Annotated in this window: 94 protein-coding genes, 1 pseudogene and 1 riboswitch (2 of these 96 cut by a window edge); of the genes and pseudogenes, 51 read left to right on the forward strand and 44 right to left on the reverse strand. The window is 63.8% G+C overall.

The window, feature by feature from the left end:
• Window positions 1-445 carry the 5' end (the start) of a serine hydrolase domain-containing protein gene (locus tag QX071_RS23450; protein WP_315707000.1) on the reverse strand. 830 nt of this gene lie to the left of the window's left edge, so only the first 445 of its 1275 coding nucleotides appear in the window; the start codon lies at window positions 443-445; the stop codon falls past the left edge of the window.
• A 148-nt stretch (window positions 446-593) separates the two neighbouring features.
• Here QX071_RS23450 and QX071_RS23455 point away from each other — a divergent pair, with 148 nt between their 5' ends.
• From QX071_RS23455 to QX071_RS23495, 9 genes are all read left to right on the forward strand, one after another.
• Window positions 594-1511, forward strand: a complete 918-nt coding sequence (locus tag QX071_RS23455) for a dioxygenase (RefSeq protein WP_315706999.1) — start codon at window positions 594-596, stop codon at window positions 1509-1511.
• 283 nt (window positions 1512-1794) lie between these two features.
• The gene (locus tag QX071_RS23460; protein WP_315706998.1) at window positions 1795-3177 is read left to right on the forward strand and encodes an MFS transporter; all 1383 of its coding nucleotides are present in this window, start codon (window positions 1795-1797) and stop codon (window positions 3175-3177) included.
• A gap of 80 nt (window positions 3178-3257) precedes the next feature.
• A complete protein-coding gene (locus tag QX071_RS23465) occupies window positions 3258-3683 on the forward strand; it encodes a globin family protein (RefSeq protein WP_315706997.1) in 426 nt (141 codons plus the stop codon).
• Window positions 3684-3688: 5 nt separating this feature from the next.
• On the forward strand, window positions 3689-4903 hold the full coding sequence (locus QX071_RS23470) for an NAD(P)/FAD-dependent oxidoreductase (RefSeq protein WP_315706996.1): 1215 nt from the start codon (window positions 3689-3691) through the stop codon (window positions 4901-4903).
• Window positions 4904-4922: 19 nt separating this feature from the next.
• Window positions 4923-7616 (forward strand): molybdopterin-dependent oxidoreductase, encoded by a 2694-nt coding sequence (locus QX071_RS23475; protein WP_315706995.1) that lies wholly within the window; start codon window positions 4923-4925, stop codon window positions 7614-7616.
• A 261-nt stretch (window positions 7617-7877) separates the two neighbouring features.
• Entirely contained in the window at window positions 7878-8834 is a 957-nt protein-coding gene (locus QX071_RS23480; RefSeq protein WP_315701447.1) for an IS110 family transposase, read from the forward strand.
• Window positions 8835-8928: 94 nt separating this feature from the next.
• Window positions 8929-9768, forward strand: a complete 840-nt coding sequence (locus QX071_RS23485) for an aldo/keto reductase (protein WP_315706335.1) — start codon at window positions 8929-8931, stop codon at window positions 9766-9768.
• Window positions 9769-9969: 201 nt separating this feature from the next.
• Window positions 9970-10911, forward strand: coding sequence for a DMT family transporter (locus QX071_RS23490; protein WP_409977537.1), 942 nt, complete (start codon window positions 9970-9972; stop codon window positions 10909-10911).
• 93 nt (window positions 10912-11004) lie between these two features.
• Window positions 11005-12177 (forward strand): fumarylacetoacetate hydrolase family protein, encoded by a 1173-nt coding sequence (locus QX071_RS23495; RefSeq protein ID WP_315706333.1) that lies wholly within the window; start codon window positions 11005-11007, stop codon window positions 12175-12177.
• Window positions 12178-12208: 31 nt separating this feature from the next.
• Here QX071_RS23495 and QX071_RS23500 read toward each other — a convergent pair whose 3' ends face one another.
• The 3 genes from QX071_RS23500 to QX071_RS23510 form a co-directional block, all read right to left on the reverse strand.
• Window positions 12209-13444, reverse strand: coding sequence for a 2Fe-2S iron-sulfur cluster-binding protein (locus tag QX071_RS23500; protein ID WP_315706332.1), 1236 nt, complete (start codon window positions 13442-13444; stop codon window positions 12209-12211).
• Between the two features lie 88 nt (window positions 13445-13532).
• Window positions 13533-14636 carry a ferredoxin gene (locus tag QX071_RS23505; RefSeq protein ID WP_315706331.1) on the reverse strand — a complete coding sequence of 368 codons (1104 nt, stop codon included), beginning with the start codon at window positions 14634-14636 and terminating at the stop codon, window positions 13533-13535.
• A 1038-nt stretch (window positions 14637-15674) separates the two neighbouring features.
• Window positions 15675-16136 carry an Lrp/AsnC family transcriptional regulator gene (locus tag QX071_RS23510; protein ID WP_315706330.1) on the reverse strand — a complete coding sequence of 154 codons (462 nt, stop codon included), beginning with the start codon at window positions 16134-16136 and terminating at the stop codon, window positions 15675-15677.
• Window positions 16137-16274: 138 nt separating this feature from the next.
• On the opposite strand from QX071_RS23510, the gene QX071_RS23515 reads away from it, so the two are divergent.
• Both QX071_RS23515 and QX071_RS23520 read left to right on the forward strand, forming a co-directional pair.
• Complete coding sequence (locus tag QX071_RS23515) at window positions 16275-18644, forward strand: transketolase (RefSeq protein WP_315706329.1); 2370 nt, start codon at window positions 16275-16277, stop codon at window positions 18642-18644.
• A 334-nt stretch (window positions 18645-18978) separates the two neighbouring features.
• A complete protein-coding gene (locus QX071_RS23520) occupies window positions 18979-20409 on the forward strand; it encodes an aldehyde dehydrogenase family protein (RefSeq protein ID WP_315706328.1) in 1431 nt (476 codons plus the stop codon).
• Between the two features lie 115 nt (window positions 20410-20524).
• On the opposite strand, the gene QX071_RS23525 is transcribed toward QX071_RS23520, so the two are convergent.
• Window positions 20525-21493, reverse strand: a complete 969-nt coding sequence (locus tag QX071_RS23525; protein ID WP_315706327.1) for an SMP-30/gluconolactonase/LRE family protein — start codon at window positions 21491-21493, stop codon at window positions 20525-20527.
• A 113-nt stretch (window positions 21494-21606) separates the two neighbouring features.
• Here QX071_RS23525 and QX071_RS23530 point away from each other — a divergent pair, with 113 nt between their 5' ends.
• Window positions 21607-22425, forward strand: coding sequence for an NAD(P)-dependent oxidoreductase (locus tag QX071_RS23530; protein ID WP_315706326.1), 819 nt, complete (start codon window positions 21607-21609; stop codon window positions 22423-22425).
• A gap of 154 nt (window positions 22426-22579) precedes the next feature.
• The gene (locus QX071_RS23535; RefSeq protein ID WP_315706325.1) at window positions 22580-24286 is read left to right on the forward strand and encodes an IlvD/Edd family dehydratase; all 1707 of its coding nucleotides are present in this window, start codon (window positions 22580-22582) and stop codon (window positions 24284-24286) included.
• An 8-nt stretch (window positions 24287-24294) separates the two neighbouring features.
• Here the strand turns inward: QX071_RS23535 and QX071_RS23540 are convergent, their stop codons facing one another.
• Window positions 24295-25086, reverse strand: coding sequence for an enoyl-CoA hydratase/isomerase family protein (locus QX071_RS23540; protein WP_315706324.1), 792 nt, complete (start codon window positions 25084-25086; stop codon window positions 24295-24297).
• Window positions 25087-25242: 156 nt separating this feature from the next.
• On the opposite strand from QX071_RS23540, the gene QX071_RS23545 reads away from it, so the two are divergent.
• Window positions 25243-26478, forward strand: coding sequence for an NAD(P)/FAD-dependent oxidoreductase (locus QX071_RS23545; RefSeq protein ID WP_315706323.1), 1236 nt, complete (start codon window positions 25243-25245; stop codon window positions 26476-26478).
• On the opposite strand, the gene rbsK is transcribed toward QX071_RS23545, so the two are convergent.
• Entirely contained in the window at window positions 26475-27383 is a 909-nt protein-coding gene (gene rbsK / locus QX071_RS23550) for a ribokinase (protein ID WP_315706322.1), read from the reverse strand. The two genes, QX071_RS23545 and rbsK, sit on opposite strands and share 4 nt — an antisense overlap.
• Before the next feature lie 24 nt (window positions 27384-27407).
• A complete protein-coding gene (locus QX071_RS23555) occupies window positions 27408-28301 on the reverse strand; it encodes a sugar kinase (RefSeq protein WP_315706321.1) in 894 nt (297 codons plus the stop codon).
• A 206-nt stretch (window positions 28302-28507) separates the two neighbouring features.
• On the opposite strand from QX071_RS23555, the gene QX071_RS23560 reads away from it, so the two are divergent.
• Entirely contained in the window at window positions 28508-29767 is a 1260-nt protein-coding gene (locus tag QX071_RS23560) for a Glu/Leu/Phe/Val dehydrogenase (protein WP_315706320.1), read from the forward strand.
• Window positions 29764-30612: a VOC family protein gene (locus QX071_RS23565; RefSeq protein ID WP_315706319.1), complete on the forward strand. Its 849-nt coding sequence runs from the start codon at window positions 29764-29766 to the stop codon at window positions 30610-30612. The genes QX071_RS23560 and QX071_RS23565 overlap by 4 nt, the downstream gene beginning before the upstream one ends.
• A 44-nt stretch (window positions 30613-30656) precedes the next feature.
• Here the strand turns inward: QX071_RS23565 and rocD are convergent, their stop codons facing one another.
• Entirely contained in the window at window positions 30657-31871 is a 1215-nt protein-coding gene (rocD, locus tag QX071_RS23570; RefSeq protein ID WP_315706318.1) for an ornithine--oxo-acid transaminase, read from the reverse strand.
• Between the two features lie 1090 nt (window positions 31872-32961).
• On the opposite strand from rocD, the gene QX071_RS23575 reads away from it, so the two are divergent.
• Together QX071_RS23575 and QX071_RS23580 are read left to right on the forward strand one after the other, a co-directional pair.
• Window positions 32962-33483 (forward strand): hypothetical protein, encoded by a 522-nt coding sequence (locus QX071_RS23575; RefSeq protein ID WP_315706317.1) that lies wholly within the window; start codon window positions 32962-32964, stop codon window positions 33481-33483.
• A gap of 201 nt (window positions 33484-33684) precedes the next feature.
• Entirely contained in the window at window positions 33685-34224 is a 540-nt protein-coding gene (locus QX071_RS23580) for a hypothetical protein (RefSeq protein ID WP_315706316.1), read from the forward strand.
• A 210-nt stretch (window positions 34225-34434) separates the two neighbouring features.
• On the opposite strand, the gene QX071_RS23585 is transcribed toward QX071_RS23580, so the two are convergent.
• Window positions 34435-34905 (reverse strand): GNAT family N-acetyltransferase, encoded by a 471-nt coding sequence (locus QX071_RS23585; protein ID WP_315706315.1) that lies wholly within the window; start codon window positions 34903-34905, stop codon window positions 34435-34437.
• A 45-nt stretch (window positions 34906-34950) separates the two neighbouring features.
• Window positions 34951-35060, reverse strand: a riboswitch (SAM-I-IV-variant riboswitch).
• Window positions 35061-35388: 328 nt separating this feature from the next.
• On the opposite strand from QX071_RS23585, the gene QX071_RS23590 reads away from it, so the two are divergent.
• A complete protein-coding gene (locus QX071_RS23590) occupies window positions 35389-36177 on the forward strand; it encodes a hypothetical protein (RefSeq protein ID WP_315706314.1) in 789 nt (262 codons plus the stop codon).
• Between the two features lie 74 nt (window positions 36178-36251).
• Here the strand turns inward: QX071_RS23590 and QX071_RS23595 are convergent, their stop codons facing one another.
• Window positions 36252-36905: a uridylate kinase gene (locus tag QX071_RS23595; protein ID WP_315706313.1), complete on the reverse strand. Its 654-nt coding sequence runs from the start codon at window positions 36903-36905 to the stop codon at window positions 36252-36254.
• A 294-nt stretch (window positions 36906-37199) separates the two neighbouring features.
• Between QX071_RS23595 and QX071_RS23600 the strand changes: the two genes are divergently transcribed.
• Entirely contained in the window at window positions 37200-37700 is a 501-nt protein-coding gene (locus tag QX071_RS23600) for a flagellar protein FlaR (RefSeq protein WP_315706312.1), read from the forward strand.
• A gap of 179 nt (window positions 37701-37879) precedes the next feature.
• Here QX071_RS23600 and QX071_RS23605 read toward each other — a convergent pair whose 3' ends face one another.
• Window positions 37880-38863: a serine hydrolase gene (locus tag QX071_RS23605; protein WP_315706311.1), complete on the reverse strand. Its 984-nt coding sequence runs from the start codon at window positions 38861-38863 to the stop codon at window positions 37880-37882.
• Window positions 38864-39456: 593 nt separating this feature from the next.
• Between QX071_RS23605 and QX071_RS23610 the strand changes: the two genes are divergently transcribed.
• Window positions 39457-39582: a hypothetical protein gene (locus tag QX071_RS23610; protein ID WP_315706310.1), complete on the forward strand. Its 126-nt coding sequence runs from the start codon at window positions 39457-39459 to the stop codon at window positions 39580-39582.
• A 189-nt stretch (window positions 39583-39771) separates the two neighbouring features.
• Here QX071_RS23610 and QX071_RS23615 read toward each other — a convergent pair whose 3' ends face one another.
• Window positions 39772-41010, reverse strand: coding sequence for a cytochrome P450 (locus QX071_RS23615; RefSeq protein WP_315706309.1), 1239 nt, complete (start codon window positions 41008-41010; stop codon window positions 39772-39774).
• Between the two features lie 290 nt (window positions 41011-41300).
• Here QX071_RS23615 and QX071_RS23620 point away from each other — a divergent pair, with 290 nt between their 5' ends.
• The 3 genes from QX071_RS23620 (at window position 41301) to QX071_RS23630 (ending at window position 46364) form a co-directional block, all read left to right on the forward strand.
• Window positions 41301-41990 (forward strand): helix-turn-helix domain-containing protein, encoded by a 690-nt coding sequence (locus QX071_RS23620; protein ID WP_315706308.1) that lies wholly within the window; start codon window positions 41301-41303, stop codon window positions 41988-41990.
• Between the two features lies 1 nt (window position 41991).
• The gene (locus QX071_RS23625; protein WP_315706307.1) at window positions 41992-43179 is read left to right on the forward strand and encodes an efflux RND transporter periplasmic adaptor subunit; all 1188 of its coding nucleotides are present in this window, start codon (window positions 41992-41994) and stop codon (window positions 43177-43179) included.
• A gap of 86 nt (window positions 43180-43265) precedes the next feature.
• Window positions 43266-46364 (forward strand): MexW/MexI family multidrug efflux RND transporter permease subunit, encoded by a 3099-nt coding sequence (locus tag QX071_RS23630; RefSeq protein ID WP_315706306.1) that lies wholly within the window; start codon window positions 43266-43268, stop codon window positions 46362-46364.
• A gap of 236 nt (window positions 46365-46600) precedes the next feature.
• On the opposite strand, the gene QX071_RS23635 is transcribed toward QX071_RS23630, so the two are convergent.
• From QX071_RS23635 to QX071_RS23680, 10 genes are all read right to left on the reverse strand, one after another.
• Window positions 46601-47488 carry an ABC transporter permease gene (locus QX071_RS23635; protein ID WP_315706305.1) on the reverse strand — a complete coding sequence of 296 codons (888 nt, stop codon included), beginning with the start codon at window positions 47486-47488 and terminating at the stop codon, window positions 46601-46603.
• Window positions 47489-47490: 2 nt separating this feature from the next.
• A complete protein-coding gene (locus tag QX071_RS23640; RefSeq protein ID WP_315706304.1) occupies window positions 47491-48432 on the reverse strand; it encodes an ABC transporter permease in 942 nt (313 codons plus the stop codon).
• 222 nt (window positions 48433-48654) lie between these two features.
• On the reverse strand, window positions 48655-50166 hold the full coding sequence (locus tag QX071_RS23645; RefSeq protein WP_315706303.1) for an ABC transporter substrate-binding protein: 1512 nt from the start codon (window positions 50164-50166) through the stop codon (window positions 48655-48657).
• Window positions 50167-50670: 504 nt separating this feature from the next.
• Window positions 50671-51381, reverse strand: a complete 711-nt coding sequence (locus QX071_RS23650) for a DUF1028 domain-containing protein (protein ID WP_315706302.1) — start codon at window positions 51379-51381, stop codon at window positions 50671-50673.
• Window positions 51382-51391: 10 nt separating this feature from the next.
• Window positions 51392-53194 (reverse strand): gamma-glutamyltransferase family protein, encoded by a 1803-nt coding sequence (locus QX071_RS23655; protein ID WP_315706301.1) that lies wholly within the window; start codon window positions 53192-53194, stop codon window positions 51392-51394.
• A gap of 101 nt (window positions 53195-53295) precedes the next feature.
• The gene (locus QX071_RS23660) at window positions 53296-54291 is read right to left on the reverse strand and encodes an oligopeptide/dipeptide ABC transporter ATP-binding protein (RefSeq protein ID WP_315706300.1); all 996 of its coding nucleotides are present in this window, start codon (window positions 54289-54291) and stop codon (window positions 53296-53298) included.
• Window positions 54288-55271 (reverse strand): ABC transporter ATP-binding protein, encoded by a 984-nt coding sequence (locus QX071_RS23665; protein ID WP_315706299.1) that lies wholly within the window; start codon window positions 55269-55271, stop codon window positions 54288-54290. Before QX071_RS23665 ends, QX071_RS23660 begins: the two co-directional genes overlap by 4 nt.
• A gap of 31 nt (window positions 55272-55302) precedes the next feature.
• A complete protein-coding gene (locus tag QX071_RS23670; protein WP_315706298.1) occupies window positions 55303-56274 on the reverse strand; it encodes an ABC transporter permease in 972 nt (323 codons plus the stop codon).
• Entirely contained in the window at window positions 56271-57257 is a 987-nt protein-coding gene (locus tag QX071_RS23675; RefSeq protein ID WP_315706297.1) for an ABC transporter permease, read from the reverse strand. The genes QX071_RS23670 and QX071_RS23675 overlap by 4 nt, the downstream gene beginning before the upstream one ends.
• 103 nt (window positions 57258-57360) lie before the next feature.
• On the reverse strand, window positions 57361-58959 hold the full coding sequence (locus QX071_RS23680; protein WP_315706296.1) for an ABC transporter substrate-binding protein: 1599 nt from the start codon (window positions 58957-58959) through the stop codon (window positions 57361-57363).
• A gap of 564 nt (window positions 58960-59523) precedes the next feature.
• Between QX071_RS23680 and QX071_RS23685 the strand changes: the two genes are divergently transcribed.
• A complete protein-coding gene (locus QX071_RS23685; protein WP_315706295.1) occupies window positions 59524-59784 on the forward strand; it encodes a DUF6489 family protein in 261 nt (86 codons plus the stop codon).
• Window positions 59785-59918: 134 nt separating this feature from the next.
• Window positions 59919-60923, forward strand: a complete 1005-nt coding sequence (locus QX071_RS23690) for an alpha/beta hydrolase (protein WP_315706294.1) — start codon at window positions 59919-59921, stop codon at window positions 60921-60923.
• A 111-nt stretch (window positions 60924-61034) separates the two neighbouring features.
• Here the strand turns inward: QX071_RS23690 and QX071_RS23695 are convergent, their stop codons facing one another.
• Window positions 61035-61955, reverse strand: coding sequence for an alpha/beta hydrolase (locus QX071_RS23695; RefSeq protein WP_315706293.1), 921 nt, complete (start codon window positions 61953-61955; stop codon window positions 61035-61037).
• A 182-nt stretch (window positions 61956-62137) separates the two neighbouring features.
• Between QX071_RS23695 and QX071_RS23700 the strand changes: the two genes are divergently transcribed.
• The 8 genes from QX071_RS23700 (at window position 62138) to paaE (ending at window position 68140) form a co-directional block, all read left to right on the forward strand.
• The gene (locus QX071_RS23700) at window positions 62138-62536 is read left to right on the forward strand and encodes a hypothetical protein (protein WP_315706292.1); all 399 of its coding nucleotides are present in this window, start codon (window positions 62138-62140) and stop codon (window positions 62534-62536) included.
• A 156-nt stretch (window positions 62537-62692) separates the two neighbouring features.
• Window positions 62693-63169 carry a phasin family protein gene (locus QX071_RS23705; protein ID WP_315706291.1) on the forward strand — a complete coding sequence of 159 codons (477 nt, stop codon included), beginning with the start codon at window positions 62693-62695 and terminating at the stop codon, window positions 63167-63169.
• A gap of 120 nt (window positions 63170-63289) precedes the next feature.
• On the forward strand, window positions 63290-64156 hold the full coding sequence (paaX, locus tag QX071_RS23710) for a phenylacetic acid degradation operon negative regulatory protein PaaX (RefSeq protein WP_315706357.1): 867 nt from the start codon (window positions 63290-63292) through the stop codon (window positions 64154-64156).
• A 93-nt stretch (window positions 64157-64249) separates the two neighbouring features.
• Window positions 64250-65239 carry a 1,2-phenylacetyl-CoA epoxidase subunit PaaA gene (gene paaA / locus QX071_RS23715; RefSeq protein WP_315706290.1) on the forward strand — a complete coding sequence of 330 codons (990 nt, stop codon included), beginning with the start codon at window positions 64250-64252 and terminating at the stop codon, window positions 65237-65239.
• Window positions 65240-65256: 17 nt separating this feature from the next.
• Window positions 65257-65544, forward strand: a complete 288-nt coding sequence (gene paaB / locus QX071_RS23720; RefSeq protein WP_315706289.1) for a 1,2-phenylacetyl-CoA epoxidase subunit PaaB — start codon at window positions 65257-65259, stop codon at window positions 65542-65544.
• A gap of 133 nt (window positions 65545-65677) precedes the next feature.
• Complete coding sequence (paaC, locus tag QX071_RS23725; protein ID WP_315706288.1) at window positions 65678-66454, forward strand: 1,2-phenylacetyl-CoA epoxidase subunit PaaC; 777 nt, start codon at window positions 65678-65680, stop codon at window positions 66452-66454.
• The gene (gene paaD / locus QX071_RS23730; protein WP_315706287.1) at window positions 66448-66951 is read left to right on the forward strand and encodes a 1,2-phenylacetyl-CoA epoxidase subunit PaaD; all 504 of its coding nucleotides are present in this window, start codon (window positions 66448-66450) and stop codon (window positions 66949-66951) included. Before paaC ends, paaD begins: the two co-directional genes overlap by 7 nt.
• Window positions 66952-67063: 112 nt before the next feature.
• Complete coding sequence (gene paaE / locus QX071_RS23735; RefSeq protein WP_315706286.1) at window positions 67064-68140, forward strand: 1,2-phenylacetyl-CoA epoxidase subunit PaaE; 1077 nt, start codon at window positions 67064-67066, stop codon at window positions 68138-68140.
• Window positions 68141-68251: 111 nt separating this feature from the next.
• Here the strand turns inward: paaE and paaK are convergent, their stop codons facing one another.
• Together paaK and paaI are read right to left on the reverse strand one after the other, a co-directional pair.
• Window positions 68252-69583 (reverse strand): phenylacetate--CoA ligase PaaK, encoded by a 1332-nt coding sequence (gene paaK / locus QX071_RS23740; protein WP_315706285.1) that lies wholly within the window; start codon window positions 69581-69583, stop codon window positions 68252-68254.
• A 19-nt stretch (window positions 69584-69602) separates the two neighbouring features.
• The gene (gene paaI, locus QX071_RS23745) at window positions 69603-70061 is read right to left on the reverse strand and encodes a hydroxyphenylacetyl-CoA thioesterase PaaI (RefSeq protein ID WP_315706284.1); all 459 of its coding nucleotides are present in this window, start codon (window positions 70059-70061) and stop codon (window positions 69603-69605) included.
• A gap of 220 nt (window positions 70062-70281) precedes the next feature.
• Between paaI and QX071_RS23750 the strand changes: the two genes are divergently transcribed.
• Complete coding sequence (locus tag QX071_RS23750; protein WP_315706356.1) at window positions 70282-71346, forward strand: YeeE/YedE family protein; 1065 nt, start codon at window positions 70282-70284, stop codon at window positions 71344-71346.
• Between the two features lie 7 nt (window positions 71347-71353).
• Here the strand turns inward: QX071_RS23750 and QX071_RS23755 are convergent, their stop codons facing one another.
• The 5 genes from QX071_RS23755 to QX071_RS23775 form a co-directional block, all read right to left on the reverse strand.
• Entirely contained in the window at window positions 71354-72580 is a 1227-nt protein-coding gene (locus QX071_RS23755; protein ID WP_315706283.1) for a bifunctional alpha/beta hydrolase/OsmC family protein, read from the reverse strand.
• 88 nt (window positions 72581-72668) lie between these two features.
• Window positions 72669-73031 (reverse strand): hypothetical protein, encoded by a 363-nt coding sequence (locus tag QX071_RS23760; protein ID WP_315706282.1) that lies wholly within the window; start codon window positions 73029-73031, stop codon window positions 72669-72671.
• A 43-nt stretch (window positions 73032-73074) separates the two neighbouring features.
• Window positions 73075-73737 (reverse strand): sulfite oxidase-like oxidoreductase, encoded by a 663-nt coding sequence (locus tag QX071_RS23765; RefSeq protein WP_315706281.1) that lies wholly within the window; start codon window positions 73735-73737, stop codon window positions 73075-73077.
• Between the two features lie 9 nt (window positions 73738-73746).
• The gene (locus QX071_RS23770; protein WP_315706280.1) at window positions 73747-75072 is read right to left on the reverse strand and encodes an MFS transporter; all 1326 of its coding nucleotides are present in this window, start codon (window positions 75070-75072) and stop codon (window positions 73747-73749) included.
• Window positions 75073-75239: 167 nt separating this feature from the next.
• Entirely contained in the window at window positions 75240-76016 is a 777-nt protein-coding gene (locus QX071_RS23775; RefSeq protein ID WP_315706279.1) for an SDR family oxidoreductase, read from the reverse strand.
• A gap of 167 nt (window positions 76017-76183) precedes the next feature.
• Between QX071_RS23775 and QX071_RS23780 the strand changes: the two genes are divergently transcribed.
• Complete coding sequence (locus QX071_RS23780) at window positions 76184-77260, forward strand: tartrate dehydrogenase (protein ID WP_315706278.1); 1077 nt, start codon at window positions 76184-76186, stop codon at window positions 77258-77260.
• 125 nt (window positions 77261-77385) lie between these two features.
• On the opposite strand, the gene QX071_RS23785 is transcribed toward QX071_RS23780, so the two are convergent.
• The 3 genes from QX071_RS23785 to QX071_RS23795 all read right to left on the reverse strand — a co-directional run bounded on the left by QX071_RS23785 (window position 77386) and on the right by QX071_RS23795 (window position 80724).
• A complete protein-coding gene (locus tag QX071_RS23785) occupies window positions 77386-78297 on the reverse strand; it encodes an NAD(P)-dependent oxidoreductase (protein WP_315706277.1) in 912 nt (303 codons plus the stop codon).
• Window positions 78298-78511: 214 nt separating this feature from the next.
• Window positions 78512-79762, reverse strand: coding sequence for a Zn-dependent hydrolase (locus QX071_RS23790; protein WP_315706276.1), 1251 nt, complete (start codon window positions 79760-79762; stop codon window positions 78512-78514).
• Window positions 79763-79794: 32 nt separating this feature from the next.
• The gene (locus QX071_RS23795) at window positions 79795-80724 is read right to left on the reverse strand and encodes a LysR family transcriptional regulator (protein WP_315706275.1); all 930 of its coding nucleotides are present in this window, start codon (window positions 80722-80724) and stop codon (window positions 79795-79797) included.
• Window positions 80725-80838: 114 nt separating this feature from the next.
• Between QX071_RS23795 and QX071_RS23800 the strand changes: the two are divergent.
• The 6 genes and pseudogenes from QX071_RS23800 to QX071_RS23825 all read left to right on the forward strand — a co-directional run bounded on the left by QX071_RS23800 (window position 80839) and on the right by QX071_RS23825 (window position 86443).
• Window positions 80839-81658 (forward strand): annotated as a pseudogene (locus tag QX071_RS23800) (putative hydro-lyase).
• An 85-nt stretch (window positions 81659-81743) separates the two neighbouring features.
• A complete protein-coding gene (locus QX071_RS23805) occupies window positions 81744-82985 on the forward strand; it encodes an ABC transporter substrate-binding protein (protein ID WP_315706273.1) in 1242 nt (413 codons plus the stop codon).
• A 159-nt stretch (window positions 82986-83144) separates the two neighbouring features.
• The gene (locus QX071_RS23810) at window positions 83145-84023 is read left to right on the forward strand and encodes a branched-chain amino acid ABC transporter permease (protein WP_315706272.1); all 879 of its coding nucleotides are present in this window, start codon (window positions 83145-83147) and stop codon (window positions 84021-84023) included.
• Window positions 84023-85027 (forward strand): branched-chain amino acid ABC transporter permease, encoded by a 1005-nt coding sequence (locus QX071_RS23815; RefSeq protein WP_315706271.1) that lies wholly within the window; start codon window positions 84023-84025, stop codon window positions 85025-85027. Before QX071_RS23810 ends, QX071_RS23815 begins: the two co-directional genes overlap by 1 nt.
• Window positions 85024-85755 carry an ABC transporter ATP-binding protein gene (locus QX071_RS23820; protein ID WP_315706270.1) on the forward strand — a complete coding sequence of 244 codons (732 nt, stop codon included), beginning with the start codon at window positions 85024-85026 and terminating at the stop codon, window positions 85753-85755. The genes QX071_RS23815 and QX071_RS23820 overlap by 4 nt, the downstream gene beginning before the upstream one ends.
• Entirely contained in the window at window positions 85739-86443 is a 705-nt protein-coding gene (locus QX071_RS23825) for an ABC transporter ATP-binding protein (RefSeq protein WP_315706269.1), read from the forward strand. Before QX071_RS23820 ends, QX071_RS23825 begins: the two co-directional genes overlap by 17 nt.
• Before the next feature lie 198 nt (window positions 86444-86641).
• Here QX071_RS23825 and QX071_RS23830 read toward each other — a convergent pair whose 3' ends face one another.
• The 5 genes from QX071_RS23830 to QX071_RS23850 form a co-directional block, all read right to left on the reverse strand.
• The gene (locus QX071_RS23830; RefSeq protein ID WP_315706268.1) at window positions 86642-87544 is read right to left on the reverse strand and encodes an ABC transporter permease; all 903 of its coding nucleotides are present in this window, start codon (window positions 87542-87544) and stop codon (window positions 86642-86644) included.
• Window positions 87545-88468 (reverse strand): ABC transporter permease, encoded by a 924-nt coding sequence (locus tag QX071_RS23835; RefSeq protein WP_315706355.1) that lies wholly within the window; start codon window positions 88466-88468, stop codon window positions 87545-87547.
• Window positions 88469-88589: 121 nt separating this feature from the next.
• Window positions 88590-89882 carry a PotD/PotF family extracellular solute-binding protein gene (locus tag QX071_RS23840; protein ID WP_315706267.1) on the reverse strand — a complete coding sequence of 431 codons (1293 nt, stop codon included), beginning with the start codon at window positions 89880-89882 and terminating at the stop codon, window positions 88590-88592.
• A gap of 20 nt (window positions 89883-89902) precedes the next feature.
• Window positions 89903-90943 carry an ABC transporter ATP-binding protein gene (locus tag QX071_RS23845; RefSeq protein ID WP_315706266.1) on the reverse strand — a complete coding sequence of 347 codons (1041 nt, stop codon included), beginning with the start codon at window positions 90941-90943 and terminating at the stop codon, window positions 89903-89905.
• Window positions 90944-91364: 421 nt separating this feature from the next.
• Window positions 91365-92027, reverse strand: coding sequence for an aldolase (locus QX071_RS23850; RefSeq protein WP_315706265.1), 663 nt, complete (start codon window positions 92025-92027; stop codon window positions 91365-91367).
• Between the two features lie 222 nt (window positions 92028-92249).
• Between QX071_RS23850 and ltnD the strand changes: the two genes are divergently transcribed.
• From ltnD to QX071_RS23875, 5 genes are all read left to right on the forward strand, one after another.
• The gene (gene ltnD, locus QX071_RS23855) at window positions 92250-93263 is read left to right on the forward strand and encodes an L-threonate dehydrogenase (protein WP_315706264.1); all 1014 of its coding nucleotides are present in this window, start codon (window positions 92250-92252) and stop codon (window positions 93261-93263) included.
• A gap of 23 nt (window positions 93264-93286) precedes the next feature.
• Window positions 93287-94069, forward strand: coding sequence for a 2-oxo-tetronate isomerase (gene otnI / locus QX071_RS23860; protein ID WP_315706263.1), 783 nt, complete (start codon window positions 93287-93289; stop codon window positions 94067-94069).
• Complete coding sequence (gene otnK / locus QX071_RS23865) at window positions 94066-95343, forward strand: 3-oxo-tetronate kinase (protein WP_315706262.1); 1278 nt, start codon at window positions 94066-94068, stop codon at window positions 95341-95343. The genes otnI and otnK overlap by 4 nt, the downstream gene beginning before the upstream one ends.
• 287 nt (window positions 95344-95630) lie before the next feature.
• Window positions 95631-97658, forward strand: a complete 2028-nt coding sequence (locus QX071_RS23870; RefSeq protein WP_315706261.1) for a HAMP domain-containing methyl-accepting chemotaxis protein — start codon at window positions 95631-95633, stop codon at window positions 97656-97658.
• 288 nt (window positions 97659-97946) lie between these two features.
• Window positions 97947-99638, forward strand: a complete 1692-nt coding sequence (locus tag QX071_RS23875; protein WP_315706260.1) for a methyl-accepting chemotaxis protein — start codon at window positions 97947-97949, stop codon at window positions 99636-99638.
• Between the two features lie 58 nt (window positions 99639-99696).
• Here the strand turns inward: QX071_RS23875 and QX071_RS23880 are convergent, their stop codons facing one another.
• From QX071_RS23880 to QX071_RS23895, 4 genes are read right to left on the reverse strand one after another with little or no spacing between them, the layout of a single operon-like run.
• Window positions 99697-101613, reverse strand: a complete 1917-nt coding sequence (locus tag QX071_RS23880) for a diguanylate cyclase domain-containing protein (protein ID WP_315706259.1) — start codon at window positions 101611-101613, stop codon at window positions 99697-99699.
• A complete protein-coding gene (locus QX071_RS23885) occupies window positions 101610-102722 on the reverse strand; it encodes a hypothetical protein (protein WP_315706258.1) in 1113 nt (370 codons plus the stop codon). Before QX071_RS23885 ends, QX071_RS23880 begins: the two co-directional genes overlap by 4 nt.
• Window positions 102723-102748: 26 nt before the next feature.
• Window positions 102749-104719, reverse strand: coding sequence for a glycosyltransferase (locus QX071_RS23890; protein ID WP_315706257.1), 1971 nt, complete (start codon window positions 104717-104719; stop codon window positions 102749-102751).
• Window positions 104719-105924, reverse strand: coding sequence for an HlyD family secretion protein (locus QX071_RS23895; protein WP_315706256.1), 1206 nt, complete (start codon window positions 105922-105924; stop codon window positions 104719-104721). The genes QX071_RS23890 and QX071_RS23895 overlap by 1 nt, the downstream gene beginning before the upstream one ends.
• 474 nt (window positions 105925-106398) lie before the next feature.
• Between QX071_RS23895 and QX071_RS23900 the strand changes: the two genes are divergently transcribed.
• The 4 genes from QX071_RS23900 (at window position 106399) to QX071_RS23915 (ending at window position 114783) form a co-directional block, all read left to right on the forward strand.
• Window positions 106399-108090: a methyl-accepting chemotaxis protein gene (locus QX071_RS23900; protein ID WP_315706255.1), complete on the forward strand. Its 1692-nt coding sequence runs from the start codon at window positions 106399-106401 to the stop codon at window positions 108088-108090.
• Window positions 108091-108509: 419 nt separating this feature from the next.
• The gene (locus QX071_RS23905; protein ID WP_315706254.1) at window positions 108510-110195 is read left to right on the forward strand and encodes a methyl-accepting chemotaxis protein; all 1686 of its coding nucleotides are present in this window, start codon (window positions 108510-108512) and stop codon (window positions 110193-110195) included.
• Between the two features lie 219 nt (window positions 110196-110414).
• Window positions 110415-113597 (forward strand): efflux RND transporter permease subunit, encoded by a 3183-nt coding sequence (locus tag QX071_RS23910; protein WP_315706253.1) that lies wholly within the window; start codon window positions 110415-110417, stop codon window positions 113595-113597.
• Window positions 113587-114783, forward strand: coding sequence for an efflux RND transporter periplasmic adaptor subunit (locus QX071_RS23915; RefSeq protein ID WP_315706252.1), 1197 nt, complete (start codon window positions 113587-113589; stop codon window positions 114781-114783). Before QX071_RS23910 ends, QX071_RS23915 begins: the two co-directional genes overlap by 11 nt.
• A 90-nt stretch (window positions 114784-114873) precedes the next feature.
• Here the strand turns inward: QX071_RS23915 and QX071_RS23920 are convergent, their stop codons facing one another.
• Window positions 114874-115343: the 3' portion of an alpha/beta hydrolase gene (locus QX071_RS23920; protein ID WP_315706251.1), read on the reverse strand. 226 nt of this gene lie beyond the right edge of the window; the window shows 470 of its 696 coding nt (coding positions 227-696); its start codon lies beyond the right edge, outside the window; its stop codon occupies window positions 114874-114876.

Below are 115343 nucleotides of genomic sequence, written 5' to 3' on the forward strand. Positions count from 1 at the left end.
GCTGGAAGCCGTAGGTGAGGCCCGATGTGTGCCGCAACAGATCGACGATCTGCATCGGCCGGGCCGGCGGCCGGGTCACGAAGGCGGGCGCGGTGCCCGCGACGAACACGCCGAGGTTTTTCCATTCCGGAATATATTTGGCGACGGAGTCGTCGAGCGCGACCTTGCCTTCCTCGAACAGCATCATGAAGGCGACCGAGGTGATCGGCTTTGTCATCGAGTAGATGCGGTAGATCGTATCGTCCTTGACGGGCACGTTGCGCTCGACATCGGCAAGCCCGATCGAACTCATATGCACCACGTGGCCGCGTCGATAGACCAGCAGCTGGGTGCCCGGGAAGCGGCCGCTGTCGACATAACGGGCCTTCAGATGTGCATCGATCCGCTCGAGTGCAGCCTTGGACATGCCAGCGGATTCGGGGACGGCGGTCGTGGGGGCAAGCATCAGGGCATCTCCATCCGTCGTGCGGGTTTCGTTGGGGTCTCTTCTTCGCGACATGATCTTGATAGCCGAAAACCGGCTACCATTCCAAGGGAGCCAGCTTACAGAGGTAGCATGCCTGGTGTAGCCTTGACGCAAGGGAGGACTGCCAATGACCCAATTCAACGAAGCCCAGCTCACTGAGGCCGTCGTCGCCAGCTTCGAGCGCACGCCGGATGCGCGGACGAAATTCCTGCTGCAGGAATTGGTGAAGTCGCTGCACGACTATGTCCGCAAGACCAATCCTACCTTCGACGAATGGGCGAGTGCGGTCGATTTCCTGACCCGCACCGGGCAGAAATGCACCGCGAGCCGGCAGGAGTTCATCCTGCTGTCCGACGTGCTCGGCGTGTCCATGCTGGTCGATGCGGTCAATCATCGCGAGCGCGGAGGAGCCACCGAGACCACCGTGCTCGGCCCGTTCTATGTCGGCGAGCACAAGGTCATGGCTCATGGCACGGATATCTCTGGAACGAGCGTGGGTGAGAAGATGTTCGTGCAGGGCCGGGTCACGGATCCCGCCGGTGCGCCGGTCGCGGGCGCGGCGGTCGACGTATGGCACGCCGACGACGAAGGCTTCTACGATTCGCAGCGGCCGGCCTATGAGACGGAGGGGCCATCCTTGCGGGCTCGCTTCATCACCGACTCCGACGGCCGCTTTTTCTTCCGTACCATCCTGCCATGCAGCTATCCGATCCCGACCGATGGTCCTGTCGGTGGAATGATCCTCTATGCGCAGCGCCATCCGATGCGGCCGGCGCATGTGCATTTTCTGGTCGATGCCAAGGGTTACGAGCCTCTCATCACCCACGTCTTCATCGGGGGCGACAAATATCTCGACAGTGACGTCGTGTTCGGCGTGAAGGACGAACTCATCGCGCAGGTCGAGCGACGCACGGATCCGGTGATGCCGGACGGCGAATCCGTCGCCGCGCCTTGGCATTTGATGACCTATGAATTCCGCATGAAGGCCGGGGCCGGGATTGCGCCGAAACCGTTGGGCGCAACGGCTGCCGAGGCGGCGGAATAGCCGGCGAGTTAACTGCCCACTTCTTGTGCGTTGCACAGGAGGTGGGCGAATCGCAAAATTTGGGGGCGCCTCTGATCGGCTGACCTGTTTTTAGGCAGCTGTAAGTAATTGATTTCTTTTAAAGACCTCTCTCCGTGGTCGCTGGCACGAAGCTTGAATGAAAGAGCTTGCAGACGCCACCGACGCCGTCGCTGAGCTCACATCACCCGACATTTGAAATCGCCAGCCTGGGGCCTCCCCAGAGCGTGCACCCGTGCGTGCGCGCGTGTGAAGGACATCTCGCATGAGCCAACAGAACCCGACCTGGATCTCGGATTGGAATCCGGAGGATGAGACGTTTTGGAATAAGACGGGCAAGATCATCGCCCGGCGCAATCTGATCTGGTCGATCGTCGCCGAGCATATCGGCTTCTCGGTGTGGCTGATCTGGTCGATCGTCGCGACCAAGCTGCCGCAGGCGGGCTTTCATTATTCGACCGACGAGTTGTTTCAACTGGTCGCGCTGCCCGGCTTGATCGGGTCTCTGATGCGCTTCCCCTATACGTTTGCGGTGACCACGTTCGGCGGCCGCAACTGGACCATCTTCTCCGCCTCGATCCTGTTCATCCCGACACTGGCGCTTGCGTATTTCGTCAGCCATCCGGAAACGCCGTTCTGGCTGATGCTGCTGGTCGCTTCGACCGCCGGCCTCGGCGGCGGCAACTTCGCCTCGTCGATGACCAACATCTCCTTCTTCTATCCCGACCGCATGAAGGGCTGGGCGCTCGGGCTGAATGCGGCCGGCGGCAATATCGGCGTATCCAGCGTGCAGCTGCTGACCCCGATCCTGATGGGCCTCGGCCTCATCAATCTGTACCAGGCCAGTCCCGTCAGCGGCGTCTACCTGCAGAATGCCGGCCTGATGTGGGTGCTGCCGATTGCGATCGCGGTGTTCGGCGCCACCTTCTTCATGAACAACCTGACCTCAGCCAAGGCCTCGATCAAGAACCAGCTTGCGATCGTCAAGCGCAAGCACACCTGGATCATGTCGTTCATCTATATCGGCACGTTCGGGTCCTTCATCGGCTATTCGGCGGCGTTTCCGCTGCTCATCAAGACGCAGTTTCCGGCGATGACCATCGCAATCGCCTTCCTCGGCCCGCTGGTCGGCTCGCTGTCGCGTCCGCTCGGCGGCCTGCTGGCCGACCGCATCGGCGGTGCCATCATCACCTTCTGGAACTTCATCGCGATGGTGGCCGCGACGATCGGCGTGCTCTACTTCGTCGGCGTCAAGGACTTCACCGGCTTCCTGGTCTCGTTCCTGGTTCTGTTCGTCACCACCGGCATCGGCAACGGTTCGACCTACCGCATGATCCCGTCGATCTTCCGCGAGGAAAATCTGCACAAGGTGAAGGGCCAGGGCGATGCCGCACGTCTTGCGGCGTTGAAGACCGCGAGCATCGAGAGCGGTGCGGCGGTCGGCTTCATCGGCGCGATCGGTGCGGTCGGCGGTTATTTCATCCCGAGCGGCTTCGGCAAGTCGATCGCGGCGACCGGCGGCCCGCAGACTGCGCTCATCGTCTACCTCTCCTTCTACGCAGTCTGCCTGGCGCTCACCTGGTGGTTCTACCTGCGCCGCGCGCCGGAAACCGCCGGCGCGCCGAGCCTTGCGGAAGCCCGCATCTGACGCTGCGGGGCGGATGGTGGCTCGACCACCATCCGCTTCGTCTGACGAATGGCCTTTCCTCAAACCATTGGATCGCCCAGATGACGCCTTCACAGATCACGCTGCTCCAAGACAGCTTCGCCAAGGTCGCGCCGATCTCCGATCAGGCCGCCATGATCTTCTACGACCGGCTCTTCGAAGTCGCCCCGCAGGTGCGGGCCCTGTTTCCCGACGATCTCACCGAGCAGCGCAAGAAGCTGATGGCGACGCTTGCGGTGGTCGTCAACGGTCTCACCAATCTCGAAGCCATCCTGCCGGCGGCAAGCGCGCTCGCCATCCGTCACGTCGACTACGGCGCCAAGCCGGAGCACTATCCGGTGGTCGGTGCGGCCTTGCTCTGGACGCTGGAGAAGGGCTTGGGCGATGCCTGGACGCCGGAGGTCGCGGACGCCTGGACCGCGGCTTACGGCACGCTGTCGAACTACATGATTGCGGAAGCCTACGGCAACAAGCAGGCCGCGGAGTAAGAGCTTTGAGCGAACCGCTTGTCATCGTCGGCAACGGCATGGCCGCAGCCCGGCTGGTCGAGGAGTTGTCGAAGACCGCGCTCGGCCGTTATGCGGTCGCTGTGATCGGCGAAGAGCCGAGGCTTGCCTATAATCGCGTGCTGCTGTCGTCGGTGCTCGCGGGCGAGGTCGGCTCGCACGAAATCGAGCTGAAGCCGGCGGCATGGTGGCGCGAGCGTGGCGTGACCCTGAAATACGGTGCGCGCGCCACCGAGATCGATGTCGGCCGGCGCGAGCTGAAGGTGGAGAATGACGAGAGCATCGCGTTCTCCAAATTGGTGCTGGCGACCGGCTCGTTGCCGATCCGGCTCAACGTTCCGGGCGCGGATCTGAGCGGCGTGCACACGTTTCGCGACAGCCGCGACGCCGATATTCTTCTGGCCCTCGCGGCGCAGAAGAAGCGCGTGGTCGTGATCGGCGGCGGCCTGCTCGGGCTGGAAGCGGCCTACGGGCTCGCTCGTGCCGGGACACCGGTGACGCTGCTGCATCTGATGGACCGGCTGATGGAGCGGCAGCTCGACCAGCCCGCGGCGGCCCTTTTGAAGTCGTTGGTCGAACGCAAGGGCATCGAGGTGCTGCTCGAGGCCAATACTGCGCGCATCGAAGGCGACGGCAGAGTGGAGGGCGTCGAGCTCGCTGACGGCCGCCGGATCGCGGCCGCGGCCGTGATCTTCGCCGCCGGCATCCGGCCGAACGTCGCGCTGGCCAAGGAAGCAGGTCTTGCCGTCAATCGCGGCATCGTCGTCGACGACCAGATGCAGAGCAGCGCGCCGGACATCTTCGCGCTCGGCGAATGCGCCGAGCATCGCGGTACCTGTTACGGCCTTGTCGAGCCCGCCCATGACCAGGCCCGCGTGTTGGCGCGGCATCTGGCCGGCGCAAGCGCCGCCTATGAGGGCAGCGTCGTCGCGACCAACCTCAAGGTCTCCGGCGTCTCGGTGTTCTCGGCCGGCGACTACGTCGGCGCCGACGGCAGCGAGGCCATCGTGCTCAACGATTTCAGGCGCGGCATCTACAAGAAGCTGGTGATCGCCGAGGGGCGGCTGACGGGCGCGGTGCTGATCGGTGATACCAGGGATGCGCTCTGGTATCGCGACCTGATCCGCGCCCGCGAGCCGGTCGCGCCGATCAGGACCGAGATGATGTTCGGCCGCGCGACGGCGCGGCCGCGCGCCGCGTGAAGAGGGACCACGCACGACCATGAACGCTGTCAATCCGAACCTGCGCGCGGTGCGCACCACCTGTCCTTATTGCGGCGTCGGCTGCGGCGTGCTCGCCAAGCCGGACGGCCAGGGTGGTGCCGCCATTGCCGGCGATCCGGCGCATCCGGCCAACCTCGGCCGGCTCTGTTCCAAGGGCTCGGCGCTCGGCGAGACGCTCACACAGGACGGCCGGCTGCTTTATCCGATGATCCGCTGCAAGGGTGTGATGGAGCGGGTCGCCTGGAGCGACGCGCTCGACCATGTCGCGCACCGGCTCAAGCACATCATTGCCCGCGACGGCGCGGATGCGGTGGCGTTCTATCTCTCCGGCCAGATGCTGACCGAGGATTACTACGTCGCCAACAAGCTGATGAAGGGGTTCATCGGCTCCGCCAATGTCGATACCAATTCGCGGCTGTGCATGGCGTCGTCCGTCGCCGGCCATCGCCGCGCCTTCGGCGCCGATACCGTGCCCGGCACCTATGAGGATCTCGAACTCGCCGATCTGCTGGTGTTCGTCGGCTCGAACGCGGCCTGGTGCCATCCGGTGCTGTACCAGCGCATGCTCGCCAACAAGCAGAGCCGTGGCGCCAAATTCGTCGTGATCGATCCGCGCCGCACCGACACCGCAAGCGAAGCCGACCTTTTCCTCGGCGTGAAGCCCGGCACCGACACCGCATTGTTCTCCGGCCTGCTCGTGCACCTCGCCGAGCAGGGTGCGCTCGACCGTGACTATATCGAACGGCACACCAGCGGGTTCGATGATGCGCTCGCGCGGGCCCGCAGCATTGCCGGCAGCATTGGCGCCACCGCGCTGGCGACCGGCCTGTCGGAGCCGGACGTCGCGGCCTTCTTCAAGCTGTTCCGCGACACGCCCCGCGTCGTCACGCTGTATTCGCAAGGCGTCAACCAGTCGGCGCAGGGGACCGACAAGGTCAATGCGATCATCAATTGTCACCTTGCGACGGGACGCATCGGCAAGCCGGGCGCTTCCCCGTTCTCCTTGACCGGCCAGCCCAATGCGATGGGCGGCCGCGAGGTCGGCGGCCTCGCCAACCAGCTCGCCGCGCATATGGCCTTCACGCCGCCGGACATCGACCGTGTCAGGCGGTTCTGGAAGGCGCCCGATATCGCCACCCATGAGGGGCTGAAGGCGGTCGCGATGTTCGAGGCGATCGCGCGCGGCGAGATCAAGGCGCTGTGGGTGATCGGCACCAATCCGGCGGTGTCGCTGCCGGACGCAGACCTCGTCCGATCCGCGCTGAAGAAGCTCGAGCTGTTCGTGGTCTCTGAGAACGTGCGTTCGAACGACACCGTGAATGCCGGGCCGCATGTGCTGCTGCCGGCGCAGGCCTGGGGCGAGAAAAGCGGCACGGTGACCAATTCGGAGCGGCGCATCTCGCGCCAGCGTGCCTTCCTGGACGCTCCCGGCGAGGCCAAGCCGGACTGGTGGATGCTGAGCGAGGTCGCCAGGCGCTTGGGCTTCGGTGCTGCGTTCAACTACAGCTCCGCCGCGGATGTGTTCCGCGAGCATGCTGCGTTGTCGGCCTTCGAGAACGACGGCGCGCGCGATTTCGATATCGGCGCGCTGCGCTCGCTGTCGGACGAGGACTACGACGCGCTGGCGCCGGTGCAGTGGCCCGCGCGCGAAGGCACGCCGCCCTGGTCGCGCTTCTTCGCCGATGGCGGCTTCTTCACCAACGACCGCAAGGCGCGCTTCATCGCGCCGGAAGTGCCGGCACTGCGCACCGAGACCACGCCGGCGCGGCCGCTGCGCCTCAATACCGGGCGCATCCGCGACCAGTGGCACACGATGACGCGCACGGGCTTGAGCCCGCGGTTGGGCGCGCATCTGCCGGAGCCATTCGTCGAGGTGCATCCCGATGATGCGCTGAAATACGGCCTCGTGCACGACGGTTTTGCCCGCATCACCACCGATCACGGCCAATGTATCCTGAAGGTCGTCGTTAGCGAGCGTCAGCAGCGTGGCATGCTGTTCGCGCCGATTCATTGGAACGAGACCAACGCATCCCATGCCCGCGTCGGCGCGCTGGTGGGCTCCACGACCGACCCGTTCTCTGGGCAGCCGGAGTCCAAGGCGACGCCGGCGGCGGTCGCGCCTTACGAATATGTCTTCCGCGGCTTCGTGCTGTCGCGCACCGAACTCGCGCTGCCGCAGCACCTGTGGTGGGCGCGCGCGGCCGTCGCCGGAGGCTTCGGTTATCTGTTCGCCGACAATGGCGACCTCGCGCGCTGGCCAGCCTGGCTGAAGGCGCGCGCGAGCGAGGACCTCGCCGAATACATGGATTTCGGCGGCGGGGTCTATCGCGCGGCCTCCTTTACCGGCGGGCGCATCGAGACCTGCGTGTTCGTCGGGCCGGCGCACGACGCCGGCGATTGGAACGTCGTGAAGGAGATGTTCGCGGCGGCTTCGCTCGATGACGAGCAGCGCCGCATGCTATTGTCGGGACGGGCGCCCGAGGGAGCGGCGAGCGGCGGCCCGATCGTCTGCGCGTGTTTCGGCGTCGGCCGCAACACGATCTGCGACGCCATCGCTGCCGGCGCCAGGACGCCGGCTGCGCTCGGCGCTGCACTGAAGGCCGGCACCAATTGCGGCTCGTGCATTCCCGAGATGAAGCGGCTGATCGCGCAGGTGCCGGCGCAACCGCCGGGTCTTGCCGCGACGGGCTAGAACCTTGCCCGTCATTCCGGGCTCGATGGCAAAGCCATCGAGCCCGGAATCTCGACAGTGGCTTGCATCCATTTCTACAAGCTCGAGATTCCTGTATCTGACCGGGTGTCACTGTCATAGTGGCGGCGGGTAGAGACAGCTCGTTGGATTCCCGGTTGCCTCGGCGACCGTAACCCGGCTTGGGCGTCTCCGCTTGCCTTGTCTGATCGAACAGTCGCATGAGCGCCGATTTCCGGTAGCTCGCATACAGGTCTGATCCCCATGACAGCTCAGTCTCTTGCGCTCGCGGCCGGCATCGATGTCGGTCAGCGCTTTCTTGATGTCGGCCTTGCTCCCTCGGGCAAGACTTTCCGGGTTGCCAACGCTGCCGAAGGCGTTGCCGCCGTGGTCGAGCGGTTGACCCAGGCCGGCGTCGGCCGTGTCGTGCTGGAGGCGATCGGCCCCTATGCCCGGCAACTCGTCAGCGCTCTCGGCGCGGCCGGGTTCGAGGTCGGTCTCGTCAATCCGCGCCGCATCAAGGCATTCCGTGAGTTTGAAGGGCGCCGTGCCAAGACCGACAGGCTGGACGCGCGGCTGATTGCGCGCTTCGCTCTCGCCATGACCGACGCCATTCGCCCATTGCCATCCGCCGAGCAGCTGACGCTCAAGGCCCTCACCACACGTCGTCGCCAGCTCACGGAAATGATCGCCATGGAGAAGACACGGCTGAAACAAACCGCCGAGCCACTCCTATTGGACAATCACCGTGCCACCATCTCTGTTCTGACGACCCAGTGCCGCCAGATCGAGACCGAACTCGACCGCCGGATCGCCGCCGATCCGCAGCTTGCCTGCAGCTTCGAGATCCTCACCTCGATCCCCGGGATCGGCGAGCGCGTGGCCACTGTGCTGATCACCGAACTGCCTGAGATTGGCCGCGTCGATCGCAAGGCTGTCGCCAGCCTGGCCGGCCTCGCGCCGCATGTCAGCCAGTCCGGCAATGCGCCGCCCCGTGCCGCCATCTCGGGCGGCCGCCCTTGCGTGCGCACGGCGCTCTACATGGCCGCCCTCGTCGCCAGCCGTCACAATCCCCGAATGAAAGCCGCCTACCAAGCCCTGCGAGAACAGGGCAAGCCCGCCAAGCTCGCCCTCATTGCCATCGCCCGAAAGCTGTTGGTCACCGCAAACACCATGGTCAAAAACAACACCCGATATACCCAGCAATCGCTTGACAGCTAAGACAGTCGCCGGGTTCACGCTTCGCGTGCCCCGGTGACGTCGCTTTGATATCGCTGCAATCGACCTCGCGCAGCCTCTCCGCTATACGTTGGCCATGAAGCACAAAACTTTCGGCAGCGGCGGACCCGACGTCTCCGTCATCGGGCAGGGCACCTGGTATCTCGACCACGGCGATCGCAAGCGCGCCATCGCCGCCCTGCAACGCGGGCTCGATCTCGGCATGAGCCATATCGACACAGCGGAGATGTATGGCGATGCCGAGCTCGTCATCGCCGACGCCATTGCCGGTCGGCGCGACGAGGTGTTCCTGGTCTCCAAGGTGCTGCCGAGCAACGCCTCGCGCCGCGGCACCATTACGGCCTGTGAGCGCTCGCTGAAGCGGCTGAACACCGACCGGCTCGATTGTTACCTGTTGCACTGGCGCGGCTCCTATCCGCTCGCGGAGACGGTTGCCGCTTTCGATGAGTTGACACGCGCGGGCAAGATCCGCTCATGGGGCGTCAGCAATTTCGATGCCGACGATCTCGATGAACTGCTCGAGGTCGCAGGTCCCGGCCAGATCGCCTGTAACCAGGTGCTCTATCATTTGCAGGAGCGCGCGATCGAGCACGCGGTGATCCCCTGGTGCGGGGAGCATGGTGTCGCCGTGGTCGCCTATTCGCCGTTCGGTCATGACGATTTTTCGACGACGACGAGCCCGGGTGGGCAGGTGCTGCAGCGCATTGCGCAGGCGCATGCCGCGACGCCGCGCCAGGTGGCGCTCGCTTTCCTGACCCGGGCCTCCGGGCTGTTCGCGATTCCGAAAGCCGGCTCGCCCGAGCATGCAGCGGAAAATGCTGCGGCGGGAAGCCTCGATCTGACGGCTGCCGAGATCGCTGCGCTCGATCGCGCGTTTCCGCGCGGGCCGAAGCCGCGCGGATTACCGATGCTGTAGTGCAGCATCGCTCACAGATTGTTACCGCCTGTTGCGCGGAGCAAACGCGCATATCGGCTGCCCGATTTCTACGGGTTGCCGCCAGCGTCCGATTGACGTCTTGTCGGGCCTTGCCCGAGTCGTTCACGTCACTGCAGTCAGAGGTTGATCGTGTCTCCGCCCCACGGCGCAGCCGCGAGGCGCGATAGCGCAGCGCTCCCCTTGCCCGAGAAGAAGCCGCAGCCGCGACGGCGCGCACCCGCGCGGGCCGACCGACCGTTCCGCGGCATCGCGCTGATCCTGCTCTCGACGCTGTTCCTCGCCACCTCGGACGTCACGGCGAAATATCTCACCAAGACGCTGCCGCCGATCGAGATCACCTGGATGCGCTTCGTCGTATTCGCTGCGATCATGATTCCGGCGATGCTGCCCGGCTCGCCGCTCTTTGCGCTGCGGACCACGCGTGTTCGGTTCCAGTTGCTGCGCGGCTTGGCGCTGCTCGGCTCCTCGATCCTGTTCATCAGCGGCTTGCGTTACCTGCCGATCGCGGAGGCCTCAGCCACCAGCTTCGTTGCGCCCCTGTTCGTCACGGCGCTGTCGATCGTCTTTCTCAGCGAGAAGGTCGGACTGCGGCGCTGGATCGCGACCATGGTCGGGCTCGCGGGCGTTGTCATCATCCTGCGTCCCGGCACCGGCGCGTTTCGGATGGCGGCGCTGTTTCCGATCGCATCCGCTTTCGCCTGGGCCTGCACGCTGGTGATGACGCGCGTGATGAGCGGGCGCGAGCATGTGATGACCACGATGACCTATTCGTCGATCGCCGGCGTCTGCGTGCTATCGGCCCTGGTGCCGCTGGTCTGGGTGGCGCCGACCTGGCACGACGTTCTGTTCGGGCTATTGGTCGGCGTTGCGTCGACCACGGGACAGTGGATCGTGGTGCTGGCGTTCCGTTATGCGGACGCCTCGGTGCTGGCGCCGTTCTCCTACATCCAGTTGCTGTGGGCCAGCATTTTCGGCTTCGTCGTCTTTGGCGAGGTGCCGGATGCCTGGACCATCACCGGTGCGGTCTTCATCGTTTCCAGCGGTCTTTATACCGCCCATCGCGAGCGCGTCCGGCGCTCGCAGCTCTTGACCGTGGTTGGCGAGACTTCGCCCAATCCGTGAAGCCTGGAATGACTGCAAGCGGTTCGAGCTTGGATCGCTTTCGCTCCAATGCTACCTCTCGCCGGACAACAAGCCTCACGGGAGAACGCCGCCATGATCGCCTTGACGCCTGAAGCCGTGTTGCCGGACGACGGCACCAAGGGGACGTTGGTCGGCCGCGTGTGGCGGCCAGATGTCGAAGGCCCCGCTGTCGTTGCGGTGCGCGGCGACGGCGTATTCGACGTCACCGCCGCTTTCCCGACTGTGAGCACGTTGTGCGAACAGGGCGATCCGGCCGCTGCGCTGCGCGCCGCCAAGGGCGAGCGTATCGGCGATCTCGCCGCCATCCTTGCCAATACGCCGCCCGACAGGCGCGATTCCACCAAGCCGTGGCTGCTGGCGCCGGTCGATCTGCAGGTGCTCAAGGCCGCCGGCGTCACCTTTGCGATCTCGATGCTGGAACGCGTGATCGAGGAGCGGGCGCGCGGCAATCCGGCCTCGGCGGAGGCGATCCGCAAAGAGGTCGTGCGCCTCGTGGGGGACGATTTCTCCAAGCTCAAGCCAGGCTCGGATCAGGCGATGCACCTGAAGCAGGTGCTGATCGAGCAGGGCGCCTGGAGCCAGTATCTCGAGGTCGGCATCGGGCCGGACGCGGAAGTCTTCACCAAGGCGCCCGTGCTGTCGTCGGTCGGCACCGGCATGGATGCCGGGCTGCATCCGAAATCGACCTGGAACAATCCGGAGCCGGAGGTCGTGCTCGCGGTCTCGAGCGAGGGCAAGATCGTCGGCGCCACGCTCGGCAACGACGTCAACCTGCGCGACTTCGAAGGCCGCTCGGCGCTGCTGTTGTCGAAGGCCAAGGACAACAACGCCTCTTGCGCCATTGGCCCGCTACTGCGCCTGTTCGACGCGACGTTCTCGCTCGATGACGTCAGACAGATGGAGGTCGCGCTCGAGGTGAAGGGCGCCGACGGCTTCGTGCTCGACGGCCATTCATCCATCAGCAGGATCAGCCGCGATCCGACCGATCTCGTCGGCCAGACGGTCGGCCGGGTGCATCAATACCCGGACGGGTTTGCGCTGTTCCTTGGCACGATGTTCGCGCCGGTGAAGGACCGCGACGCGCCGGGGCAGGGCTTCACCCACAAACGCGACGACATCGTCACCATCGCAGCGCCTCAGCTCGGCAAGCTCGTCAACCGCATGCGCCCCAGCGACGAATGCGAGCCCTGGACTTTCGGCGTTGGCGCATTGATGCGCAGCCTGGCACGGCGCAAGCTGATTTGACCGCCTCAAGCACGACCTGACGCGAGTTGGCTCAGGCGAATTGTCCTGCGCCCTTGCGCAGCCGGTCCTGCTGATTTGCCTGATCCGCGAGAACGGCACGCTGCGGCATGCGCGAAGGTGAATGCTCGCGATCGGTAGCAAGTGCGCCGCGCCGCGGTTCGTGCGGCCGCTGGGTGCGCATCTCCTCGTCAGCGGACTGTGTCGGCACCAGCGAAAGCACCTTCTCGAAAGGATCGATCGGCGTCTCGCTGCTGCTTTGTGGCTGAGGTCGCCGCGCCACCAGCGTCTTGAGCTTGCCGAGCAGGCCGGCCGGCTCCTCCGCAGGCGCCGACTCGAACGGATCGGCGTAGAAGGTCGCGCCGGCCTTCTCGACGAGACCGGCCAGTGCGCTCACCATGCGCGGCGAGCCGCAGGCATAGACCACATCGGATGCGGTCAGTGTCGGCATATGGGCCTCGATCCGACCGCTGCGAATGGACGGGTGATTGGCAGGTCCTTCCTCCACCGTCGGAATCACCGTGACGTTCGGCAATCGGGCCAGCTGCGCCAGCACCGGAGTCATGTAGAGCGCAGGCAGCCGGCGCGCGCCCGCGATCACGACGATCGGGCGCTCTCTGGATTCGCGCAAGGCAACGGAAGCGATGGCCCAGATCGGCGCGAAGCCGGTGCCGCTCCCGGCCAAGATCAGCCGGCCGGAGCCGCCGGGACGCAGGAACGCATGACCATAAGGACCCTGGATGCGCAGCCGATGGCCGGGCCTGATGCTGGTGCCGAGCGCCGACGTCAGCCGCCCGCCACGTACACGCTTGATGTTGAGATGGATGACGCGTCCGCCGATGCGGCCGTCGAAGGATGCGGTAGGGCTGTAGGCCCGTGCCGGAAAGCCGTTGAAGGTGAAACGGAAATACTGTCCCGGCAGATAGCTGATGCTCTTTTCCGGCGCGATCATGAGCTCCATGATGTCGGGTGCGAGCTCGCGCAAGCCGACGAGCCGAGCCCGGGCAGTGTCGATCTCGGGCACATCCTCCATTTCGACCTCGAGGTCGGAGACGACGCGCGCCTGACAGGCATGAACCATGCCCTGTGTATGCGTTTCGCCGCACACGGTCTGGCCCTTGGCGACGTGCACCATGCAGGTGCCGCAGGTCCCGGCGCGGCAGTCGTATGGAATCTCGACGCCGTTCGCCAGCGCTCCGTCGAGCAAGACATCGCCGGCACGGACCCGAAAGGTGCGGCCCTTGACCGAAACAGTCCTGAAATTGCTCATGGTTCACTCCTCAAATCGGGCGCAAGGACACGGCGTGGTCTGGGGCGTGCCTGCCGCGGCCCCGGATCACGCGACCTCGCGCGAGACGTCACGCTTTGCCTGGTGCTACACGAATGAGATTCTTGTTCGCCGTCGTCTCGAACCGGCCGGACCAGTAGGTCGACGCCATCACCGGGCGCTTCAACCAGCTCACCTTGGGCGCGCGGAGCACGATGAACCAGAAGAAGAACGGCGTGGTCACTAGATGTGAGACGAGCGGAAACCAGTCCGGCAGCAGAGAGGCCGGGCCGGGGAGACGGTACCAATAATAGGTGCTGACCGCGGCGGCCGCGAAAATGCGGTGCAGGGTGGCGCGCGCGTCGGGCTTGTGGCGCAGGACGTACTCGCAGCACTTGAAGACGAGATAGGTCACGACGCACGCAATCAGCGGCCAGGCGTAGGTGATCATGACCGCGTGGTTGTCCACCTCGTCCGGGGCATAATCCCTGACCTGGTACCAGCCCCAGACGAAGCCGGGAAAGCTCCCGACCAGGAAATTCCCGAGGAATTGCTGGAGCCTGTTGCCGCTGGTCACGGTCGGCGACAATTCGGGCGTCGAATCCGGGCACGGATTGCTGCATCCCTCGCACAGATTGCAGCGCGCATTCTTGAAGGTGAGCGCGGGGTTGGTGCCGTACAGCCGCTCCACCGGGTGGATGGGGCATAGCGAGGTGCACCAGCCGGATCGCATCTCGAACAGCGATCCCATCGTGAAGGCGATGACCGCCGCGGATAGCAGCATGATCGCCGTCAGCGGGCCGTCCACGTTCAAGCCGATGCGCCGCATGGGGACGACGACGAACAGCAGGATCACGCTGATCAGGCCGAGCCCGGCCGCACCCCATTCGGGCATCCTGATGTTGCGCGAGATGCCGAGCTTCTGCGGCAGCATGTGCATCGTCGCCATCGGGCAGACATTGCGCCACAGGCCGGGCGAGATCGTCACCAGCGCCGGCGCGATGGGGATCAGGAAATTCCACATCAGCGCGATGCCCGCGGCCGGCCAGAACAGTAGCAAGCCGACCAGGACCACGCCCACGGTGAACATGACGGATTGAAGCGCGACCCAGACGCGCCGGCTCTTGGGGCTTACCGTGCGACTGCTGGAAGCTGATTTCGGGCTATATCTCGTGGGTGCGACGCGCACGGCCATGTTGGCCTGTGAGAATGATCCTCGGCGCTGCCGCGGAGACTCGAATTTGGCTGACTGACGGGCGCTGTTGTTCTGCATTGCTGTCCAGGCGCGGGGTTTGACATCAAGAGCGCGCGACGGATCCGACACCGATAGCCTGCGGCTGATGGCCGCGCACACTCAACTGTGAAGCTAGTAGGAAGATGTGGCCGTTTTGGATGGCCATTATGAACATCCCGGGGCCTTGCTGCGGTCGGCCTGCGGCGGGTTGATTTAGATCAAACGGTCATCGATTTTTGATCCAGATCAATGCGCCGACGCGACGGAGCCGGCGGGCACATTGTCAGTGCCGCGCTCCCCATGGTCGCTCCCGTCGGATCTTGGTGATCCGGGTGCTGGCTGCGTGAGCGGGCCAAGCCTACGTCGACGGTGCATAGGCGCATGCACAATTTGCCCGTCGTGCCAGTTTGCCGCATAGCTGCGGCCTTGCCGTGTCGGGCAAATCACAACGATCATCTCGGTCATCCTGCTCGCGACGAAGAGGGCGTTTCGGCCAATCGTCACGAAACGTAGCGGCGGGGAGCGGTAGACGCGGATGGTGCGGAATGACGAGCGCGCCTGATGCGGACGGTCAAGTCGCGCGGTCCTGATACTCCGACGCAAGTATCCCGCGCAACGCGCGCAAGCGCGTTGTCGCGCACGGTGGCCAGAAAGCCCGGCGCACCGGGGAGAACGCGAAGCAGCCGTTAAAACTATCGCGCAGGGAAGGCCGGGATGTCTTGGCCGAACCTGTGGTGACTGCCGCCTGCTTTTTTTCTGCAGGCGGGCCATGGGAGCGGCGAGCTCCCGGCCTTCCCTGTGCCCTCTCTTATGAGGGAGGGACAAACGAACTTGCAAAGCTCGGACGCAAATGCGCCGCGGGAATGAAAACGTATGTCTCGACGCCGTCATTGCGAGCGAAGCGAAGCAAGCCGGAGTGTTGCACAGCGGCTGGACTGGATTGCTTCGTCGCTTGCGCTCCTCGCAATGACGACAGCGGAGATCGTGGCCGGCACCTGCTCAGACCGGCAGCGCGATCGAGTACTTCACCTGGCTCAATGCGAAGCTGCTCTCGATCGAGGCGATGCCGTCGAGCTTGGTCAGCTTGGTTTTCAGAAAGGCTTCATAGGACGAGAGATCAGCCGCCACGACACGCAGCAGATAGTCGCGATTGCCCGTCATCAGATAGCACTCCAGCACTTCCGGCCATTTCGAGATCGCCCGCTCGAAACGCGCGAGGTCTTCCTCCTTCTGCCGCGCGAGCTTGATCGAGATGAAGACGGAAACGTGCAGCCCCAACGCCTTCTGGTCCACGGTGGCGATGTAGTTGGTGATCACGCCGCGCTCCTCCAACAGCTTCACCCGCCGGTGGCAGGGCGACACCGACAGCCCGACCTTGCCGGCGAGCTCCTGCATGGTGATGCGGCCGTCGGCCTGCAGAATGCCGAGGATTTTCCGGTCGATGGCGTCGAGGTCAGGCATTGGAACAAAATCCGAGATGCGCGGGTTACATTGGAAAACTATACCAAAAATCAGGGTCGAAGCGCAAGAAATTGAGAATAATGGCCGTGCCGCCGGGATTAACATGCTCGAATCCGAAAGCCTCCGGGGAGGAGCACCATGGCGACGTCGTCTGCGCGGTCCGAACGTCTCGACCTTTTGAATGCGCTGGCCCGCAAAGTGCTGTGGCTGTCGTCCTGGACCATCCACCACGCCAACCACATCCGTCCCAATGTGGACGGGCTGAAGGTCGGCGGCCATCAGGCCTCGTCGGCCTCGCTCGCGACCATCATGTCGGCGTTGTATTTCGCGGTGCTGCGGCCCGAGGATCGCGTCGCGGTGAAGCCGCATGCCAGCCCGGTGTTCCACGCCATTCAATATCTGTTCGGCCGGCAGAGCCGCGAGAAGCTGGAGAATTTCCGCGGCTTCAAGGGCGCGCAGTCTTATCCATCACGCACCAAGGACACCGATGACGTCGACTTCTCGACCGGCTCGGTCGGCCTCGGCGTCGCGCAGACTTTGTTCTCCTCGCTGGTGCAGGACTACGTCAGCGCGCATGGCTGGATGAAGGACCGCCGCGAGGGCCGCATGATCGCGCTGGTCGGCGACGCCGAGATGGACGAGGGCAACATCTTCGAGGCCCTGGCGGAGGGCTGGAAGCATGGCCTGCGCAACACCTGGTGGATCGTCGACTACAACCGGCAGAGTCTCGACGCGGTGGTGCGCGAAGGTTTGTGGGAGAAGTTCGAGACCATGTTCCGCAATTTCGGTTGGGACGTGGTGATCGTCAAATATGGACGCCTGATGCGCGAGGCCTTCGCTGAGCCCGGCGGTGAAGCGTTGCGGCGCTGGATCGATAATTGCCCGAACGCGCTCTATGCGGCGCTGTGCTTCCAGGGCGGCGCGGCGTTTCGCAAGCATCTTTTGGACGACATCGGCGATCAGGGCGACGTTTCTCGCCTGATCAACAAGCGCGGCGACGACGAGTTGCTGGCGCTGATGTCCAACCTCGGCGGCCACGACATGGCGAGCATGCTGGAGGCATTCGAAGCCATCGACCACGACCGCCCGGTCTGCTTCATCGCCTACACCATCAAGGGCGTCGGCCTGCCGTTCCAGGGCCACAAGGACAATCACGCCGGGCTGATGACAGTGGCGCAGATGGAGACATGGCGCAGCAAGCAGGACATCCGGCCGGGCCACGAGTGGGATAAATTCGAGGGGGTACCGCAGGATCCGGCACAGCTCGAAGCCTTTCTCGCAAGCGTGCCGTTCAATCGCGGCGAGCGGCGGCTGAGCGATGCCGTGTTCGACGTGCCGGAGCGATTGACGTTCACGGCGTCGGCGCAGATGTCGACCCAGCAGGGCTTTGGCCTGATCCTCAACGATCTCGCCCGTGGCGACACGCCGCTGGCCTCGCGCATCGTCACCGCCTCGCCCGACGTGACTGTCTCGACCAATCTCGGCGCCTGGGTCAACCGCCGCGGCCTGTTCGCGCGTGCCGAGAAGGCGGACCTGTTTCGCAGCGAGAAGATCCCGTCGACCTATAACTGGGCTGCCTCGCCGAAAGGCCAGCATATCGAGCTCGGCATTGCCGAGATGAACCTGTTCATCCTGGCCTCCGCGCTCGGCCTCTCGCATGCGATCAATGGGGCGCGGCTGTTGCCGGTCGCCACTCTCTACGATCCCTTCATCGAGCGCGGCCTCGATGCACTGAACTACGCCTGCTACCAGGATGCGCGCTTCATGGTAGCGGCGACACCGTCGGGAGTCACGCTGGCGCCGGAAGGCGGCGCGCATCAGTCGATCGCTACCCCATTGATCGGCATCGCGCAGGATGGCCTTTCGTCGTTCGAGCCGGCCTTTGTCGACGAACTCGCCGCCATCATGAAATGGGGTTTTGCCCATATGCAGCGCGAGGCGGGCGAGGGCGGCTCGGTTTACTTGCGGCTGTCGACGCGAAGCATCGAGCAGCCGCAGCGGATCATGACCCCGGAGTTGGAGACCGGCATCACGGAGGGCGCCTATTGGCTGCGTAAGCCGGGTCCCAATGCGGAGGTGATCGTCGCCTATACCGGTGCGGTCGGACCGGAGGCGATCGAGGCGACCGGCCTGATCGGCGAGAGCCGGCGCGATGTCGGCCTGCTCGCGATCACGTCGGCCGACCGCCTGCACGCCGGATGGACCGCCGCGCGGAATATTCGGCGCGCCCGCCGCGGTGTGCAGCATTTGAGCCATATCGAAAAGCTGCTCGCGCCGCTGCCGCGCGACTGCGGCATCGTCACGGTGATCGACGGCCATCCGGCGACGCTCGGCTGGCTCGGCAGCGTGCGCGGCCATCGCGTCGAAGCGCTCGGCGTCGAACGCTTCGGCCAGACCGGTACGATCGACGACCTCTATCGTTTCAACGGCATCGACGCCAACGCGATCATCGATGCGGCCGAAAGCCTCACCGGTGCGCCCGTGCTGCATCGCAAAATGGCGGTGTGATCAAAACTTCGTTCAACACATACGCCAGTCGCATGCGGCTGTCGCCCCTGCGAAAGCAGGGCCCATAACCACAGGGAGAAATTGTTGATTAGCAGTTAAGGGATTACGGGCAGCGGGCCAAACATAAGCATTCCGCGGGATGGATCCCGGCTTTCGCCGGGATGACGGCGAGTACGTGGTTGCCGCCTTGCCAGCGTCACGCTCGCACCCTTATATCCTCGCCAGCCGCAACGCTGGCCCGCATATGGCGGGTTCATCCAAAAAGGCATTCGTGCAAGGATGCTGGCACGAAACGCCCCCTCCATTTGCTCTCCCGATTTGAAGAGGTTTTCCGATGGTCAACCGCATGCAATTCTACATCGACGGCGCCTGGGTCGATCCGGTCGTCAAGAAATCCACTCCTGTGGTCAATCCTGCGACCGAGGAGGCGATGTATGAGGTTGCGCTCGGCTCCAAAGCCGATGTCGACAAGGCCGTCGCCGCCGCCAAGCGTGCGTTCGAAACCTATTCCCAGACCTCGCGCGAGGAGCGCGTCGCGCTGCTCGAGAAGATCGTCGCGATCTACAAGAGCCGCATGAAGGAGATCGGCGCTGCGATCTCCGACGAGATGGGCGCACCGCTGCCGATGGCGGAGAAGCTGCAGTCCGGTGCCGGCCTCGGCCATTTCATGACCACGCTGGAAATCCTGAAGAACTATCACTTCGAGGAGCCCTGTGGCTCCGCGACCCTCCTGCGCGAGCCAGTCGGCGTGGTCGGCATGATCACGCCCTGGAATTGGCCGATGAACCAGATCGCCTGCAAGGTTGCGCCGGCGCTGGCGGCAGGCTGCACCATGATCTTGAAGCCGTCGGAGTTCACCCCGACATCGGCGCTGATCCTTGCCGAGATCATTCACGAGGCCGGCGTGCCGAAGGGAGTGTTCAACCTGGTCAACGGCCTCGGCCCGGAGGTCGGTGCTGCGATGAGCGAGCATCCCGACATCGACATGATCTCGTTTACCGGCTCGACCCGGGCCGGCATCGATGTCGCCAAGCGTGCCGCACCAACCGTTAAGCGTGTCAGCCAGGAGCTAGGCGGCAAGTCGCCGAACATCATCCTCGAGGGCGCCGATCTGACGAAGGCGGTGACCGGTGGCGTCATGCACATGTTCAACAATTCCGGGCAGTCCTGCAACGCGCCCTCGCGGATGATCGTGCCGCTGTCGAAGATGAAGGAAGTGTCCGCGATCGCGAAAGCCGCAGCCGACAAGACCAAGGCTGGTGATCCGCGCGGCGAAGGCACCACGATCGGTCCGGTGGTCAATCGCGGCCAGTGGGAGAAGATCCAGGCCCTGATCAACAAGGGCATCGAGGAGGGCGCGACCCTGGTAGCCGGCGGTCCCGGTCTGCCGGAGGGCGTAAACAAGGGCTACTACGTGCGCCCGACCATCTTTGCCGACGTCAAGCCAGAGATGACCATCTCCCGCGAGGAGATCTTCGGACCGGTGCTCGTGATCATCGGCGCGCAGGACGAGGCGGATGCGGTGCGGATCGCCAACGATACGCCCTATGGTCTCGCCGGCTATGTCTCGGCCGGGACGATCGAGAAGGCCCGCGAGATCGGCCGCAAGATCCGCGCCGGCAACGTCAATCTTCAGGGCGTGCCGAACGATCGCACCGCGCCATTCGGCGGCTACAAGCAGTCCGGCAACGGCCGCGAATGGGGCAAGTTCGGTCTGGAGGAATATCTCGAGGTCAAGGCGGTCGCGGGCTACAACGCGGCTTAACTGCGAGTGAAGAGGCGTAGGGTGGGCAAAGCGAGAGCGTGCCCACCCTTCACGTCGCGAAGAGAGATGGTGGGCACGGCACTGCGTGCCTTTGCCCCACCCTACGATGGCCAAGCTATCCGCCCAGCGCACCCTGCGTATTCACGTAGAGCGCGTAGATCGACTGGCTCGCCGCCATGAACAGCCGGTTGCGCTTGAGGCCGCCGAAGCAGACGTTGGCGCAGCGCTCCGGCAGCGCGATCCGGCCGATTGGGGCGCCGTCGGGCGCAAACACCATGACGCCGTCGAGCTCGGGCTTGCCCATGCCCCAGCCGCACCAGAGATTGCCGTCGACGTCGCAGCGCATGCCGTCCGGCGTACCGGGCCCGGCGTCGATGTGGACGCGCTTGTTGCGGAGCGTCGCGCCATCGGGCGAGACGTCATAGGCCAGGATCTTGCGATTGGGTTCCCCGCGGGACTCGACGACGTAGAGGATCTTTTCGTCGGGCGAGAAGCACAGCCCATTCGGCCCCAGCACGCCTTCGGCGACGATGCTGGCTCTGCCGGTTGCACCGTCGATGCGATAGACATTGGCGTCGATCTCGGACTCGGCCTTGTAGCCCTCGTAATTTCCGAGCAGGCCGAAGGTTGGATCAGTGAACCAGACCGAGCCGTCGGATTTCACCACGACGTCGTTGGGAGAGTTCAGCCGCTTGCCGTCGAAGGAGTCGATCAGCACCGTGATGGAACCGTCATACTCGGTGCGCACGACGCGCCGCCCGCCATGCTCGCAGGTGACGAGCCGGCCCTGACGGTCGCGGGTGTTGCCATTGGCAAAGTTCGATGGCTTGCGGAAGATGCTGACCGCGCCGGTTTCCTCCTCCCATTTGAGGATGCGCTGGTTGGGGATGTCGCTGCACAGGAGATAACGGCCGTCGCCGAACCATACCGGCCCTTCGGCCCAGCGCAGGCCGGTGGCGAGGCGTTCCACGGCCGAGAGTTTCAGCCAGTACGTCTCGAACCGCGGATCGAGCGCCTGGATTGCCGGATCGGGATAATAGGTCGCCGGGTGCCAGCCTTGGGACGGAGCATTCGCATCGGACATTTGCTGATCTCGTTGTTGCGTTCCCTCACTGAATGTCTGCTATCATTCTTGTGCAATGACCGCAAACGAGTGGTTGGAATCCAACCACGAGCGAAGCGAATACGAGGGACGAAATGCCACGCATCTTGATGACCGGCGCGAGCGGGGGAATCGGCACATCGCTGCGCAAGCTGCTGCCGCCGATCTATCCGGACCTTCTGCTCAGCGATTTGAAGCCGCCGGCCGATCTGTCCAGCCAGGAGACGTTCAAGGCAGCCAATCTGGCCGATCTCGCGCAGGTCGAGGCGCTGTGCGAAGGGATCGACGGCATCCTGCATTTCGGCGGCTACTCGGTCGAAGGCCCTTGGAACGATATCCTGCAGGCCAACATCGTCGGCGGCTACAACCTGTTCGAGGCCGCCCGCAAAAAGGGCGTGAAGCGGGTGGTCTTTGCCTCGTCCAACCACGCCGTTGGATTCTATCCGCGACATCGCAAGATCGACAACGATGTCCAGCCGCGTCCTGATGGCCGTTACGGCGTCAGCAAGGTTTTCGGCGAGGCGGTCGGGTCGCTTTATGCCGACAAGCATGGTCTCAAGGTGACCTGCATCCGTATCGGCAATTTCGGCGAAAGACCGCTCGATCGGCGCAGGCTTTCGATCTGGCTGAAGCCGGAAGACCTGGTGCAGCTCTGCCGGATCGGGCTCGAACACCCGGACATTCATTTCGAGGTTCTCTATGGCGCCTCGCTCAACGAACGCGCTTGGTGGGACAATCAGCGTGCCTATGATCTTGGCTACCGGCCGACCGGGCGCGCGGAGGATTTTCGCGAGCACGCGTTTGCCGAACAGGCCAAGCTGCCCGCCGATCCGATCGCCGACTACTACCAGGGCGGTTCGTTCTGCAGCGTCGAATTCGACGGGGACACAAGCGGGATGATCGACTGGGGGTAACAATTGCAATGTCATTCCAGGGCACGTCCGAAGGACGTGAACCCGGAATCTCGATATGGGAGCCACGAAAGACAAGCTCCAGATCCCGGTTTCATCCGGTGGCGCGGTTGCCCCCGGAATAACGGTTCAAACAGAAAACAAAAAGAGACCAAGCATGACCGACGGATTGCGGAAGGGATTGACCGCTTACGGCGACGCCGGATTTTCGCTGTTCCTGCGCAAGGCCTTCATCAAGGCGATGGGCTATTCGGACGATGCACTGGATCGCCCGATCGTGGGCATCACCAATACCTATAGCGACTACAATCCCTGCCACGGCAACGTGCCGCAGATCCTAGAGGCGGTGAAGCGCGGCGTGATGCTGTCCGGCGCAATGCCCTTCGTGTTCCCGACCATCTCCATCGCGGAAAGCTTTGCGCATCCGACCTCGATGTATCTGCGCAACCTGATGGCGATTGAAACCGAGGAGATGATCCGGGCCCAGCCGATGGATGCCGTGGTCGTGATCGGCGGCTGCGACAAGACACTGCCGGCGCAGATCATGGCGGCGGTTTCTGCCGATCTGCCGACTGTCGTCATTCCGGTCGGGCCGATGGTAGTCGGCCATCACAAGGGTGAGGTGCTGGGCGCCTGCACCGATTGTCGCAGGCTGTGGGCAAAATATCGTGCCGGCGAGATCGACGATCAGGAGATCGAGGCGGTCAATGGCCGGCTCGCGCCATCGGTCGGCACCTGTATGGTGATGGGGACGGCTTCCACCATGGCCTGCATCACCGAGGCGCTGGGTCTCTCCCTGCCGATGAGCGCGACCATCCCGGCACCGCACGCCGAGCGCTTCCGCTCGGCCGAAGCGAGCGGGCGCGTTGCAGCCGAGATGGCCAAGGCGAAGGGACCGCGGCCGACCGAGCTGTTGACCCCGGCGGCGTTCAAGAATGCGCAGGTGGTATTGCAGGCCATTGGCGGCTCGACCAACGGCCTCATTCACCTGACGGCGATTGCCGGCCGCACGCCACACACGATCGACCTCGACGCTTTCGACAGGCTCGGCCGCGAGGTGCCGGTGCTGGTCGATCTCAAGCCGTCGGGCGAGCATTACATGGAGCATTTCCATCATGCGGGCGGGGTGCCGAAACTGCTCAAGCAACTCGGGAATCTCATCGACCTCGATGCGAAGACCGTCACCGGCGAGACGCTGCGCGAGGTCGTCGCCAAGGCTGAGGACGTGCCAGGGCAGGATGTGATCAGGCCGCGGCAGGATCCGATCAAGCGCGAGGGCGGTCTGGCGGTGCTACGCGGCAATCTTGCGCCGCGCGGTGCCGTGATCAAGCATTCCGCGGCCAGCGAGAGGCTGCTGCAGCATACCGGACGCGCCGTCGTGTTCGAGTCGATCGAGGACATGACGCTGCGGATCGATGATCCCGGCCTCGACGTTTCGGCGGACGACGTCCTGGTGCTGCGCAATGCCGGGCCGAAAGGCGCGCCGGGCATGCCGGAGGCCGGCTATCTGCCGATCCCGAAGAAGCTGGCGCGCGGCGGCACCAAGGACATGGTGCGGATTTCGGACGCGCGCATGAGCGGGACAGCTTTCGGCACCATCGTGCTGCACATCACGCCCGAGTCCGCTGTCGGCGGGCCGTTGGCGCTGGTTCGGACGGGAGACAGGATCCGGCTCGATGTCGAACAGCGCAGCATCGATCTGCAGGTCGACGACGCCGAGCTTGCAACGCGCCGTGCCGCGTTGACGGCGGCGTCAACGCCGGATTGGGCCTCGCGCGGCTATGCGCATCTGTTCCACGAGACCATCCTGCAGGCCGACGAGGGCTGCGATTTCGACTTCATGCGGCGAACGGGGAAAGCGTGAGATCGGGCTCACTTCCCTTTGCTGGTAAAGCGCTTCACCGCAGCCTTGAATTCGTCCGTGTGCATGCAGGCGATGATCGCGTCGCGCTCGGCGTCAAGCTGCTGTTCGACAGTGCTCGTCGCTGCGCGACGGATCAGGGCCTTGGTCGCGGCCAGCCCCGCCGACATGTTCTGCGCCAGCCGCTGCGCAATCTCCCGCGTCGCGGCCATCAGTTCGAGGCCCGGCACCACCTTGGTGACGAGGCCCCATTCGTAAGCCTGCTGGGCCGTAAAGCTGTCTTCGGCGAGGAAGATCTGCAGCGCGCGGCGGATACCGACACTCGCCACCACGCCGACGGTGCCGCCGCCATCGGGCGAGACGCCGAGCTTGGCATAGGCCGGCGTGAAGCGCGCCTCTTCGGCCGCGATGCAGAGATCGGCGGCAAAGGCGAGCGACAGGCCGGCGCCCGCCGCCGAGCCGTGCACGCTGGCGAGCACGATCTTGGGCATCCGCCTGAGGCAGGCGATGAAGGCGTGATAATGGTGCAACAGCTCGCCGACGACGGGCGTGATGGTATCTGCCTCCGCTGCGGCGCCAATGGTCTGCAGGTCGCCGCCGGCGCAGAAAGCCCGGCCTTCGCCTCGCAGCACCAGCACCCGAATGTCCTTGTCCGCCTCGATCTGGAGAGCCAGGTGTTCCAAACTTTGCGCAATGGCCAGATTGATGGCGTTGAACGCGGCGGGCCGGTTGAGCGTGATGGTGGCGATCGGCCCATCGATCGACAGGAGCGCGGGCTCCTCGGATTGTGCAGGCTCCGGCATCGGATTCCTCCCCAGGTATCTATCGTTGGCGGCGATTTAAATCGCAGAGCCGGGGCGGTGACAATCCCAGAGAAGTTTGCGACAACCCGGCTCTGGCTGAGGCTGGTCGAAGGGCCGATCACAGGCCTTCATGTGAGGCTGTAGCGAGTAGGTGCGATGGGGCAGGGCGCGGTGGCAAAAGGGCCGGTGGTGATCGTGGGCGCGGGACATGCAGGCTTTCAGCTTGCAACGTCGCTGCGGCAGGCGGGCTTCGCCGATCCGATTCACCTGATCAACGACGAGGCGCATCTGCCATACCAGCGGCCGCCGCTCTCCAAGGCCTATCTGAAAGGCACAGGCGGGCCGGAGACACTGATGTTCCGGCCGTTGAAGTTCTATGCCGACCAGAACATCGACCTGGTCTATGACCGCGCGGTGACTGTCCAGCGTGACGCCCGCAAGGTGCTGCTCGCCTCCGGCGCCACGCTCGACTACGGCCACCTTGTGTTTGCCACCGGCGCGCGCAACCGGTTGCTTGATCTTCCGAACGCCAATCTCTCCGACGTGCGCTACCTGCGCATCCTCGACGACAGCGAGGCGTTGCGGAGCCTGCTTGCCAACGCCAAGCGGGTGGTCGTGATCGGAGCGGGCTTCATCGGACTGGAATTCGCAGCCACCGCGCGCATCAAGGGCCTCGATGTCGATGTGCTCGAACTCGGTGCCCGCGTGATGGCGCGGGCGGTGACGGCCGAGATCTCCGATTATTTCCAGAAGCAGCATGCCGATGCCGGCGTGCGCATCCATCTCGGCGTGCAGGCCACCAGCATCGAGGCCGACGGAGCCAGGGTGACGGGCGTGAGTTTGAGCGATGGCCGGCATATCCCGGCCGATCTCGTGGTGGTCGGGGTCGGCGTGCTGCCAAATGTCGAACTTGCCGCCGAGGCCGGGCTGCCGGTCGCATCCGGAATCGTCGTCGACGAATATCTGCTGACGTCTGATCCGCACATCTCCGCGATCGGCGATTGCGCGCTGTTTGTCAGCCCGCGCTTCGGCGGCACGTTGCGGCTGGAATCGGTGCAGAACGCCACCGATCATGCACGCTGCGTGGCGGCGCGGCTGACAGGCGATGTCAAGCCTTATGACAGGCAGCCCTGGTTCTGGAGCGACCAGGGCAACGACAAGCTGCAGATCGCAGGGCTCACCACGGGCTATGATCAGGTGGTGCTGCGCGGCGATCCCGCACAGAAGGCGTTTTCGGCCTTCTGCTACAAGGAGGGCAGGCTGGTCGGCATCGAATCGGTGAACCGCGCCGGCGATCACATGTTCGGCCGCAAGCTGCTTGCGGCGGGGGGCACGATCGATCCCGATCACGCGGCCGACCTGAATTTCGACCTCAAGAGCGCGCTCGGCTAGAGCAGCTTTTCCACCTCCTCCGCGGTCGGCATCGACGGCCCGGCGCCCATCCGCTGCACGCAGATCGACGCGGCGAGATTGGCGTAGCCTATCGCATCGACGATCGCCGCACCCTGGGACAGCCTGGCCGCGAGCGCGCCGACGAAGCAGTCGCCGGCGCCGGTGGTGTCGACGGCCGTGACGGGACGGCCCTCGATCCAGAACGTCTCCTCGCCGGTGATCGCGACGGCGCCACGAGCTCCCAGGGTGACGCAGACCGTCTGGTCCGGACGGGCCTTCAGCGATTGCGTGGCCTGAACGATACGCTCCTCCTCGGCATCCTCGCCGAGGTTCATGCCGGCAAGCAGGCTGAGTTCGGTCTCGTTCAGCACGAGGATGTCGACCAGTTCGAGCAGGTCGGCACTCAGGGGCCGGGCAGGCGCCGGATTGAGGATCGTCGTGGCTCCGGCCGCACGCGCGCGCTGGAAAAACGCGACGATCGTTGCGCGGGGAATCTCGAACTGGCTCACCGCGATGTCGCCTGTCGCCAGCGCAACGGCAGTTACATCGTCGATACCGACCTCGGCATTGGCCCCGGGAACGACGACGATGGTGTTCTCGGTATTGGCGAGCGTGATGATCGCCGTGCCGCTCTGCGCCGTTTCGCTGTCCTTTACGCCGGTGAGATCGATCCCTTGCGCCTCGAGAAAGCTGCGCAACTGCACACCGAACGCATCCCGGCCCAGACGGCCGATCAATGTGGTTGGTGCACCGAGCTTGGCAGCCGCCACCGCCTGATTGGCGCCCTTGCCGCCGGGGAAATACGTCACCGTGTGGCCGGCCACCGTCTCGCCGATGCGCGGGTGACGCTCGGCTGTCGCCACCACATCCATGTTGATGCTGCCGGCGACAACCACGCGGCCCATGCCAATACTCCCCCTTGCGTCCGGCTAGACGCGGACTTCGAATTCCTGCCTCACAGCGTCGATATCGGCCAGCGCGGGCAGCCCGGCTTCGTTGCCGAGGCGCTGGATCTTGAACGTCGAGGCCGCGCGCGCGAACTCGAAATGCTCCTGCCAGCTTTTGGCGGGATTGGCGAGATAGGAATAGATGTAGGCGCCATGGAACACGTCGCCGGCGCCGTTGGTGTCGATCACGCGCTCGCGCGGAATCGGATAGGCCGGCAACGATTGCACCGCGCTGGTCTCGTCATACCAGAGCAGGCCCCTCTCACCCATCGTGATGCCACCGACCCGGCAACCTCGGCTCTTGAGATAATCCAGCATCTTCTCCGGCGTCAGGTCCATCTGCTCGCACAACCGCTCGGCGACGATGGCGACGTCGATGAATTCCAGTAGCTCATGGGTGTTGGTCCGCAGGCCGCCGCCGTCGAGCGAGGTCAGGATGCCGGCCTCGCGGCACAGCTTGGCATAATGGATGGCAGCGTCCGGCTGATGGCCGTCGACATGCAGGGCGCGGCAATTGCCGAGATTGAGCAGCGGAAAAGGATGGATATGGGCGTCGTCCCGGCAGCGGACGATCGCCCGCTTGCCGTCCTTCGGCATGATGAAGGACAGCGACGAGGAGTTGACCTTCCGCGGATGCATCGAGATGCCGTATTTCGCGCACATGTCCTGGAACATGCGACCCAGCCAGTCATTCGCCAGCGTGGCGATCAGGTCCGGCACGATCCCCAGCTTGGCGCAGCAAAATGCTGCCGTCACCGCATTGCCGCCGAACGAGACCGCGTAATCCGAAGCGACATGTTTCTCGTCCCCGGTCGGCAGATGGTCGGTAATGAACGTGACGTCGATGTAGGTCTGTCCGATAAAGAGGGCCTGCATAAGATCTTCCGTCATCCGCTAAAGGGGGTGTTCCGGCACCGCCTTACCAGATTAGCAATCGGAGGAGACGGATCAACGCTGAAATTGTTGGCAGATTCGTCACGATTGCGCTTCAGATGGGCCGAGATACAACGGAGGCCCCCTGCCGGAGCGGCGGCATGCGCGCTATCCTGCAACGGGCGCAGATTCGAAACCAGGAGCGATCGATGACGGTCTATGCGGGTCCGGTGTTCGACATGGCAGCCAAGCAATTCAACGTGATCGCTGATCATCTCGATATCCCAGGCGACGAGCGCGACCGCCTGCTCCTGCCCAAGCGCGCCATCACGGTGTCTTGTCCGATCCACCGGGACGACGGCACCATCGCCGTGTTCGAAGGCTATCGGGTTCAGCACCTCCTGACGATGGGACCGACCAAGGGCGGCACGCGATTCGCGCCTACTGTCGATATCGGAGAGGTGGCGGCGCTCGCGATCTGGATGAGCTGGAAGTGCGCCCTGGTCGGGCTGCCCTACGGCGGCGCCAAGGGTGGGGTGAATGTCGACCTGAGCCAGCTGTCGAAACGCGAGCTGGAGTCGCTGTCGCGCCGCTACATGCAGGAGATGATTCCCTTCGTTGGTCCGCACACCGACGTGATGGCGCCGGACATGGGTACCAACGAGCAGGTGATGGCCTGGTTCATGGACACTTATTCCATGTACCAGGGCCAGACCGTGATGGAGATCGTCACCGGAAAGCCGGTGTTTTCCGGGGGGACTTTGGGCCGTCGCGAGGCGACCGGGCGCGGGGTGGCCCATCTCGCCCGGCGCGTGATGGATGTCCTCTCGATCGAGCCGACCAAGGCCACCGCGGTCGTGCAGGGGTTCGGCAATGTCGGCTCCTATGCGGCGCTTGGGCTGCATCTGATGGGCATGAAGGTGATCGCGGTCAGCGACCATACCGGTGCGCTGCACGATCACCGCGGGCTCGACATCCCCGCGCTCATGGATCATGCGGTCAAGCACGGCAGCATCGCCGGTTTCGCGACCGAGCTTGCGTTCGATCCGGCCAAAATCCTGACGCTTGCTTGCGATGTGTTGGTTCCGGCCGCGGTCGAGCGCGTGATCGATGCGCGGGTTGCGGAAAATCTCAAATGCCGCGTGCTGGCGGAAGCGGCCAATGGCCCGACCACGCCCGATGCCGACCTGGTGCTCGAGCAGCGGCGCAAGGAGATTTTCCTGATCCCAGACATTCTCTGCAACTCCGGCGGCGTCGTGGTCAGCTATTTCGAATGGGTGCAGGATCTGCAGCAATTGTTCTGGGAGGAAGAGGAGGTGATGCGGCGGGAGTATCAGATCCTGGACCGCGCCTTCGAGCACATGCTTGCGCGCGTGCGCGCCGACAACGTCGCGCACCGGACCGCAGCGATGGCGATCGGCGTGGAAAAGGTCCGCGCGGCCAAGAACTCGCGAGGGCTGTTTCCGTGATCACGGGTCTCGACCATCTCGTCGTTCTCATCGAGGACATCCAGGCGGCCACGACCGCGTACGAGACCTTGCTCGGCCGAAAGCCCTCATGGAAAAATGCCGACGATGGCGCCGAACGCGTGCTGTTCACGCTCGACAATATGACGCTCGAACTGATGGCGCCGTCGGGCAACAGCGTCGCCGCCGACCGCATCCGCAACGTCATCAAGATCTGGGGCGAGGGCCTCGCCAGCATCTGCTTTGCCACCAACGACGTCGCGAAAATGCATCGGAGACTGGAGCGGGTCGCGCTGAAGCCGGACCCGATTGTCGAGGTCAGCAACACCGACGCGCTGTCCGGCGCGAGCCTGCATTGGAAGCGCACCCGCGCCGCCACCGAGCTGACCCGCGGGGTCCGCATGTTCTTTATCGAGCTTGCGGCGGAGCGGCCGCGATCGGTCGCCACGGCGGATTCGCCGGTCCTTGGGCTCGATCATGTGGTGATATCGACCGAGGATCCCGAACGCACCGCCGCGCTCTATGGCGCGCGGCTCGGCCTCGACATGGCGCTCGACCGAACCCACCAGGAGTGGGGACAGCTGATGTTCTTCCGCTGCGGCGACCTGATCGTCGAGGTCGTGAAGCGTCCGGTGGCCGGCGGAGACGCGGCGCATGACAAATTGTGGGGCTTGAGCTGGCGCGTGGCCGATATCGATGCCGCGCGCGAGCGTCTGCTGGCGGCTGGCGTCCAGGTCTCGGAGCCGCGGGCGGGGCGCAAGCCGGGCACGCGCGTCATGAGCCTCTACAGCGGCACCTGCGGCATTCATACGCTGGTCCTGGAATGGACCGCCAAGACAGAGGTCTGACCGGGGCTTTCCGCAGCAGCAAGGGCCGAAGACGAAGACCGCCGTCACGCGACCTCCTGCATCAACGTCGCGCCGATCTGCTCCAGCGCCCACTCGACCTGATCCCTTGTGATGACGAGCGGCGGGGCGAAGCGGATGGTGTGCTCGTGGGTGTCCTTGGCAAGGATGCCGCGCGCCTGCAGCGCCTCGCAAATGCGGCGAGCAGGGCCGGCCTCCTTGTGCAGCTCGACCGCCAGCATCAATCCGCGTCCGCGCACCGCGCGGATGGTGTTGGCGCGGATGCTCCTCAACCCTTCGAGAAAGTGCGCGCCCTGCAAGGCGGCATTCTCGATCATGCCTTCCTCGACCAGCACCCGCAGCGCTGCGCGGGCCACCGCGCAGGCCAGCGGATTGCCGCCGAAGGTCGAGCCGTGCTGGCCGGGCTTCAAGGTGCCGAGCACGGCGTGGTTGGAGAGCACCGCCGACACGGGATAGAAGCCGCCGGACAGGGCCTTGCCGAGCAGGGTGACGTCGGCCTCGATGCCGTCATGCTGTTCCGCCAGCAGCCGGCCGGTGCGGCCGAGCCCGGTCTGGATCTCGTCGAGGATCAGCATCACATTGTTGACGGTGCAGAGTTGTCGCACCTCGGCGAAATAGCCCGATGGCGGAATGATCACGCCGGCCTCGCCCTGGATCGGCTCGGCCAGGAAGGCCACGGTGTGTGGCCCGATCGCAGCTTCCAGCGCCCGGGCGTCGCCGAACGGGATGATCCTGAAGCCGGGCGCGAACGGCCCGAAATGATCGCGCGCCACAGGATCGGTGGAAAAGCCGATGATGCCCAGCGTGCGGCCGTGGAAATTGTCGGCACAGACGATGATCTCGGCCAACCCATCCGGCACGCCCTTGACCTCGTAGCCCCATTTGCGCACCGCCTTGATCGCGCTCTCCACCGCCTCGGCGCCGCTGTTCATCGGCAGCACCTTGTGAGCGCCGGTCAGCGCTACGATCTCCTCATAGAACGGCGCGAGCTGGTCGTTGTGAAAGGCGCGCGACGTCAAGGTCAGCCGTCCCGCCTGTTCGATCATGGCGGCCAGGATCTTCGGATGGCAGTGCCCCTGGTTGACGGCCGAATAGGCCGACAGGCAATCGAGATAGCGGTTGCCGTCGGTGTCCCATACGAACACCCCTTCGCCGCGCGAGAGCACGACGCCGAGCGGCTTGTAGTTCTGCGCGCCGAGCCGCGCCTCCGTCGCGATGAATGGATTGACCGGTGCAGACATGTTCGTCACCGCTGCTGTTGTCGGCTGCAGGCCGGGGGCGGGGAACGTCACGCCGCGCAGAGCCTGATGTCGTGAGCTTGCGGACATCGCTGCCGCAAAACCGAGCCTCGTCGTCGAGCACTATAGGCCTGCGATGGTGTTCGGTCGATGATCGCGATGTTGCCGGGGGCAATTCTGTCCGGTGCCCAGAGTTATCAAGCTGCCGCCGAGAATGCGGTGCGCTCCCTCTCCCGCTTGCGGGGGAGGGCTGGGGTGGGGGCGCCTGATCGGCAGTCTTTGTGATGTTACCCCGACCTCGAGAGCGAGCATCAGTGGACAGGTCCGGCCATGGCGGACAAGTCGTCGCTCGCGCTCCTCGCAATGACGGTGGTGAGTCATGAGTTCACCTTCTCGCGGCGCTGTCGCGTCCGAGCTATGCTGCAAAACCTGCCCTCTTCAAGCAGAGGGCACGGGGAATGCCGGGCGCTGGCCGCACCCATGGCCCGCCTGCAGCAAAAAATGCAGGCGGCAGGTACCACAGGTTCAGCCGAGACATCCCGGCATTCCCCGCGCAATGGTTTTAACGGCTGCTTCGCGTTCTCCCCGGTGCGCCGGGCTTTTTGGCCACCGTTTGCGCATGATGCTTACGCATCAGCGCGGCATCAGCGTCGGGATGCCAGGACCACGCGACTTGACCGTGCGCATCAACGTCGTTCGTCGGCGCGGATCAACCACGCTGCAACATCGACACGCCCACCGCATCCCGCCGCAACGTCCGTGACGATCGCGAAACGCCCCTCGTATCGAGACGGGACGGCGACAGTCAATCACGATTTCTGATAAAACGAAAGAGGAATATTTCTCCGAAGCGGGCTGGATAGCGGGATGCGCTTGAAGCGGCTCGCGAAATGAGTTTTTCGGCGCGGGCTGTACGGACAGCGCAAGCAGGCCGGAGACCAGCAGGCGGCGCAGATGGACTGTATTGCGCCGTCCACCGAGTTGTCCGACAACGCACCTCTCATCAGAGTCCGGGAATGCCCGTTAAGGGCGATTATCGGACTCCAAGGGCGGGATCGGTTCAAGTATGCTCCGCGCCACCGACGGAGTCGTAATGTCCAGATTAGTTGACTATGCCACCGCGATCGTGAGCTATTGGCAGTTTTGGATCGCGGTGGCATTTTGGATCGAGCGAGCGTTAGAGCGTTACCTGCCGACCTCAACGACAAAGAAGTTCAATGAGTTATTGCCGGCAGCTCGCCGCCGCCCGCTGTTTCTATGGATTGCTGCCTTCGCATTTTGCTACGCAAATTTTAGGGCGTGGGATATCGAGCGATCTGCCAAGGAAACTGCAATAGCTGGCAGCCGGCCTGCAAGATTGAACCCGTCTAAACTATACCAAGACGGGTTCGAGATCGCCGACGTTGACGAGCCTAAAATCGACGCCGGAAATCAGACACTGACCTTCCCAAGGCTATCCACGATCAGGCTCGATCCCAACAGAGAGATCGAATACTCGAACTGGAAGATTCTGTGCACGCTCGACGAGAAAAAGTGGACCGGTACATCGGGGACGCCACAAGGCCCGGTGAGACAATACGCCGGCATAATCTGCAAAATTCAGGGGCACCGGTAGTCAAAGAAAATCCTCACCGACATGCCCATCGAAATCGTGCTCGCGCCGATCGTAGATCTGGCTTGAAATCGGGGATCTTCATCCGCTCTCCTTTACCAAGCGCAATCCGAGGTCCCGCGTGTCGACGAGGTCGATGGACTTCATTTTCGTCACCTATATATTGGCATCGAAACTGAAGCGAGCCAGCAACGGGGTGCCACGATGGAGTTTCCGCAACTGCTCGCGGCGCTGGGCGTTGGAGCATTCCTTGGCGCCATTGTGACCCAGCTGATGATCAGCATCCGTGAGCGCCGCGCTCAAAGGGTTGCATTCCTGAAGCTGCAGCTCGAGCAATTCTACGGACCGCTGCTGGCTTCGCACAAAGAGATCCATGCCCGAAGCGAGCTGAGAGTCAGCCTCCAACGAGCGCTCGGCGCCCCGCCTACCTATCTCGACGCCCGCGCGCTCGCCGAAATTCACGACATAAGCGTCGATGACGAAAATCAAACGATGCGGCACGTGCTGATGCCGCGCTATCAGCAAATGGCTGATCTGTTCCGCGACAAGATGTGGCTGGCCGAACCGGAAACACGAGAGTTTTATAGCTCATTCATCGAGTTCGTAGACATCTGGGAGAAGGTGTTGAGCCGAAAGCTGCCCGCTTGGGCGGCGGTGAATGCCGGCCACGGCGAGGCTAAAATGGCGCCCTTCTACGAGCATCTAGAAAACGTGCACGACCGGCTGCGTCGGGAAATCGGCTAGCCTGCGGACCGTCGGCCTGGCGTCCGTTAAGGGCTGAAAGCGGAAGTTTGCGGAGCGCTAGCGGCGCCGCGAGGCTCTGGAGCCCGGCAGGATTTCAGCTCGGGCGGGATCATGATCCGCCGTTTTGAAACGTCAAGATGGCGGGTTACGCCTCCGGCTCCAACCCGACCTACGCCTCGTTATTCCTTGTCGGCGCATCGCCCTCGACAATCATTTCGTCAGCCATTTCTCGAAGTACAAATTGATCGGGTTGGAAACGTATGGGCCATACGCCGGGCACGGAACGAAACCCTTCGCCCGATAGAGCCTCTGCGCATCGGGAAGAAATTCCGTGGTTTCCAGCCGCAGAACCGACAGCTTGGCGGTCAAGGCCGCTTCCACAACGCGCGTCAGGAGGCTGCTGCCTATTCCAGTTGTCCGAACCTCGGGGACGACATACATGCGCTTCACCTCCCCGGTACCATCCGCGAACATCTGCAGCCCTGCACAGCCGACGGCTTGTCCGGCAATCCGCGCGATAAACATTTGCGTGTCGCCGTGCGCCAGCCGATCGATTGGAGAGCCGTGATTCCTGTCCACCCCGCAGACCTTGTTCAAGAAATCGTCCAGCGCGGTGACGAGGTTGATCAGGTCCGGGGACCTTGCATCGGCCAGCTCAATTTCGACTCTATCGACAGTCATTCTCGTCCCCTTCTTCGAAGAGAGGAGCGCATGACGCCGTGGTGGCTTGTCCCGTTTAGTTGCCGGACCGGCCACATCTTCTTCCGAAGGAAGAAAGCCACCTTGCTCGGGGAGCAGGTTGGCGCTGGGCGTCGGCCCAACTCTTGATGTTGGAGTTGACGATAGCGGGCACTATCGAGCTTGGCAAGCGCGCCCCCAGTTTGAGGAATAACGCGTGGCCGCTCCTGGCCCGAAACGTAAGTCCCGGAACGGAGGGGTTATTTCCGTAGCTGGGGGTACACCGGCTGCGCCATCCGTCTGCCGGCCACGGCGGCCTTTGGCTTGAAGCGAAAGTGTGTCGCGCATGAGTGCTCGACAAGAAATAGCAGTGCATCATATTCTTGCTAAGATGCCAGTCAGGAATCCTTGGTTATTTGGTGAATCGTGAAACTACTCCGGAGGCACGCCAAAACGTCTGTTGTCGCCGCCTGGGTCCTGCTTGTGGTGGCGATCCCGGTCTGCTTTGTTGTCGGCGCGGCGGCGGGCTTCGACAAGTTCTACTTCCCTGCGCATCCGCATGCGACGCTGGATGCGTATGATCTCAACGCATCCAAACTAATCATGGCCGCTGCCGGCCTTGCCGCGGTGCTGTCCTCGGTCGCGTTCGCCTTGGGGTTTCGCGCCACCGCGTCCTTGCTGGTCATTCTGATCTGGACCGCGACCATTGCCGGCAACCAGATTGCCCGTGCCCGCGTCGAACCGGGACCTGATTATTACGAGCGGCATATCGGCCCGGAGGTGTTCCTGGTACCCTGGAAATATGCGGATGCCGGCCCCGGCCGTCCTCCTCGCGACCCTCCCGGCGAGATCGGCTTCACCGTCGATCTCTGCCTGTCCAATCTCGGCGGGCACACCGACATCGATTGTAGCTGGATTCAACAGGTCCGGATTCTTCCAGGTGATAAGGACGTTGCCGATCCGACCCTGGGTTCATGGCGCAAATACCGGTCGGAGATGACTCCCGGTCCCGATCACGACGGGTATCGATCGTTTGATCTGAGCTATCAGCTGCAGCCCGGCGCGCCTACGCGGATCCAGCATTATTTCGTGCGCCTGAATGCGATGGGAGAGCCGACACGGCTCGTGGCATGCCGACTGGACAACGGAAGGTTCTGCACCCACCGCACGCTGGTCGGCGATTATTGGTTTGGCTACGAAGCAGATTTAGCTCAGGGCGACGAGACGTCGGACGCCAAGCTCGCTGCCTTAGTCGAATCCTGGCGACGCAAGTGAGTCGTTCATGGTGGTCAGACAGACGTCAGCTTCTGGCACACTACGGCCCAGCGCGCGGCCGATCGTACTTGAGGTCAGACGGGGCGGTTGATGCGCACCGCCGCAGTCTCGAATTCTCTATTGTCCAGCACAATGTTGGCATTTTGGATGGGTTGACTTAGCCGCTCATAAATCTCGAATGCCGGCGCGTACCGATCCCGGTACAGAGCCTCCGCCGCTTCACGGCCACCGAGTTGGTTGGCGTCGCGCAACGTCCCCCTTTCGCCAGCTGTTTTTACATCGACGTCAACAAATATGACGACTTCCCAAGCATCTCGCAGCTCTGATCGCTGCAAGAATGTCCCATCGACGATCAAGATGTCGCGTTGATTCGCCCTGTGGGTGGGCGCAACGATAGGCTCGTCCTTATCGAGGTCGAAGGAAGCGGTGCTATAGATTAGGCTTCCTCCGGGACCCAGCGGCTCGAGGAGTAACCGCCGGACGGCATCGAGGTCCCGGGCGTCAAAATAATAACCTTCGGCCGAATGGCGACCACGCGCGTAACGTTCGCGCTTCGGTCGATGAAAGCCATCGATAGAGGTGCGAATGGTCGCTCGGCCGATACGGTCGAGTTCATGAGCCATTTCATTGGCGACAGTTGTCTTACCCGATGCAGTTCGGCCGTCGATGGCTACCCGTACCGGATGTGGCCTGTCGACCGCAGCGGCAAACTCCGCGATGGTGATCAAGGCTGCGCGTCTCATGTGTCCCCCCCCCTCCAAGATTGCGGGAAGAATTCAGAATGTCTTTTGGGACCACAATTCACAAATAGTGTCCGGCTCTGCGACCGGGGCAGAAGGCCGGCCCGCACGCAGCGCCAATGGCAGCAATTGGCCCGAAACGTAAGTCCCGGAACCGCGGGTGTTATTCCGAAGTTGGGGTACACCGGCTGCGCCATCCGTCTGCCGGCCACGGCGGCCCTTGACCCAAAGGCGCTTCCATGCGGCCAATCGCTATGTTAACAACACACGATGACGCGCGTAATGGTGATCGGCAACGCCGGTGGCGGCAAATCCACGATGTGCAAGGCATTGTGTCGTGCGCACTCGTTGCCTTACTTCGCCATCGATAATATTTTGTGGCGTCCGAACTGGGTGCGGGTTCCTGACGAAGAACTACGCGAGAGCCACGATGCCCTGCTGTCGCAGGAGCGCTGGTTGCTTGATGGATACGGGCCTTGGTTCTCTGTCCTCGACCGGATTGCCGCATGCGATACTGTTGTTTTGGTTGACCATCCGTTTTGGATTCATCTCTGGTGGGCGACCAAGCGCCAGGTGAAGTCGGTGTTCTTTGGGCGACCTGATGGCCCTCCGGGTTGTCCGATGCTGCCGGTCACGTTCCGCCTCTACAAGATGATGTGGGGGCTTCACCGTGAGATGAGGCCCCGGCTCATAGAGGCGATCTACGCAAAATCTGATCGGCTGCGGATCATCCACATCAGATCACCAAAAGAGCTGGTAGCATTCGCAGCCAATCCGACGTAACCGCCGTGTCCCGCGAAGCGGCGATCTCGTTTGCTCGCGTTGGACTTTCGCGATCGGCCCGAAACGCAAGTCCCGGAGCGGAGGGGTTATTTCCGAAGCTGGGGGGACACCGGCTGCGCCGTCAGTCGACCGGCCACAGCCGCCCTTGACCCGAAGCAAACGCTGAGGCCGTCTCAGCATCAATGAGCGAAAATCACGACTTGCCGGACAAGGTCGAGGAAGTCCGCCGTATGAATCCCCTTCTGGTATTGATCTAATTCAACCACCTGAACGACCACCAGGCGCTTCTCCGGCAATATGGCGATCTGTTGCCCTCCATAGCCCGAGGCAAGGATTGCATCTCTCCCCCATGCACCTGCATTCAGAACCCACCATAGATAGCCATATTTGCGATCTCTTCTATCTGTTTCCGAGTACGCTTTCGTCGAGTCAATAACCCACTGGGACGGAATGACAGGCGCTCCGTTCCATTCACCCTTTTTGAGGAATAGCAAGCCAAAGCGCGCAAGATCGCGCGCGCTCATGCTGAACACGTAGGCGGGGTAAAGAGAGGAACGATCCCCCACGAACATCCCATCATGGGCAGTGAAATCCTGCATCCCGATCGGGTGGGCGATGGCCTTTTCAAAGCTCTCAAAGGCGTTTGAGCCCGTCGCCTTCGCGTAGATTGCGCCAAGCGCATTGAAATCCCAGTTGTTGTAGTACCAGAACGTACCTGGCGGATGAGCGCCACGCGGAGGGCGTGTCGACTTCTGCTCCCCGGTCTCGTAAGCTGCTGGATGATAGACTCCGGAACGAGCCATGAGCAGCTCACGAACGGTCGCCTGCTTTTCCTCTCGCGTCAGCGATGGTGCACTATCGTCCACGCCCAGTTGCTCAAGCGTGTTCTCAATATTTATCTGGTTCCGTGAGACGGCGATTCCGAAAAGAGCACTTAGCAGGCTCTTGCGGACGGAGCGGACATTCACTTTCCGCGTGATGTCGCCCGACGTCGCAACAACGAGGTCGCCTTGCACAACCATGATCGATGTCGGCCTGTATTTCCGAGCGTAGTTTCGGACCGCGTTGTGAATGGGCGCCGCGTCGCCGGACTCGACGATTTTCCAGTCGATTCCTGGCTCGGCACTTGCCGGCTCCGAGCAGAGCAGCATGACTGCGAACAATGCCGAGCATCGCATGAGATTACCTGGAGATCTGGACGATTGGCGAAAGGACCGACGCGATAGGAAATTGTTTAAGGTGTGACATACAGAATTATGTCGACGGCAGAATCAAGGTAGTCTGACCGGCACCATTACGATAATTGCGAGCTTCAGTTGTGCTCGCCCCACGTTCTTCGGCCTTTGACCCCAAGCGACTGTTCCGGTAGGACACTCTGACGGCCCACCGCTGCGCGAAAGGCAGACTTTGGCGGAGCCATCGAACCTGTGCAGTTAAACCGCGCTAATCGACCCAGGGAGATAGAATGCGGAGGTTTCTCGCGTTTTCCGTTATGTCTTTTTTCTTAGTTGCGCCGTCGGTCGCGTGGTCAGCCTGCACCCCGAAAACATTGGCAGGACAGTATATCTTTCTAGGAAGGGGGTTCATTGAGCCTCTTGCGCCAACCGCTCAGCGCGTACACTCGGGAGTATATGTATTTGATGGCGTCGCGGATGTGCTTGGAAAGGAGACGTCCAGCCGTCGCGGTATCGTTACCCGAGAACAGAAACTCACAGGCACTTACACTCTGAACCCGGACTGTACGGGATCGATGACTATGATCTCACTGGTCGATCCGAAGCTCCGGACGCACTACGATATTTTTGTGACGGACGACGGCAGAAAAGCGAACATGATCCGCACCGATCCGGGATCAATGGCCGTGCGCACTATTGAGCGCTAACGTCGGCTTCTGGCCCGAAACGTAAGTCCCGGAGCGGAGGGGTTATTTCCGAAGCTGGGGGTATACCGGCTGCGCTATCAGCCGACCGGCCACAGCCGCCCTTGAGCCGTAAGCCCACGTCCGTAAGGCGTTAGCCTCTCGCGGTGGGCGCGGCACGCCGCTTGTGCTTAAGATCATCACGCTCACATTCTAGCCTTCCACCACGCACGGCACGCTGAGAAACCCGCGAAACCGCACGCGGCCGCCGCGGACCGGCTCGCCGGTCAGCGTGTAGTTCGGAAACCGCTTCAGGAAGCGCGAGATTGCGATGGCGCCTTCCAGCCGCGCCAGCGCCATGCCGGCGCATTGGTGCGCGCCGGTGCCGAAAGCGAGGTGCTTGTTCGAGATGCGGGTCACATCGAAGCGTTCCGGGTCTTCGAATTGCGCGGGATCGCGGTTGGCCGCGCCGATGCACAGCGTGACGAAGGTGCCGGGCTCCAGCGTGATGCCGCCGAGCTCGACCCGCTCGGTCGTCATCCGGTTGCCGAGCTGGTTCGAGCTCTCATAGCGGAGGATTTCCTCCACCGCTGACCGGATCAGCTCGGGCGCCTGCAGCAGCCGGCGCTTCTCGGCCGGGTGCTGCAACAGCGCGACCAGCCCGTTGCCGATCAGGTTGGTGGTGGTCTCATGGCCGGCATTGAGCAGGAAGATGCAGTTGTGCAGCAATTCCTTCTCGCTGAGCCGCTCGCCATTGCCTTCGCCATGTGTCTCCCCTTGGATCAGCCGGGTCAGCACGTCGCGCTCGGGATTGCCGGGCTTGGCGCGGCGGCGCGCGACGAGATCTTCGAGATAGATCAGGAAATCCTTCACGGCCTCGTTGCCGCGTGAAAACTGCTCCGGCGACAGCACCGGCTCCAGGGCGCCGAGGATGGCGAGCGACCAGTCGCGCAACGGCCCGCGTTCCTCATGAGGGACGTCGAGCAGATTGCCGATCACCTCGACGGGAATCGCGGAGGCGAAATCGCCGATCAGTTCGAACTTGCCTTTGGCTTCGATCGCATCGAGCAGGCGGTCGACCAGCGCGATCAGCGCCGGCTCCATCTCAGCGATCGCGCGCGGCGACAGCGCGCCCATGATCAGCCGACGCACGCGCGTATGCGCCGGCGGGTCGTTGAACACGAGGCTGGTCGTATGGTGCTCGTAGAGCAGGGACGCGCCGTATTTCGGCGCGAATTCCCGCTTCTTGTCGGAGGAGAACGCCTTGGTGTTCTTGTAGGCGGTGACGAGATCGTCATAACGCGTGAGAAAATAGCTGCCGTTGCGCAGGCGTTTCACCGGCTCGTGGTCGCGCAAGGCGCGGTAGGTCGGGTAGGGGTCGGCGTAGAAACCCGGCGTCAGGTCTTGCAGGTCGAAATTGGCTGCGAGCTCGCGCGCATCGGCGGCGTTCATGGCTGCGACGATCCTCCCGGCGGTTCTTTTTGATCGGCTGCGTTCGGCCGGCCCGGCGCGCATCATGCACGATGCCAGGCGAAAGAAAGACACCGGGCGAAAGAAAAACCCAACGTGCTGGGCGTGTGCGGTTGTAAAATACCGATGGAACCTATAGGGCTTTACAATCTTGTGTTGCGAGCGGAGGCACGCATTTCCAATGGCTTAGCCGGACGTGGCTGCCGCGTTGCGGTATATTTCTTGACAACGGTAAAGTGAGTATTTACTCACACCCGATGTCGACGTTGCGAATGACTAGCGATTTGCGGCGGCAACTGATCCTTGGCGCGGCCAAGCGTTGCTTTGCCCGCTACGGTTACGCAGGCACCACGACCAAGAGCGTGGCGGCCGCGGCGGCGATCTCCGAGGCGCTGCTGTTCAAACATTTCCCGTCCAAAGCCGCACTTTACGCGGAAATCCTGGCCGAGGAGTGCGAGGCGGATCCGGATCTCGAGTTCCTGCTCGGTCAGGCGCCGTCGACGGCGACCTTGGTGAGGTTCACGGTCGCGATGGTCGGGCATTTCCTCGGGATCGCCAACCGGCCGAACGAGGAAGAAGAGCAAAGGCTGCGGCTGATGGTCACAAGCCACCTCGATGACGGCGAGTTCGCGCGCTTGCTATATGCCAAGGTCAGTGGTCTGATCGGCGGGAAGTTCGTTGCGTCGCTGGAGAGTGCCATTGCTGCCGGCGACGCCGTGCGGATGGATGCCGCGCCGCTCGATCTGTTCTGGTTCGCGCATCACACGGGCATGACCGCAGCGTTGACCCGGCTTCCAGCGACGCCCTGTCTCAATTATGAAACCGGGGCCGACAGGCTGGTGCGCCAGCTTTCCGAATTCATCCTGCGTGGTATCGGGCTTACCGATGCCGCGATTGCGTCCTATCTCGACCGCGAATTGGCACAGCCCTCCGTTCCACCGGTCACTGCAGAGAGTGCATGACATGAACATCGCGACCGAACCCAAATTGTCCGGTAAGCCGATCGACGACAAGCCCCGCAAGCGGACCCGATCCGTGCTGTGGTTCATCATCGTCGGCTCCTTGCTGGCGTTGCTGGTCGGCGGACTGGTCTGGTTCAACATGTTCCGCGCCAAGATGATCGCGCAGTTCCTGAGTGCGCCGAGGCCGCCGATCAGCATCAGCGCTGCGACCGCCAAGTCTGAGACCGTGCCGAATCTGCTGACCGCCGTCGGCGAACTGGCGGCCGTGCATCAGGTGAACGTCACCACCGATGTCAGCGGACGCATCACCGACATCATGTTCACGCCCGGCTCGCATGTGAAGCAGGGGACCCCGCTGGTGCAACTGTACGATGCGCCGGACCAGGGCGACCTCGCCAATTACAAGGCGCAGGCCACCGTCGCGCAGCTCTCGCTCGATCGCGCCAAGCAGCTGGCCTCGCGCCAGTTCGGACCGCAGGCCACGGTCGATCAGGCGCAGGCGACGTTCGATCAGGCGCAGGCGATGATCGCCAAGACGGAAGCCTTGATCGCGCAGAAGCTGGTGCGGGCCCCGTTCGACGGCGAACTCGGCGTCCGCAAGGTCGAGGTCGGGCAATATCTCAGCGCCGGCACGCAGATCGTCTCGCTGACCGACCTGTCGCAGCTCTGGGCCAACTTCACCGTCACCGAAAAGGACAGTGGACAGCTCAAGGCGGGCCAGACCGTGCGCCTGGTGGTCGATGCCTATCCGGGCAGGACCTTCGAGGGCAAGATCACGACGATCGAGCCGCAGATCGCGACCGACACCCGCAACATCCGTGTGCAGGCCACGATCGCCAATCCCGAACATATCCTCAAGCCGGGCATGTTCGTGACCGCCACGGTCGTGCTGCCGGACAAGCCGCCGGTGGTCACCGTTCCGGAGACGGCCGTGGACTATACGCTCTACGGCGACTCCGTCTTCCTCATCAGCGAGAAGAAGACCGAGGACGGCAAGACCGTGCTGACCGCCACCCGCACCTATGTGCAGACGGGCGATCGTATCGAGGGCCGTGCCGTGATCCTGAAGGGCCTCAAGGACGGCGATCAGGTCGCCGCGGTCGGCCAGAACAAGCTGCAGTCCGGTGCTGCGGTCACGATCTCGACCGATCCTCTGCCGCCGATCCCGGCGACCCCGCCGCGCTATTGAGCGTGACCTGAACGCCAGGGCAGGACGCCGGCATCCGGCGGCCATCACGACCTGAACCGCTCCTTTGAGCTAACGAGATTGCCGAGATGAGTCTCACCGATATCTTCATCAAGCGTCCGGTCCTGTCGGTCGTGGTCAGCCTGCTGATCCTGCTGATCGGGCTGAGGGCGGCGACGGTGCTGCCGATCCGGCAATATCCGAAGCTCTCGAACACGGTGGTCAATGTCACCACCGTCTATCCCGGCGCGTCCGCCGACCTGATCCAGGGCTTCATCACGACGCCGATCGAGCAGGCGGTCGCCTCCGCCGAGGGCGTCGACTACATCACGTCGAGCTCGGTGCAGGGCACCTCGACGATCCAGGTCTACGTCAAGCTGAACTTCGATCCGAACCAGGCGCTGACCGAGGTGCTGGCCAAGGTCAATTCGGTCAAATACCTGATCCCGAAGGAATCGAACGATCCGGTCGTCACCAAGACCACCGGCCAGACCACGGCCGTGATGTATATCGGCTTTTCCAGCGACGAGCTGTCGGGATCGGCGATCTCGGACTACCTCACCCGCGTGGTCCAGCCCGTGCTCTCGACCGTGGATGGCGTCGCCTCCGCCGACATCCTCGGCGGCCAGACCTTCGCGATGCGCCTATGGCTCGACCCGGTCAGGATGGCCGGTCGCAACGTGTCGCCGGCCGACGTTGCCGCCGCGATTGCCGCCAACAACTTCCAGTCGGCGGCGGGCCAGTCCAAGGGCTATCTCACCGTCTCCAATATCAACACCAATACCGGCCTGACCGACGTCAACCAGTTCAAGAAGATGATCGTGAAATCCGCGAACGGTGGCTTCGTGCGGATGGGAGACATCGCGACCGTCGAACTGGCGGCGCAAAGCACCGATGCGAGTGTCGCCTTCAGCGGCGAGCGCGCCATCTTCATCGGCGTGCAGGCGACGCCGCAAGGTAATCCCCTCAACATCGTCCGCGGCGTGCGGGCGCTGTTCCCGGACATCGAGCGCAACCTGCCGCCCTCGATGAAGATGAAGGTGGCCTACGACTCCACCAAGTTCATCCAGTCCTCGATCGACGAGGTCGAGCATACGCTCGGCGAGGCGGTTCTCATCGTCATCGTCGTGATCTTCCTGTTCCTGGCCTCGCTGCGCTCCGTCATCATTCCGGTCGTCACCATCCCGCTGTCGCTGGTCGGCGTCTGCAGCCTGATGCTGGCGCTCGGCTTCAGCATCAACCTGTTGACCCTGCTTGCGATGGTGCTCGCGATCGGCCTCGTGGTGGACGACGCCATCGTGGTGGTCGAAAACATCCACCGCCATCTGGAGGAGGGGAAGACGCCGGTGCAGGCCGCGCTGCAGGGCGCGCGCGAGATCGTCGGCCCCGTGATCTCGATGACGATCACGCTCGCCGCCGTGTACGCGCCGATCGGCTTCCTTGGCGGCCTGACGGGATCGCTGTTCCGCGAATTCGCGTTCACGCTGGCGGGCTCCGTCATCGTGTCCGGCATCATCGCGCTGACGCTGTCGCCGATGATGTGCTCGATGCTCCTGAAGAGCGCCGAGGAGGGCAGGTTCTCGCGGCTCGTCAACCGCGTGTTCGGCGCCATCACGCGCTGGTACGGCCGCAAGCTCGACCGTTCGCTGGACTATCGTCCGGTCACCGCGCTGTTCGCCGTCACGATGCTCGGTCTCGTCGGCTACCTCTATATGCACACCTCCAGGGAGCTGGCGCCCGAAGAGGATCAGGGCATCGTGTTCTCGATCACCAAGGCGCCCAAATACGCCAATATCGATTACATCAATTTCTATGGCGACAAGCTCAACAAGGCGTTCCAGCAATTCCCGGAGACCGACCTGACGTTCGTGCTGAACGGCATCAACGGCCCGCAGGGCGGCATCGCCGGCATGCTGCTGAAGCCGTGGGACGAGCGCAAGCGCTCGGCGATGCAGCTGAAATCGCTGGTGCAGGCGCAGCTGTCGAAGATCGAGGGCGTCAATGCCTTCGCCTTCAACTTGCCGGCGCTGCCGGGCGGCCCGGGCGGCCTGCCGGTGCAGATGGTGATCAACTCGACGGCCGGCTTCCAGCCGATCTATGAGCAGATGACGAAGCTGAAGGAGGCGGCGAACAAGAGCGGTCTGTTCATCGTCAGCGACAGCGACCTCGAGTTCAACCAGCCGTTGGTGCGGGTCTGGATCGACCGCAGCAAGGCAAGCGATCTCGGCATCACCATGCAGGCGCTCGGCAACACGCTCGCCGTGCTGCTCGGCGGCAACTACATCAACCGCTTCAATCTCGAAGGCCGTTCTTATCAGGTCATTCCTCAGGTGCCGCGCGACAAGCGGCTGTCGCCGGAGGCGCTCGGCAGCTACTACGTCGCGACCTCGACCGGCCAGCAGGTGCCGCTTTCGACCGTCGTCAAGATCGAGACCGCGACCGATCCGAATGCGCTGACCCATTACAACCAGCTCAATTCGGCGACGTTCTCGGCGGTGCCGATGCCCGGCGTCACCATGGGCCAGGCGGTCGACTTCCTGGAGGGCCTGGCGAAGAAGCTGCCCGCCGGCTTCAGCCACGATTACCTTGCGGACTCCCGCCAATACGTCCAGGAAGGCAACCAGCTTGCGATCACCTTCGCGTTCGCCCTCGTGATCATCTTCCTGGTGCTGGCGGCGCAGTTCGAGAGTCTGCGCGACCCGCTCGTGATCATGATCTCGGTGCCGATGGCGATCGTCGGCGCCATGATCCCGCTGTTCTTCGGCATGGCGACGATGAACATCTATTCGCAGGTCGGACTGTTGACGCTGGTCGGGCTGATCACCAAGCACGGCATTCTGATGGTGGAGTTCGCCAACGAACTGCAGCTCAATGAGGGCCTGGATCGCCGCTCCGCGATCGAGATGTCGGCTCGGATCCGGCTGCGCCCGATCCTGATGACCACGGCGGCGATGGTCACCGGCCTGATCCCGTTGTTGACGGCATCCGGCGCTGGCGCGGCGAGCCGCTTCTCGATCGGCCTCGTGGTGGTCGCCGGCATGTCGATCGGCACGCTGTTCACTCTGTTCGTGCTGCCGGCCGTCTATACGGTGCTGGCGACCAATCACCAGGCCAAGGCCAACTCGCAGCGTGCCAAGGAGATCGCGGAGTTCGACGCCGAACCTTCGCATGCGCTGAAGGCGACCTGAGCGGTCGGCGATAAAGGTTCACATCGACGGCGGCTGCCGATGGCAGCCGCCGTTTTCGTTTGGTGTGATCGCGATGGCTTCCCGAGTTCCGAATCTCACTTCGCGGCCATCCTTCGAGACGCATCGCTCCGCGATGCTCTTCAGGACGAGGTCGTGTTCGTGAAGAGATCCTTGCCCTTACAGTGAGGAGCGGGCACCGCGTCTCGAACCACGATGCCTCTGCTTCGCAGCGCCCGTCACCGCTCCCTTGGATCCAGCGCGTCGCGCAGGCCGTCGCCGACCAGGTTGAGCGAGAGCACGACCAGGAAGATTGCAAGCCCCGGCCAGACCGCCATCCACGGCGCGTTGGTGAGGAAACGCTGCGCGGCGTTGAGCATGCTGCCCCAGGACGGGTAGGGCGGCTGCTGGCCGAGGCCGAGGAAAGAGAGCGCGGCTTCGGCGATGATGGCGGCAGCAACCGACAGCGTCGCCTGCACCAGCAGCGGCGGCAGGATGTTGGGCAGTATGTGCACAAGCGCGATCCGCAGATCGGAGTCGCCGACGCTGCGCGCTGCCTCGATATACTCTTCGACCTTGACGTTCATCACCTGGCCGCGGGTCAGGCGAACGAAGATCGGCGTGGTGGAGATGCCGATCGCGATCATCGCATTGGCGAGGCTCGGGCCTAAGAAGGCGGCGAGCGCGATCGCCAGGATCAGGAACGGGCAGGCCAGCATCGCATCCGTGATCCGGCTGATCAGCGCGTCGAGCGCGCCGCCGATGTAACCCGAGAGCAGCCCCAGCGGGACGCCGATCGCGAGCGCGATGCTGACCGACACTGCGCCGGCGGAAAGCGAGGCGCGGGCGCCATAGATGACGCGCGCCAGCACGTCGCGGCCGAGATCGTCGGTGCCGAACCAGTGTTGTGCCGCCGGCGCCTTGCGGACCAGCGCCCAGCTGGTCTTGACGGGATCGTAGGGCGCGATCAGCGGGGCAAACACCGCAAGCAGGATAAACAGCGTGATGGTGATCAGGCCGACGATCGCGCCCTTGCGTTCGAGCAGCCGCCGGAGGGCGCGGCGCGCCGGGCTCTCCAGCCCGTCCTGGCTTCCCGCGGCGCCGGTGGTGATTGCGACGTCCGCCATTGTCAGCCCCTCAACCGCGGATTGACCAGGACATAGGCGAGGTCGGCCAAGAGGTTCAGCATGATGTAGACGGTCGCCGTGACCAGGACCACTCCTTGCACCACGGCATAATCGCGGTTGAACACCGCATCCACGATCAGCTTGCCGAAGCCCGGGATGGAGAAGATCTGCTCCGTGAGCACCGCGCCCGACAGCAGCGTGCCGAGCTCGAGCGCGCCCAGCGTGATCACCGGCGTCAGCGCGTTGCGCAGCGCGTGGTTCAGGATCACGCTGCTTTCGGAGATGCCCTTCGCGCGCGCGGTGCGGACATAATCGCTTTCCAGCACCTGCAGCATCGCGCTTCGGGTGTGGCGCATCAGGATGGCCGCGATCGCATTGCCCAGCACGAAGGCCGGCATGATGGTGGAGGCAAGACTCGCGCGCCAATTCTCGGTCAGCGGCACATAGCCGGACGCGGGCAGCCAGCCGAGCTTGATGGAGAACAGGAAGATCAGCATGATGCCGAGCCAGAAATTCGGTGTCGAGATGCCCCACAACGCAAACAGGTTGGCGCCATAATCCCACGCTGTGCCCTGCTTGACGGCCGAGACGATGCCGGCGGGAATTCCGATCAGGAAGGCGATCACGATCGCCATCGAGGCGAGCTGCAGCGTGACCGGCAGCTTCTGTGCGATCAGCTCGCGCACCGGCACTTTCACCCGTAGCGATTCGCCGAGGTTGCCCGTGAGCACACCCTTCACCCAATAGGCGTATTGCACCGGGATCGGCTGATCGAGCCGGTACTGCTTGCGGATCTGTTCGATGACGGCCGGATCGCGCTCCTCGCCGGCCATCACCAGCGCCGGATCGCCCGGCAGCAATTGTTGCAGCGAGAAGATCAGGATCGAGACGAAGAACAGCGTCGGCACGATCTGCAGGAGGCGGCGGAAGAGGAAGGTCAGCATGGCCGGTGCCTCGCGTGCCGCAGGCTCGAACTATGCTTGTTTTCAGGTCTAGGCCCCACCGTTCCCTCCCCCCTTGTGGGGGAGGGACAGGGAGGGGGGTAACCCAAGTGGAAGTCTCGCTTGTGGCATCCCCCACCCCAACCCTCCCCCACAAGGGGGGAGGGAGCCCTAGCAGGGTGACCGACGCCAGAATGCATGATCGTTCTCACTTTGCGGACATGCTCACTTCAGCTTCAGGCCGATCACGCGCACCAGCCCGTCAGGCATCTGCTTGTAGCCTTCGAGCTTCTTGGTGTGCGCGAACAGCAGCTTGCGGTGATAGATATAGATGATCGGCTCGTCGTTCAGGATCACCTTGGTCAGCTTCTCATAGAGCGCCTTGCGCTGCGCAGGATCGGTGACGGCGCGAGCATCTTCCATCAGCTTGTCGGCCGCTGCGCTGGAATAGCCGCCGTCGTTCTGCGGCGCGCCTGTGTGCAGGAAGACGTAGGAGTTGCCGTCGGGATCGATCCGGCCGCTCCAGTTGATCTGGAAGATCTGGAATTCGCCGGCCTGCGCCTGCTTGAAAGAGGTTGCGAACTCGATGACGCGGATCTTGATGTCGAAGCCGGCTTCGGCGGCCATCGACTGCACGACCTGTGCCACGGCCTCGTTCTCGGCCCCCTTCTGCACCATGTAGTCCACCGAGACGGGCAGGGCGACACCCGCCTCCTTCAGCAGCGCCTTGGCCTTTTCGACATCACGTGGGCGGATCGGGAAGGCCTGCTGATAGAACGGATGCGTCGGCGGCACCCATTGATTGCCCGGTGTGAACTCGCCGTTGAACACGACCTGATTCAGCGCCTCGCGATCGATCGCAAGGTCGAGCGCCTGGCGCACCTTCTCCGACTGGCTCAGTCCCCCTTTCGCCTTGTCCTTGCTGACGTTGATGGTGAGGCCATAGTAGCCGAGCTCCGAGGCGGTCGAGAGCACGAGGTTGGGATCGGCGCGCACGTCCTTGATGTCGGTTGCGAGCACGCGCTCGATCAGGTCGAGGCCGCCGGATTTCAAATTGGCGAGCCGCACCGTGGCGTCGACGATCGGCTGGAACACGATTCTGTCGATGAAGACATTGTTCTTGTTCCAATAGTCGGCGAACCTCTCGAACACCATGCGGTCCTGCTGCACGCGTTCGACGAATTTGTAGGGACCTGCGCAGACGGGATGCAGGCCGAATTTGTCGCCTTCCTCCTTCGCGGCTTTGGGCGAGACCATCATGCCGGCACGGTCGGTGAGCTGGGAGATCAGCGGGGCGAAGGGCGCCTTTAGAACGAGCTTGATGGTGAGGGGATCGACGACCTCGACATGATCGACGCTTGCAAGTTCCGATTTTCGGAACGAGCCCTGCATGTTCATGTGGCGTTCGATCGAGAACTTCGCGGCCTCTGCGTCGAGCGGCTCGCCGTCGTGGAATTTGACGCCTGGACGGAGCTTGATCGTGACAGCCTTGCCGTCGGCGGAAGTCTCGTGGGAGAGCGCGAGCTGCGGGACGATGTTCAGCTTCTCATCGATATCGAACAGCTTGTCGCAGAAGGCTGAGAACACGATGCGGCCGACATAGGTGCGGCCGAGCGACGGGTCGAGCATGTCGGGATCTTCGGCGAGCCCGATGCGCAAGGTGGTCTCGGCCTGCGCTGCGACAGCGAAGGACACTATGAACGCGGCCGCTGCAGCGGCCAGGCGAACATTTCTCATCGTACTCACTCCATGCTCGAGCTTCCGCCGGCCGTATTGCAACGGGGCCGTTGCAGCCGCGCTATTGCAGCGGCGGCGCGATTGCAGCAGCGCTATTGCACCATTCGTACCAACACCGGATGCGAACCATCCTTCCGTACGGTCGACCGCGGCGATCGGTTTGTCCAGTGGTGGCGATCAGCTCCCGCTCGGGCAAATGAGCGCATCCGCGGCAAGCCGTTCCGCATTGCGAGACCGGCGCGCCGCCCCAAGAGCCGTCTCAAGAGTTGCGTGATCCATGCGGTATCAATGTGCGCTGGACACTTCGAAGCGAACGAGCGGCGCGACGCCGACTGCCGGAGAAGGTGCGTGTACAGCGCGCCGAAATCTGTCGAGTAGCAAAACGCAGCTGTGGTTTGCCTGCGGCATGTGCACGGTGTGATCGACCGCGCGGCATCGCGAAAGCACTTCAATGCTTGATCATCGTCGCCGTACGACCGGTTCTTGAGGCTCGATCGACTTTGCTCAGGGCTGGTTCGCCACGATGGCTGAGATTCCGGCCTCTATGACGGCCCGATCAGTGACGCCGGCGGGGTTGGCGCGCGTGGGCAGGAACTCGCGGAACTTCGTCCAGTGCGCCCGGCTCACCTGCTCGAGACGTTCGAGCTCGGCGAGCGGATCGGGGTGGTCGTCAACCCTGAGGTCAAGGATCGACCATTCCTCTTCGCCATAGATCGACAGAGCGGCCGATTGCTTGCCGCGCTTGTCGCCGCCGGCCGCTTCGCCCGCCCGCAAGGCAGCGATCAGCCGTGGCGCGAAGGGCAGGGCCGCATTGGTCAGATAGGCGCTTGCAGTCTCCTTCAGCACCTCTGCGCCGGCAAGCATATTGCCCGCGATCGAAAAATCCTCGCCTTCGAGATGCCCGCACCAGGGGATGCAAGCCTTGCCCGTATGCGCAGCTATCCGCCCCGCGTGATCGAGGATGTGTAGTTGCCGGCTGTCGCGGCCGGGATCGGCCGATGTGAGGATCTGGATGATCTCTTGCGGGGACCTGCCTTCGCGCAGCAGCTTTGCGCCGTCGATGCCGTAATAGGGATTGACCAGCGCTTGGGTCGCGATGCCCCCGCGGCCGGCGACGATGAAGGGGACGCGAGCGCCGACGGCGAAGAAGCGCGTGGCGACGGCGATCCCGATCTGGCCGGTGGAGCGGTCCTTGGCGATGATCGACCAGGTCATGCAGGGCGACCTATCGTCCGGCTGCGTAGCCTTGCATGCCGCGCGGATTGGCGGCAGCGCGGCGGCGACAGCCGATCTTGGAGGCTGCGGTCAGGCGGCCTTCGGACCAGTCCGGTCCGATCTCGACGATGTGGCCGCGGCGGCGGAGCTCCTCGACCGTGGCCTTCGGCACCCGGTTTTCGAGCACCAGCACGCCGGGGCGCGCGGTGCGCGGCCAGAACGAGATCGGGAAATGCTCGGAGTGCCAGGCCGGCGCGTCGATCGACTCCTGCAGATTCATCTTTGCGTGGACGTGGCGCAGGAAGAACTGCGTGTTCCACTGGTCTTGCTGGTCGCCGCCAGGCGATCCCCAGGCCAGATACGGCTCCCCGTCGCGCAACGCCATGGTCGGCGACAGTGTGGTGCGCGGACGCTTGCCCGGCACCAGCGCCGCTGGATGGTTTTTTTCCAGCCAGAACATCTGCGCCCGTGTCCCCAAGCAGAAGCCGAGCTCGGGAATGACGGGGGACGACTGCAACCACCCGCCCGAGGGCGTGGCCGAGATCATGTTGCCGTCGCGGTCGATAATGTCGAAATGCACGGTGTCACCGCGCACCTCACCGAAGCGGCCGACGGTCGGCTCGCCGGTGCCCATGGCACCGACCGCCTCGCGTGCGCCCTCGGCATGGCGCAGCTTGACCAGCGCGCCAAAACCTTCGACCGAGCCGGGCCGCAGTTCGAGCGAGGCCTTGTCCGAAATCAACTTGCGGCGTTCGTCGTTGTAGGTGTCGGACAGCAGCGTCGCGATCGGGATTTCGGTGAAATTGGGATCGCCATAGAACGCCTCGCGGTCGGCGTAGGCGAGCTTGGCGGCTTCGATCTGCAAATGGATGAAGTCGGGTCCGGTCGGATCGAGCCCGTCGAGCGAAAAGCCTTTCAACAGCGCGAGCTGCTGCAGCAGCACCGGTCCCTGGCTCCAGACGCCGGCCTTGCAGACGGTGTAGCGGCCGTACTCATAAGTGAGCGGCTCCTCAACGGTCGGCTGCCAGCGCGCCATGTCGTCGCCGGACAGCACGCCGCGATGCCGCGAACCCGAGACGTCCATGATCTCCTGCGACCGGCAGAAGCGATCGATGGCTTCGGCGACGAAGCCCTGCGACCACGTCGTTCGCGCGCGTTCGATCTGCGCTTCGCGATTTTCGCCCGCACTTTCTGCCTCCTGCAGGATGCGCGCATAGGTCGCCGCCAACTGCGGGTTGGTGAACAGCGTCCCGGGTTTCGGGACATCGTTGTTGGGCAGATAGACCGCCGCCGACGTCGGCCAGTGTGCGCGGAACAACTCCTCCACGGTCCGGATCGTCGCCGAGATGCGTTCGACCAGCGGATAGCCGTCGCGCGCATAAGCGATTGCAGGCTCCAGCACGTCGCGCAGCCGCATCGTGCCGTAGTCGCGCAGCAGCAGCATCCAGGACTCGAACGTGCCGGGCACGCAGGCCGCGAGAAGCCCGGTGCCGGGCACCATATCGAGACCCTCGCTCCGGTAATGCGCGATGGTGGCGCGTGCGGGCGCGGGCCCCTGGCCGCAGATCACTTCGGTCCGGCCGCGCCTCGCATCATGCAGGATGATCGGCACGTCGCCGCCGGGGCCGTTGAGATGCGGCTCGACCACTTGAAGCGTGAAAGCCGCCGCGACGCCCGCATCGAAGGCGTTGCCGCCTTTCTCCAGCATGGCCATGCCGACCGCAGTCGCGAGCCAGTGCGTGGAGGTCACGACGCCGAATGTGCCCTCGATCTCGGGGCGGGTGGTGAAGGGATCGGGATTGATGAAGCTCATGTGCATTCCATCTGGCAGCGCGGCGGTGACGCGTGGAGTTGATCATGGCTCCGCTGGCATGCCAACCACCGCGGCCACAGACCTCGTGTGCATTTGGGTGATTACGCCGGCACGGCCGTCGCTGCGGTCTGATTGACGGCATGGCAGGCCACCCCGTCGATCAGAGCCGGCGCCTCAAGACGGCAGCGGTCGAACGCCAGCGGGCAGCGCGGATTGAAGCTGCAGCCGGGCGGCGGATTGATCGGGTTCGGAATCTCGCCCTTGACCGGAATGCGCTGGCGACCGGACATCGAGAGGTCCGGCACCGCACCCAGCAGCATCTTGGTGTAGGGCATGCGCGGATTGCTGAACAGCGCGCGTCCTTCCGCGATCTCGACGATGCGGCCGAGATACATCACGCCGATGCGGCTCGCCATGTGGCGCACGACCGCGAGGTTGTGGCTGATGAAGAGGTAGGTGAGGCCGAGCCGGTCCTGCAGGTCGCGCATCAGATTGAGGATCTGCGCCTGCACCGACACGTCGAGCGCGGAGGTCGGCTCGTCGCACACGATGAACTCGGCCTCGGAGGCGAGCGCGCGTGCGATCGCGATGCGCTGGCGCTGGCCGCCGGAAAACTCATGCGGGAATTTCTGACCATCGTCGGGATGCAGGCCGACCAGGGTCAACAATTCGCCGACACGATCCTTGATCTGTCGCTCACCGTCGATCACACTGAACGCGCGGATCGGCTCGGCGATGATGGCCTGGACGCGGAAACGCGAATTGAGGCTCGCATAGGGGTCCTGAAACACCATTTGAATGCGGCGGCGCAGTTTCCGGCGCACCAGAGCCTGGCGTGGATCGGTCATCGACACGCCGTCGATGATGACCTCGCCCGACGTCGGCGGCAGCAGGCCGACCACCATCCGCGCCACCGTCGTCTTGCCCGAGCCGGATTCGCCGACGAGGGCGAAAGTCTCGCCGCGTCTGATGTTGAAGCTGACGCCATCGACAGCCTTCAGGAATTCCTGCTGCCCGCCCTCGAGCACGCGGTTGAGCCAGGGCTTCGACACGTCGAAGACCTGGCGCAGATTCCTGACCTCGACGAAATCAGTCATGCTGCGCTCTCCGTGGCCCGATCATAGAGGTGGCAGGCGACGGCCTGGGCTCCCTGGCGCAGCGGTTCAGGCCGCTCGATCCGGCAGCGATCGAACGCAAAGTCGCAGCGCGGATTGAAGGCGCAGCCGGCCGGTATGGCGGAGAGCCGTGGCATCGAACCTGGGATCTGCACCAGCCGTTTGTCCTCGCCTGCGAGCGTCGGGATCGCGCCCATCAAACCCTTGGCGTAAGGATGCAGCGGATTCTTGATCACCTCCTGCACCGGGCCGATCTCGGCAATGCGGCCGGCATACATGACGGCGACGCGGTCGCAGGTCTCGGCGATCACGCCCATGTCGTGCGTCACCAGCATCACCGCCGTGCCATGATCGCGGCCGAGCCGCTTGATCAGCGCGATGATCTGCGCCTGCACCGAGACGTCGAGCGCGGTGGTCGGCTCGTCTGCGATGATCAGTTCGGGCTCGGCGCAGAGCGCGAGCGCAATGACGACGCGCTGGCGCATGCCGCCGGAGAATTCGTGCGGATAGCCGTCGATGCGCTTCTCCGGCGCGGGAATGCCGACTTCGGCCAGCAGATCGATCGCGCGCCGGCGGGCCTGCTGGTCGGTGAGACTGGTATGGGTCTTGATGGTTTCGACGATCTGATCGCCGATCCGGTAGAGCGGGTTCAGCGAGGTCAGCGGATCCTGGAAGATCATGCCGATCCGCTTTCCGCGCACCTGGCGCATCGCTTCCGCCTCGAGATTGTCGATCCGCAAGCCGGACAAATAGATTTCGCCGCCGGCGATGCGGCCGGGCCGGTCGATCAGGCCGATCACGGCCAGCCCGGTGACGGATTTGCCGGCGCCGGATTCGCCGACCACCCCGAGCACCTCGCCCTTGGCGATGTCGAAAGAGATGCCGTCGATCGCGTGCAGGATGCCGCGGCGACTGGCGAACTCGACCTGCAGATTGCGCACGGACAGAACGGGGACAGACATCAACTGATACCTTCAGATCGCGACGGGCGGTTCACCGCAGCTTCGGATTGAGTGCGTCGCGCAGCCAGTCGCCGAGCAGGTTGATCGCAAGAATGAGCAGAGCCAGCGTCAGGCCCGGGAACGCCACGATCCACCACTCGCCGGCAAACAGATAATTGTTGCCGATACGGATCAGGGTGCCGAGCGAGGGCATGGTTTCGGGCATGCCGGAGCCGAGAAAGGACAGCGTCGCCTCGGTGATGATGGCGAGCGCGAGGTTGATGGTCGCAATCACCAGCACCGGCCCGGTGGTGTTGGGCAGCACATGGCGCAGCAGGATCACTGGCGCCGGCAGGCCGATCAGCTGTGCTGCCGCGACGTAGTCCTTGTTCTTCTCGATCATGACCGAGCCGCGCACCGTGCGCGCATATTGCACCCAGAAGCTCAAGCCGATCGCGATCACCAGCACGGCGAGCATGCTCGCGGAATCGAGGCGGTCGCCGAACACGGACTTGACGACGCCGTTGACCAGAAGCGCGATCAGGATCGCGGGGAAGGTCAGCTGCACGTCGGCAATGCGCATGATGATGGTGTCGACCACGCCGCCGAAATAGCCGGCGACCAACCCGAGCCCGACGCCCAGCACTCCCGACAGCACGACGCCGAGCACGCCGACGACGAGCGATATCCGCAAGCCATAAAGGATCGCCGACAGCACGTCGCGGCCCTGCTCGTCGGTGCCGAGCAGGAACGGGCTCTGGCCGTCGGCAGTCCACAGCGGGGCAATGCGCGAGTTCATCAGCTGCAGTTGCGCCGGATCGAACGGATTTTGCACCGCGAGCAGGGGAGCGAAGACCGCCAGCAGGAACAGCGCAAGCGTCACGATGGCTGCCACCATCGTGAGCTTCGAGCGACGGAAGGAATAAAGCAGGTCGCTCGCGAGCGCGCGCTTCAGCCAGCTGTCGGAGCCGCCCGGGGCCGGCGCGCTTGCCTCGGCGTTGTGGGGGACGACGGTGTCGCTCATGACGAGGCCGGCCGGCTGATGGTCGCGCGCAGGCGCGGATCGACCACGGTGTAGAGGATATCGACGATCAGGTTGATGGTGACGAACATCAAGGAAACCATGACGAGGTAGGCGGCCATGATCGGGATGTCGACATTCTGCACCGCCTGGACGAATAGCAGGCCCATTCCCGGCCACTGGAACACCGTTTCGGTGATGATTGAGAAGGCAATAACCGAGCCAAATTGCAGGCCCACCACGGTGATGACGGGAACCAGCGTGTTGCGCAGCGCATGCCCGAAATGGATCGCGCGCGTGGTCAGCCCGCGGGCACGTGCGAAGCGGATGTAGTCGGTGCGCAGCACTTCCAGCATTTCAGCCCGCACCAGCCGCATGATCAGCGTCATCTGGAACAGCGCGAGCGTCACCGAAGGCATGATCAGGGCTTTCAGCCCGGAGGTGGTGAGAAGGCCGGTGCTCCACCAGCCGAGCTTCACCGTGTCGCCGCGGCCGAATGATGGCAGCCAGCCGAGCGTCACCGAGAACAGGTAGATCAGCAGAATCCCGATCAGGAAAGTCGGCAGCGAAATGCCGATCAACGAGACCGCCTGCAGAAGCTTCGCCGAGAGCGAGTCGCGCCGCAGCGCGGAATAGACGCCCATCAGGATGCCAAAGACCAGGGCGAGGATCGTGGCGCAGATCGCAAGCTCCAGCGTGGCGGGCATCCGCTCCTTGAGGAGGTCGGCCACCGGCTGGCGGAACTGATAAGACACGCCGAAATTGAATTGCGCTGCATTGATCAGGTAGTGCGCGAACTGCACGATTACGGGATCATCGAGACCGAGCGATTTGCGGATGTTGGCGCGCTCGGCCGCGGATGTATCCAGCGCCACGATCTGGCTGACGGGATCGCCGGCGAAGCGGAACATCGCGAAGGCGATCACACCGACCACAATCATGACGCCGATGGCCTGGATGACCCGGCGAAGCGTGAAGGCGAGCATCTTGTCTCTAACTTCCTCCAGAAAGCGCGGCGGGTAGCATCGCGCGCCGCAAATGAAAAGCCCCGAAAGCGACACAAGCTTCCGGGGCTCTGAGGCTTGCCGCTTATTCGGACTTGGTGGCCAAGTACAGCAGCACCATGTTGTCCGCGCGCAGCGGAATCTTCACTTTTTTCGAGACACCCCAGGCGACCGCCTGCTGGTGCAGCGGGATGTAGCCGTAATCCTTGATGCCGATCTGAAACGCCTGCTTGATCAGTTGATCGCGCTTGGCGGTGTCAGTCTCGACCAGGATCTTGTCCGTCAGGGCGTCGAGGTCCTTGTTGCAGTAATTGCCGAGATTGGCCTCGCCGCGGGTCGGGTCCTTGGCGTCGTCGCGGCAGCCCATGATGTCATGCAGCACGTTGTGCGAGTCCATCGAGGAGGGGGTCCAGCCCAGAAGGAAGAACGACGTGTTGTAGCCGCCGGGCTTCAGGACCTTGGCGAAATACTGCGCCTTGGGCTGGGCCAGCAGGTTCACCTTGACGCCGATGCGGGCGAGCATGCCGACCACGGCCTGGCAGATCGCGGCGTCGTTGACGTAGCGATCGTTCGGGCAATCCAGCGTGACTTCGAAGCCGTCGGGATAGCCGGCTTCGGTCAAGAGCTTCTTCGCGGCGTCAGGATCGGCCTTCTCCCGGGTGAAGTCTTTCGACAGGTCGAACAGCTGCGGCGCGATCATCAGCGCCGTCGGCGTCGACATGCCGCGCATGACGCGGGTCTTGATCAGGTCGACGTCGATCGCCTTGTAGAAGGCCTCGCGGACGCGGACGTCCTTGAACGGGTTCTTGCCCTTGACGTTGGAGAACAGGAGCTCGTCCCTGCTCTCGTCCATGCCGAGGAAGATGGTGCGCAGCTCCGGACCGGTCAGCACCGTGGCCGTGCCGCTCGAATTGACCCGCTGGATGTCCTGCACCGGCACCGGCTCGATGATGTCGACCTCGCCGGAGAGCAGCGCCGCTACGCGCGTCGCATCGGAGGCGATGGTCGTGAACACGATCTCCTTCAGATTGTGCTCGGGCTTGCCCCACCAGTTCGGGTTCGCCTTGAACACGGTCTTGACGCCGGGTTGGTGGCTTTCGACCATGAACGGGCCGGTGCCGTTCTCATGCAGCGAGGCATAGCTCGGCGTTGTCGCCGAGACCGGCGTCGGCGCGACCGAGTTGTTCTCCTCGCACCACTTCTTGTCCATGATGTACCAGGTATCCCATTGCGAGATCAGAATGGGATTGGGCGTAGCCAGCTTCACGTCCACCGTGTAGTCGTCGACCTTGATGAACTTCGCATCGGGCGGGACGTTGGACAGGAAGTTCGAGCCGTTGGCGCGGACGCGTTCGGCCGAGAAGATCACATCGTCTGCGGTGAAGGGATCGCCGTTGTGAAACTTGACGCCCTTGCGCAGGTGGAAGCGCCAGCGGGTCGGCTCCGGCGTTTCCCAGCTTTCGGCCAGTCCCGGAACGATCTTGAGATCCTTGTCGCGCGCCGTGAGGCCTTCATAGATATGGGCGTGGTGCGCGATCGTGGTCGATTCCTTGAAGGAATAGGGGTCGAGCGATTTCAAGGTCCCCTGGTTGGCATAGCGCAAGCTCTGGCTCGATGCCGGCCCCGTCACGAAGGCGAGGAGCGCGAGGGTGAGCGCTGAGATAAGCGAGTGGCGTATCGCCATATGTTCAAATTCTCCGCTTTAAGCCGCTAGTCTTTTCGGCAGTCTGATGAGCTGGCGCCCATTCGTGTTTGACCTGATGATCGTCGCAACGCGTCCCGAGTGGACTTCGGAAGGCAACAGGCAGCGCGCGCACTTGAGATGCCGCAAGATGCCGGTCGCTTGCAAGACTGGTGCCGGGCCAAAGCGGCCGTTTCAGGTGCAAGGCGTTTGCCAGCAGTTCAGGCCGGACGTCCTCCGACGGCCGGCATGTTGCAGAGTTCTCCTGCCGCGGACAAGCCCGCCCCGATTACCCATTGGGGTATGGTTAGCCGCCGCCCCCGACATCGCAGTGCACCAGGGTGGATCAGGGAGCGACTGTCCGGGGCACAGCCTCGCTCTACTCCCCGGTTGACCATATTGCAGGAATCGCGTGCGCTGCAGCGCGGCTCGCTTGCGAGAGAGACTTGGTGCGGTGATACTCTTCTCATCGCTCCTGAACTGAAACGGTCCCGGCGACTTGTTGGCTGGGGGCAGGGCTCTTCAGGTCGGCGGCACGAGGGCGGTTCGAACAGCGCGGAGCGCGACATGAAAGTCAATATCGAGATCGATTGCACGCCGTTGGAGGCGCGGCAATTCTTCGGACTGCCTGACGTCGGCCCGATGCAGACCGCCGTCATGGACAAGCTGCAGCAACAGATGATGAGCAACATCGACAAGATGGCCCCGGAGGCCCTGCTGCAGAGCTGGTTCAGCTTCGATCCCAAGCTGGCGGAGAAGTTTCAGGATCTGTTCGTGACCATGACCGGCCTCGGTGGCCCCCGGTCGAACGACCGGAAATCTGCCTGATCGCCTGCTTGGCATGTCGTCTGAGGCGGCGCCGTCGGCGGCCGCTTGCGTTGGCTTGAGCTGACCTGCACGATCATGGCGGGCGGCTCAACTGCTGCGCCGCCCGATAACAAAGCACACGAACGGGAGGAGCTATGAGCGAGGCCACGGCCATGCCGCCGCTGCAGTTTGCCGAAACCAACGGCATCCGCATGGGCTATTACGAGGCGGGACCGGCTACCGACCGGCCTCCCATGGTGCTGTGCCATGGCTGGCCGGAACTGGCTTTCTCCTGGCGGCATCAGATCAGGGCGCTCGGCGAAGCCGGCATCCGGGTGATCGCACCCGACCAGCGCGGCTATGGGGCGACCGATCGGCCGGAGCCGGTCGAGGCTTATGACCTCGAGAATCTGACCGCCGATCTGGTCGGCCTGCTCGATCATCTGAAGATCGACAAGGCGATCTTTGTCGGTCACGATTGGGGCGGCTTCGTCGTCTGGCAGATGCCCTTGCGCTATCCCGACCGCGTCGCCGGCGTGGTCGGCATCAACACGCCGCATCTTCCCCGCGCGCCCGCCGACCCGATCGATATCATGCGCAAGCGCTTTGGCGAGACGATGTATATCGTCCAGTTCCAGGATCCGGGACGCGAGCCGGACCGGATATTTGGAAGCAGGGTCGAACAGACCTTCGACGCCTTCATGCGCAAGCCGCTGCCGCGCAACGATGCCGATGCGAAGGAGCCGCCGGTCGGCGGCATCGGCGCGGCGAGAACGGTCAACTTGGCCTTTCCGCAGATGGTGGCTGCCTATGACGCCAGTCGCGACAACCGACAGCCGATCCTCTCGGACGATGAAAAGCGGGTGTTTGTCGAGACGTTCAAAAAGACCGGCTTCACCGGCGGGATCAACTGGTACCGCAACATGTCCCGCAATTGGCGGCGATCCGAGGGGCTGGATCACATCGTCCGCGTGCCGTCCCTGATGATCATGGCCGAGAACGATGCCGTGCTGCCGCCGTCTGCTGCGGACGGCATGGAAAGGCTGGTCCCTGACCTCGAGAAATATCTGGTGCGCGACAGCGGCCATTGGACGCAGCAGGAACAGCCGGCGGAGGTCAGCGCCAAGCTGATCGAATGGCGTAGGCGGCGGTTCGGGTGATCTGAAGAGATAAGACTTTCAGCCGATCTTGAGGTGCCTCCCGGCGAACGCATGCGAACGCAGGGACGACACTTTGTTTGCGGCATCAGGTTCTATCCAACTAGTGCCTCGTCACGCCGCCTCGGCGCTGGCGCCGTGCGCATGCGCTGCGATCGCATCGATGATCTGCGGCCATGTCCGGATCGTCAGTGCGTGCCCCATGCCGTCGATCATCAGCAGTTTGGCATTCGGAATCGACTCAGCCGTGTCCCGCCCGCCGGCCGGATGCACCAGCGGATCCCGGGTGCCGTGAATGACCAAGGTCGGCACCTTCACCAAATGCAGCCGTGGTTTGCGGCTGCCGGAGGCCAGGATCGCCCGGAGTTGCCGGGCGACGCCGGCTGCATTGATGCCGCGGGCAAAGCAGCGTTCGGCCAGCGCACGGTCGCGTGCTTCGTCTTCCGGGAAGGAACCGGCCCGCAGCATCTTCCAGGTGAGGGCGAAGCGTTCGATATACTGCTCCTTGGTCTTGGGTGCCGGCATCATCAGCATCATCGCGGCCTCCCGGCTCGGCGGCGGAATCCGCGGATTGCCGGTGGTCGACATGATCGAGGTCAATGACCTCACGCGGTCGGGGAAGGAGAGTGCGACCTCCTGGGCGATCATGCCGCCCATCGAGGCGCCGACCAGATGGGCGGACTTGATATCGAGCACCTCCATCAGCCCGACCGTATCCTTGGCCATGTCGATGAGCTTGTAGGGTGCGGATACCGGGATATGGAAGAAGCGCAGCTTGAGCAGCTCGAACGGCGTCAGCCGCTTGCCGCCGTGCATCTTGCTGGATTGGCCGATGTCGCGATTGTCGAAGCGGATGACGCGAAAGCCGCGGGCAGCGAGCTGCGCGCAGAACTCATCGTCCCAGATCAGCATCTGGCCGCCGAGCCCCATGATCAGCAACAGCGGCTCCGCGCTGGGATCGCCGAAGATCTCGTAGCAGATGTCGATACCATTGGCGCGCGCGATTTGCGGAGGCTGATGAGCAATGGCGGTCACAACTGGGTTCCTCGTTGCAGATCTGGCGGAACTGTATCGCATGTTGCCGAAACCGGGAGAAGGCGGTGCGAAGGCCGCCTCATTCGCCGCATGTCTCGATCGGCTCATGAAGGCTGGCCCATGATATGGTGGCCACCAAGTTTTGAGTCTCGTGATCTCGCTCGGCGACAAGGAGGATGCCGATGGTGGACAAGACGGGTGATGCGATTGCGTTGTGGCAGCAAATGGTCGGCGAGATGCAGAAGAGCTTTGCCGCCTTCGCCAAGCAAGGCTTGGGCTCATCGCCAATGGGACGCCAAGCGGACAACCGGGGAGCGTCCGCTCCGGGAGCGCAGCAACAGATCGCCGATCTGATGGAAAACTATTTCATCGGCATGAACCTGCCCAGCCGCGGCCAGCTCAACGAGATGGTCGAGCGGCTCCGGGCGATCGAGCTCGAATTAAGCGAGATCAAGGTGCTGCTACAGCAGGCGGTCAAGACTGCTCCTTCCAAGCAAACCGCCCCTCGAGCCGGCAAACGCAGCTCTAGGCGTGCAGCCGCGGATGCAGAATCCCCGGACTCGGTGAAACGGCTCGATTAAGCGCTCGGCGGTTCTCCATCCCGCGTAAGGATAGCGATCGTATGTTGCAATGCAATATTTATGTTGCAATGCAACATGTGGCGTGGCATGACTATGAAACCCCGGGTCCATGTGGGCGGGGGAGAAGCCATAGCTCAGCAGAGGATGGAGAAATCAATGACCACTGAAACCAACACTGGGTTCGACAGCGTCAAGCAGGCCTTCGGGCCGATGACCGACGCCCTGAAGAACCTGCAAACGATGGAAATGCCGGAATCCGCGCGCGAGTTCTTCAAGAAGGCCACGTCGACGGCCAAGGAGCGCGTCGCCGATGCTTTCGCCGGCTCGGAAAAGGTGACCGCAGTGATCGAGACCGCTGTTGCTGAGGGTGTCAGCGAAGCGACCAAGATCACCCGCAACATCCAGCAGGCGATCCATCAGGATACCGAGGCGTTCTTTGACGGGCTGGACAAGCTGGCGTTCGCCAAGACCTTCAGCGAGGCGGTCCAGATCCAGTCGGAACTCGCGCGGGCGCGCGGTGAAGCGCTCATCTCGCGGGCGAAGTCGAGCACCGAGTATTTCGGCAAGCTGGTGGCCGATGGCGCCAAGACCATCCAGGACAACCTGTCCAAGGCCTACACCAAGTCGGCCTGATCGCCGTCGGGCCCTCAACGTACTGAATGCCGCCTGGGCCCGCGCTTTGCGGGCCTTCTTTTTTGATCCGTTTGGACCTGCGGTGTCGGAGTGCGACAAAACACGCTATGCGTGGTCACCATGCCGCAGCCGCTCTCCCACATCATCGATCAGCTCAAGCGCGAGCCCTCGCGCACCGGCTCGCTCATCATCACTGTGTTCGGCGACGCCATCGTGCCGCGCGGCGGGACGGTGTGGCTTGGAACGCTGTTGGAATTCTTCGCCGGCCTCGATATCGACGGCAACGTCGTGCGCACGGCGATGTCGCGCCTCACCGCCGAAGGCTGGTTCGAGCGCGGTAAGGTCGGCCGTAACAGCTTCTATCGCCTGGTGAAGCAGGGACAGCAGAGCTTTGCCGCCGCGACCCGCCACATCTACGACCCGCCGCCGACGGAATGGACCGGGAGCTTCGAGCTGCTCCTGATCAGCGGCGCCGATCAGCGCGAGGCGGCGCGCGATGCGCTCAAGAATGCGGGCTTCGGCAGTCCGCTGCCGGGCGTGTTTGTCGCGCCGGCGGGCACCGTCGTACCGGAGGAGGCCCGGGAGGCGCTGCGTCTCGATGCGTCCGCCGCCCCCGACATGGCCCGGCGCCTCTTGGCCGAGAGCTGGACACTGGACCGCACGGCGGAGGCCTATCTGAAGTTCATTGCCACCTTCACGCCGCTGCAGATTTGCCTGCACAAGCAGCAGGCTTTGTCCGAGGGTGACGCCTTCACCGCGCGCATCCTCTTGATCCACCATTACCGCCGCATCGTGCTGCGCGATCCGCTGCTGCCGGCGGAACTGTTGCCGAAGGACTGGCCGGGAGGTCGGGCGCGGAGGCTGTGTGGCGAGATCTATCGCGCCCTGCTGCCTGGTTCCGAGCGCTGGCTCGACCGGCACGCAACCGACGAGAATGGCCCGCTACCGCCAGCCGGGGAGGCGCTCGGCCGCCGTTTCGGCGATTGATGATCTGCGCTGATATATTACAAAAATGGATTGCATAGATTAGATTGTGTTATATATTGCCGGCAACCAAGTCCTGGGAGGACACGTCGCCGCATGTATACGCAGGCGCTCAATACGCCCGAGGAGGGCTCCCTTGCGGAGGACATGGCACAGGCGGCGCGCTTCCAGGCGCGTATCGACGCCGAGGAACGCATCGAGCCCAACGATTGGATGCCGGTCGCCTATCGCAAGACGCTGATCCGGCAGATTTCCCAGCACGCCCATTCCGAGATCGTCGGCATGTTGCCGGAAGGCAATTGGATCACGCGTGCGCCGAGCCTGCGCCGCAAGGCCGCGCTGCTCGCCAAGGTGCAGGACGAGTGTGGCCACGGCCTCTACCTCTACGCCGCCGCCGAAACGCTCGGAGCGTCCCGCGAGGAACTGGTCGACGCGATGCTGGCCGGCAAGGCCAAATATTCCTCGATCTTCAATTATCCGACGCTGACCTGGGCGGACATCGGCGTGATCGGCTGGCTGGTCGATGGCGCTGCGATCATGAACCAGATTCCGCTCTGTCGCTGCTCCTATGGCCCCTATGCGCGCGCGATGATCCGCGTCTGCAAGGAGGAATCCTTCCACCAGCGCCAGGGCTACGAGATCATGCTGACGCTGTGCCGCGGTACGACCGAGCAGAAGGCGATGGCGCAGGATGCGCTGAACCGCTGGTGGTGGCCGGTGCTCATGATGTTCGGTCCGCCCGATCAGGTGAGCCAGCACAGCGACGCTTCCACGAAGTGGAAGATCAAGCGCTTCTCTAACGATGAGCTGAGGCAGAAATTCATCGATGCCACGGTGCCGCAGGCGCAATATCTCGGGCTCGCCATTCCCGATCCCGAGATGACGCAGGACGATAATGGGCATTGGATTCACGGCACGATCGATTGGAATGAGTTCAAGCAGGTGCTCGCCGGCAACGGTCCCTGCAACCGCGACCGCATGGCCGCACGTCGCAAGGCTCACGAAGACGGTGCTTGGGTCCGCGAGGCAGCGGCCGCCTATGCGCGCAAGCGCCGCTATCGCGACACCGCGCAGGCTGCCGAATAGATCGAAGGGAGATCGCCATGGCAACGCCGGACACCCCGCTATGGGAGGTCTTCATCCGCAGTCGTAATGGCCTCGCGCACAAGCATTGCGGCTCGCTGCACGCGCCTGACGCCACCATGGCGTTGCAGGCGGCGCGCGACATCTACACCCGCCGCGGCGAGGGGCTGTCGATCTGGGTGGTGCCGTCGAGCGCGATCACTGCTTCCGACCCCGCCGACAAGGGCATGATGTTCGAGCCAGCTGAGTCGAAGATCTATCGCCACCCGACCTTTTACGAAGTGCCCGATGAGGTCGGGCATATGTGATTGCCGACGGACGTTCAGCCATCCGTCATTGCGAGCGCAGCGAAGCAATCCAGGCTGTGTGCGCGGAGATAGTCTGGATTGCTTCGTCGCGTTGCTCCTCGCAATGACGTCGAGTATGCCGCAGGTATCGAGCATGGCCGCCGCTTCGATCGAAGTCACCGAAACCCCGCTAGTGCTTTACACGCTGCGCCGCGCCGACGATGCGCTGATCCTCGGTCATCGGCTGTCCGAATGGTGCGGCCACGCGCCCATGCTCGAAGAGGATATGGCGCTGTCGAACATGGCGCTCGACCTGATCGGCCAGGCGCGCGAACTTTATGGCTACGCCGCGAAAGTCGAAGCTCGCGACAATGACGAGGACGCGCTCGCTTATCTCCGCGACGTGAGACAATACCGCAACCTGCTGCTGGTCGAGCGTCCCAATGGCGACTTCGCCTATACGATGGTGCGGCAATGGTTCTATTCGGCCTTCGCCGATCGCTATTGGCAGGCGATGATGCGCTCCAACGACGCGACACTTGCGGCGATCGCAGCGAAGTCGGAAAAAGAGAGCGCCTATCACCTGCGCCACGCGAGCGAATGGATCATCCGGCTCGGCGACGGCACCGATCAAAGCCATGCGCGGGCGCAGGCGGCCATCGACGACCTCTGGGCCTATACCGGCGAGATGTTCAGCATCGATGACAGCGAGCGCGGGTTGATCGACGCCGGGGTTGCGATCGATCCGACGACGCTGCTACCGGATTGGCTGGCGGCGGTGTCGCAGATCGCGCGCGAAGCCACGCTGGTTCTGCCGGAGAACGACTGGATGCAGCAGGGTGGCCGCGACGGACGCCACAGCGAGCATCTCGGCCACCTGCTGAGCGAGCTGCAATATATGCAGCGCAGTTTTCCGGGCGCTACATGGTAGCGACTGCGACCAGCGACGCCGATCTGCGCCAGCGCGCCTGGGAGGCTGCCGCGAGCGTGACCGATCCGGAAATTCCGGTATTGACGATCGATGATCTCGGCGTGCTGCGCGAGGTCGAGGTCAGCGGCGACCGCGTCGAGGTCGCTGTGACCCCGACCTATTCCGGTTGTCCCGCGATGAACATGATCGCGCTGGAGATCGAGCTTGCGCTCGAGCGCGCCGGCTTTCGTGAGATTCACGTGCGCACCGTATTGTCGCCGGCCTGGACGACGGATTGGATGAGCGAGGAGGGCCGCCGCAAGCTGAGGGAATACGGTATCGCGCCGCCACTAGCCGCAAATAGCCGCCGTGCGCTGTTCGGCCTCGAGCAGGTGAGCTGTCCGCAATGCGGTTCTGCGGAGACGGAGCTGTTGTCCGAATTTGGCTCGACCTCGTGCAAGGCGCTGTGGCGCTGCAAAGCCTGCCGCGAACCGTTCGATTATTTCAAGTGCCACTAGCTCATGAACATCCGTCATTGCGAGCGCAACGAGGCAATCCAGAATGCCCGGATGGCAAGAGCCTGGATTGCTTCGTCGCGTTGCTCCTCGCAATGACGGAGGGATAGGTTCGATGTCCACTCCGCGCTTCCATCATCTCGCTGTCAACGACCTGCGCCGCGAGGCGCCTGATGCGGTCTCGCTGACGTTTGCGATTCCCCGCGAGCTTGCCGGCGACTATCATTTCTCGCCCGGGCAATATCTCACCCTGCGCACCACGCTCGGCGGCGAGGAGGTGAGGCGGTCCTACTCGATCTGCTCAGGCCCCGATGACGGCGAGATCCGCATTGCGGTGAAGCGCGTCGATGGCGGCGCGTTCTCCAGTTTCGTGACCGATGAACTGAAGTGCGGCGATGAGCTCGACGTGATGACGCCGACCGGCCGCTTCGGCGTAGCACCCGAGCCGGATGCGGCACGCATCCATGTCGGCTTCGCGGCCGGCTCCGGGATCACGCCGATCCTGTCGATCATCAAGGGCGTGCTGGCGCGCGAGCCGAAGAGCCGATTCTTCCTGTTCTACGGCAACCGCGCCACCGCGGGTATGCTGTTTCGCGAAGAGCTGGAGGAGCTCAAGGACCGCTACCTCGATCGGTTGTCGATATTCCATGTCATCTCCGGCGAGGAGCAGGACATCCCGATCCTGCACGGTCGCCTCGATGCCGAGAAGGTGAGGGTGCTGTTGCGTTCGCTGGTGCCGGCCGAGAGCGTCGACCATGTCTTCATCTGCGGTCCCTCGGGCATGAGCGACGAGCTCGAGCCGACCTGCCGTGAGCTCGGCATCGCCGCAGACCGCATTCATGTCGAGCGCTTCGTCTCCGGGCTCGGCGGCAAGCCGCGGCCGAAAGCGGTCGTGCCAGCGTCGGCGCCGCCAAAGGCAATGGCGGCCCTGATCATCGACGGCAAGCGGCGCGAGGTGCCGGTCGCCGAGGGCGAGGCGATCCTCGACGCCGCATTGCGCGCCGGCGTCGATCTGCCCTTTGCCTGCAAGGGCGGCATGTGTTCGACCTGCCGCGCCCGGCTCGTCGAAGGCAAAGCGGAAATGGAACTGAACTATTCACTGGAGCCGTGGGAGCTCAAGGCCGGTTTCGTGCTCACCTGCCAGGCCAAACCGACGACGGAGCGCGTCGTCGTGGATTACGATCATATGTAACCGCGGCGTCATTGCGAGCGAAGCGAAGCAATCCAGTATGCGTCCGTCTTGAAAGTCTGGATTGCTTCGTCGCTTTGCTCCTCGCAATGACGACGGTGAGTGCGAACTTGATTAATCCTTCGGCCTACTGTCCTTCACGCGTTTGGCCTTGCCGGCCGAGCGCTCCAGCGTGTCGGGGGCCACCACCTTCACCTTCGCAGTCAGGCCGATCGTGTTCTTGATGTGCGTGGAGATGAAGTCGGCATGGCCAGTCAATCCGCTGCCGTCCCAGACCTCCTGCCGCGCCTCGGCGAAGATCGTCAGCTCGTCCATGCGGCCGTCGCGCGTCAGCTCCAGCATGAAGTGGCCGCCGCACCAGTCGGTCGCCAGCAAGATTTCCTCGATCTGGGTCGGGAACAGGTTGACGCCGCGCAGGATGATCATGTCGTCGGAGCGTCCCGTGACCTTCTCCATCCGTCGCATGCCGGGCCGCGCTGTGCCGGGTAACAAGCGCGTCAGGTCGCGGGTGCGATAGCGGATCACGGGAAAGGCTTCCTTGGTCAGCGAGGTGAACACCAGCTCGCCCATCTCGCCTTCCGGCAGCACCGCGCCGGTGTCGGGGTCGATGATCTCCGGATAGAAATGATCCTCCCAGATGTGCAGGCCGTCCTTGGTCTCCAGGCATTCCTGCGCGACGCCGGGACCGATCACCTCCGAGAGCCCGTAGATGTCGGTCGCGTCCATGGCGAAGGCGTCCTCGATCTCGGCACGCATCGCGTTGGTCCAGGGTTCGGCGCCGAAGATGCCGAGCTTGAGCGAGCTCTGCCGTGGATCGAGGTTCTGCCGCTTGAACTCATCAAGGATCGCCAGCATGTAGCTCGGCGTCACCGTGATGATCTCGGGCCGGAAGTCGTTGATCAGCTGCACCTGACGCTCGGTCATGCCGCCGGAGATCGGCACCACGGTGCAGCCGAGCTGCTCGGCGCCGTAATGCACGCCTAAGCCGCCCGTGAACAGGCCATAGCCATAGGCATTGTGGATGATCATGCCACGTCGGCCGCCGGCGGCGCGGATCGAGCGCGCCATTACGCTCGACCATGTCGCGATGTCGGCCCTGGTGTAGCCGACCACGGTCGGCTTGCCGGTGGTGCCGGAAGAGGCGTGGATACGGACCAGCTGCTCGCGCGGGACCGCGAACATGCCGAACGGGTAATTGTCGCGGAGGTCGGTCTTCGAGGTGAACGGAAACTTGGCGAGATCGGAGAGGTCGCGAAAGTCGGACGGGTGCGCGCCGATACGGTCGAACGCGCGCTTGTAATGCGCGACGTTGTCATAGGCGTGCTTGAGCGACCAGGCCAGCCGTTCGGTCTGCAGCGTCATGATCTGGTCGCGCGAGGCGCGCTCGGTCTCGTCCATCTCAGGCACGTAGCCGTCCGGCTGTGATTGGGATCTGGTGAGGGCCATGGCTCTTTGTTCTCCGGCGTCAGCTTGGGCCGTGGGCATCGCCGACGGTCACGAGCGTGCCGCCGATGCTGCGGGAGTGGCCGCGGAATTCTGCGATGACGACTTCGCCTGCAAAGACGCGAACGTCGTAGATGCCGGAGCGTCCGCTCCGCGAGATTTCGGTCGCACGCGCGATGAGACGGTCGCCGAGCTTGCCTGGGCGGATGAAGGTGATGCTGCCTTGCGCCGCCACGGTGCGCTCATTGTGGGTGTTGCAGGCAAAGGCGAAGGCAGAATCGGCGAGTGTGAAGATAAAACCGCCATGGGCGATGCCGTGACCGTTGACCATGTGCGGCTGAATCGTCATCTGCAGCGTTGCCCGGCCCGGGCCGATCTCGACGATCTCCATGCCGAGCCCCTGGCTCGCCCGGTCGTCCTTCCACATGGCCTCGGCGCAGGCTCGCGCCAGCGCCTCCGGCGAAGCTCGCTCGCCGGTCATCGCCATATCTCCAACCGCCGGCGAATCTCCGGTTGCGCAGCCACGGCGTTCTCTCCCAATGGTGCTTGTTGGAACAAGCTTTCTGAACTAGTTAAACACGCATCGTGGCAAAGATTCCGCGCGCGTCAAGCGAAAGCCGGTGATGCCCCGGCATCGCTGTCCCCGTTTCCGTGCTGCAAGAAGGATCCCGCCATTGCGCGAAGCCGCCGATCTGGCTGTCATCGCCGGTCTTGTGATCGGCCTCGTCTATGGCGCGGTGGGGCTCTTGAGCGGGTTTTGCATGATGAGCTCGTTGCGCGGCTGGTGGGCGGGCGGCGACAGTCGTCTGGTCCGCACCTACGCCCTGGCGATGGGCGTCGCCATCTTGGCCACGCAGATGTTGGCCATCGAGGGCTTCGTTGACCTTGGCAAGTCGATCTATCTGCAGCCGACCTTCTCCGTACCCGTGATGTTCGCCGGCGGCCTGCTGTTCGGCTATGGCATGGTGCTGGCGAACGGCTGCGGCTCGCGGGCCCTGGTGCTGCTCGGACGTGGCAATCTGCGCTCCTTCGTCGTGGTGGTTGTGCTCGGGATCGTGGCCGAGATGACCTTGAAGGGACTGATCGCGCCGGTGCGGATTGCGCTTGTGCAGGCTTCGCAGGCCACGACGACAGCGACGTCTTTGCCGGCCTTGCTGTCGAGCGGCGGGCTGCATGGCGCGTCGGCTCGGCTGTTGCCGGCACTTGTTCTGTCCGGTGCGCTTCTCAGCTTTGCCTTCGCACATCGCCGGTTTCGCCGCGCACCGGGCCAGATCGCCGCAGGGCTCCTGGTCGGGCTTCTGATCGCGGCCGGATGGTTCGCGACCGGATATCTCGGGGCCGACGATTTCAATCCGGTGCCGGTGGCATCGCTGACCTTCGTCGCGCCGATCGCCGACAGCCTGCAATACGTGATGCTCTCGACCGGCCTCACGGTCAATTTCGGTGTTGCCACGGTCGGTGGTGTTCTGGCCGGCAGCTTCGGGACGGCCCTGCTGACGAGGCGCTTCAAGCTCGAAGGCTTCCATTCGCCTCGTCATATGCTGCGGTCGGCCGGCGGAGCGGCGTTGATGGGCGTCGGCGGCGTGATGGCATTGGGCTGCTCGGTCGGGCAGGGGCTGACTGGCCTGTCGACCCTGGCGCTGGCCTCGTTCGTCGCCGTCGCCGGCATCTTTGCCGGCACGGCACTGGGCTTGCGCGGGGCGCTGCGGGTTCAGCCGCTGGCGCATGAGCCGGGACAGGCTCTCAAGAGCGAGCCCGCGCGCTGAGGCCCGTTCAGTCCGCTCGCCGCGTGAGAATACGGATCTCCGAGGTCAGGGTCCGATGCACCGGGCACTTGTCGGCGATCTCCATCAGCTTCGCACGCTGGGCCTCGTCGAGCGCGCCGTCCATGACGATCACCCGTTCGATCTGATCGATCAGGCCGACCTTGGTCTCGCACTCCGCGCAATCTTCTGCGTGGATCTTGCTGTGCGTCAGCCGCACGGTGACGCGATCGAGCGGCAGGAATTTGCGTTCGGCATAAAGGCGCAACGTCATCGAGGTGCAGGCGCCAAGCGCGGTCAGCAGGAAGTCGTAAGGGCCGGGCCCCGAGTCCTGGCCGCCGGCCGCGATCGGCTCGTCGGCTGTGAGCTGGTGCGGGCCGACACTGATCGTCTGCTGGAATTTGCTGCTGCGGGTCTCGCGCACGACCACTTCGCGCGGGCCCTCATCCGCTGCCGCGGCCGTCGGCTGTGACACCGGCGGTTCGATGTAGCGGCTCGCCCAGCTCGCGACGACGTCTGCGATATAGGTGGCGTCCTGTTTGCTGCTGACGAGATGGTCGGCATGGTCGAGCGAGACGAAGCTCTTCGGGTGCTTGGCGGTGACGAAGATGCGCGTGGCGTTGTCGATACCCACGGTGTCATCGACAGGCGAATGCATGACGAGCAGCGCCTTGTGCAGGTGAACGACCTTGTCGAGCAGACGCTGCTCGGCGACGTCATCGAGAAAGGAGCGGCTGATGCGGAACGGCCGGCCGGCGAGCGAGACCTCGGCCGAGCCTTGGACGCGGATGTCCTCGATCTTGTCCTTGAACAAACCCGCGACATGGGCGGGATCGGAGGGCGCCGCGATCGTGACCACGGCTTTGGCCTCCGGGATCTCCGCGGCCGCGGCGAGCATGGCGGGGCCGCCGAGGCTGTGGCCGATCAGGAGCGCCGGCGCGGCCCGCGTCTCGCGCAGGTGGTCGGCCGCACGGATGAGGTCGGCAACGTTGGAGGAAAAGGCCGTGTTGGCGAAGTCGCCTTCGCTGGAGCCGAGCCCGGTGAAATCGAAACGCAGCACCGCGATGCCGTGGGCTGCGAGCGCCATTGCGATCCGTCGCGCCGCGTGGGTTTCCTTGCCGCAGGAGAAGCAATGCGCAAACAGCGCATAGGCGTGCGGCTGGCCATCCGGCAGATCGAGCGCAGCGGCCAGCTTCTCGCCATTTGCGCCGTCAAACTGGAAACGTTCGGTCGGCATCGTCTGGTCCCCAATCGTTGCGTCTCAACCACCGCTCAAGCCGAGGGCGCGGACGACCTCAGCAGTTTCACTCGCGACACAGCAATGGTCAGTCTCGAGGCGGCAAAAGTTGAATTTCCTGTTCGCCGTTCCGGATCACTGACCGCAGGTCTTGGGCGACGATATCGGAGATCCATCGGACGAGTGCTGGAAGGGCTTCGTCCTTCGCTCGCCGACGAAGTTCGGGCAAGTCCCGCTCCATCGCGGTGCCCACTTTGATGTGGAGACGTTCAAAAGGCACGTGGCCGTTTGGCGGCCAGTATCGTGCATCAAACAGCCGCCTGCCGTGGCTACGAACGAGATGGATGTGAATTCCGATGTTTGCCTTCGTGAGTGCCTCGACGATGACGGAGGGCTTGAGGAGATAGCCATAGCCTTTCGGGATCTCGCCCGTCTCTGAGGTAAATTCCATGCTCCATCTCCGGCGCTTTTCTTCATGACGAGGCCGCCCCTTGTCACTCCGAATAGCGCTGCTCGGCCCAGGGATCGCCGCGATTATGATAGCCGCGCACCTCCCAATAGCCGGGCGCATCCTCGTCGAGAAATTCGATCCCCTTGAGCCATTTGGCGCTCTTCCAGAAATACAGATGCGGCACGACGACCCTGACGGGACCGCCATGCTCGCCGGTCAAGGGAACGCCGGACCAGCTGTGCGCGAGCAGCGCGTCCGCAGCCGCGAAATCCTCGAGCGAAAGATTTGTGGTGTAGCCATCATAGGAATGCAGCACGACGAAATCCGCCGCGTCGCGCGGCCGGCAGGCGGCGAGCAGGTCGCGTGTCGAAAGCCCTTCCCACTGGTTGTCGTAGCGCGACCAGGTGGTCACGCAATGGATGTCGGAGACGAACTGGCGCTGGTCCTGGGCGAGGAAGGTCGGAAAGTCCCAGTACAGCGGATTTTCCACCGTGCCGTAGACGTCGAGCCGCCAGCGTTCGCGCGAGATCCCGGGCGTGAGCCCGAGATCAAGCACGGGCCAGTCCCGCGTCAGGTGCTGTCCCGGCGGCAGCCGCTGATCCTCGGGCCGCACGATCTTGCCGGTGAGGAACTTGCCTTCGCTGGCCCAGCGCTGCTTGCTGCGGGTGAGCTTGCTCTCGGGCGGAACCTCGTCCCCGTCGGCCATTTCAACACCTCATTCGTGCCGATGCATGGCAGAAGCATGCTTGGTGTCGCGCATCGTCGCATAGATGATCAGCGACAGGAAGATGATGCCGGACAGATAATAATAGAACCAGGTCTCGTGTCCGATGCTCTTGAAATAGAGCGCGATGGCCGGCGCCGTGCCGCCGAAGATCGAGACCGTCAGCGCATAGGGGACGCCGACGCCGAGCGCGCGCACATTGGTCGGGAACAGTTCGGCCTTCACCACCGCGTTGATCGAGGTGTAGCCGGCGGTGAAGATCCAGGCGCCGCAGATCAGGAGGAAGGCGATGAACGGCTCCTTCGTCTCCTTCAGCAATGTCAGGATCGGAATGGTCGCAAGCGTGCCGGCGACGCCGAAGAAGATCAGAAGCGGCTTGCGGCCGATCTTATCGGAGATCGCGCCATAGATCGGCTGCAGGATGGTCGCGAACAACAGCGAGCCGAAGATCACGGTCGTGGTCTGGTCTGCGGTGAGGCCGACCGAAAGCTTCACGAACGTCTGCATGTAGGTGGTGAAGGTGTAGAACGCCGCGGTGCCGCCGGCGGTGAGGCCGACCACCAGCAACAGCTCCCGCGGATATTTGAACAGCTGGACGATCGAGCCGGAGGGACGGACCTTCTTCTTCGCTTCGACGAAGGCTTCGGTCTCTTGCAGGTTCCGTCGCATCACCGCGACGAAGATCGCGAGCCCCGCGCCGATCGCGAATGGAATGCGCCAGCCCCAGTCCTTCAGCTGATCGGGTGTCAGGAACACCTTCTGCAGCAGCAGAAGCACGATGATCGCCGTGAGCTGGCCGCCGATCAGCGTCACATATTGGAAGCTCGAATAGAAGCCGCGGTGCTTGGCGTCCGCGACTTCGCTGAGATAGGTGGCGCTGGCGCCATATTCGCCGCCGAGGCTCAGGCCTTCGATCACGCGCGCCACAGCCAGGATGATCGGTGCGGCGATTCCGATCGACGCATAGGTCGGCGTCACCGCGATGATCAGCGAGCCGAAGCACATGCAGAGCACCGAGACCGTCAGCGACAGCCTGCGGCCGAAATGGTCGGCGATATAGCCGAACAGCCAGCCGCCCAAGGGGCGCATCAGGAAGGTGGCCGCGAACACCACGGCGGCATTGAGCTGCTCGACGACCGGGTCCTTCGACGGAAAGAAGGCTGGTGCAAAATACAGCGCGAAAGCCGTGTAGGCGTAAAAATCGTACCATTCGACCAGGTTGCCGGCTGAGCCGATCAGGATCGCACGGATCCGGCGCTCTACATCGACGAACGTTGTCGTTTCTTGTCTTGCAGGCTGCAGCGCCTGGTCTGTCATTTCAAGTCTCCGGGAACGCGATTGTTGGGGCCCTTCTACGGCACGCGACCGGATTGTCAAAATGTCAAAAGTATATCGGTCTGGCCTGCGCCGGGTGCGCTTCGTCAGTCCCGGGTGGCGTCACGGTGCGCCACATCCTCGTCCGCAGCAGGGGCGGAGCAGGGCAGTTACGCCCAGCCGGCGGCTATGCCGCCGTCGACGGTAAAAATCACGCCAGACGTATAGCCGGAGCGGTCGGAGGCGAGAAACATCATCAGATCGGCGATCTCGCGCGGATGCGCCGGCCGGCCCAGCGGCAGGCTCTTCTGGAATTCCCGGTAACGGCTTTCGTCGCCGAACAGGTCGCGGGCGCGGGTCTTGAGCAGCGTTACGTGGCGGTCGGTCCCGACCGGCCCGGGATTGATGCCGACGACGCGGATGTTGTCGGCAAGGCTCTTGGAGCCGAGCGCACGGGTGAACGCCATCAACGCTGCATTGCCGGCGCTGCCGCAGATGTAGTTGGCGTCGAACTTTTCACCGGCCGCGCCGATATCGTTGACGATCACGCCGTGGCCGCGGGCCTTCATCTGCGCATAGACGAGCCGGGTCAGATTGATGAAGCCGAACACCTTGAGGTCCCAGGCATGGCGCCAGGTCGCCTCGTCGATCTTGTCGAGCGAACCGCCGGGAATGTCGCCGGCATTGTTGACGAGGATGTCGATGTCTGCGGCTTCCTGCGCAAGCCTGGTGACATCTTCCGGCTTTCGCAGGTCGACGACGTGGGCTGCGGTATCGATCTGGTGTTGGGCACGAAGCCGGTCGGCAAGCGCTTTCAGTTGATCGCCGCTTCGCGCGGCGAGGCGGAGATGGCAGCCTTCCTCGGCGAAAGCCTCGGCCGCGGCGGCGCCGATACCTTTGGAAGCGCCGGTGATGAGGATGCGCTTGCCGGACAAATGCAGATCCATGGGATGACTCGGGGGCTGGTGGGGCGGAGAGGTCCGATGAATTTCAAGTGACGAGCCGGTGCGGTCAACATTGCAGTGCAGCGTTGCGCTTCACGTTGCTTTGAGCCATTGCATGGACCGCAGACAGCGGCCGAGCCAACCGGCCCGAAGAACAAGGAATCTCATCGATGAGCGCCAACAAACCCTACCGGATCGCAGTCATTCCCGGCGACGGCATCGGCAAGGAGGTGATGCCGGAGGGCATGCGCGTGATCGAGGCCGCGGCGAAGAAGCACGGCGTTGCCGTGCAGTTCGATCATTTCAATTTCGCCTCCTGGGACTATTACGAGAAGCACGGCGAGATGATGCCGGAGGACTGGAAGGAAAAAATCGGCAAGCACGACGCGATCTATTTCGGCGCAGTCGGCTGGCCGGCGAAGATTCCGGACCACGTCTCGCTCTGGGGCTCGCTGATCAAATTCCGCCGCGAGTTCGACCAATATGTGAATCTGCGGCCCGTGCGCTTGATGCCGGGCGTGCCGTCGCCGCTCGCGAACCGCAAGCCGGGCGATATCGACTTCTGGGTGGTGCGCGAGAACACCGAAGGCGAATATTCGTCGGTCGGCGGCCGAATGTTCCCGGGCACCGAGCGCGAATTCGTCACCCAGCAGACGGTGATGACCCGCACCGGCGTCGACCGCATCCTGAAATTCGCCTTCGAGCTTGCGCAGTCGCGGCCGAAGAAGCATCTGACCTCGGCGACCAAGTCGAATGGCATCTCGATCACGATGCCCTATTGGGACGAGCGGGTCGAGGCGATGGCGAAGAACTATCCGGGCGTGAAGTGGGACAAGTATCACATCGACATCTTGACCGCCAATTTCGTGCTGCATCCGGACTGGTTTGATGTCGTGGTCGGCTCCAACCTGTTCGGGGATATCCTCTCCGATCTCGGCCCGGCCTGCACCGGCACGATCGGCATCGCACCGTCGGGCAACATCAATCCGGAGCGGAATTTCCCGTCCGTATTCGAGCCGGTGCACGGCTCGGCGCCCGATATCGCGGGGCAGGGCATCGCCAACCCGATCGGCATGATCTGGTCGGGCGCGATGATGCTGGAGCATCTCGGAGAGAAGACCGCCGCCAACGCGATCGTCGGCGCGATCGAGCGCACGCTGGCCGAGCGCACTTTGCGGACCCGCGACCTCGGCGGCAATGCCGACACCGTGACGTGCGGGAGGGCGGTTGCGGATATGGTGGAGTAATCACCGCTGTTCGTGTGCTGTCGTAGGGTGGGCAAAGGCGCGCATGCGCCGTGCCCACCACTACATACGAACGCTGCCGGATGGTGGGCACGCTTCGCTTTGCCCACCCTACAAGAAATAACCGTCTATGCCTTCGCCACCCGCCGGCAATGCTCCCAGGCGGCGTCAATCAGGTTTTCGCTCGCTTCCGGCGTGCGGAACGCGGAGTGCGCTGACAGCGTCACATTGGGGATCGTCGTGAGGACATGATCCTTCGGCAGCGGCTCGATGTTGAAGACGTCGAGGCCGGCATGGCGGATGTGGCCTGATTTCAGCGCCTCGATCATCGCGGCCTCGTCGACGATGGCGCCGCGCGCGGTGTTGACCAGGATCACGCCCTTGCGCATCTGCGCGATGCGCTCGCGCGATAGGAAGCCGCGGGTCTCGTCGTTGAGCAGCAGGTGCAGTGAAACGACGTGGCTGCTTGCAAGCAGCTCGTCGAGGTTGACGAAAGTCACGCCCGGATGCGTCTTCGACGTCCGGTTCCAGGCGATCACTTTCATGCCGCTGCCGGATGCGATCCGGGCCACTTCCGCGGCAATACCGCCGAAGCCGATCAGGCCGAGCGTCTTGCCGGTGAGCTGCATGCCGTCATCGCGGAGCCAGTTGCCGGCGCGCATCTCGCGATCCATCTGCGCCAGCCCACGCGCGGACGCCCACATCAGCGCGATGGCGGCTTCGGCCACGGCCGTGTCGCCATAGCCCTTGATCAGGTGCACGGTGATGCCGAGCTCTGCCAGCTCTTCGGGGTTCATGTAGCTGCGCGCGCCTGTTCCGAGGAACACGACGTGCTTCAGCCCCTTGCAATGCTTTGCGACCTCGGTCGGCAGTGCGGTGTGATCGACGATGCCGATCTCGGCGCCGTCGAGAACGGCGGGCCAATCCTCGGGGGTGATGTTGGGATCGAGGTTGACCTTGACCGCGATGTCATCCGGCCTGCGCTGCCGTTCGAAAATCTCCGCAAGCGAGTCATTGGCGTCGATGAAAACTCCGCGCACGTGATATTCTCCTTTAAGAGTGGGCCCGAGCACTCGCGCCAACAAAGGTACGCTCCCTCCCCCCTTGTGGGGGAGGGCCGGGGAGGGGGGTACCCCGTGAAGACTGCCGCTGTGGACCCCCACCCCCGGCCCCTCCCCGCAAGGGGGGAGGGGAGCGCAGCGCGTTCTGCGGCGATCGGCTTGACAGACAATTAGTTCAGCAAGACGACGGAAGTCACGACGCGACGCCGGCGAGCGCCAGCACGGTGTGCATCAGGACATTGGCGCCGGCGGCGCAATCCGTCTGTGTGGCATCTTCCAGCTCATTGTGGCTGATGCCGTCCTTGCAGGGCACGAACACCATCGCGGTGGGCATGACCGTGTTGAGGTTGCAGGCATCGTGCCCGGCGCCGGAGGTGATGCGACGGTGCGAATAGCCGAGGCTTGCAGCGGCATGCTCCACCGCATCGACCAGCTTGGGATCGAAATGCGTCGGCGGCTTGCGCCAGACCAGATCGATGGCGATATCGACTTTGCGCCTGGTCGCGATCTCGGCAGCGGCTGCGCGCAAGCCCTTGTCGAGGGCTTCGAGCGTGTCGGCGTCCTTGCTGCGGCAGTCGATGGTGAAGGCGATCTCGCCGGGAATGACGTTGCGCGATGGATTCTGGATCACGGCTTCGCCGATAGTGGCGACTGCATTCGGCCCCAGCCTGATTGCGATCTGCTCGAGCGCGAGTGCGAACTGCGACAGCGTCAACAGCGCGTCGCGGCGCAGCGGCATCGGCGTCGAGCCGGCGTGGCTTTCGAATCCCGTGATCCGGCCGTCGTACCAGAATACGCCCTGGCCGGAATCGACCACGCCGATGGTCTTGTTCTCGGCTTCGAGGATCGGGCCCTGCTCGATATGCAGCTCGACGAAGCTTCCGAATTTCTGGGTGCCGACCTTGGTCTCGCCGCGATAGCCTATTCTGTCGAGCGCCTCGCCGACCGTGACACCTTCGGCGTCCTTGCGCGACAGGATGTCCTCGACGGTGAAATCGCCGACATAGGCGGCCGAGGCCATCATCGCCGGCGCGAAGCGCGAGCCTTCCTCATTGGTCCAGTTGACGACGCAGATCGGCGCCTCGGTCTCGATATCAGCATCATTCAGCGTGCGGATCACTTCGAGCGCGCCCAGCGTGCCCAGGATGCCATCGAACTTGCCGCCCGTCGGCTGGGTATCGAGGTGCGAGCCGATCCCGACCGGCGGCTTCGACATGTCGCGACCTTTGCGCAGGCCGAACATGGAGCCGAGCGCATCGACATGCACTTCGAGGCCGGCATCCTCGCAAGCCTTGCGAAACCAGTCGCGCACCTGCCTGTCTTCCTCGCTCAAGGTCAGCCGGCGTACGCCGCCTTTTGCCGTGGCGCCGAACTTGGCGGTCTCGTGAATGGTACCCCAGAGGCGGGCGGAATCGATCTGCAGATTGGTGGTGGCTCGGCTCATTGCATCTTCCATTTCACCCGGCATCGAGGCCTTCAATGGCTCGGCACCAATTCCGCGTCAACCGATGCCGGCGCTTGGCTGCTCATCTGCGCCGTCTGGGCTGCAAGCTCGGCGACGCGCTCGATCGCGATCATCTCGGGCGAGGCGAGCCAGCTTGCGGTGAAGGTGAGCGGCGAGATCCGCATATCGGTTTTCAGCTCCTGCAGGCGGCCATCGGCGAGTTCGCGCGCGACGATCGCGGCCGGGATCACGGCGACGCCGAGCCCTTCGATCGCCATGTGAATCACGGTCGCCAGCGATGCGCTGGCATGCAGCCGGATCGGCGGCAGGTCGGGGCGGTTGAACAGCGAGCGAACGTTCTCGTAGGGCTGGGTCTTGCGTGGGAAGGTGATGATGGGAAACTTCGCGATCTCCGCGATCGTCAGCAGCGCACCGCCGAGACCGAGCGCGGGGCTTGCCAGGAAGCTGATCGGGTAGTCACACAGCACGCGGTTACGAATGCCGGGCGCCGATGGCGGGCCGAGGGCGAATGCGAGTTCGATCTCCTGCGCCAGCAGCCGGGCATGGAGGTTCGGCGTGACGTCGACCTCGATCTCCAGCGAGAGGTTCGGGTAGCTGTCGTTGACGTGCTTGATCAGCCGCGGCAGCCAGTCATGCACGATGGTTTCGGCGACGCCGAGCCGCAGCACCCCGCGCATCGCCGAGCGATCGCCGACCTCGGCGAGCATCTCGGTGCGCAAGCCGATCAGCTTCTCTGCATACACCAGCATCTGCCGTCCGCTCGGCGTTGGGGAGGCCGCGCGGTGATCGCGGTTGAGCAGCTTCACCCCGAGCTCGCGCTCCATCTGGGCGATGCGCTGGGAAATGGCAGGTTGGGTGGTGTTGAGCCGCTGGGCGGCGCCGCGAAAGCTGCCAAGCTTCACCACCCAGAGGAAAGTTTCGATCGATCGGAAATCCAGCATTGTCACTCGCGTCGGATCAATCAGATTTATCGTTTCCGATTAAAAACGAAGATTAGACTTTATAGCACGGCTGGGGTTGAGTGCGTTTGTCGAGATATTAGGCAAATGGCTCAAATGACTGTTTCGGCGGCAGTGCAGCATGGATGGTAATGAAGTAGGGATTTTGCCCAGCCATCAGGCGCGGCTCGACTATCGGGCAGGCAGGGGCTGGAGCACAGCTGGCGTCGCCAACGGCTTCGTGCAGGGCAATCTTGCGATTCTGCCGGAGCGTTATGCCGGCGCATTTCATCGTTTCTGTCAGCTCAATCCCAAGCCGTGTCCGATCATCGGCATGTCGGATGTCGGTGATCCGCACATTCCCTCGCTCGGTACCGATCTCGACATTCGCACCGATGTGCCGCGGTATCGCGTCTGGCGCGATGGCGAACTGGTCGAGGAGCCGACCGACATTCGCTCGCATTGGCGCGACGACCTCGTCGCCTTCGTGCTCGGCTGCTCCTTTTCATTTGAAGAAGCGCTGATGGCGGACGGGCTGCCGATCCGGCACATCGAACGCAAGGTGCGCGTCCCGATGTACCGCACCAACATTGCCTGCCAGCCTTCGGCGCCGTTCGCTGGTCCCATGGTGGTCTCGATGCGCCCGTTCAAACCGGCCCAGGCGATCCGGGCGGTGCAGATCACCACGCGCTTTCCTGCCGTCCACGGCGCGCCGGTGCATCTCGGCCATCCGCATCTGATTGGCATCGCCGATATCAACAAGCCTGATTATGGTGATCCGGTGCCGGTTGCGGACGACGAGATTCCGGTGTTCTGGGCTTGCGGCGTCACGCCCCAGGCGGTGATAGCAGCGGCAAGGTTGCCGTTCGCGATCACCCACGCGCCCGGGTTGATGTTGATCACCGATCTTAAAAACAAGGATCTGGCCGTGCTTTAATGGGCAGTGCCTGCCACTTCTTGAGGCTTTACCGACCGCATTAATCGCTTCATCGATGCCAGCCGTTTGATAAGGGAATCTTGCAATGAGCATCACGCGCCGAAATGTCTTGCTGGGAGCTACTGCCGCTGCTGCGCTCGGGCCGATCGCGGCCCGCGCGCAAACCTCCGAGGTGAAGATCGGGATCATCTATCCGTTCTCCGGCGCCAGCGCCCAGATCGGTGTCGATGCGCAACGCGCCTTCGAGACCGCGGCCGAGATCATCAACAACAAGTATGATTTCGATCTGCCGCTCGCACGCACCGAAGGCCTGCCGGGACTCGGCGGCGCCAAGGTCAAGCTCATCTTCGCCGATCACCAGGCCGACCCGCAGAAGGGCCGCGCCGAGACCGAGCGCCTGATCACCCAGGAAAACGTCTGCGCCGTCATCGGCTCCTACCAGAGCGCGGTGGCCGTCACCGCAAGCCAGACCTGCGAGCGCTACCAGATCCCCTATATCTCGGCGGACAATTCCTCGCCGAGCCTGCATCGTCGCGGACTGAAGTACTATTTCCGCGCCGCGCCGCATGACGAGATGTTCTCGCAGGCGATGTTCGACTTCTTCGATGCGATGAAGAAGGGCACCAAGATCGAGACGCTGGCGCTGTTCCACGAGGATACGATCTTCGGCACCGATTCCGGCAACTCGCAGCTCAAGCTCGCCAAGGAGCGCGGCTACAAAGTGGTGGCCGACATCAAATATCGCGCCAACTCGCCATCGCTCTCGGCCGAAGTGCAGCAGTTGAAGGCGGCCAATGCCGACGTGCTGATGCCGTCGAGCTACACCACCGACGGCATCCTCCTGGTCAAGACCATGGCCGAGCTCGGCTACAAGCCGAACGCGATCGTGGCGCAGGATGCCGGCTTCTCGGAGAAGGCGCTTTATGATGCCGTCGGCGACAAGCTCGAAGGCGTCATCTCGCGCGGCTCGTTCTCGCTCGACCTCGCCGCCAAGCGGCCGATGGTCGGCAAGATCAACGACATGTTCAAGGCGAAGTCGGGCAAGGACCTGAACGATTTCTCCTCGCGCCAGTTCATGGGCCTGATCGTGATGGCCGACGCCATCAACCGTGCCAAGTCGACCGATGGCGAGAAGATCCGCGAGTCGCTGGTCGCGACCGACATGCCGGGCGAGCAGACCATCATGCCGTGGAAGCGGGTGAAGTTCGACGAGAGCGGCCAGAACAACGACGCCGATCCGGTGCTGCTGCAATATGTCGGCGGCAAGTTCGTCACGATCTTCCCGGAGCAGGCAGCGGTGGCTCAGGCCATCTGGCCGATGAAGTAAGGGCCGTCCGGCGCGACAGGCGGTGACGGTTGGGATGATGACGGAGCATCCATTTTGCTCCGTCATTGCGAGGAGCGCAGCGACGAAGCAATCCAGAGCATTTTGCGAAAACTGGATTGCTTCGCTTCGCTCGCAATGACGGGAATGGAGTGACTTGCTGTGACAGCCGAGACCATCATTCAAAGTCTCGCGTCGGGCCTGCTGATGGGTCTGCTCTACGGCCTGATCGCCGTGGGGCTTGCCCTCATCTTCGGGCTGATGGACGTGGTGAATTTCGCCCATGGCGAATTCCTGATGATCGCGATGTATGCGACCTTCTTCCTGTTCGCCTTCTTCGCGCTCGATCCCCTGTTGGCGGCGCCGCTGGTCGCCGCCGCGCTCTTCATCTTCGGGGCAGTGGTTTACTTGCTGGTCGTGAGATTTGCGGTCAGAGCCAAGGCCAATACCGGCATGGTGCAGATCTTTTCCACCTTCGGTCTCGCCGTGCTGATGCGCGGGCTGGCGCAGTATTTCTTCACGCCCGACTATCGCAGCATTACCCATTCCTGGCTTGGCGGTAAGACGATCTCGATCGCCGGCATCTATCTGCCCGAGCCGCAGCTGGTCGGGGCGCTGATCGCGATCGCGGCCTTTGCCGGGCTCTATTTCTTCATCCATCGCACCGATTTCGGCCGGGCGCTGGAAGCGACCCGCGAGGATGCGGGCGCGGTGGCGCTGGTCGGCATCGACAAGAATAAGGTGTTTGCGCTGGGTTGGGGCCTTGGTGCTGCGCTGGTCGGGCTCGCCGGCGCGGTGATGGCGATCTTCTTCTACGTCTTCCCGGATGTCGGCGCATCGTTTGCGACCATCGCCTATGTCACCGTGGCGCTCGGCGGCTTCGGCAGCGTGTTCGGCGCTTTCGCCGGCGGCATCATCGTCGGCCTGGTCGAGGCGGTCACAACGCTGATCTTGCCGGCTTCGCTGAAAACGGTCGGCATCTATGCCGTCTACCTGTTTGTCGTCTTCATCCGGCCGCGCGGCCTGTTCGGGTCGATCTGATGGACAAGGCTTTCGCTCAACGCCGCCGCCGCGACCTGATCATCGCTGCCTGCCTCGCAGGGCTTGCTGCGCTGGTGCCGCTGTTCGTCAAGGATGTCTATTATCAGAACATCATGGTCTTGACCCTGCTGTACGCGGCTCTCTCGCAGAGCTGGAACATCCTGTCCGGCTATTGCGGCCAGATCTCGCTGGGACATGCGCTCTATTTCGGGCTCGGCGCCTACACGACGGCGCTCCTTTATACCAAGTTCGGCGTGCTGCCCTGGTTCGGCATGCTCGCGGGCGGGGCCATTTCCTCGGGGGTCGCGATGGCGCTCGGCTATCCCTGCTTCCGGCTGCGCGGGCACTACTTCGTCATCGCCACTATCGTCATCGCCGAGATCGCGCTGCTCCTGATCCAGAATTGGGACTGGGCAGGGGCCGCGCTCGGCATCACGCTTCCGATGAAGCGCGACAGCTGGCTGACGTTCCAGTTCGCCCGCTCAAAGCTGCCTTACTTCTATTTTGCGCTGGCGCTGGCCTGCGTCGCCTGGTTCGTGACCTGGTGGCTGGAGGATTCCAAATGGGGCTATTGGTGGCGCGCGGTGAAGGACAATCCGGACGCCGCCGAGAGCCTCGGCGTGGTCGTGTTCGATTCCAAGGTGGGCGCGGCGGCCGTCTCGGCGTTCCTGGTGGCGATCGGCGGCAGCTTCTACGCCTTGTTCGTGTCCTACATCGATCCTGAAAGCGTGATGGGCTTCCAGTTCTCGCTGCTCATGGCGCTTCCCGCGGTGCTCGGCGGTATCGGCACGCTGTGGGGCCCGGCGCTGGGCGCCGTGATCCTGATTCCGCTGACCGAGTTGACTCGCTCCTATATCGGCGGCTCCGGACGCGGCGTCGACCTCATCGTCTATGGTGCGCTGATCGTCGTGATCTCGTTGGCGCGGCCGCAAGGCCTGGTCAGCCTGTTCACGCGCAAGCCAAAGCCGGCCGCAGGGGCCGTCCGAGAGGCGGTGACGCCATGACGATTCTGCTGGAAACCCGCAACATCACCCAGCGCTTTTCGGGATTGACCGCCAACAGCAACGTCTCGATCTCGGTCCAGCGCGGCGAGATCGTCGGCCTGATCGGTCCGAACGGCGCCGGCAAGTCGACCCTGTTCAACCTGATCGCGGGCGCCTTTAAACCGACCGAAGGCACCATCGTCTTCGACGGCGAGGACGTCACCGCGCTGCCTGCTGCGGAAAGGTGCCAGCGCGGCATCGGCCGCACCTTCCAGGTGGTCAAGAGCTTCGAGAGCATGACGGTGATCGAGAACGTCATCGTCGGCGCCTTGGTGCGCACCACTGTGATGCGCGAAGCGCGTCGCAAGGCGCATCAGGTGTTGGAATTCTGCGGCCTTGATGCGCGGGCCGACGTGCTGGCGAGCGATCTCGTGCCGTCAGAGAAGCGACGTCTGGAGGTGGCGCGTGCGCTGGCGACCGAGCCGAAGCTGTTGCTGCTGGACGAGGTGCTCACCGGTCTTACGCCGGTCGAGTCGCAGAAAGGCGTCGAGCTGGTGCGCCGGGTGCGCGACACCGGCGTCACCGTGCTGATGGTCGAACACGTCATGGAGATCGTGATGCCGCTGGTCGATCGCGCCATCGTGCTGGATCTCGGCAAGGTGCTGCTCGAAGGCAAGCCCACCGACGTGGTCCGCGATCCGAAAGTCATCACTGCCTATCTTGGGGACCGCCATGCTGTCGGTGCGTGACGTCACCACGGCCTATCAGGGCCTGGTCGCGATCTCGAATGTCTCGATCGATGTCGAGAAGGGCGAGATCGTCTGCGTCGCCGGCGCCAATGGCGCGGGCAAGTCGACGCTGTTGAAATCCATCGCCGGCGCCGAGCGGCCGCGCGCTGGTAGCATCACTTTCGATGGCAGCCGGATCGACGGCCTTGCGCAGCATCTGATCACCGCGCGCGGCGTCGCCTATGTGCCGGAGAACCGGCGGCTGTTTCCGCGGCTGTCGGTGCGCGACAATTTGCGGCTCGGCAGCTACCTCTATCGGAGCGAGAGCAATCGCGAGGAGCCGCTGGATTTCGTGTTCAAGCTGTTCCCGCGGCTGTCGGAGCGGCTGGAGCAGCGCGCCGAGACGCTCTCGGGCGGCGAGCAGCAGATGCTGGCGATCGGTCGGGCGCTGATGACGCGGCCGCGGCTGTTGATGCTGGACGAGCCGTCCCAGGGCATCATGCCGAAGCTGGTCGACGAGATCTTCCAATCGGTCAAGCGCATCCGCGACGCCGGCATGACCGTGCTCATCGTCGAGCAGCGCATGGCCGAGTGCCTGGAAATCGCCGACCGCGCCTACATCCTGCAGACCGGCCGCGTCCTGATGAACGGCAAGGCCAGCGAGATCGCTGTGAATGCCGATGTCCGCAAGGCGTATCTGGGGCTGTAGGCACTCCATCGTCATTGCGAGGAGCCGAAGGCGACGAAGATTTGTAGGGTGGGCAAAGGCGCGGAGCGCCGTGCCCACCGGCTGCGAGCGTTAAAGCGCAAGGTGGGCACGCTTCGCTTTGCCCACCCTACGGTTCTTCGCTCCTCGCAATGACGAAGAGCCTACTCGCAATGACGGAAGCTATTGGCGCGGGCAGCCCTACAACGTGCCCTTGCCGGCGTCGGAGCCGTGGCGGCGCTGGCGCGCCTGCAGCACCAGGATGACGGCGAGTGCGGCGAAGATCACCAGGAACGACACCGCTGACGTCAATGTTCCGAGCGCGTAGATGTCCGGCTTGGTCACCGTCGTGGTCAGGCCCTGCAATTCCAGCGGCAGGGTGTTGACCGAGCCGATCGCCTGGCTGGAGCGGGCCAGCTCGTCCCAGGACAGCGTGAAGCCGAACAGGCCGATGCCGACCACCGATGGCAGGATGATCGGCAGCACCACGTAGCGAAACGTCTGCCACGGCGTGGCGCCGAGGTCGCGCGCGGCTTCCTCGAGACGGCCGTCGAAGCGGTTGAAGATCGCGAACATGATCAGCAGGCCGAATGGCAACGTCCAGGTCAGATGCGCGCCGAGGCCTGAGGTGAACAGGCCCATGCCGGTGGTCCAGCCGTCGGCGAGCCATCCGAGCCCGACATCGGCGCCGTGTTTGTTGATGAAATCGTCGAGCAGGCGGAATTCCAAGGCGATGCCGAGCGAGGTGATGATCGAGGGCATGATCAGGCTGGCGATCGCGGTGTAGAACAGGATCGACGATCCGCGGAACGGCTTGCGGAACGCCATACCGGCGGCCACCGAGAGCACCACCGTGATCACCATCACGACCAGGCCGAGCGCGAGCGAGCGTTTGAACGCGGCGCCGATATCGACGATTCCGGCGCCGGAAAACACCTTGCCGAACCAGACGAGCGATACGCCGTTCATCGGGAAGGTGAGGCCGCCATCCGGCCCCTGGAAGGACAGGATGTAGATCGCGATCATCGGGCCGTACAGGAACAGCACATAGGCCGCGAAGAATGCGGCGAGGATGTAGAAGGAGCGTGGACGTCTGTCTCCCATTTACAGCTCCTTGCGCACGTCGACGATCCGCGTCAGCGCGGAGATGATCAGGATGGTGACGCCGAGCAGGATGACCGCGTTCGCCGCCGCGGCTGGAAACTGCAGCGCGGAGAGACGCGATTCGATGATCTTGCCGGCCGATGCGATCTGCTGGCCGCCCATCACGCCGACCGTGACGAAGTCGCCCATCACGATCGTGATCACGAAGATCGAGCCGATCACGATGCCCGGCTTCGATAAGGGAATGACGATGTTCACCAGGGTCTGCCAGCCGCTCGCGCCGGCGTCATAGGCGGCCTCGATCAGCCGCTTGTCGATGCGGACCATCGAGTTGAAGATCGGTACCACCATGAAGAAGGTGAAGAGGTGCACCAGCGCCAACACGACCGAGAATTCGGAGAACAGCAGCCATTCGATCGGTTGGCCGATCAGGCCGGTGCCGATCAGGCCCTGGTTGACGAGACCGTTGCGGCCGAGCAGGGGGATCCAGGCGATCATGCGGATCACGTTCGATGTCCAGAACGGAATCGTGCAGAGCAGCGACAGCACGATCTGCCAGGTCTTGCTGCGGACGTGAAATGCGAGGAAGTAGGCCACCCAGAAGCCGATGAAGAGCGTGAGGCTCCAGGTGAGCAGGCAAAGCTTCAACGTCTTCAGATAGGTTTTCAGGATGGTGCAGAGTTCGGGCAAGCCCGAGATGCAGCCTTCGAACGTATCGGTGTAGCCGCGCAGGCTGAACGCCGGGATCATCTCATATTCGTTGTAGTCCCAGGCGCTGACGATGATGACGAGAATGAGCGGCAAAAGGAAGAACAGCGCAAACACCAGCATCATCGGCCCGGCCTGCAGCCAGGCGATGGACCGCATCGCAGCTTTGCGCAGTCCGCTGCCGGATGTTGCCTGGTCCGAACCGGACGCGGCCATCGGCGCGAGCTGCGAGGTCAGATCGGCGGTGCCGGTATCCTGCGTCATGACAACGATCTTTGGAGAAGTCTATGGAAGGTGCGTGCCGCGCCATCCGGCGCGACACGCAATCAGGTGATCATCAGGCCGCGATGAACTCGTTCCACTTGCGGACCATGTAGTCGTTCTCGTCCATCACGGCGTTCCAGCAGGCCACCGCCCCCATGCGATCGTCGTAGGAGCCGCCGTCACGCACCGCGCCGGCCTTCTCGAGCAGGGTGCCGTCCGGCGCCTTGATGTCGTTCTTCGCCGGCTTGCCTTCCATCCAATAGCCCCATTCGTCTTCGGTCATGTTGGCCTTGGCGGTGGAGAGCACGGCGGAATAGTAGCCCTGGCGGTTGAGATAGGCGCCGGCCCAGCCGGAGAGATACCAGTTGACGAACTCATAGGCCCAGTCGAGCTTGGGTCCGCCGGCCACGGCCTTGGAAACGCAGAAGCCCGAGGCCCAGGAGCGATAGCCTTCCTTGAGCGGCTGGAAGATGCAGGGGATGCCCATCGACCGCACCTTGGTCACGGCGGGCGACCACATCGACTGGATCACGGTCTCGCCTGAGGCCATCAGGTTGACGGACTCGTTGAAGTCCTTCCAGAAGGCGCGGAACTGGCCGGCCTTCTTGGCTTCGGTCAGCACTTTCATGGTGAGGTCGATCTCGGCCTTGGTCATGTTGCCCTTGTCGGCATATTTGTATTGGCCGGTCGCTTCGACCACCATCGCGGCGTCCATGATGCCGATCGAGGGGATGTTGAGGATCGAAGCCTTGCCCTTGAATTCGGGGTTGAGCAGCTCCGCCCAGGAGTCGATCGGGCGCTTGATCAGGTCGGGGCGGATGCCGAGCGTGTCGGCATTGTACACGGTCGGGATCAGCGTGATGTACTCGGTCGGCGTGGCCGAGAAGGTCTTCGAGTTCGCTCCGTCGAGGTAGAGCACCTTCCATGGCGCGGTGCCCTGGCCGCCGATCTTCTTGCCGTTCGGCAGCTCACCCTTGGTGAACACCGGCGTGATGTTGTCGAATTCCTTGATCTTCTTGGCGTCGAGCGGAAAGATGTTGCCCGAGGGCACCAGCTTTTTCAGCGAGAAATACTCGGTGTCGAGCACGTCGAACGAGTTCGGCTGGGTGATGACGCGCTTGGTCACGTCGTCGGTGGTCGCGGTGATGTATTCGATCTTGATGCCGGTATCGGCGAGGCACTTCTTCGAGATCTCGTCGCCTTCGTTCACGGCCGTGCCGAGGTAGCGCAGCACTTTCGCATCGGCTGACTTGACATAGGGAAACCCGGTGATGGCGCCCGAACCCGCGGCGAGGCCAGCGATACCGGCGGCTCCCTTGAGCAGGCGTCGCCGGCTGATGGTGGTCTTCTTCGAACGATCGGTCATGGTGGTCTCCATGGAGGATATCAAGCGACAAGTTCAGGCGATGTGGCGGCTGCCGGGCTGCGCGGCGAGGTCAGCGGATCGGCGAGCGCTGGATTCCAGGTCGCGATCACTTGCTCGCCGATGCTGTAGCTCGTGGCGTCGAACTGATCGTCGGTGAGCTGAGCGGAGATCTCGCGGCCGCCATCGGCCGCGGCTATGGCGACGAGCACATAAGTGCCCTGATATTCGATCTTGCTGATCGTGCCCGAGACCTGCGGCCCGTCGATCGCCTGTCCCGGCTTCTTCAGGAGAATGCGGTCGACGCGCACCGCGTAGCTCGCATCGCCGAGGGTGATGACGTTATGGCCGCCGATGAATTTCGCGGCGAATTCGGTGCGCGGGTGGTTGAAGATCTCACGCGGGCTGCCCTGCTGCTCGATGCGGCCGGCATTCATCAGCACCACGAGGTCGGACAGCGCCATCGCCTCGTCCTGCCCGTGGGTCACGTGAATGAAAGTCAGCCCCAGCTCGCGCTGCAACCGCTTCAGCTCGGCGCGCATGCGCAGTCGCAGGAACGGGTCGAGCGCCGACAGCGGCTCGTCCAGCAGCAGGATCTGCGGCGAGGTGATCAGCGCGCGGGCCAGCGCGACGCGCTGCTGCTGGCCGCCGGAGAGCTGCGCCGGCAGCCGCGCCTCGTAGGCCTGCATGTCGACGAGCTCGAGCAGTTTGCGGGCTTCGGCATGGCGCTCCGCTTTTGCGACGCCCTTCATCTTCAAGGCAAAGGCGACGTTGTCGATCACGGAGAGATGCGGGAACAGCGCATAGGACTGGAACATCATCGCGGTGCCGCGCCCGGCCGGCGGCAGATCGGTGACGTTCTTCGCGCCGACTATGATGTCGCCGGAGGACACCGATTCGTGCCCCGCGATCATCCGCAGGGTCGAGGTCTTGCCGCAGCCGGAGGGGCCGAGCAGGCAGCAATAGGAGCCGGCAGGAATCTTCAGATCGATCGCGTCGACGGCGGTGACGTGGCCGTACATTTTCGTGACCTGCACCAGTTCCAAGCTCGCGCCTGCCGCCATCCGAATTCCATCCCTCTCGTAAGGCTGGAAGCGCGGCTTGAGCTCCGGTCGGCGCCGCGTTCCAACCGCCAGACATCTGCAACGGATATGCCAGCTGCCGGGGTGGACGCGCTGGCGCGCTCCGTATTTGCACTCAGCTCGATCGTATCCAGCGATAGGGGCGCGCAGGCGCAAGACGGCGCACGCGCAAGTCGAGGAGCCGTGAGCGCCACCGAGAGCAACACTGGTGCTGGTGCTGAGCAGGCCCCGCCTCAGTGCCCAACGAGAGCTTCGCTCCACATGATCGCTGCCTTAATTCTGGGCAGTTTTCCTCATTTGAGGCACAGGCTCAAGGGGCTGCATGCAATGTATCAGCCGGGAACGCCAGCAGCCTCGGCTTTGCCGTGCCGCGAGCCAAAGGCTTACATCTCAGGCTGACGTCTCACGTGTGAACGTGCGGCTCAGGCAGCGTCAGCCCGAAGGTCTTGACGAGGTCGGCGATCTGCTGCGGCGAGAGATAGCGGGGATTCATCCCGCGCAGCAGGAGATAGAGCTTGGCCGTCTCCTCCAGCTCCTCCATAGCGAACACGGCCGCTTCCAGCGTGTCGCCGGATACGACGGGGCCATGATTGGCGAGCAGCACCGAGGAATAGCGTCCGGCCAGGCCTTTGATTGCGTCGGCCACCGCCGGATCGCCCGGCCGGTGATAGGGCACGAGCGCGGTCTGGCCGCAGCGCATCAGATAATAAGGAGTCAGCGGCGGCAGGGCGGCCCGCGGGTCGATCTCGGGCAGCATCGAGAGCGCCACGGAATGAGTGGAGTGCAGATGCACAACGGCACGGGCCGTGCTCCGGCTTTGGTACAGCGCGGTGTGCAGCGGCACCTCCTTGGTCGGCGCATCGCCGGAGACGAGCTTGCCATCGGCATCGAGCCGCGACAGCCGGGCCGGATCGAGGAAACCGAGTGAGGCATTGGTCGGCGTCACCAGCCAGCCGCCATCGTCGAGCCTGACGCTGATATTGCCGGACGAACCCGGGGTCAGCCCACGCTCGAACAGCGAGCGGCCGAACCGGCAGATGGCTTCGCGTAATCTCGTTTCTGCCATGGCGTGGAGTCCTCGCTGTTATCTAGACGATCAATGGACCTTTGCTTTTTGCCCTTGAAGCCAACCGACGGCGACGTAGGCGCCAAAGGCGTCGTCCATAGATCGCGACGATGGTCAACACGCTGCCGGCGATCATTGAGGGCAACCCGATCAGTACCCACAAAAAAATCAGAAATGTAGGGGGCATGCGGCTTCGCTCCGAGAGCCCGTCGGATTCTGGCGATGTTCTCTCATGCTTTGGCAGCGTGGCCAAGCCATGCTACCGAAAGGGGGAGCCGGGCCAACCGGCTGAGATCAGGAAACGCCTTGAGGATTTGCCGTATGTCATCGCCATCTCAAACGAAAGTCGCCGTGATCGGGCTCGGCTCGATGGGCTTTGGCATGGCCACTTCGCTGCGGCGCAGCGGTTTTGCGGTGACCGGTTGCGACGTCTCCGCGGATGCGGTTGCGCGCTTCGTGGCGGAGGGCGGGAAGGGAGCCAAGACGCCGGCCGAAGCGGCTGAAAGTGCCGACATCGTCGTCAGCGTCGTCGTCAATGCCGCGCAGACCGAGGCGATCCTGTTCGGCGCCGGCGGCGTGGCCGAGACGCTTCCCAAGGAGTCCGTGTTCATCTCCTCGGCGACCATGGACCCCGACGTCGCGCGTCGGCTCGCCAAGCAGCTGGAGGCGACGGGCCGGCATTATCTCGATGCGCCGATCTCCGGTGGCGCGCAGCGCGCCGCGCAAGGCGAATTGACGATCCTCGCCTCCGGCAGCGCCGCGGCCTTTGCCAAGGCCCGGCCGGCGCTGGATGCGATGGCGGCCAAGCTCTACGAATTGGGCGAGGCGGCAGGGCAGGGTGCTGCGTTCAAGATGATCAACCAGCTGCTCGCCGGCGTCCATATCGCCGCTGCGTGCGAGGCCATCGCGTTCGCCGCCAAGCAGGGTCTCGACATCAGGAAGGTCTATGAAGTGATCACGGCCTCAGCGGGCAATTCCTGGATGTTCGAGAATCGGATGCCGCACGTGCTCGACGGCGACTATGCGCCGCGCAGCGCGGTCGAGATCTTCGTGAAGGATCTCGGCATCATCCAGGACATGGCGCGATCGACGCGCTTCCCGGTGCCGGTCGCATCGGCCGCGTTGCAGATGTTCCTGATGACGGCAGCGGCCGGCATGGGCCGCGACGATGATGCCTCGGTGGCTCGGATGTATGCGCAGGTGACCGGCACGACGCTGCCGGGCTCATCCAAGTAACGACGTCACGACGAGTTCTCAGCATGCCCCGTTTTGCCGCCAATCTCACCATGATGTTCACCGAGCATCCGTTTCTCGACCGCTTCGCGGCGGCCGCGAAGGCCGGCTTCACCGCGGTGGAATTCCTGTTTCCCTATGCCTATCCGGCCGAGGAGGTCGGCAAGCGGTTGCATGACAACGGCCTGACCCAGGCGCTGTTCAACCTGCCGCCTGGGGATTGGGACGCCGGCGAGAAGGGCTTTGCGGCGCTGCCGGAGCGCTTCGATGATCTCAAGGCGAGCCTCGCGACGGCGTTGCCTTACGCGCAGGCGACCGGCGTGAAGCGCGTGCATCTGATGGCCGGCATCGCCGAGCGCAGTGACGCCAAGGCGGTCGAGGCCTTCATAAAATCGGTGACATGGGCGGCCGAGTTCTTCGCGCCTCATGGCCTCGACGTCGTGATCGAGCCGATCAACGCCCGCAACGTCCCCGGCTACTTCCTCAACGACTTTACTTTTGCGCGCGACCTGATCCGGGACTTGAAGATCCCGAACCTGAAGCTGCAGTTCGACATCTATCATTGCCAGATCATCCATGGCGACGTGACGATGCGGTTGCGCGAGATGATCGACATCATCGGCCACATCCAGATCGCCAGCATCCCCTCGCGCCACGAGCCCGACGGCGAGGAGCTGAACTACCCCTTCCTGTTCGCCGAGCTCGACCGGCTCGGCTATGCCGGCTTTGTCGGCTGCGAATACAATCCGCGCGGCAAGACGGAAGAGGGCCTGGGATGGTTCGCGCCATATAGGAGAGTGAAGCCATGACCATCAAGCTTGGCTGCATCGCCGACGACTATACCGGAGCCTCCGATCTCGCCAACACGCTGACGCGCGCAGGGCTTCGCACCGTGCAGACCATCGGCGTGCCGGCCGAGGACCTTGCGCTGCCGGACGTCGACGCCGTCGTCGTGTCCCTGAAGAGCCGATCGATCGCGGCACCGCTGGCGGTGGCCCGCTCGCGCGAGGCGGAGACATGGCTGCGCGGCCGCGGTGCCGATCACGTACTGTTCAAGATCTGCTCGACCTTCGATTCCACCGACGCCGGCAATATCGGACCGGTGATGGACGCACTGCGCGACGATGCCGGCGAAACGGTGGTGCTGGTGACGCCGGCTTTTCCCGAGACCGGCCGCACCGTCTATCAGGGGCATCTGTTCGTGGGCCACGTGCCGCTGAACGAGAGCCCGTTGAAGGATCATCCCCTCAATCCGATGCACGATGCCAACTTGGTGCGGGTGTTGTCGCGCCAGAGCCGTGCCAAGATCGGCCTGGTCGATCTCGCCACTGTTGTTCGCGGCCCCGAGGCGGTGCGTGCCCGCCTGGCAGACCTCGCCGGCCAAGGTATCGGCGCCGCCATCATCGATGCGGCGTTCGATGCCGATCTCACCACGATCGGGACGGTGGCGGTGCGCCATCGCGTATCGGTCGGTGCTTCGGGCATCGGGCTTGGGCTCGCGCGGGCGCTGGTTGAATCCGGCGGTGTCAAAGCTGCGGCTGCCGATGCCGCGAACGACGCTCCGGTCGGAGGCCCGGCGGCATGCCTGGCCGGCAGCTGCTCGCAGGCGACGCTGGCGCAGATCGCTCAGGCTGAAAAGATCATGCCGGTGCTCCACCTCGATCCCGAGCAGATCCTCGCGGGCAAGGACGAGGCACGCCGCGCGCTGGCCTGGGCGATCGAATGTCTTGCGGACGATCCGGTGCTGATCGCTGCGAGCGCCGCGCCTGAACAGGTGGCCGCCGTGCAGGCACGCCATGGCCGTGAGGTCGCCGGACACGCGATCGAGCAGACGATGGCTGAGATCGCCGAGGGGCTGGTGCAGGCAGGCGTGCGACGGCTCGTCGTCGCGGGAGGCGAGACGTCGGGGGCGGTGGTCGATCGGCTCAAGATTCCGGCCTTCCTGGTCGGACCCGAAATCGCACCCGGCGTGCCGGTGTTGCGCACTGTCGGCGCGCGATCTGCCGAAATGCTGCTGGCGCTCAAATCCGGCAATTTTGGCGGTCCCCAATTCTTCTTGGACGCGCTTGGGTTGATGCGCTGAGCCTGGTGTCGCGAATTTTATCCATGCAAAAATGCTTGGCGCGGTTGCGGCGGGAGGTGAGCCGCCACCTGTTAGTCCGAACGGTCTGAATGAGTTTTCATCAGATGCACATCTGATGAGCCGGAGTGCTGGGTCTCGCGCCGCTCTCTGGCTTGGGTAGGGCCACAGTTCGACGTGCGCTCGTGCTTAGCGATGCACGGTCATCCCGTAGATTAACGGTCTCTATGGACCTTATCCTTATACCCTGGAGCTGGACGCCGCTGATGCGTCCATCTGTAGGTGGGGCAATGAAACTGAATCGGATTGGCTACAAACTCGGACTCGCCGGCGCCATCGGCGCGACTCTCGCGATCGGCATGATCGCAAATCAGATGATCGCAGAGCATGCGGTCAACGCGGCAAACGAGCAGACCGAGCGTTCGCAGCGCGTCGTCGAAAGCGTGATGGCGGCGAGCATCGACATGCAGCAGAGCCAGCTTGCCGGCCGTACGGCGCGGTTGGCACGGGTGCCGGTCGAGGCCGAGAAGGCAGCGGCCGATATTCAGCAGTTCTCCACTGCGATGACCAGGGATATTGATGGAGCCCTGGCCAACGTGACGAGCGCCGAAGATCGCGCGCGGCTCAACCGGCTCAGGGAACTGATGACGAACTATTCCTCCGGTGCGGTCGAGCTGGCGCAAGCGCAGAAGTCCCTGCTGCGGGAGATCGACAAGCGCAGCGCAGTATCCGACGAATGGACCAAGAGTCTTCAGGCCGTGCTCACATCGCCGGCGTTGCCGAACCTTGCTTTCCGCGAGCGCGTTGAGCGGCAGCTTCATGCCGCGGATGCCAAGCTGAACTATATGCGCGCGATGGCCTGGCAATTCGGCATGACCGGCGATGCTAACGCGACCACGCTGCTCAAGCGGGCCATGCCGTTCTTGAAAAGCGCGCTGACCGATGCGCGCATGCTTGCCGACGATCGCGCGTTGCAAGCCGCGATCAACCGGCTGAACGGCATCGCATCCGATTTTACGGCCGCCAACGATGAGGTGGTCAAGATCGAGAGTCTCAAGGAGGTGCTGCTGCGCGATCGGACGCTCAAATATCTCGGCGAGGCCGGCGAATTAATGGATGCATCGATCAGCGATGCGCACGCGCAGCAGGCAAGTGCCAGACGGCACGCCGACGAAGTGGCGGCGCAGGCCGGCGAACTCACGCTAATCGCGGGCGTGGCGGTTCTTCTCTCCGTGGTGGCATCGGTCGTATTCTCCTTCCTCGGCATTGCCCGGCCGCTGATGCGATTGAATGCAGCGCTGGCCGAGATGGCGCAAGGCAGGCTCGACATCCGCATTCCCGGCGCCGGCCGCGGCGACGAGATTGGCGACCTCGCGAAGACCGTGACCGTGATCCAGGCCAACGCGGAACGGAAGGCTAATGCCGAGGCGGAGGCCAAGAGCGAGCAGGATGCCATGACGGCCCGTCATCGCAAGGCCGACATGCAGCGGCTCGCTTATCAGTTCGAGGAGGCGATCGGCGAGATCGTCAACACGGTGTCGTCGGCGTCGGCGCAGCTCGAGAGCTCGGCCGGCACTTTGACCGCGACGGCCGATCGCTCCAAGCAGCTGGCGAGCGCGGTCTCGGCGGCATCGGAAGAGGCCACCACCAATGTCCAGTCGGTGGCGTCTGCGACCGAACAGATGGCCTCCTCGGTCACCGAGATCAGCCGTCAGGTGCAGGAATCGGCGCGCATCGCGGGCGAAGCGGTCGGCCAGGCCCGCACCACCACCGGCCGGGTCAGCGAACTGTCGAAGGCGGCGACACGGATCGGCGACGTCGTCGAACTGATCAACACCATCGCAGGTCAGACCAACCTCCTGGCGCTGAACGCCACGATCGAGGCGGCGCGCGCCGGTGACGCCGGTCGCGGCTTTGCGGTGGTGGCGTCCGAAGTGAAGGCGCTGGCCGAGCAGACCGCGAAGGCGACCGGCGAGATCGGCCAGCAGATCGCGGGTATCCAGGCCGCGACGCAGGAGTCCGTGGGCGCGATCCGCGACATCTCCTCCACGATCGAGAAGCTGGCGGAAATTTCGTCGACGATCGCCGCCGCTGTGGAGGAGCAGGGCGCGGCGACCCAGGAAATCTCGCGCAATGTGCAGCAGGCGGCGCACGGCACCCAGCAGGTCTCGTCCAACATCACCGATGTCGAGCGCGGCGCCACAGAGACCGGCTCGGCTTCGACCGAGGTGCTGGCGGCCGCCAAAGCCCTGTCCGCAGACAGCCAGCGGCTGCGGGTCGAGGTCGGCAAGTTTCTGGGTTCGGTTCGCGCGGCCTAGCTCACGCCGTTCGAAACGACGAATGGTCACGGAGCATCACGCGGCTTGCCGCGATATCGCAACGTCGTTCACTCCGGCGTGATCACATGGCGGCTGTACCGACGGTACGGCCGCACCTTAATGCGATCTCAATCATTTTTTCGTTCCGTGAAATTACGGAACGATTCTCGATTCACCCTTCAAGGCTTGCATCAGGGCGTTCCCTGGACCTTCGGCCCGCGTAAGCCCGCCGGCGTCCGCATTCTGCTGCCCGCGCGCGCCGCGCCCGAAAGTAAAGAGACGACAGCCATGCTTGCCCAATATTCAATCCGCGCGAAGATCATCTCGGTCGTCGCCTTCCTGCTGCTTGCCGTCACCGGCACCGGACTATTGGCGGTCGTCAACGTGCGCGCGATCAACGCCAACACGGTCGAGATCGCGACTATCCGCCTCCCAAGCGTGCGCCTGCTGGGCGAGATACGGCAGGGGTTCATCCAGAATCGCAATGTCGTCCGTGCGCATCTGCTTGCCGAGACCATGGAAGACAAGCTGAGGATCGAGACCACCCTGGCGTCGAATGCGCAGGCGACAGAGCGCGCCATCGAAGCTTACCAGCGCTTGATCGCATCGCCGGAAGAACGGGCCAACTACGACGAGTGGTCGAAGGCCTGGACACAATACAAGCAGGACGTCAAGGACGTGCTTGCGCTTTCGCAGAGGGACGCCGGCAAGTTTGCGCGCGAGGCCAACGATCTGAACACCAGGAAGGCCTCCAAGCTTCTGATGGCAGCCGAGGAGGTTCTGAAGAACGGCATCGAACTCAACAACAGGCTTGCGGACAAGGCCAATAACGATGCCGCGCAGAGCTATTCATCGGTCCTCACCATGATGACGGCCATCCTGCTTCTCACCTTGATCGCCGGCGTCGCGCTCAGCGCCTATCTGGTTCGCGACGTCTCGAGCGGAATCGCCTCGATCGTGAAGCCGATGCAGTCGCTCAGCGACGGTGACCTCTCGGCGGAAGTGCCGCACCGGGGCGAGAAGACCGAGATCGGCACGATGGCCGATGCCTTGCAGCTGTTCAAGGAGGCCCTGATCGCCAAGAAGGCCGCGGATGAGGCCAACGCGCACGATGCCGAAGCCAAGATCGCCCGCGGCCGCCGTGTCGACGACATCACGCGCAATTTCGAGGCGATGATCGGCGAAATCGTCAACACGGTCTCCTCGGCCTCGACGCAGCTCGAGAGCTCGGCCGGCACCTTGACCTCGACGGCCGATCGCTCGAAGCAGCTGGCGACCGCGGTCTCGGCGGCCTCGGAGGAGGCGACCACCAACGTCCAGTCGGTGGCATCTGCGACCGAACAGATGGCCTCCTCGGTCACCGAGATCAGCCGGCAGGTGCAGGAATCCGCGCGCATCGCCGGCGAGGCGGTCGGCCAGGCCCGCACCACGACCGTCCGGGTCAGCGAACTCTCGAAGGCGGCGACCCGCATCGGCGACGTCGTCGAACTGATCAACACCATCGCGGGCCAGACCAATCTCCTGGCGCTGAACGCCACGATCGAAGCGGCACGCGCCGGTGACGCCGGCCGCGGCTTTGCGGTGGTGGCGTCCGAAGTGAAGGCATTGGCCGAGCAGACCGCGAAGGCGACCGGCGAGATCGGCCAGCAGATTTCGGGTATTCAGGCCGCGACCCAGGAATCCGTGAGTGCGATCCGCGATATCTCCTCCACGATCGAGAAGCTGGCGGAGATTTCGTCGACGATTGCGGCCGCTGTCGAGGAGCAGGGCGCAGCGACCCAGGAGATTTCGCGCAACGTGCAGCAGGCGGCCCACGGCACTCAGCAGGTCTCGTCCAACATCACCGACGTCGAGCGCGGCGCCACAGAGACCGGCTCGGCCTCGACCGAGGTGCTCGCGGCCGCCAAAGCCCTGTCCGCAGACAGTCAGCGGCTGCGGGTCGAGGTCGGCAAGTTCCTGGGTTCGGTTCGCGCGGCCTGATGGCGCGGGTCTGACGCGACCCTGTCAGCAGCGCCGGCCGCAGTGCCGCTATTGTTGATCATGCCCGTGCGACATTGGGCAGAGGCACGACTTGTGCCGACATCATCAATCGGTCGCGGCCGGCCATCTTGGCGGCATAGAGCGCCTTGTCGGCTGCATCGACGAGGCGGTTGGGATCCATTTCGCCGATCGGGATCATCGTGGTGCCGCCGAGGCTCAGCGTGACCGTCCGCGACGGCGGGTTGAGATCGTGCGGAATGCCGAGCGCGCCGACGGCCGCGCGGATTCGCTCTCCGACCTGAATGCAGCCGTTGGCGTCGGTGCCCGGCAGCAGCAGCGCGAACTCCTCGCCACCGTAGCGCGCGGCCACGTCGGCCGGGCGCTGAGCCTGTTCGGCGAGCACACGGGCTACCGCTCGCAGACAGTCGTCGCCAGCCTGATGACCGTAATTGTCGTTGTATTTCTTGAACAGGTCGACATCGATCAGGAGCAGCGACAACGGCCCACCCTCGCGCCGCGCCCGTCCGCATTCTTCCTTCAGGTGCGCGTCGAAGTGACGACGATTGGCAAGTCCTGTGAGGCCGTCCGACAGCGCTAGCGCCGTCAGCTTCTCCGCCGCCGTCTTGAACTCGGTGATATCGCGCGAGATTGCCACCATGCCATCGATCTGTCCGCGTCGATTGCGGGTGACGCGCAGGGCGGTTTCGATCCAGATCTCGCCTTTCTCGCGGTGACGATTGCGGTAGACGATCCGGGCTTCCTCGATTTCGCCCGCCTGCAGCGCGTTGGCGGTACGCTGAATGCCGGGCAGATCTTCATTGTTGAGGCCGGCGAGAGCCGACGTGCCCACGAGCTGCTCCGGCCGCCAGCCGATCACCTGCAGGCTGGAGGGGGAGGCGTAGCGGATTTCTCCGTCGAAGCCGATTCGCGTAATCAGGTCGCCCGAATGTTCGGCGATGAGCCGGAAATCCGCTTCTCCTTCCGAGAGTGCCAACACCAGGCCCTCGCGCTGACGCAACTGGCGGACCACGATGATGCCGGCGGCCGCGATCATGCAGGTCAGCAGGAGCACCGTCCCCATCCGGATCAGCGCAGCATGACGCCAGGACGCGAGCAACTCGTCCTTCGCTTCGGTGGCGACCACCACGACCGGGTAACGCTTGGCGAACTGATAGAAGCTGACCCTTTCGCGGCCATCGAGCGGCGAGGTGAAGTGAAAGGTGCCGGACGACGGCCGCCCATCGAGTTGCTTGAACAGATCCAGGCTCGAGAGATTCCGGCCGACGTAGTGGCCGTCATCGGGGGCGCGGGCAAGAATGACTCCCTTTCTGCTCATCAGGAATATGGAGCCGTTCCTGCCCACGTTGAATTGACTATAGAAATTTTCAAGGTAGTTCGCGTCGACCGTGACAAGGGCGACGCCGCCGAAGGCGCCGTCGGGGCGGTTGAAGCGTCGCGACACGGTGATGACCCATTGCCCAGTGATGGCGCTTTTCACCGGCGGGCCGATGAGGGAGCTGCGATCGGTCGAGGTACGATGGTGCTCGAAATAGACCTGATCGGCGTCGTTGCGACCGGTGAGGTCGACGGTTTCGCTGGTGGCAAGCCAGCGGCCGTCTTCGCCAAGGACGACGACGCCGCCGATGCGGTTGTCCTTCTTCCGGCGATCGAGATAACGTTGGAGCTCGGCGAGCGCTGTGGGGCTTGTGCCGCGGAGTTCGAGTTGGTTGACGAGCATGTTGAGCACCGTATCAGCGAGCTCGAACGTGTCGTCGGCGTGCTGCGATAGCGAGACGGCGAGGTTCGCCATATCGGTTTCGGCGTTGCGCAGCTCGGATTGCCGCGCCGTCCACTCGCGCCAGCCGCTGAGGGCAATGATGGCGATGCAGGCGAGAGCGACCAGGCCCGCGACCTTCGGCGTCAGGCGCATTCGGTCGTGACCGTCGTCGCGGATTTTGTCGCGGGCACCGCTCATATGCCGCTTCCGCTGTCTTCCGGTGGGCTGCGCACTTTCCCCATCAGCTTCGACTGAAGCCTGACCAGGGCGTCGCGCAGCCGCGTCGCCTCGTCGTACCGGGTTTCCCGAGCCAGCATGCCGGAAAACGGATCTTTAACCATGGCCTCCGCAGCGTGGGCAAGACGGCGCAGCGGCGTCACCACCCATTGCGCGGCGAAATTGAGCAGGACCAGGATCGAGAACACGCCACCGGCAACATTGAACCAGAACGAGCGCACCAGCTCGCGCGTCGGCGCCATCGCGGCAACGGCGTCCTGCCGGATCAGGAGGGACCAGCCGAAGCTCGGCAGATCGGCGTACCCCACAGTGGGGATGGTGACGGTGAAATAGTCCTTGCCGTCGGGCCATCGCTCGATGAGAGCGACCGAAGCCCCGCGGCTTGCGGCTTGCGCCGAGCCGATCGTCAGCGGCTTGCCGACGAGATCCGGCGCGCCGAATAGCACGATGCCGTCGCGCGACAGCAACACCAGATCGATGTTGCGCGACGCCAGCGCCGCGACGGATTCGATGACCCATTTCCAGTCGATCTGGGCGCCGATGACACCGGCGGGGGCGCCGTCATGCATCAACGGAGCCGACATGGCGATGAAGCGGTACGGTCCCGATGCCGTCTGCAACAGCCGTTCCAGCGCCTCGGACTCGTGATCATCCACCGCCGTCGGCGCTCCGAGCCCCTGCCTGAACCAGCGCAGGTCCGCGACGCTTCGCCCTTCCGCCATTCCGTCCTTGCTCGCGATCACCTTGCCGCCGGGGTCGGCAATGCCGAGCCAGGCATAGCGCTGCTCGAGCTGGCTCACGAACTGGATCTGCCGCCGCGCCTCCGGGATGTCAGCGGGATCGATGATCGCGGCGAGGCGCGACACGTCGATCCACATGCTGTACATCTGCCGCGCCAGCAGGCTTGCGCTGAGCTCGCCACGCGTCCTCAGTTGCTCGATCGCGAGTTCCTCGCCGCGTCGCTGCAGCGACGCCGAATAGAGGACGGCTGCGGCCAGCGCCGTCACGACGATCAGCGTCGCGCCGCCGAGGAACACCGCAGTCTGCAAGCTCCACCGTCGCCTCGTCATCGGCTTCTCCTCAATCTGCCATGTCCTCAATCTGCCATGGCTCGCGCCAGCTCGTGCAGCATGCGGCCGAGATCGCCACTGTCGGCGCCGGGCACCCCGCTCGCCGTGTGCAGCCGCTCGATGATCTGGGCTCGCTGTTGTGGCGTCACCGCAAATATCAGCCGGTAACCATCGTCGGTCGGCGCCGCGACCCTGGTCTCGATGTCGCCGATCAGCGGCAGCGTGAGCGTGCCGGTGGCGCCCGTCGCAAGGCCGACCGGACCGCTGACGCGCGCGCCGCCGGGGCCCAGATTGACGATCCAGCCGCGTTGTGCTTCGCCGCCGACCGTCAGGGTGATCGGCTCGACGATCTGGCGTTGCGGCCGGTTGTAGCGCGGACGGTCGATGCACACGGCGATCGCCACCGACAGCACCAGAATGTTGTAGACCGTCCAGAACATCACGACGACGACGCCGTCTCCGGCGGTCGGCGCCGTATTGAAGACGAAGTCGGAGGTCAGCGAGACGATCAGGCCGCCCACCGAGAGTGCGAGCAACATTATGAAGGGACGCATCAAGGGCCACTGGACGATGATCTTCGCCCGATCGCCGCCTTTGGCCGTCACCGAGAACTTGTGCGGTCCTTTGGTCAGGAGGCCGAGAACGGTGGCCCTGAAGATCGGCCATGCGACCACGAGCTGCGTGACATCGTTAAGGATCGGCACGAACAGCCGCTTGGAGATCCAGTTCAGGGTCGCCATCAGCGCGAGATAATACGGCACATAGTAGCTGATGACGTCGGTGACGTTCGCATTGACCACCATGATGCCGGTCCACCAGTACAATAGTGGACAGATCACGCCGGCGAGGCGGAATGAAAAGGTTGTGCTCCAGTAGAGGAACGAGTCCAGGACGCTCAAGCGGTCGATCAGGCGGAGATTGTTATGTCCGAACGGGTTGTACACGTTGCGGACGATCTGCATCATGCCGAGGCACCAGCGGCTGCGCTGCGTCACATATTCCGGCAGGCCTTCGGCCGCGAGCCCTTCCGACAGGGCCTCGTTGAGGTAGACCGTTCGCCAGCCATGTTCGGACAGCCGCAGCGTCAGCAAGAAATCCTCGGTGACGCTCTCGGTCGGTACGCCGCCAATCTCCTCGACGGCGCGAGCCCGCAACATCGATGAGGTGCCGCTGCAGGCGGCGATGCCCCAGGCGTCGCGCGACGGTTGGACATTGTCGAAGAAGTGGCGCTGATCGTCGGGATAGGCCGTGCCGATGCCGAGATTGTGCTGGATCGGGTCCGAATTGAAGAAGTGCTGAGGCGTCTGCGCGAGGCCCACGGTCGGCTCATGAAACAGCGCCAGCGTCCGTTCGATGAAGTCGGCATGGGGCACGAAGTCGGCATCGAAAATGGCGACGAAGTCCGGCCGGTCCGCATCCAGCGCCCGCAGTCGCAAGGCATTGTTGATGTTGCCGGCCTTGGCATGCGACTTGTCGCTACGGGCGAAATAGCCGATGCCGTGCTCCGTGCAGAGATCCCGCAGCCAGGGCCGACTGCCGTCGTCGAGGATGAACACGCGTAACGACGGATAATCGATCGCCTTGGCGCCGACGATGGTTCGCTCCAGGACTTCGATTCGTTCGTCGTAGGTCGGAATGAAGATGTCGACCCGCGGCGGCGGTCCCGGAAGCCACCAGCCGGCATGGCGGTCGGCCTCGGTGGTCCGCTCCTTCGTACGGGCAAGGATGACGAAGGCCACGGACGAGGACAGAAGCGTCAGCGCCTCCAGGATGGCAAAGCCCCAGCTGAACGCCGCACTCGTCGTCCACCCCAGTGGCGCCAGCGTGACGGTGAATCGCCAAGCGATGTAACGCCAGCCCAGCAGGATGGAGCCGCCCAGGAGCAGGGCCCGCCAGTACCATATCTTCGGGTCGAGGAGGGGCAGCATCAGGAGGCGCAGTCCGACGATGATGGCAGCGCCTGCGAACGCGGACAGGAATGGCGACAGCGTCGGCATCAGTAGCCGTACCGTGTGACGAAGCGGCGGAATGCCGCGATTGGACCGCTGGTGAAGATCACTCGGCCGGTGCGCCCGATGGCGCAGGACAGATCCGGCTGCTTGGCGAGATCGGGCACCGCAACGGTGACGTCGAACCGCTGTAAGTGCTGCGGCGTCGGGCCGACGGCGAGATTGGCGTAGAGTTGCGACGCGCCCGAGCCTCCGAGACGGGTCACCGTCCCATCGAATATCCGGTCGTCGCCGAACAGGCGGAACTGCACCGGCACGCCGATCGTCAGGCTGTCATAGAGTGTTTCGGGAACGCTCGCGGTCACCACGAGACTGTTGCAGTCGACCAGCTTGACGAGATCCTGGCCGCGACGGGCATATTCGCCATCGTCGACGAGGAAGTCCCAGGCCATGCCCGGCACACGGGCCTTCAGCGTCGCCGATGTCAGCCGGTTGATCCGGACATGTTCGGCGTCGATCTGCTGCTCGTATTGGGCAAGGCGCGCTTGGATCTGCTGCTCGTCCACGGCCAGTTCGGCGAGGCGCAGGTCCAGCTCGCGGATGCGCTGCATCGAGAACGGCACGTCGTTGTAGGAGTCGCCGATGAAGACCCCCGACTGCGCGGAGCTGAGCTCTGTCTCGAAATAATTGGTGCGCTGCTTCGCGCTTTCCACATCCTGCTTGGCGACGTCGAGCGAGGAACTGGCCTGGTCAAGATTGGCGACCGTCTGGACCCCGCGCTCCTTCAGTTCGTTGGCGCGCGCGAAGGTGGCGTCCGCGAGCTTCAGCCGGGCGGCGGCGGCATCCTGCGCCGCCTTGGCCTCGGCGATGCGCGCTTCGATCTGGCGGACGCGGCCCGTCTTGTAGTCGGTCGACTGGGTTTTGAAGGCGGCCCGCGACTGCTCGAGCGCCGAACGTTGTGCCGGTATCCGCTTGAGCGCGATCTTCTGCTCGTCACGCTCGCGTTCGAGATTGAGCAGGCGTGTGGTATCGAACCTGTCATCGACGATCTCGGCGATGAGTTCCCCGGTGTTGACCCGGGCGCCGATATTCGTCACCGCCAGCGTCACGCGGCCTTCAATCGGCGCGCGCACGACGTAGAGCCGGGCATTGACGGTCGCGTCTCCCGAAGTTCCGGCGAAATGCTCGCCGATGAGGATGTAGAGGCCGCCGGCCAGCAGCAGGACGCCGATGATGATGCGACCCAGTTTCATGCGCCCATCCCGTGCAGCAGTCTTCTGCAGCACCCCCGGTTCGATCGCTGCGCGCAACGCAGCCGCTTGTTTCCAGGTAGCATGGACGAATTCCGCTACTTTGACGCTAGTCAAGGGAACCTGACGGCAGGAGCGGATTTGCGACAGGTCCCTGTCAGGCGCGCGAGGGAGCCTGGCGCGCTGACAAGTTCAGGATTCAAGTCGGGCTTGGTGCCTGACATTCGCTTAAGCGGCGCGCAGATCTCGTGATGCGAATGTCAGACAGGCCACCCGGGGCCTGGGCTCGCCCCGGGCATCTTGCTCGGCCCGAAATGAATCGAGTCGATCGCTTCTCTTCATTCCGTACTGCTACGGTGCGGCCCGTTAACTCGGTTTAAGCTGCAGTGCGGTCTTACTCGAAGGAAATTTTCACTCTCGCAACTGTCCGCGCTGAAGCGGCAGTGCGCTGCGCCGCTGCAAGAAGAGATCTGCACCATGCTCGCCTCCATGTCGATCCGCGCGAAGATCATCACGGTCGTCGCGTTCCTGCTCGTTGCCATGACCGGCATGGGTCTGCTCTCGCTGAAGAACATGCGCTCGATCAACGCCAACACCGTCGATATCACCACCAATTGGCTGCCGAGCGTGCGGGTGCTCGGTGAGCTCCGCGCCAATGCGATCACCTTCCGCAACGTGATCCGCGAGCATATGCTGGCCGAGACTCTGGACGAGAAGGTTGCGCAGGAGAAGACTGCCGCCCTCGTCAACGACATGATCGCTAAAAGCCGGCTGACCTATGAGCCGCTGATCTCCTCACCGGAGGAGCGATCGATCTATAATGAGTGGGCCCGGCTCTGGGACGAGTACCGCAAGGGCACCGAGCAGGTGATGGCGCTGTCGCGCAAGGAGGCCGGGAAGGTCCCGCACGAGGCGCATGAGCTCAATCAGCAGACCGTCAACAAGATCGGATTGCAGGCCGACGAAGTCCTCAAGAAGGATATCGATCTCAACGATGCCGGCGCGGACAAGGCCTCGACGGACGCCGCCGACACCTATTCCTCGTCCTTCATGCTGCTGGTCGCCATCGTCGCCATCGCGGTGGTTGCAGGCATCGTGGTCAGCCTGTACCTGGTCCGGGACGTCTCCAGGGGAATCGCATCGATCGTGACCCCGATGCAGGCCTTGGGCCAGGGCGATCTTGCGGCCGAGGTGCCGCATCGCGGTCAGAAGACCGAAATGGGCGCCATGGCGGATGCGCTGCAGATCTTCAAGGAAGCGCTGATTGCCAAGAAGGCTGCCGACGAGGCGGCCACGCGCGACGCCGAGGCGAAGATCGAACGTGGCCGGAGGGTCGACAGCATCACGCGCGAATTCGAGGCCATGATCGGCGAGATCGTCAGCACGGTCTCCGCAGCGTCCACGCAGCTGGAAGCCTCCGCGGGCACTTTGACCTCCACGGCTGCGCGGTCCCAGCAGCTCGCCACCACCGTGGCCTCGGCATCCGAAGAAGCATCCGCCAATGTTCAGTCGGTCGCGACCGCGACCGAAGAGATGGCCTCGTCGGTCAATGAGATCAGCCGGCAGGTGCAGGAATCGGCGCGGATCGCCAACGAGGCGGTCGACCAGGCGCGCAGCACGACCGGCCGCGTCAGCGAGCTGTCGCGGGCGGCGACACGGATCGGCGACGTCGTCGAGCTCATCAATACCATCGCAGGTCAGACCAATCTCCTGGCCCTGAACGCCACCATCGAGGCGGCGCGCGCCGGTGAAGCCGGTCGTGGGTTCGCCGTCGTCGCCACCGAAGTGAAGGCGCTCGCCGAGCAGACCGCAAAGGCGACCGGCGAGATCGGGCAGCAGATCTCCGGCATCCAGGCGGCCACGCAGGAATCGGTCAGTGCGATCCGCGATATTTCGTCGACGATCGAGAAGCTGTCGGAGATCGCCTCGACCATCGCCGCTGCAGTCGAAGAGCAGGGCGCCGCCACGCAGGAAATTTCGCGCAACGTGCAGCAGGCCGCGCGCGGCACGCAAGACGTGTCGTCCAATATCACCGACGTTCAGCGCGGCGCGACCGAGACCGGATCGGCATCGTCCCAGGTGTTGTCGGCCGCCCAGACATTGTCCGGCGACAGCAATCGCCTCCGCCAGGAAGTCAGCAAGTTCCTGACCTCGGTGCGCGCGGCGTAGAATCCTAAGTCTGGCAACGGACCATCGTCGAATGCTTCAGGGAGCCGCGGCGTACCGCCGCAGCTCCCTGTTTGCGTCGCTAGTGCGAGGCATTTGAAGTTTCGGCCGGTTTGTCCGCGCGCACGACACCGCGGAGCCCTATGAAATCAGATTGTTGCAAGTGCTCTTCGGCTCCGACGCTCGCAAACGCGATAGCCGCGAGATGATGTGAATTTCGGAATCGGAGCGCCAGAATCGCAGCCCTCGAGTCGGCTACGTAATTTCACGGTGCGGCAATTTAACGCGATCCTAGCCTTTTCGCTCGATCCTTAATCATTCGCTGCCACCTCAGGCGGCAGATGTTCGTGATTCAGTTCCTGATTCCTGGCGGTGCACGCAATTGTGCGGTTGCCGATCGTGATTGCCCTGAAAGATCTGCCATGCGTAAGAATTTGCCTGTCACCACCGTCGAATATCCGGTCACCGACGAAACCCTGATCGTGTCGCAGACCGACACCAAGGGAAAGCTGACATTCTTCAATGAGGATTTCATCGCCGCCTCGGGCTTTACGCCCGCGGAGCTGATGGGCCAGCCGCACAACATCATCCGCCATCCGGACATGCCGCCGGAAGCCTTCGAAAATCTCTGGAGCACGCTCAAATCCGGCAAGCCCTGGGTCGGCGCGGTGAAGAACCGGCGCAAGAACGGGGACTTCTATTGGGTGCTGGCAACCGCCTCGCCGATCCGCCAGAACGGGCAGGTGACCGGCTACACTTCGGTACGCACCAAGCTGCCTGCCGACCAGCGCGCCGAGGCCGAGCAGGTCTATGCGGCGATCCGCGAGAAGCGGTCGCATAACTACAAGATCGCGGCCGGCGTCATCCGTCGCCGTTCGGTTTTTGACATCTTTGCGATGTTCACGCGCACGCTCAACGCGCGGCTCCTGACGCTCCTCGCGGTGCAGACGGCGATGATACTTGGGATCGCGGCGAGCGCGCTGTTCGGCCTGCCCGGCATCGCGGTGTCGGCATTGGCGGTGCTTGACGCCGCCTTCGCGGGCCTGCTGGTGATGCAACTGCTCCAGGCGCTCGGCGCGCCGCTGCGGCACCTGAACGAGACCATGGGCAACATCGTGCAGGGCAAGCTCGACACCCGCGTGATGATCGAACGTGACGATGAGATCGGCGAGGCCTTACGCAATCTCCAGACTGTGCAGACCATCGTTCGCTTCAGCAAGGAGGAGCTGAAGGCCTCCGAGCACCGCGCTGCGCTCCAGCGCCGTAGTGAAATGACCAAGCTGGCCGACATGTTCGAGGGCGCGGTCGGAGAGATCGTAGAGACGGTCTCTTCGGCCTCGACCGAATTGGAAGCATCCGCCACGACGCTGTCCTCCACGGCCGACCGCAGCCAGGAACTGGCGAGCGTCGTCGCCTCCGCCTCCGAGGAAGCGTCCACCAATGTGCAGTCGGTGGCCTCCGCGAGCGAAGAGATGGCATCCTCGATCCAGGAGATCGGCCGGCAGGTCCAGGAATCGGCGAAGATGGCCGGCGAGGCGGTGCATCAGGCTCGCGCCACCAACGATCGCGTCGGCGAATTGTCCAAGGCCGCAACCCGGATCGGCGACGTGGTCGAGCTGATCAACACCATCGCCGGCCAGACCAACCTGTTGGCACTGAACGCGACGATCGAGGCGGCGCGTGCCGGCGAAGCCGGCCGCGGCTTCGCCGTGGTGGCCTCGGAAGTGAAGGCGCTGGCGGAGCAGACCGCGAAAGCCACCGGCGAGATCGGCCAGCAGATTTCCAGCATTCAGGCCGCAACACAGGAATCGGTCAGCGCCATCCAGGCCATCAGCGTCACCATCGAGCGGCTGTCCGAAATCTCTTCGGCGATTGCGGCTGCGGTGGAGCAGCAGGGTGCAGCGACGCAGGAGATTTCCCGCAGCGTCCAGCAAGCGGCGATCGGCACCCAGGAGGTCTCCTCCAACATCGCCGACGTCCAGAATGGCGCAACCGAGACCGGCTCGGCCTCCGTGCAGGTGCTTTCCGCCGCCAAATCGCTGTCGGACGAGAGCAACCGTCTGAAGCTCGAAGTGGACAAGTTCCTGGATTCGGTACGGGCCGCCTGAGGGCGTCAAAGAGCAGGATAGCGACGCAGGGAGCTGTTCGAGAACCGTCCGCCGCGGCGTAGGGCGCGCCGTGCGGACGGCCTCGTCCAGCATTGTCATGCAGAAGTGAGAGGGGAGCATTCCGCTCCCCTCTTTTCTATTTTGCTGCAGTTGCGCTAGATCAATGCGAATGCTTCCATATGACGTCCGCGCGGGGGCGGGCCTGGAAAAGCTTGATCCATGATTGCACTGGTCCGCATCGCCCTGAGCCGGCCGTACACCTTCGTCGTGCTCGCGCTGCTGCTTCTGATCGTCGGGCCGCTGGCCGCATTGCGGACGCCGACCGACATCTTTCCCGATATTCGCATTCCCGTGATCGGCGTCGTGTGGCAGTACACCGGACTACCGCCCGACCAGATGTCCGGCCGTATCACGACGCCGTTCCAGCGGGCGCTGACCACGACCGTCAACGACATCGAGCACATCGTCGCCAATTCCTATAACGGCTTCGGCATCATCAAGATCTTCTTCCAGCCCGGCGTCGACATCCGCACAGCGAACGCGCAGGTGACGGCGATCTCGCAGACGCTGCTGAAGCAGATGCCGCCGGGCGCGACGCCGCCCTTGATCCTGAATTACAGCGCCTCCACCGTGCCGATCATCCAGGTCGCGCTGTCCGGCGAGGGGCTGACCGAGCAGAACCTCGCCGATATCGGCATCAACCAATTGCGCACGCCTCTGGTGACGGTCCCGGGTGCGGCCATCCCGTATCCGTTCGGCGGCAAGCAGCGCCAGGTGCAGATCGATCTCGACCCGACAGCGCTGCAGGCCCGCGGCCTGTCCGGCCAGGACGTTGCCAATGCGCTGGCCGCGCAAAACCTGATCACGCCGGTCGGCACGCAGAAGATCGGCGGCTTCGAATACAACATCCAGCTCAACAACTCGCCTCTGAAGATGGAGGAGCTCGGCAACCTGCCGATCAAGGCCGTGAACGGGGCGATGGTCTATATCCGCGACGTCGCATCGGTCCGCGACGGCAACCCGCCGCAGACCAACATCGTTCACGTCAACGGCAACCGCTCGGTCCTGATGATGGTGCTGAAGGCCGGCGCCACGTCGACGCTCGACATCATCTCCGGCATCAAGCAGAAGGTGATCGAGGTTCGCGACCAGCTGCCGGACGCGCTCAAGATCGGCTTCATCGGCGACCAGTCGGTGTTCGTGCGCTCGGCCATTTCGGGCGTCGCCTTCGAGGGCCTCATCGCCGCGCTGCTCACCAGCGTGATGATCCTCCTGTTCCTCGGCAGCTGGCGCTCGACCATCATCATCGCCGTCTCGATTCCGCTGTCGGTGCTGGGCGCGATCATCATGCTGGCCGCGATCGGCGAGACGCTGAACATCATGACGCTCGGCGGGCTGGCGCTCGCGGTCGGCATCCTGGTCGACGACGCCACGGTGACGATCGAGAACATCAACTGGCACCTGGAGCAGGGCAAGGACGTCGAGCCCGCGATCCTGGACGGCGCCAACCAGATCGTGACGCCGGCCTTCGTCTCGCTGCTCTGCATCTGCATCGTGTTCGTGCCGATGTTCTTCCTGACCGGCGTCGCCCGCTTCCTGTTCGTGCCGATGGCGGAAGCGGTGATGTTCGCGATGATCTGGTCGTTCATCCTGTCGCGCACGCTGGTGCCGACCATGGCGAAATATCTGCTGAAGCCGCATGTCGCCCATGGCGAGCATGGCCCGGCGCCGACCCGCAATCCGTTCGCGCTGTTCCAGCGCGGCTTCGAGGCGCGGTTCGAGCGCATCCGGTCCGGCTATCGCGGGCTTCTGACCCTGGCGATGCAGGGGCGGGCGGTGTTCCTGCTGGGCTTTCTCGCCTTTGTCGGGCTGTCGTTCCTGCTGGTGCCTTATCTGGGCCGCAACTTCTTTCCCGCAGTCGATGCCGGCTCGATCCTGATGCATGTGCGCACCCAGGTCGGCACCCGCATCGAGGAAAGCGCCAACCAGTTCGCCGAGGTCCAGAAGGCGATCCGCAAGATCATCCCGCCCGGTGAGATCGAGACGGTGGCCGACAACATCGGCATGCCGATCTCCGGCATCAACATGACCTACAACAACACCGGCGTGATCGGCGCGCAGGATGGCGACATCCAGATCAAGCTGAAGGAGGGCCATCGCCCGACCGAGACGTATGTGCAGGCCCTGCGCGAGCAGTTGCCGCGTCAGTTTCCGGGCATGAGCTTCGCATTCCTGCCGGCCGATATCGTCAGCCAGATCCTGAATTTCGGCGCGCCGGCGCCGATCGACCTGCAGGTGCGCGGCGCCAATGTCGCGGCCAACTTCGCCTATGCGGGCAAGCTGCTCGCCCGCATCCGGCATATCCCGGGCATTGCCGATGCGCGCATCCAGCAGTCGGCGAGCAACCCGACCTTCAACATCGATGTCGACCGCACCCGCGCGCAATATGTCGGCCTGACCGAGCGCGACGTCACCAACAGCCTGGTCGTCAACCTCGCCGGGTCATCGCAGGTCGCGCCGACCTATTATCTCAATCCCGATAACGGCGTGTCCTATTCGATCGTGATGCAGACGCCGCAATTCGCGATCGACTCCCTGAGCAAGCTGGAGACGCTGCCGATCTCCGCGACCAATTCGCCTTCGGCGCCGATCCTGGGCGGCATCGCCGACATCAAGCGCTCGAGCTCGAGCGCGGTGGTCTCGCAATACGACATCCAGTCGATGGTGCAGATCTATGCGACCACGCAGGGCCGCGACCTCGGCGCCGTGTCGAACGATGTGAGAGCCGCGATCGCCGACACGTCCAAGGAGGTGCCCAAGGGCTCCTCCGTGGTGCTGCTCGGCCAGGTGCAGACCATGAACAGCGCGTTCTCCGGCCTGCTGTTCGGCCTGCTCGGCGCCGTCGTGTTGATCTACCTCCTGATCGTCGTCAACTTCCAGTCATGGTCCGATCCGTTCGTGATCATCACCGCGCTGCCGGCGGCGCTCGCCGGCATCGTCTGGATGCTGTTCCTGAGCCACACCACGCTGTCGGTGCCGGCGCTGACCGGCGCCATCATGTGCATGGGCGTGGCGACCGCCAACAGCGTGCTCGTGATCAGCTTTGCCCGCGAGCGTTACGAGGAGCTTGGCGATCCCATTGCGGCGGCGATCGAGGCCGGCTTCGTCCGCTTCCGTCCGGTGCTGATGACCGCGCTCGCCATGATCATCGGCATGACGCCGATGGCGCTGGCCCTGGGTGAGGGCGGCGAGCAGAATGCACCGCTCGGCCGCGCCGTGATCGGCGGCCTGATTTTTGCTACCTTCGCCACCTTGATGTTCGTTCCCGTCGTGTTCAGCCTCGTGCATAAGAAGCGCGCCGGCAAAGACGCCGCCGCATTGGAGACCGCGCATGCCCACTGAAACGCACAAGCCGGTCTCGCGCGCAAAGCTCGGGATGTTCGCGCTTGCCGCCGGTGCGGGGCTGGTGTTTGCGGTGGTCACCGGGATCCGCGCCCGTGAAGACAGCGACGCCAAGCTCAAGGAATGGACTGACGACCAGGCGATCCCGACGGTTGCGGTGATCAGTCCCGATGCGAAGGCGTTGAGCTCGACGTTGGATGTGCCGGGGCGGTTGGAAGCTTATTATCGCGCCCCGATCTTCGCCCGCGTCAGCGGTTACTTGAAGAGCTGGAGCGCCGACATCGGCGCGCCGGTGAAGGCGGGCCAGGTGATTGCGGAGATCGAGGCGCCCGACCTCGATCAGCAGCTGTTGCAGGCCCGCGCCGACCTGACCAGCGCGCAGGCCAGTGCTGCGCTGTCGGAAGCGACGCTGAACCGGCGTAAGACCCTGATCGCCTCGAACTTCGTCTCGATGCAGGAGATCGACGAGCGCACCGCCGACCTCAACAACAAGAAGGCCGCGGTGAAGTCCGGCCAGGCCAATGTCGAGCGGCTGGAGGCGCTGGCCGGCTACAAGAAGATCACCGCCCCATTCGACGGCGTCGTCACCGCGCGCGACACCGATGTCGGCGCGCTGATCAATGCCGGGGGCGGCGGGACGCCGATGTTCGTCATTTCGGACATCAAGAAGCTGCGCGTCTATGTCAACGTGCCGCAGAACTACGTGCCGGCGGTGAAGATCGGCGCCAAGGCCACGATATCGGTGCCGGAATATCCGACCCGAAGTTTCGAAGCGACGGTGGAAGCCTCGGCTCAGTCCGTCGACGTCGCTTCCGGCACCACGCGGATGCAGCTCGGGCTCGATAACAGCAAGAGCGAGCTGATGCCGGGCGGCTACGCCAGCGTGAAGCTGAACCTGCAGCGGGACAGCAAGCCGTTGTACATCCCGGCCAGCGCCGTTCTGTTCGATCAGAACGGCCTGCGCGTCGCCACGGTGGATGCGGACAACAAGGTCAAGTTCAGGTCGGTGACGATCGCGCGCGATCTCGGCCGCAACATCGAGCTCGGCTCCGGGTTGACGGTGGGGGATCGCGTCATCGTCGCGCCCCCGGATGGCTTGGCCAATGGCGATCAGGTCCGCGTCGCCGGTCCCAAGAAGGATGCCAAGCCCGAGAAGCTCTCCGCCGCGCAGGACGGCAAGGGCTAGGGCGGCTGCAAACGTTAGCGGGAGCATGCTCTGCGAGCGTCGCCCAGCGTAGCGCGAGCTGTCTCGTCCGGATTAGCTGGACGTCTCCGACTAACTTTCGAGCAGTTCGTCCACGGCCTTCAGAATCGCCGATTTGTTCTCCTCACTATGAGTGGCCCAGCCGTGAAGATTGTGGGGCGCGCCGGGCAAGGTGAGCAGCCTGAACTGTCCATTTTTCCGGAGCTCTTCGCCGTAGATCTCGACGACCCGAGGCGGAATGATGCGGTCATCCTCGCCGATGATCAGGAGCGACTTACCGCAAAAGCGCGCCAGATTCCGCTTCAGTGAGCAGCGTTCGAAGCTGGACGGTTTCCTGATCGCCTCGGTGAAGCGGTCGTCGAATGGCAGGTCAGTGCTGTCATCGGCATACAGGGCAGGGCAGAATAGGACCAGAAATGCCGGAGCGGTGGCCGTGAGGATGCTGGTAGCGACATGGCCACCCATGCTCGTTCCGATCAGAATGGTCGGCCGCTCGTTCATCTCACGGAGCGCAGCAGCGGCTTGGGACGAGCGCCTCGAGA

Source organism: Bradyrhizobium sp. SZCCHNS1022, assembly GCF_032484835.1.
Classification (GTDB): Bacteria; Pseudomonadota; Alphaproteobacteria; order Rhizobiales; family Xanthobacteraceae; genus Bradyrhizobium.

Excerpts from the sequence above, each read along its gene's own strand:
- QX071_RS23705 (WP_315706291.1), top strand. The coding sequence starts at position 62,693 with ATGACCACTGAAACCAACACTGGGTTCGACAGCGTCAAGCAGGCCTTC.
- QX071_RS23825 (WP_315706269.1), top strand. The coding sequence starts at position 85,739 with ATGCTGTCGGTGCGTGACGTCACCACGGCCTATCAGGGCCTGGTCGCG.
- QX071_RS23845 (WP_315706266.1), bottom strand. The coding sequence starts at position 90,943 with ATGGCGGCAGGCGCGAGCTTGGAACTGGTGCAGGTCACGAAAATGTAC.
- QX071_RS23660 (WP_315706300.1), bottom strand. The coding sequence starts at position 54,291 with ATGACTGATTTCGTCGAGGTCAGGAATCTGCGCCAGGTCTTCGACGTG.
- QX071_RS23880 (WP_315706259.1), bottom strand. The coding sequence starts at position 101,613 with ATGAGCGGTGCCCGCGACAAAATCCGCGACGACGGTCACGACCGAATG.
- QX071_RS23760 (WP_315706282.1), bottom strand. The coding sequence starts at position 73,031 with ATGGAATTTACCTCAGAGACGGGCGAGATCCCGAAAGGCTATGGCTAT.
- QX071_RS23765 (WP_315706281.1), bottom strand. The coding sequence starts at position 73,737 with ATGGCCGACGGGGACGAGGTTCCGCCCGAGAGCAAGCTCACCCGCAGC.
- QX071_RS23900 (WP_315706255.1), top strand. The coding sequence starts at position 106,399 with ATGCTCGCCTCCATGTCGATCCGCGCGAAGATCATCACGGTCGTCGCG.
- QX071_RS23480 (WP_315701447.1), top strand. The coding sequence starts at position 7,878 with ATGACAGCTCAGTCTCTTGCGCTCGCGGCCGGCATCGATGTCGGTCAG.
- QX071_RS23680 (WP_315706296.1), bottom strand. The coding sequence starts at position 58,959 with ATGGCGATACGCCACTCGCTTATCTCAGCGCTCACCCTCGCGCTCCTC.
- QX071_RS23610 (WP_315706310.1), top strand. The coding sequence starts at position 39,457 with ATGATCTCACTGGTCGATCCGAAGCTCCGGACGCACTACGATATTTTT.
- QX071_RS23575 (WP_315706317.1), top strand. The coding sequence starts at position 32,962 with ATGTCCAGATTAGTTGACTATGCCACCGCGATCGTGAGCTATTGGCAG.
- QX071_RS23755 (WP_315706283.1), bottom strand. The coding sequence starts at position 72,580 with ATGCCGACCGAACGTTTCCAGTTTGACGGCGCAAATGGCGAGAAGCTG.
- QX071_RS23650 (WP_315706302.1), bottom strand. The coding sequence starts at position 51,381 with ATGACCTGGTCGATCATCGCCAAGGACCGCTCCACCGGCCAGATCGGG.
- QX071_RS23780 (WP_315706278.1), top strand. The coding sequence starts at position 76,184 with ATGAGCGCCAACAAACCCTACCGGATCGCAGTCATTCCCGGCGACGGC.
- QX071_RS23895 (WP_315706256.1), bottom strand. The coding sequence starts at position 105,924 with ATGAAACTGGGTCGCATCATCATCGGCGTCCTGCTGCTGGCCGGCGGC.
- paaX (WP_315706357.1), top strand. The coding sequence starts at position 63,290 with ATGCCGCAGCCGCTCTCCCACATCATCGATCAGCTCAAGCGCGAGCCC.
- QX071_RS23635 (WP_315706305.1), bottom strand. The coding sequence starts at position 47,488 with ATGGCGGACGTCGCAATCACCACCGGCGCCGCGGGAAGCCAGGACGGG.
- QX071_RS23915 (WP_315706252.1), top strand. The coding sequence starts at position 113,587 with ATGCCCACTGAAACGCACAAGCCGGTCTCGCGCGCAAAGCTCGGGATG.
- QX071_RS23630 (WP_315706306.1), top strand. The coding sequence starts at position 43,266 with ATGAGTCTCACCGATATCTTCATCAAGCGTCCGGTCCTGTCGGTCGTG.
- QX071_RS23805 (WP_315706273.1), top strand. The coding sequence starts at position 81,744 with ATGAGCATCACGCGCCGAAATGTCTTGCTGGGAGCTACTGCCGCTGCT.
- QX071_RS23840 (WP_315706267.1), bottom strand. The coding sequence starts at position 89,882 with ATGACCGATCGTTCGAAGAAGACCACCATCAGCCGGCGACGCCTGCTC.
- QX071_RS23515 (WP_315706329.1), top strand. The coding sequence starts at position 16,275 with ATGGCGACGTCGTCTGCGCGGTCCGAACGTCTCGACCTTTTGAATGCG.
- QX071_RS23830 (WP_315706268.1), bottom strand. The coding sequence starts at position 87,544 with ATGGGAGACAGACGTCCACGCTCCTTCTACATCCTCGCCGCATTCTTC.
- QX071_RS23620 (WP_315706308.1), top strand. The coding sequence starts at position 41,301 with ATGACTAGCGATTTGCGGCGGCAACTGATCCTTGGCGCGGCCAAGCGT.
- QX071_RS23910 (WP_315706253.1), top strand. The coding sequence starts at position 110,415 with ATGATTGCACTGGTCCGCATCGCCCTGAGCCGGCCGTACACCTTCGTC.
- QX071_RS23675 (WP_315706297.1), bottom strand. The coding sequence starts at position 57,257 with ATGCTCGCCTTCACGCTTCGCCGGGTCATCCAGGCCATCGGCGTCATG.
- QX071_RS23600 (WP_315706312.1), top strand. The coding sequence starts at position 37,200 with ATGGTGATCGGCAACGCCGGTGGCGGCAAATCCACGATGTGCAAGGCA.
- QX071_RS23465 (WP_315706997.1), top strand. The coding sequence starts at position 3,258 with ATGACGCCTTCACAGATCACGCTGCTCCAAGACAGCTTCGCCAAGGTC.
- ltnD (WP_315706264.1), top strand. The coding sequence starts at position 92,250 with ATGTTCTCTCATGCTTTGGCAGCGTGGCCAAGCCATGCTACCGAAAGG.
- QX071_RS23555 (WP_315706321.1), bottom strand. The coding sequence starts at position 28,301 with ATGCAGGCCCTCTTTATCGGACAGACCTACATCGACGTCACGTTCATT.
- QX071_RS23640 (WP_315706304.1), bottom strand. The coding sequence starts at position 48,432 with ATGCTGACCTTCCTCTTCCGCCGCCTCCTGCAGATCGTGCCGACGCTG.
- QX071_RS23790 (WP_315706276.1), bottom strand. The coding sequence starts at position 79,762 with ATGAGCCGAGCCACCACCAATCTGCAGATCGATTCCGCCCGCCTCTGG.
- paaB (WP_315706289.1), top strand. The coding sequence starts at position 65,257 with ATGGCAACGCCGGACACCCCGCTATGGGAGGTCTTCATCCGCAGTCGT.
- QX071_RS23495 (WP_315706333.1), top strand. The coding sequence starts at position 11,005 with ATGATCGCCTTGACGCCTGAAGCCGTGTTGCCGGACGACGGCACCAAG.
- rbsK (WP_315706322.1), bottom strand. The coding sequence starts at position 27,383 with ATGGGCCGCGTGGTTGTCGCCGGCAGCATCAACATGGATGTGGTGGCG.
- QX071_RS23685 (WP_315706295.1), top strand. The coding sequence starts at position 59,524 with ATGAAAGTCAATATCGAGATCGATTGCACGCCGTTGGAGGCGCGGCAA.
- QX071_RS23500 (WP_315706332.1), bottom strand. The coding sequence starts at position 13,444 with ATGAGCAATTTCAGGACTGTTTCGGTCAAGGGCCGCACCTTTCGGGTC.
- paaI (WP_315706284.1), bottom strand. The coding sequence starts at position 70,061 with ATGACCGGCGAGCGAGCTTCGCCGGAGGCGCTGGCGCGAGCCTGCGCC.
- QX071_RS23510 (WP_315706330.1), bottom strand. The coding sequence starts at position 16,136 with ATGCCTGACCTCGACGCCATCGACCGGAAAATCCTCGGCATTCTGCAG.
- QX071_RS23505 (WP_315706331.1), bottom strand. The coding sequence starts at position 14,636 with ATGGCCGTGCGCGTCGCACCCACGAGATATAGCCCGAAATCAGCTTCC.
- QX071_RS23645 (WP_315706303.1), bottom strand. The coding sequence starts at position 50,166 with ATGAGAAATGTTCGCCTGGCCGCTGCAGCGGCCGCGTTCATAGTGTCC.
- paaC (WP_315706288.1), top strand. The coding sequence starts at position 65,678 with ATGGCCGCCGCTTCGATCGAAGTCACCGAAACCCCGCTAGTGCTTTAC.
- QX071_RS23870 (WP_315706261.1), top strand. The coding sequence starts at position 95,631 with ATGAAACTGAATCGGATTGGCTACAAACTCGGACTCGCCGGCGCCATC.
- rocD (WP_315706318.1), bottom strand. The coding sequence starts at position 31,871 with ATGTCTGCACCGGTCAATCCATTCATCGCGACGGAGGCGCGGCTCGGC.
- QX071_RS23700 (WP_315706292.1), top strand. The coding sequence starts at position 62,138 with ATGGTGGACAAGACGGGTGATGCGATTGCGTTGTGGCAGCAAATGGTC.
- QX071_RS23475 (WP_315706995.1), top strand. The coding sequence starts at position 4,923 with ATGAACGCTGTCAATCCGAACCTGCGCGCGGTGCGCACCACCTGTCCT.
- QX071_RS23690 (WP_315706294.1), top strand. The coding sequence starts at position 59,919 with ATGAGCGAGGCCACGGCCATGCCGCCGCTGCAGTTTGCCGAAACCAAC.
- QX071_RS23460 (WP_315706998.1), top strand. The coding sequence starts at position 1,795 with ATGAGCCAACAGAACCCGACCTGGATCTCGGATTGGAATCCGGAGGAT.
- QX071_RS23580 (WP_315706316.1), top strand. The coding sequence starts at position 33,685 with ATGGAGTTTCCGCAACTGCTCGCGGCGCTGGGCGTTGGAGCATTCCTT.
- QX071_RS23520 (WP_315706328.1), top strand. The coding sequence starts at position 18,979 with ATGGTCAACCGCATGCAATTCTACATCGACGGCGCCTGGGTCGATCCG.
- QX071_RS23540 (WP_315706324.1), bottom strand. The coding sequence starts at position 25,086 with ATGCCGGAGCCTGCACAATCCGAGGAGCCCGCGCTCCTGTCGATCGAT.
- QX071_RS23795 (WP_315706275.1), bottom strand. The coding sequence starts at position 80,724 with ATGCTGGATTTCCGATCGATCGAAACTTTCCTCTGGGTGGTGAAGCTT.
- paaE (WP_315706286.1), top strand. The coding sequence starts at position 67,064 with ATGTCCACTCCGCGCTTCCATCATCTCGCTGTCAACGACCTGCGCCGC.
- QX071_RS23835 (WP_315706355.1), bottom strand. The coding sequence starts at position 88,468 with ATGGCCGCGTCCGGTTCGGACCAGGCAACATCCGGCAGCGGACTGCGC.
- paaD (WP_315706287.1), top strand. The coding sequence starts at position 66,448 with ATGGTAGCGACTGCGACCAGCGACGCCGATCTGCGCCAGCGCGCCTGG.
- QX071_RS23885 (WP_315706258.1), bottom strand. The coding sequence starts at position 102,722 with ATGACGAGGCGACGGTGGAGCTTGCAGACTGCGGTGTTCCTCGGCGGC.
- QX071_RS23665 (WP_315706299.1), bottom strand. The coding sequence starts at position 55,271 with ATGTCTGTCCCCGTTCTGTCCGTGCGCAATCTGCAGGTCGAGTTCGCC.
- QX071_RS23850 (WP_315706265.1), bottom strand. The coding sequence starts at position 92,027 with ATGGCAGAAACGAGATTACGCGAAGCCATCTGCCGGTTCGGCCGCTCG.
- QX071_RS23655 (WP_315706301.1), bottom strand. The coding sequence starts at position 53,194 with ATGAGCTTCATCAATCCCGATCCCTTCACCACCCGCCCCGAGATCGAG.
- QX071_RS23670 (WP_315706298.1), bottom strand. The coding sequence starts at position 56,274 with ATGAGCGACACCGTCGTCCCCCACAACGCCGAGGCAAGCGCGCCGGCC.
- QX071_RS23875 (WP_315706260.1), top strand. The coding sequence starts at position 97,947 with ATGCTTGCCCAATATTCAATCCGCGCGAAGATCATCTCGGTCGTCGCC.
- QX071_RS23775 (WP_315706279.1), bottom strand. The coding sequence starts at position 76,016 with ATGGATCTGCATTTGTCCGGCAAGCGCATCCTCATCACCGGCGCTTCC.
- QX071_RS23525 (WP_315706327.1), bottom strand. The coding sequence starts at position 21,493 with ATGTCCGATGCGAATGCTCCGTCCCAAGGCTGGCACCCGGCGACCTAT.
- QX071_RS23530 (WP_315706326.1), top strand. The coding sequence starts at position 21,607 with ATGCCACGCATCTTGATGACCGGCGCGAGCGGGGGAATCGGCACATCG.
- otnI (WP_315706263.1), top strand. The coding sequence starts at position 93,287 with ATGCCCCGTTTTGCCGCCAATCTCACCATGATGTTCACCGAGCATCCG.
- QX071_RS23815 (WP_315706271.1), top strand. The coding sequence starts at position 84,023 with ATGGACAAGGCTTTCGCTCAACGCCGCCGCCGCGACCTGATCATCGCT.
- paaA (WP_315706290.1), top strand. The coding sequence starts at position 64,250 with ATGTATACGCAGGCGCTCAATACGCCCGAGGAGGGCTCCCTTGCGGAG.
- QX071_RS23615 (WP_315706309.1), bottom strand. The coding sequence starts at position 41,010 with ATGAACGCCGCCGATGCGCGCGAGCTCGCAGCCAATTTCGACCTGCAA.
- QX071_RS23770 (WP_315706280.1), bottom strand. The coding sequence starts at position 75,072 with ATGACAGACCAGGCGCTGCAGCCTGCAAGACAAGAAACGACAACGTTC.
- QX071_RS23585 (WP_315706315.1), bottom strand. The coding sequence starts at position 34,905 with ATGACTGTCGATAGAGTCGAAATTGAGCTGGCCGATGCAAGGTCCCCG.
- QX071_RS23905 (WP_315706254.1), top strand. The coding sequence starts at position 108,510 with ATGCGTAAGAATTTGCCTGTCACCACCGTCGAATATCCGGTCACCGAC.
- QX071_RS23545 (WP_315706323.1), top strand. The coding sequence starts at position 25,243 with ATGGGGCAGGGCGCGGTGGCAAAAGGGCCGGTGGTGATCGTGGGCGCG.
- QX071_RS23455 (WP_315706999.1), top strand. The coding sequence starts at position 594 with ATGACCCAATTCAACGAAGCCCAGCTCACTGAGGCCGTCGTCGCCAGC.
- QX071_RS23535 (WP_315706325.1), top strand. The coding sequence starts at position 22,580 with ATGACCGACGGATTGCGGAAGGGATTGACCGCTTACGGCGACGCCGGA.
- QX071_RS23485 (WP_315706335.1), top strand. The coding sequence starts at position 8,929 with ATGAAGCACAAAACTTTCGGCAGCGGCGGACCCGACGTCTCCGTCATC.
- paaK (WP_315706285.1), bottom strand. The coding sequence starts at position 69,583 with ATGGCCCTCACCAGATCCCAATCACAGCCGGACGGCTACGTGCCTGAG.
- QX071_RS23625 (WP_315706307.1), top strand. The coding sequence starts at position 41,992 with ATGAACATCGCGACCGAACCCAAATTGTCCGGTAAGCCGATCGACGAC.
- otnK (WP_315706262.1), top strand. The coding sequence starts at position 94,066 with ATGACCATCAAGCTTGGCTGCATCGCCGACGACTATACCGGAGCCTCC.
- QX071_RS23560 (WP_315706320.1), top strand. The coding sequence starts at position 28,508 with ATGACGGTCTATGCGGGTCCGGTGTTCGACATGGCAGCCAAGCAATTC.
- QX071_RS23890 (WP_315706257.1), bottom strand. The coding sequence starts at position 104,719 with ATGCCGACGCTGTCGCCATTCCTGTCCGCGTTCGCAGGCGCTGCCATC.
- QX071_RS23820 (WP_315706270.1), top strand. The coding sequence starts at position 85,024 with ATGACGATTCTGCTGGAAACCCGCAACATCACCCAGCGCTTTTCGGGA.